The 115,343-nt window shown below is 36.3% G+C and carries 118 protein-coding genes and 1 pseudogene (1 of these 119 cut by a window edge); 77 read left to right on the top strand and 42 right to left on the bottom strand.

Annotation, left to right across the window (positions count from 1 at the left end):
• Positions 1-1,774, bottom strand: the 5' portion of a protein-coding gene (gene gcvP, locus ACOCEA_RS01085; protein ID WP_420754343.1) for an aminomethyl-transferring glycine dehydrogenase. 1,076 nt of this gene lie to the left of the window's left edge; the window shows 1,774 of its 2,850 coding nt (coding positions 1-1,774); it begins with the start codon at positions 1,772-1,774; the stop codon falls past the left edge of the window.
• A gap of 129 nt (positions 1,775-1,903) precedes the next feature.
• Here gcvP and ACOCEA_RS01080 point away from each other — a divergent pair, with 129 nt between their 5' ends.
• Positions 1,904-2,728: a UbiA prenyltransferase family protein gene (locus ACOCEA_RS01080; RefSeq protein ID WP_420754342.1), complete on the top strand. Its 825-nt coding sequence runs from the start codon at positions 1,904-1,906 to the stop codon at positions 2,726-2,728.
• 223 nt (positions 2,729-2,951) lie between these two features.
• On the opposite strand, the gene ACOCEA_RS01075 is transcribed toward ACOCEA_RS01080, so the two are convergent.
• Positions 2,952-3,509 (bottom strand): sigma-70 family RNA polymerase sigma factor, encoded by a 558-nt coding sequence (locus ACOCEA_RS01075; protein ID WP_420754341.1) that lies wholly within the window; start codon positions 3,507-3,509, stop codon positions 2,952-2,954.
• 111 nt (positions 3,510-3,620) lie between these two features.
• On the opposite strand from ACOCEA_RS01075, the gene ACOCEA_RS01070 reads away from it, so the two are divergent.
• The gene (locus ACOCEA_RS01070) at positions 3,621-3,974 is read left to right on the top strand and encodes a rhodanese-like domain-containing protein (protein WP_420754340.1); all 354 of its coding nucleotides are present in this window, start codon (positions 3,621-3,623) and stop codon (positions 3,972-3,974) included.
• A 74-nt stretch (positions 3,975-4,048) separates the two neighbouring features.
• On the opposite strand, the gene ACOCEA_RS01065 is transcribed toward ACOCEA_RS01070, so the two are convergent.
• Genes ACOCEA_RS01065 through ACOCEA_RS01055 form a run of 3 tightly spaced genes read right to left on the bottom strand, consistent with a single transcriptional unit; the run spans position 4,049 to position 7,790 of the window.
• The gene (locus ACOCEA_RS01065) at positions 4,049-6,085 is read right to left on the bottom strand and encodes a M3 family metallopeptidase (RefSeq protein ID WP_420754339.1); all 2,037 of its coding nucleotides are present in this window, start codon (positions 6,083-6,085) and stop codon (positions 4,049-4,051) included.
• A 58-nt stretch (positions 6,086-6,143) separates the two neighbouring features.
• On the bottom strand, positions 6,144-6,632 hold the full coding sequence (gene purE, locus ACOCEA_RS01060; protein ID WP_420754338.1) for a 5-(carboxyamino)imidazole ribonucleotide mutase: 489 nt from the start codon (positions 6,630-6,632) through the stop codon (positions 6,144-6,146).
• 3 nt (positions 6,633-6,635) lie between these two features.
• Complete coding sequence (locus ACOCEA_RS01055; protein ID WP_420754337.1) at positions 6,636-7,790, bottom strand: 5-(carboxyamino)imidazole ribonucleotide synthase; 1,155 nt, start codon at positions 7,788-7,790, stop codon at positions 6,636-6,638.
• A gap of 102 nt (positions 7,791-7,892) precedes the next feature.
• On the opposite strand from ACOCEA_RS01055, the gene ACOCEA_RS01050 reads away from it, so the two are divergent.
• The 3 genes from ACOCEA_RS01050 to ACOCEA_RS01040 all read left to right on the top strand — a co-directional run bounded on the left by ACOCEA_RS01050 (position 7,893) and on the right by ACOCEA_RS01040 (position 10,647).
• Complete coding sequence (locus ACOCEA_RS01050) at positions 7,893-8,999, top strand: adenylate kinase (protein WP_420755025.1); 1,107 nt, start codon at positions 7,893-7,895, stop codon at positions 8,997-8,999.
• A gap of 30 nt (positions 9,000-9,029) precedes the next feature.
• Entirely contained in the window at positions 9,030-10,031 is a 1,002-nt protein-coding gene (obgE, locus tag ACOCEA_RS01045; RefSeq protein ID WP_420754336.1) for a GTPase ObgE, read from the top strand.
• Positions 10,032-10,119: 88 nt separating this feature from the next.
• A complete protein-coding gene (locus ACOCEA_RS01040; RefSeq protein ID WP_420754335.1) occupies positions 10,120-10,647 on the top strand; it encodes a DUF4136 domain-containing protein in 528 nt (175 codons plus the stop codon).
• 81 nt (positions 10,648-10,728) lie between these two features.
• On the opposite strand, the gene ACOCEA_RS01035 is transcribed toward ACOCEA_RS01040, so the two are convergent.
• The 3 genes from ACOCEA_RS01035 to ACOCEA_RS01025 form a co-directional block, all read right to left on the bottom strand.
• Positions 10,729-17,100 (bottom strand): alpha-2-macroglobulin family protein, encoded by a 6,372-nt coding sequence (locus ACOCEA_RS01035; RefSeq protein WP_420754334.1) that lies wholly within the window; start codon positions 17,098-17,100, stop codon positions 10,729-10,731.
• A 108-nt stretch (positions 17,101-17,208) separates the two neighbouring features.
• Complete coding sequence (locus tag ACOCEA_RS01030) at positions 17,209-17,994, bottom strand: SDR family oxidoreductase (protein WP_420754333.1); 786 nt, start codon at positions 17,992-17,994, stop codon at positions 17,209-17,211.
• A 28-nt stretch (positions 17,995-18,022) separates the two neighbouring features.
• Positions 18,023-18,340, bottom strand: coding sequence for a cupin domain-containing protein (locus tag ACOCEA_RS01025; RefSeq protein ID WP_420754332.1), 318 nt, complete (start codon positions 18,338-18,340; stop codon positions 18,023-18,025).
• 99 nt (positions 18,341-18,439) lie between these two features.
• Here ACOCEA_RS01025 and ACOCEA_RS01020 point away from each other — a divergent pair, with 99 nt between their 5' ends.
• From ACOCEA_RS01020 to ACOCEA_RS00985, 8 genes are all read left to right on the top strand, one after another.
• Positions 18,440-19,798: a UDP-N-acetylmuramate--L-alanine ligase gene (locus ACOCEA_RS01020; RefSeq protein WP_420754331.1), complete on the top strand. Its 1,359-nt coding sequence runs from the start codon at positions 18,440-18,442 to the stop codon at positions 19,796-19,798.
• Positions 19,799-19,883: 85 nt separating this feature from the next.
• On the top strand, positions 19,884-20,048 hold the full coding sequence (locus tag ACOCEA_RS01015) for a hypothetical protein (protein ID WP_420754330.1): 165 nt from the start codon (positions 19,884-19,886) through the stop codon (positions 20,046-20,048).
• 35 nt (positions 20,049-20,083) lie between these two features.
• Positions 20,084-20,782, top strand: coding sequence for a RadC family protein (radC, locus tag ACOCEA_RS01010; protein ID WP_420754329.1), 699 nt, complete (start codon positions 20,084-20,086; stop codon positions 20,780-20,782).
• A complete protein-coding gene (locus ACOCEA_RS01005) occupies positions 20,783-22,078 on the top strand; it encodes a DUF7033 domain-containing protein (protein WP_476422495.1) in 1,296 nt (431 codons plus the stop codon).
• On the top strand, positions 22,071-22,760 hold the full coding sequence (locus ACOCEA_RS01000; protein WP_420754327.1) for a YjjG family noncanonical pyrimidine nucleotidase: 690 nt from the start codon (positions 22,071-22,073) through the stop codon (positions 22,758-22,760). The genes ACOCEA_RS01005 and ACOCEA_RS01000 overlap by 8 nt, the downstream gene beginning before the upstream one ends.
• Positions 22,761-22,816: 56 nt before the next feature.
• A complete protein-coding gene (locus ACOCEA_RS00995; protein ID WP_420754326.1) occupies positions 22,817-23,362 on the top strand; it encodes a hypothetical protein in 546 nt (181 codons plus the stop codon).
• Positions 23,359-24,777 carry a DUF5723 family protein gene (locus ACOCEA_RS00990; protein ID WP_420754325.1) on the top strand — a complete coding sequence of 473 codons (1,419 nt, stop codon included), beginning with the start codon at positions 23,359-23,361 and terminating at the stop codon, positions 24,775-24,777. Before ACOCEA_RS00995 ends, ACOCEA_RS00990 begins: the two co-directional genes overlap by 4 nt.
• Before the next feature lie 87 nt (positions 24,778-24,864).
• A complete protein-coding gene (locus ACOCEA_RS00985) occupies positions 24,865-25,773 on the top strand; it encodes a hypothetical protein (protein WP_420754324.1) in 909 nt (302 codons plus the stop codon).
• On the opposite strand, the gene ACOCEA_RS00980 is transcribed toward ACOCEA_RS00985, so the two are convergent.
• Entirely contained in the window at positions 25,770-27,047 is a 1,278-nt protein-coding gene (locus ACOCEA_RS00980; protein ID WP_420754323.1) for a replication-associated recombination protein A, read from the bottom strand. The two genes, ACOCEA_RS00985 and ACOCEA_RS00980, sit on opposite strands and share 4 nt — an antisense overlap.
• Positions 27,048-27,198: 151 nt before the next feature.
• Between ACOCEA_RS00980 and ACOCEA_RS00975 the strand changes: the two genes are divergently transcribed.
• Positions 27,199-27,939: a rhomboid family intramembrane serine protease gene (locus ACOCEA_RS00975; RefSeq protein WP_420754322.1), complete on the top strand. Its 741-nt coding sequence runs from the start codon at positions 27,199-27,201 to the stop codon at positions 27,937-27,939.
• 9 nt (positions 27,940-27,948) lie between these two features.
• Here the strand turns inward: ACOCEA_RS00975 and rlmB are convergent, their stop codons facing one another.
• The 6 genes from rlmB to ACOCEA_RS00945 all read right to left on the bottom strand — a co-directional run bounded on the left by rlmB (position 27,949) and on the right by ACOCEA_RS00945 (position 37,031).
• Complete coding sequence (gene rlmB / locus ACOCEA_RS00970) at positions 27,949-28,689, bottom strand: 23S rRNA (guanosine(2251)-2'-O)-methyltransferase RlmB (protein ID WP_420754321.1); 741 nt, start codon at positions 28,687-28,689, stop codon at positions 27,949-27,951.
• A gap of 68 nt (positions 28,690-28,757) precedes the next feature.
• Complete coding sequence (locus ACOCEA_RS00965) at positions 28,758-29,510, bottom strand: hypothetical protein (protein ID WP_420754320.1); 753 nt, start codon at positions 29,508-29,510, stop codon at positions 28,758-28,760.
• 68 nt (positions 29,511-29,578) lie between these two features.
• Positions 29,579-30,892 carry an aryl-sulfate sulfotransferase gene (locus ACOCEA_RS00960; protein ID WP_420754319.1) on the bottom strand — a complete coding sequence of 438 codons (1,314 nt, stop codon included), beginning with the start codon at positions 30,890-30,892 and terminating at the stop codon, positions 29,579-29,581.
• Between the two features lie 162 nt (positions 30,893-31,054).
• Positions 31,055-32,014 (bottom strand): hypothetical protein, encoded by a 960-nt coding sequence (locus ACOCEA_RS00955; RefSeq protein WP_420754318.1) that lies wholly within the window; start codon positions 32,012-32,014, stop codon positions 31,055-31,057.
• A gap of 26 nt (positions 32,015-32,040) precedes the next feature.
• A complete protein-coding gene (locus tag ACOCEA_RS00950) occupies positions 32,041-33,771 on the bottom strand; it encodes a SusD/RagB family nutrient-binding outer membrane lipoprotein (RefSeq protein ID WP_420754317.1) in 1,731 nt (576 codons plus the stop codon).
• A gap of 26 nt (positions 33,772-33,797) precedes the next feature.
• Positions 33,798-37,031 carry a SusC/RagA family TonB-linked outer membrane protein gene (locus ACOCEA_RS00945; RefSeq protein ID WP_420754316.1) on the bottom strand — a complete coding sequence of 1,078 codons (3,234 nt, stop codon included), beginning with the start codon at positions 37,029-37,031 and terminating at the stop codon, positions 33,798-33,800.
• A 402-nt stretch (positions 37,032-37,433) separates the two neighbouring features.
• Between ACOCEA_RS00945 and rpsL the strand changes: the two genes are divergently transcribed.
• The 38 genes from rpsL (at position 37,434) to ctlX (ending at position 62,097) form a co-directional block, all read left to right on the top strand.
• Positions 37,434-37,808 (top strand): 30S ribosomal protein S12, encoded by a 375-nt coding sequence (gene rpsL, locus ACOCEA_RS00940; RefSeq protein WP_027078345.1) that lies wholly within the window; start codon positions 37,434-37,436, stop codon positions 37,806-37,808.
• A 22-nt stretch (positions 37,809-37,830) separates the two neighbouring features.
• On the top strand, positions 37,831-38,307 hold the full coding sequence (gene rpsG, locus ACOCEA_RS00935) for a 30S ribosomal protein S7 (protein WP_420754315.1): 477 nt from the start codon (positions 37,831-37,833) through the stop codon (positions 38,305-38,307).
• A 6-nt stretch (positions 38,308-38,313) separates the two neighbouring features.
• On the top strand, positions 38,314-40,446 hold the full coding sequence (gene fusA, locus ACOCEA_RS00930) for an elongation factor G (protein WP_420754314.1): 2,133 nt from the start codon (positions 38,314-38,316) through the stop codon (positions 40,444-40,446).
• Between the two features lie 9 nt (positions 40,447-40,455).
• Positions 40,456-40,761 (top strand): 30S ribosomal protein S10, encoded by a 306-nt coding sequence (gene rpsJ, locus ACOCEA_RS00925; protein WP_007094989.1) that lies wholly within the window; start codon positions 40,456-40,458, stop codon positions 40,759-40,761.
• Between the two features lie 142 nt (positions 40,762-40,903).
• Entirely contained in the window at positions 40,904-41,521 is a 618-nt protein-coding gene (gene rplC / locus ACOCEA_RS00920) for a 50S ribosomal protein L3 (RefSeq protein WP_420754313.1), read from the top strand.
• Complete coding sequence (rplD, locus tag ACOCEA_RS00915) at positions 41,521-42,153, top strand: 50S ribosomal protein L4 (RefSeq protein ID WP_420754312.1); 633 nt, start codon at positions 41,521-41,523, stop codon at positions 42,151-42,153. The genes rplC and rplD overlap by 1 nt, the downstream gene beginning before the upstream one ends.
• 4 nt (positions 42,154-42,157) lie before the next feature.
• Positions 42,158-42,448 carry a 50S ribosomal protein L23 gene (rplW, locus tag ACOCEA_RS00910; protein ID WP_420754311.1) on the top strand — a complete coding sequence of 97 codons (291 nt, stop codon included), beginning with the start codon at positions 42,158-42,160 and terminating at the stop codon, positions 42,446-42,448.
• 9 nt (positions 42,449-42,457) lie between these two features.
• Complete coding sequence (gene rplB / locus ACOCEA_RS00905; RefSeq protein WP_420754310.1) at positions 42,458-43,282, top strand: 50S ribosomal protein L2; 825 nt, start codon at positions 42,458-42,460, stop codon at positions 43,280-43,282.
• A gap of 13 nt (positions 43,283-43,295) precedes the next feature.
• A complete protein-coding gene (gene rpsS / locus ACOCEA_RS00900) occupies positions 43,296-43,574 on the top strand; it encodes a 30S ribosomal protein S19 (RefSeq protein ID WP_420754309.1) in 279 nt (92 codons plus the stop codon).
• Between the two features lie 3 nt (positions 43,575-43,577).
• Positions 43,578-43,985, top strand: coding sequence for a 50S ribosomal protein L22 (gene rplV / locus ACOCEA_RS00895; RefSeq protein WP_420754308.1), 408 nt, complete (start codon positions 43,578-43,580; stop codon positions 43,983-43,985).
• A 1-nt stretch (position 43,986) separates the two neighbouring features.
• Positions 43,987-44,706 carry a 30S ribosomal protein S3 gene (gene rpsC / locus ACOCEA_RS00890; RefSeq protein ID WP_420754307.1) on the top strand — a complete coding sequence of 240 codons (720 nt, stop codon included), beginning with the start codon at positions 43,987-43,989 and terminating at the stop codon, positions 44,704-44,706.
• A gap of 19 nt (positions 44,707-44,725) precedes the next feature.
• Positions 44,726-45,151, top strand: coding sequence for a 50S ribosomal protein L16 (gene rplP / locus ACOCEA_RS00885; protein WP_420754306.1), 426 nt, complete (start codon positions 44,726-44,728; stop codon positions 45,149-45,151).
• Positions 45,152-45,163: 12 nt separating this feature from the next.
• Entirely contained in the window at positions 45,164-45,355 is a 192-nt protein-coding gene (rpmC, locus tag ACOCEA_RS00880) for a 50S ribosomal protein L29 (protein WP_047246268.1), read from the top strand.
• Between the two features lie 13 nt (positions 45,356-45,368).
• Positions 45,369-45,626, top strand: a complete 258-nt coding sequence (gene rpsQ / locus ACOCEA_RS00875; RefSeq protein WP_079510393.1) for a 30S ribosomal protein S17 — start codon at positions 45,369-45,371, stop codon at positions 45,624-45,626.
• A 3-nt stretch (positions 45,627-45,629) separates the two neighbouring features.
• A complete protein-coding gene (gene rplN / locus ACOCEA_RS00870; protein ID WP_420754305.1) occupies positions 45,630-45,998 on the top strand; it encodes a 50S ribosomal protein L14 in 369 nt (122 codons plus the stop codon).
• A gap of 13 nt (positions 45,999-46,011) precedes the next feature.
• A complete protein-coding gene (rplX, locus tag ACOCEA_RS00865; protein WP_420754304.1) occupies positions 46,012-46,326 on the top strand; it encodes a 50S ribosomal protein L24 in 315 nt (104 codons plus the stop codon).
• Between the two features lie 2 nt (positions 46,327-46,328).
• Positions 46,329-46,880 carry a 50S ribosomal protein L5 gene (gene rplE / locus ACOCEA_RS00860; RefSeq protein ID WP_420754303.1) on the top strand — a complete coding sequence of 184 codons (552 nt, stop codon included), beginning with the start codon at positions 46,329-46,331 and terminating at the stop codon, positions 46,878-46,880.
• 1 nt (position 46,881) lies between these two features.
• Positions 46,882-47,151: a 30S ribosomal protein S14 gene (rpsN, locus tag ACOCEA_RS00855; RefSeq protein WP_420754302.1), complete on the top strand. Its 270-nt coding sequence runs from the start codon at positions 46,882-46,884 to the stop codon at positions 47,149-47,151.
• Between the two features lie 61 nt (positions 47,152-47,212).
• The gene (gene rpsH, locus ACOCEA_RS00850; protein WP_420754301.1) at positions 47,213-47,611 is read left to right on the top strand and encodes a 30S ribosomal protein S8; all 399 of its coding nucleotides are present in this window, start codon (positions 47,213-47,215) and stop codon (positions 47,609-47,611) included.
• A gap of 19 nt (positions 47,612-47,630) precedes the next feature.
• Positions 47,631-48,173, top strand: a complete 543-nt coding sequence (rplF, locus tag ACOCEA_RS00845) for a 50S ribosomal protein L6 (protein ID WP_420754300.1) — start codon at positions 47,631-47,633, stop codon at positions 48,171-48,173.
• A 10-nt stretch (positions 48,174-48,183) separates the two neighbouring features.
• On the top strand, positions 48,184-48,540 hold the full coding sequence (gene rplR, locus ACOCEA_RS00840) for a 50S ribosomal protein L18 (protein WP_420754299.1): 357 nt from the start codon (positions 48,184-48,186) through the stop codon (positions 48,538-48,540).
• A 9-nt stretch (positions 48,541-48,549) separates the two neighbouring features.
• Positions 48,550-49,074: a 30S ribosomal protein S5 gene (gene rpsE, locus ACOCEA_RS00835; RefSeq protein WP_420754298.1), complete on the top strand. Its 525-nt coding sequence runs from the start codon at positions 48,550-48,552 to the stop codon at positions 49,072-49,074.
• Positions 49,075-49,086: 12 nt separating this feature from the next.
• On the top strand, positions 49,087-49,266 hold the full coding sequence (gene rpmD / locus ACOCEA_RS00830) for a 50S ribosomal protein L30 (RefSeq protein ID WP_420754297.1): 180 nt from the start codon (positions 49,087-49,089) through the stop codon (positions 49,264-49,266).
• Positions 49,267-49,278: 12 nt separating this feature from the next.
• Positions 49,279-49,731 carry a 50S ribosomal protein L15 gene (gene rplO / locus ACOCEA_RS00825; protein ID WP_420754296.1) on the top strand — a complete coding sequence of 151 codons (453 nt, stop codon included), beginning with the start codon at positions 49,279-49,281 and terminating at the stop codon, positions 49,729-49,731.
• Positions 49,732-49,745: 14 nt separating this feature from the next.
• Positions 49,746-51,089 carry a preprotein translocase subunit SecY gene (gene secY, locus ACOCEA_RS00820; RefSeq protein ID WP_420754295.1) on the top strand — a complete coding sequence of 448 codons (1,344 nt, stop codon included), beginning with the start codon at positions 49,746-49,748 and terminating at the stop codon, positions 51,087-51,089.
• 3 nt (positions 51,090-51,092) lie between these two features.
• The gene (gene infA / locus ACOCEA_RS00815; RefSeq protein WP_123216423.1) at positions 51,093-51,308 is read left to right on the top strand and encodes a translation initiation factor IF-1; all 216 of its coding nucleotides are present in this window, start codon (positions 51,093-51,095) and stop codon (positions 51,306-51,308) included.
• Between the two features lie 7 nt (positions 51,309-51,315).
• On the top strand, positions 51,316-51,432 hold the full coding sequence (gene ykgO, locus ACOCEA_RS00810; RefSeq protein WP_013305171.1) for a type B 50S ribosomal protein L36: 117 nt from the start codon (positions 51,316-51,318) through the stop codon (positions 51,430-51,432).
• Positions 51,433-51,434: 2 nt separating this feature from the next.
• Positions 51,435-51,809, top strand: coding sequence for a 30S ribosomal protein S13 (rpsM, locus tag ACOCEA_RS00805; RefSeq protein WP_420754294.1), 375 nt, complete (start codon positions 51,435-51,437; stop codon positions 51,807-51,809).
• A 9-nt stretch (positions 51,810-51,818) separates the two neighbouring features.
• Complete coding sequence (rpsK, locus tag ACOCEA_RS00800; protein WP_420754293.1) at positions 51,819-52,211, top strand: 30S ribosomal protein S11; 393 nt, start codon at positions 51,819-51,821, stop codon at positions 52,209-52,211.
• 87 nt (positions 52,212-52,298) lie between these two features.
• Positions 52,299-52,904, top strand: coding sequence for a 30S ribosomal protein S4 (gene rpsD, locus ACOCEA_RS00795; protein WP_420754292.1), 606 nt, complete (start codon positions 52,299-52,301; stop codon positions 52,902-52,904).
• A gap of 17 nt (positions 52,905-52,921) precedes the next feature.
• Positions 52,922-53,914 carry a DNA-directed RNA polymerase subunit alpha gene (locus tag ACOCEA_RS00790; RefSeq protein WP_420754291.1) on the top strand — a complete coding sequence of 331 codons (993 nt, stop codon included), beginning with the start codon at positions 52,922-52,924 and terminating at the stop codon, positions 53,912-53,914.
• 59 nt (positions 53,915-53,973) lie between these two features.
• The gene (gene rplQ, locus ACOCEA_RS00785; RefSeq protein ID WP_420754290.1) at positions 53,974-54,486 is read left to right on the top strand and encodes a 50S ribosomal protein L17; all 513 of its coding nucleotides are present in this window, start codon (positions 53,974-53,976) and stop codon (positions 54,484-54,486) included.
• 97 nt (positions 54,487-54,583) lie between these two features.
• A complete protein-coding gene (carA, locus tag ACOCEA_RS00780) occupies positions 54,584-55,711 on the top strand; it encodes a glutamine-hydrolyzing carbamoyl-phosphate synthase small subunit (protein ID WP_420754289.1) in 1,128 nt (375 codons plus the stop codon).
• Between the two features lie 105 nt (positions 55,712-55,816).
• The gene (eno, locus tag ACOCEA_RS00775; RefSeq protein ID WP_420754288.1) at positions 55,817-57,109 is read left to right on the top strand and encodes a phosphopyruvate hydratase; all 1,293 of its coding nucleotides are present in this window, start codon (positions 55,817-55,819) and stop codon (positions 57,107-57,109) included.
• Positions 57,110-57,219: 110 nt separating this feature from the next.
• Positions 57,220-58,755, top strand: a complete 1,536-nt coding sequence (locus ACOCEA_RS00770; RefSeq protein WP_420754287.1) for a glycogen synthase — start codon at positions 57,220-57,222, stop codon at positions 58,753-58,755.
• Between the two features lie 116 nt (positions 58,756-58,871).
• Positions 58,872-60,158, top strand: coding sequence for a citrate synthase (locus ACOCEA_RS00765; protein WP_420754286.1), 1,287 nt, complete (start codon positions 58,872-58,874; stop codon positions 60,156-60,158).
• A gap of 86 nt (positions 60,159-60,244) precedes the next feature.
• Positions 60,245-61,156, top strand: a complete 912-nt coding sequence (locus tag ACOCEA_RS00760; RefSeq protein ID WP_420754285.1) for a dimethylarginine dimethylaminohydrolase family protein — start codon at positions 60,245-60,247, stop codon at positions 61,154-61,156.
• An 11-nt stretch (positions 61,157-61,167) separates the two neighbouring features.
• Complete coding sequence (gene ctlX / locus ACOCEA_RS00755; protein ID WP_420754284.1) at positions 61,168-62,097, top strand: citrulline utilization hydrolase CtlX; 930 nt, start codon at positions 61,168-61,170, stop codon at positions 62,095-62,097.
• A gap of 1 nt (position 62,098) precedes the next feature.
• Here the strand turns inward: ctlX and ACOCEA_RS00750 are convergent, their stop codons facing one another.
• The 3 genes and pseudogenes from ACOCEA_RS00750 to ACOCEA_RS00740 form a co-directional block, all read right to left on the bottom strand.
• On the bottom strand, positions 62,099-63,475 hold the full coding sequence (locus ACOCEA_RS00750) for an aldehyde dehydrogenase (RefSeq protein ID WP_420754283.1): 1,377 nt from the start codon (positions 63,473-63,475) through the stop codon (positions 62,099-62,101).
• 60 nt (positions 63,476-63,535) lie between these two features.
• A pseudogene (locus ACOCEA_RS00745) lies at positions 63,536-64,977 on the bottom strand (SDR family oxidoreductase).
• Positions 64,974-65,399: a hypothetical protein gene (locus ACOCEA_RS00740; RefSeq protein ID WP_420754282.1), complete on the bottom strand. Its 426-nt coding sequence runs from the start codon at positions 65,397-65,399 to the stop codon at positions 64,974-64,976. Before ACOCEA_RS00740 ends, ACOCEA_RS00745 begins: the two are co-directional and overlap by 4 nt.
• 325 nt (positions 65,400-65,724) lie before the next feature.
• Here ACOCEA_RS00740 and ACOCEA_RS00735 point away from each other — a divergent pair, with 325 nt between their 5' ends.
• Positions 65,725-66,252: a GNAT family N-acetyltransferase gene (locus ACOCEA_RS00735; RefSeq protein WP_420754281.1), complete on the top strand. Its 528-nt coding sequence runs from the start codon at positions 65,725-65,727 to the stop codon at positions 66,250-66,252.
• A 1,125-nt stretch (positions 66,253-67,377) separates the two neighbouring features.
• Here ACOCEA_RS00735 and ACOCEA_RS00730 read toward each other — a convergent pair.
• The 9 genes from ACOCEA_RS00730 to ACOCEA_RS00690 form a co-directional block, all read right to left on the bottom strand.
• Positions 67,378-68,160, bottom strand: coding sequence for an ABC transporter permease (locus ACOCEA_RS00730; RefSeq protein WP_420754280.1), 783 nt, complete (start codon positions 68,158-68,160; stop codon positions 67,378-67,380).
• Positions 68,153-68,860, bottom strand: a complete 708-nt coding sequence (locus ACOCEA_RS00725) for an ABC transporter ATP-binding protein (protein WP_420754279.1) — start codon at positions 68,858-68,860, stop codon at positions 68,153-68,155. Before ACOCEA_RS00725 ends, ACOCEA_RS00730 begins: the two co-directional genes overlap by 8 nt.
• Positions 68,857-70,095: a nitrous oxide reductase family maturation protein NosD gene (locus ACOCEA_RS00720; protein ID WP_420754278.1), complete on the bottom strand. Its 1,239-nt coding sequence runs from the start codon at positions 70,093-70,095 to the stop codon at positions 68,857-68,859. The genes ACOCEA_RS00725 and ACOCEA_RS00720 overlap by 4 nt, the downstream gene beginning before the upstream one ends.
• Positions 70,096-70,199: 104 nt before the next feature.
• Positions 70,200-70,493: a cupin domain-containing protein gene (locus tag ACOCEA_RS00715; RefSeq protein ID WP_420754277.1), complete on the bottom strand. Its 294-nt coding sequence runs from the start codon at positions 70,491-70,493 to the stop codon at positions 70,200-70,202.
• A gap of 39 nt (positions 70,494-70,532) precedes the next feature.
• Positions 70,533-70,964, bottom strand: a complete 432-nt coding sequence (locus ACOCEA_RS00710; protein WP_420754276.1) for a nitrous oxide reductase accessory protein NosL — start codon at positions 70,962-70,964, stop codon at positions 70,533-70,535.
• Entirely contained in the window at positions 70,961-71,602 is a 642-nt protein-coding gene (locus ACOCEA_RS00705; RefSeq protein WP_420754275.1) for a hypothetical protein, read from the bottom strand. The genes ACOCEA_RS00710 and ACOCEA_RS00705 overlap by 4 nt, the downstream gene beginning before the upstream one ends.
• A gap of 128 nt (positions 71,603-71,730) precedes the next feature.
• On the bottom strand, positions 71,731-73,692 hold the full coding sequence (gene nosZ / locus ACOCEA_RS00700; protein WP_420754274.1) for a Sec-dependent nitrous-oxide reductase: 1,962 nt from the start codon (positions 73,690-73,692) through the stop codon (positions 71,731-71,733).
• Positions 73,693-73,721: 29 nt separating this feature from the next.
• On the bottom strand, positions 73,722-74,303 hold the full coding sequence (locus ACOCEA_RS00695; protein WP_420754273.1) for a fasciclin domain-containing protein: 582 nt from the start codon (positions 74,301-74,303) through the stop codon (positions 73,722-73,724).
• 10 nt (positions 74,304-74,313) lie between these two features.
• The gene (locus ACOCEA_RS00690; protein ID WP_420754272.1) at positions 74,314-74,820 is read right to left on the bottom strand and encodes a c-type cytochrome; all 507 of its coding nucleotides are present in this window, start codon (positions 74,818-74,820) and stop codon (positions 74,314-74,316) included.
• A gap of 123 nt (positions 74,821-74,943) precedes the next feature.
• Between ACOCEA_RS00690 and ACOCEA_RS00685 the strand changes: the two genes are divergently transcribed.
• The 3 genes from ACOCEA_RS00685 (at position 74,944) to ACOCEA_RS00675 (ending at position 78,154) form a co-directional block, all read left to right on the top strand.
• Positions 74,944-75,375: an RrF2 family transcriptional regulator gene (locus ACOCEA_RS00685; protein ID WP_420754271.1), complete on the top strand. Its 432-nt coding sequence runs from the start codon at positions 74,944-74,946 to the stop codon at positions 75,373-75,375.
• Positions 75,376-75,547: 172 nt separating this feature from the next.
• On the top strand, positions 75,548-77,329 hold the full coding sequence (argS, locus tag ACOCEA_RS00680) for an arginine--tRNA ligase (RefSeq protein ID WP_420754270.1): 1,782 nt from the start codon (positions 75,548-75,550) through the stop codon (positions 77,327-77,329).
• A 24-nt stretch (positions 77,330-77,353) separates the two neighbouring features.
• Positions 77,354-78,154, top strand: a complete 801-nt coding sequence (locus tag ACOCEA_RS00675) for a zinc-dependent peptidase (protein ID WP_420754269.1) — start codon at positions 77,354-77,356, stop codon at positions 78,152-78,154.
• On the opposite strand, the gene ACOCEA_RS00670 is transcribed toward ACOCEA_RS00675, so the two are convergent.
• From ACOCEA_RS00670 to ACOCEA_RS00660, 3 genes are all read right to left on the bottom strand, one after another.
• Positions 78,151-80,679, bottom strand: a complete 2,529-nt coding sequence (locus ACOCEA_RS00670) for a TonB-dependent receptor (protein WP_420754268.1) — start codon at positions 80,677-80,679, stop codon at positions 78,151-78,153. The two genes, ACOCEA_RS00675 and ACOCEA_RS00670, sit on opposite strands and share 4 nt — an antisense overlap.
• Positions 80,660-81,571, bottom strand: a complete 912-nt coding sequence (locus tag ACOCEA_RS00665) for a FecR family protein (protein ID WP_420754267.1) — start codon at positions 81,569-81,571, stop codon at positions 80,660-80,662. The genes ACOCEA_RS00670 and ACOCEA_RS00665 overlap by 20 nt, the downstream gene beginning before the upstream one ends.
• Positions 81,572-81,692: 121 nt before the next feature.
• Positions 81,693-82,199 carry an RNA polymerase sigma factor gene (locus ACOCEA_RS00660; protein WP_420754266.1) on the bottom strand — a complete coding sequence of 169 codons (507 nt, stop codon included), beginning with the start codon at positions 82,197-82,199 and terminating at the stop codon, positions 81,693-81,695.
• A gap of 111 nt (positions 82,200-82,310) precedes the next feature.
• Between ACOCEA_RS00660 and ACOCEA_RS00655 the strand changes: the two genes are divergently transcribed.
• The 4 genes from ACOCEA_RS00655 (at position 82,311) to ACOCEA_RS00640 (ending at position 87,144) form a co-directional block, all read left to right on the top strand.
• The gene (locus tag ACOCEA_RS00655; protein ID WP_420754265.1) at positions 82,311-84,071 is read left to right on the top strand and encodes a hypothetical protein; all 1,761 of its coding nucleotides are present in this window, start codon (positions 82,311-82,313) and stop codon (positions 84,069-84,071) included.
• Positions 84,072-84,139: 68 nt separating this feature from the next.
• Entirely contained in the window at positions 84,140-84,616 is a 477-nt protein-coding gene (locus ACOCEA_RS00650) for a hypothetical protein (RefSeq protein ID WP_420754264.1), read from the top strand.
• Positions 84,617-84,885: 269 nt separating this feature from the next.
• On the top strand, positions 84,886-86,217 hold the full coding sequence (ffh, locus tag ACOCEA_RS00645) for a signal recognition particle protein (protein ID WP_420754263.1): 1,332 nt from the start codon (positions 84,886-84,888) through the stop codon (positions 86,215-86,217).
• Positions 86,218-86,259: 42 nt separating this feature from the next.
• Positions 86,260-87,144, top strand: a complete 885-nt coding sequence (locus ACOCEA_RS00640; RefSeq protein ID WP_420754262.1) for a bifunctional 5,10-methylenetetrahydrofolate dehydrogenase/5,10-methenyltetrahydrofolate cyclohydrolase — start codon at positions 86,260-86,262, stop codon at positions 87,142-87,144.
• A 158-nt stretch (positions 87,145-87,302) separates the two neighbouring features.
• Here ACOCEA_RS00640 and ACOCEA_RS00635 read toward each other — a convergent pair whose 3' ends face one another.
• Positions 87,303-87,449 (bottom strand): hypothetical protein, encoded by a 147-nt coding sequence (locus ACOCEA_RS00635; protein ID WP_420754261.1) that lies wholly within the window; start codon positions 87,447-87,449, stop codon positions 87,303-87,305.
• Positions 87,450-87,566: 117 nt separating this feature from the next.
• Here ACOCEA_RS00635 and ACOCEA_RS00630 point away from each other — a divergent pair, with 117 nt between their 5' ends.
• The 4 genes from ACOCEA_RS00630 to ACOCEA_RS00615 all read left to right on the top strand — a co-directional run bounded on the left by ACOCEA_RS00630 (position 87,567) and on the right by ACOCEA_RS00615 (position 92,096).
• Positions 87,567-89,300 (top strand): alpha/beta hydrolase-fold protein, encoded by a 1,734-nt coding sequence (locus ACOCEA_RS00630; protein WP_420754260.1) that lies wholly within the window; start codon positions 87,567-87,569, stop codon positions 89,298-89,300.
• A gap of 6 nt (positions 89,301-89,306) precedes the next feature.
• On the top strand, positions 89,307-89,927 hold the full coding sequence (locus ACOCEA_RS00625; protein ID WP_420754259.1) for a DUF2306 domain-containing protein: 621 nt from the start codon (positions 89,307-89,309) through the stop codon (positions 89,925-89,927).
• A gap of 130 nt (positions 89,928-90,057) precedes the next feature.
• Positions 90,058-91,092 carry a glycoside hydrolase family 43 protein gene (locus tag ACOCEA_RS00620; RefSeq protein WP_420754258.1) on the top strand — a complete coding sequence of 345 codons (1,035 nt, stop codon included), beginning with the start codon at positions 90,058-90,060 and terminating at the stop codon, positions 91,090-91,092.
• Positions 91,093-91,124: 32 nt separating this feature from the next.
• Positions 91,125-92,096, top strand: a complete 972-nt coding sequence (locus tag ACOCEA_RS00615) for an aldo/keto reductase (RefSeq protein ID WP_420754257.1) — start codon at positions 91,125-91,127, stop codon at positions 92,094-92,096.
• 96 nt (positions 92,097-92,192) lie between these two features.
• Here ACOCEA_RS00615 and ACOCEA_RS00610 read toward each other — a convergent pair whose 3' ends face one another.
• Together ACOCEA_RS00610 and ACOCEA_RS00605 are read right to left on the bottom strand one after the other, a co-directional pair.
• Complete coding sequence (locus ACOCEA_RS00610; RefSeq protein ID WP_420754256.1) at positions 92,193-92,618, bottom strand: VOC family protein; 426 nt, start codon at positions 92,616-92,618, stop codon at positions 92,193-92,195.
• 33 nt (positions 92,619-92,651) lie between these two features.
• Complete coding sequence (locus tag ACOCEA_RS00605) at positions 92,652-93,491, bottom strand: alpha/beta fold hydrolase (protein WP_420754255.1); 840 nt, start codon at positions 93,489-93,491, stop codon at positions 92,652-92,654.
• Between the two features lie 96 nt (positions 93,492-93,587).
• Between ACOCEA_RS00605 and ACOCEA_RS00600 the strand changes: the two genes are divergently transcribed.
• Entirely contained in the window at positions 93,588-94,010 is a 423-nt protein-coding gene (locus tag ACOCEA_RS00600; protein WP_420754254.1) for a winged helix-turn-helix transcriptional regulator, read from the top strand.
• 29 nt (positions 94,011-94,039) lie between these two features.
• Here the strand turns inward: ACOCEA_RS00600 and ACOCEA_RS00595 are convergent, their stop codons facing one another.
• Positions 94,040-94,603 (bottom strand): hypothetical protein, encoded by a 564-nt coding sequence (locus ACOCEA_RS00595; RefSeq protein ID WP_420754253.1) that lies wholly within the window; start codon positions 94,601-94,603, stop codon positions 94,040-94,042.
• 3 nt (positions 94,604-94,606) lie between these two features.
• A complete protein-coding gene (locus ACOCEA_RS00590) occupies positions 94,607-96,112 on the bottom strand; it encodes a helicase HerA-like domain-containing protein (protein WP_420754252.1) in 1,506 nt (501 codons plus the stop codon).
• Between the two features lie 166 nt (positions 96,113-96,278).
• On the opposite strand from ACOCEA_RS00590, the gene ACOCEA_RS00585 reads away from it, so the two are divergent.
• Positions 96,279-96,911 (top strand): 7-carboxy-7-deazaguanine synthase QueE, encoded by a 633-nt coding sequence (locus ACOCEA_RS00585; protein WP_420754251.1) that lies wholly within the window; start codon positions 96,279-96,281, stop codon positions 96,909-96,911.
• A 3-nt stretch (positions 96,912-96,914) separates the two neighbouring features.
• On the opposite strand, the gene ACOCEA_RS00580 is transcribed toward ACOCEA_RS00585, so the two are convergent.
• Both ACOCEA_RS00580 and ACOCEA_RS00575 read right to left on the bottom strand, forming a co-directional pair.
• Positions 96,915-97,793, bottom strand: a complete 879-nt coding sequence (locus ACOCEA_RS00580; protein ID WP_420754250.1) for a hypothetical protein — start codon at positions 97,791-97,793, stop codon at positions 96,915-96,917.
• Between the two features lie 45 nt (positions 97,794-97,838).
• Positions 97,839-98,549 (bottom strand): class I SAM-dependent methyltransferase, encoded by a 711-nt coding sequence (locus tag ACOCEA_RS00575; protein WP_420754249.1) that lies wholly within the window; start codon positions 98,547-98,549, stop codon positions 97,839-97,841.
• A gap of 74 nt (positions 98,550-98,623) precedes the next feature.
• Here ACOCEA_RS00575 and ACOCEA_RS00570 point away from each other — a divergent pair, with 74 nt between their 5' ends.
• The 3 genes from ACOCEA_RS00570 to ACOCEA_RS00560 all read left to right on the top strand — a co-directional run bounded on the left by ACOCEA_RS00570 (position 98,624) and on the right by ACOCEA_RS00560 (position 100,385).
• Positions 98,624-99,118, top strand: coding sequence for a YkgJ family cysteine cluster protein (locus tag ACOCEA_RS00570; protein ID WP_420754248.1), 495 nt, complete (start codon positions 98,624-98,626; stop codon positions 99,116-99,118).
• Between the two features lie 67 nt (positions 99,119-99,185).
• Entirely contained in the window at positions 99,186-100,028 is an 843-nt protein-coding gene (locus tag ACOCEA_RS00565; protein WP_420754247.1) for a sterol desaturase family protein, read from the top strand.
• A 24-nt stretch (positions 100,029-100,052) separates the two neighbouring features.
• Positions 100,053-100,385 carry an HNH endonuclease gene (locus ACOCEA_RS00560; RefSeq protein ID WP_420754246.1) on the top strand — a complete coding sequence of 111 codons (333 nt, stop codon included), beginning with the start codon at positions 100,053-100,055 and terminating at the stop codon, positions 100,383-100,385.
• A 22-nt stretch (positions 100,386-100,407) separates the two neighbouring features.
• On the opposite strand, the gene ACOCEA_RS00555 is transcribed toward ACOCEA_RS00560, so the two are convergent.
• Positions 100,408-101,646 (bottom strand): exo-beta-N-acetylmuramidase NamZ family protein, encoded by a 1,239-nt coding sequence (locus ACOCEA_RS00555; RefSeq protein WP_420754245.1) that lies wholly within the window; start codon positions 101,644-101,646, stop codon positions 100,408-100,410.
• On the opposite strand from ACOCEA_RS00555, the gene ACOCEA_RS00550 reads away from it, so the two are divergent.
• From ACOCEA_RS00550 to ACOCEA_RS00520, 7 genes are all read left to right on the top strand, one after another.
• Entirely contained in the window at positions 101,647-102,888 is a 1,242-nt protein-coding gene (locus tag ACOCEA_RS00550) for an ABC transporter permease (protein WP_420754244.1), read from the top strand. It begins immediately after the preceding gene.
• 102 nt (positions 102,889-102,990) lie between these two features.
• A complete protein-coding gene (locus tag ACOCEA_RS00545) occupies positions 102,991-104,286 on the top strand; it encodes a M20/M25/M40 family metallo-hydrolase (RefSeq protein WP_420754243.1) in 1,296 nt (431 codons plus the stop codon).
• A gap of 2 nt (positions 104,287-104,288) precedes the next feature.
• Positions 104,289-105,068 carry an aldose epimerase family protein gene (locus ACOCEA_RS00540; protein WP_420754242.1) on the top strand — a complete coding sequence of 260 codons (780 nt, stop codon included), beginning with the start codon at positions 104,289-104,291 and terminating at the stop codon, positions 105,066-105,068.
• A gap of 18 nt (positions 105,069-105,086) precedes the next feature.
• A complete protein-coding gene (locus ACOCEA_RS00535; RefSeq protein ID WP_420754241.1) occupies positions 105,087-105,428 on the top strand; it encodes a TfoX/Sxy family protein in 342 nt (113 codons plus the stop codon).
• A gap of 38 nt (positions 105,429-105,466) precedes the next feature.
• Positions 105,467-107,194, top strand: coding sequence for a SulP family inorganic anion transporter (locus tag ACOCEA_RS00530; protein ID WP_420754240.1), 1,728 nt, complete (start codon positions 105,467-105,469; stop codon positions 107,192-107,194).
• Between the two features lie 154 nt (positions 107,195-107,348).
• Positions 107,349-107,546, top strand: a complete 198-nt coding sequence (locus ACOCEA_RS00525) for a YgaP family membrane protein (RefSeq protein ID WP_420754239.1) — start codon at positions 107,349-107,351, stop codon at positions 107,544-107,546.
• Positions 107,547-107,597: 51 nt separating this feature from the next.
• On the top strand, positions 107,598-107,729 hold the full coding sequence (locus ACOCEA_RS00520; protein ID WP_420754238.1) for a hypothetical protein: 132 nt from the start codon (positions 107,598-107,600) through the stop codon (positions 107,727-107,729).
• Between the two features lie 448 nt (positions 107,730-108,177).
• On the opposite strand, the gene ACOCEA_RS00515 is transcribed toward ACOCEA_RS00520, so the two are convergent.
• Together ACOCEA_RS00515 and ACOCEA_RS00510 are read right to left on the bottom strand one after the other, a co-directional pair.
• A complete protein-coding gene (locus ACOCEA_RS00515) occupies positions 108,178-109,560 on the bottom strand; it encodes an exonuclease domain-containing protein (protein ID WP_420754237.1) in 1,383 nt (460 codons plus the stop codon).
• Positions 109,561-109,619: 59 nt separating this feature from the next.
• A complete protein-coding gene (locus tag ACOCEA_RS00510) occupies positions 109,620-111,926 on the bottom strand; it encodes an FdhF/YdeP family oxidoreductase (RefSeq protein WP_420754236.1) in 2,307 nt (768 codons plus the stop codon).
• Between the two features lie 819 nt (positions 111,927-112,745).
• On the opposite strand from ACOCEA_RS00510, the gene ACOCEA_RS00505 reads away from it, so the two are divergent.
• A complete protein-coding gene (locus ACOCEA_RS00505; protein ID WP_420754235.1) occupies positions 112,746-113,831 on the top strand; it encodes a phosphoglyceromutase in 1,086 nt (361 codons plus the stop codon).
• A gap of 140 nt (positions 113,832-113,971) precedes the next feature.
• Here the strand turns inward: ACOCEA_RS00505 and ACOCEA_RS00500 are convergent, their stop codons facing one another.
• Together ACOCEA_RS00500 and ACOCEA_RS00495 are read right to left on the bottom strand one after the other, a co-directional pair.
• Entirely contained in the window at positions 113,972-114,202 is a 231-nt protein-coding gene (locus ACOCEA_RS00500; RefSeq protein WP_420754234.1) for a hypothetical protein, read from the bottom strand.
• A gap of 318 nt (positions 114,203-114,520) precedes the next feature.
• Positions 114,521-114,805 carry a DUF2188 domain-containing protein gene (locus ACOCEA_RS00495; RefSeq protein WP_420754233.1) on the bottom strand — a complete coding sequence of 95 codons (285 nt, stop codon included), beginning with the start codon at positions 114,803-114,805 and terminating at the stop codon, positions 114,521-114,523.
• Positions 114,806-115,343 lie beyond the last annotated feature (538 nt).

The following is a 115,343-nucleotide window of genomic DNA, read 5'->3' as shown; positions in this document are numbered from 1 at the left end:
TAATGCAGATGTTCCTATGGGATTCTCCCCTTGACTCATGATAAGCCCTTATCACCATTAATCCTGCATATTCTCCCTGTGCCCCTGAATTAGGTTGTAAGGAGGTTCCTGCGAAACCGGTAATGATAGTTAAATCATTTGCCAATTCATTTAAGATATATTGGTATCCTTCTGCTTGTTCCACAGGTACAAAGGGATGGATATTTCCCCAGTGGGCAGAACTTAACGGTAGCATTTCAGAAGCGGCATTCAATTTCATTGTACAACTCCCTAATGAAATCATACTGTGGTTTAGGGAAAGATCCTTGCGTTCCAATTTTTTGATATATCGCATCAATTCCGTTTCAGAATGATAGGAATTAAATACCTTATTTTTCAAAATTGGCGTAGTGCGTTTTACATTGTTGAGAATTACATCGGAATTGTTCAATGCATTTACGTGAATAGACTCTTTTTCCGCTACCTCTGCAAAAATCGAAATGATTTGATTTAGGTCATTAATCGAGGTTGCTTCATTGACAGAAATCGAAACGGTTTCCTTATCAATAAATAAAAAGTTTACTTCATTTTGTTCCGCAATCGTTTTCACTTTCTGAGAATCTGCTTTGACTACAATCGTATCAAAATAAGAGGTATTGGTTTGATAGAAACCCAATTTTTCTAAAGTGTCAGCGAGTGTATTTGCCGTAGCATGCACTTTATTGGCAATATATCGCAAGCCTTTTGGGCCATGATATACAGCATACATGCCAGCCATAACGGCCAATAAAACCTGTGCGGTACATATATTTGATGTTGCCTTGTCCCTTTTTATATGTTGCTCACGGGTCTGTAAGGCCATTCTCAAAGCTGGTTTACCATCAGTATCTTTGGTTACACCAATAATACGTCCCGGGATGTTCCTTTTGTACTCTTCCTTGGTAGCAAAGAAGGCTGCGTGAGGACCTCCATACCCCAATGGAATGCCGAAACGTTGTGTGGTTCCCACTACAACGTCGACGCCAAACTCACCTGGTGGTGTTAATAGTACCAAACTCAGAATGTCTGCTGCAACGGCAACTTTAATCTCATATTGTTGTGCTTTTGATACAAAATCTTTATAATCAAATACTTCACCGTATTTGCCGGGGTATTGCAAAAGCGCTCCAAAAAAATCGCTGTTAAAATCAAAATCTTCATGGCTACCCACTACCAATTCTATATTCAAAGGAGTGGCCCTTGTGTGCAATAAGGAAAGGGTTTGGGGTAAAATTTCTTTCGATACAAAGAATTTAGAAACATTATTTTTTTTCTGTTCCCTACTTCTTAAATCAAAAAGCATGGTCATTGCTTCCGCAGCAGCAGTACTTTCGTCTAAAAGTGAGGCATTTGCCAATTCCATGCCAGTAAGATCTGTTATTACGGTCTGGAAATTTAACAATGCCTCTAATCGTCCTTGTGCGATTTCTGCCTGATAGGGTGTATAGGCAGTATACCAACCCGGATTTTCTAATATATTTCTTTTGATGACCGATGGCGTTAAACTTTCATGATACCCCAAACCAATATAGGAACGGTATAATTTGTTCTTTTTGGACAATGTTTCCAAATGGGATAGGAATTTGTGCTCGCTCATTGGTGCATTCATCTCCAAAGGTTTTTTTAACCTTATCTCATCTGGAATAGTTTCGTAAATAAGCTGTTCCAAATTAGCCACGCCAACAGTTTGTAACATATGGGGGAGGTCCTCTTTTTGAATGCCTATATGGCGCAGAGCAAATACATCGGTCTTCATATCTTATCTGATGATTAATCGTGCAAAATTAGCGATTAATTCCCTTAATAAGGAGGAGGAGGATAGCTGGTAAACCGAAAGTTTTTAACTAAAAACCAAGGTTATAAACAGTTTGGTTATTTTTGTTTAATGCGAATACTCAAACGTATTTTTGATTTTTACTTGGACGCAAGTATGCATGTTGCCTTAGGGGTTTTTGCTTTATCTTATGTGACTTGGTATACATTAAACATTCCGGTTGATTTGCACCTTGCTTTGTTTTTGTTTTTTGGCACAGTCGCTTGCTATAATTTTGTCAAGTATGGTGTAGAAGCCGATAAGTATATTCTTGTAGCGAAGAGATATCATAAAAACATCCAGTTTTTAAGTATAGTTCTGTTGTTTTTTGCACTCTATCAGGCCTATTTTTTGAACCCATCCGTTTGGATGGGTATTGCCGTAATGATTGTTTTGACTGGTTTATATGCACTGCCTCTGTTGCCCAATACAAAAAACCTAAGAAGTTGGGCAGGTTTTAAGATTTTTATAGTTGCTTTGGTTTGGGCAGTCTCGACTGTTATTCTTCCTGTTTTAAGTCATAGGTCAATTCTTTTTTGGGATGTATGGGTAGAATTTTTTCAGCGCTATGTTTTTATACTAATACTTTTAGTTCCTTTTGAGATTAGGGACCTCATTTATGACAGTCCCGAATTAAAGACCTTGCCACAACGCTTTGGAGTTGCCAGAACTAAGATAATAGGTACAATTTTAGTGCTAGTTTTCTTTTTTAGCACTTTTTTAAAAGATGATATTGCAATAAGTGAATTGCTTGTGAAAGGAGTCCTATTTATTCTTTTAGGTTGGATGATATACTTTACTCGAAGAAACCAATCTAAGTATTTCGCATCATTTTGGGTAGAGTCTATACCTGTGTTTTGGTTGGCCTTTATAGTATTGGTCAACTTATTTTTTTAGTCCTTGTGTTGTAATTTTTGCTTTATGTTTCGCTTTTCCTGTTCCGAAAGGGAATGTAGGTTGGCTTTATTACAAAGAGAAGTTAGCTTGGAATTTCGTTTTGTGTGTTTAGCGCAAGTTTTACATATTAGGATATGCAAGTTCAACTTTAATTTTTCTAAGAAAGTCGCTTCGTTATATTGTGCTTTGTCGCATATAGTGACAGCTTTATCACAAGATATCATCATGTATACCAGTTTTGATTTAGGCAGTCCATTAAAGTTGTTCTGGCCCTATGAATTATCACCCAAAGATTAGACGGGTTAATTCCCAGTTCATTACATATATCCTCGGTACTTATTTCTTGAATGGTTTTCATGGTGAAAACCTTAGCCTGTTTCTTGGGTAGTTTAGAAATACATTCCTGTATGGCAAGCCCTAATTCTTCATTCTCTATAGTACTATTTTCAAAGTTGCTAAATGGATCTGCAATCTTTTCTTCCAGCCAATCCCCATCCTCATCACTATTGGCACTATAACCCATTCTTACCTCTGCCTTTCCTTTATTTGAGTTTATTTTTCTGTAATGGTCTATTATCTTTCTTTTTAATATAGCAATAAGCCAAGTACGTTCTGCTGCATCACCTTTGTAGTTCTTGGCAGATTTTAATCCGGCAAAAAAGGTTTCAGAAACTAAGTCTTTTGCAATTTCAACATCACTTACCCTACCCACGGCATAATTAAATAGGTAATCGGCATAATTATCCACCCAAAAATCAGGTTGTAGTTTATGTGTTGTCATACAAGTTAAGTAGTTGTCAAAAATAAACGAAAATGTGCAACTATTGGTAATTTTTAATTAAGCAATGCTTTCGCTAATGGTTTATTAATTATTTTTGATGAAACAGAGCTTATGAAAAATTCACTTTTCTACATCCTAATCCTATTAATAAATTTTGGTTGTGCCCAAACTAGTGGGTCCAAACAGATCACCCAATTTTCTCCAAACGATATTGGCGATGGTATTTTGGTTGATGTACGGACACCAGAAGAGTTTGAACAGGGCCATTTGGACAATGCTTTGAATATAAATTGGTTTGACCCAGAGTTTGATAAAAAGTTTTCTGATGTTGACAAGGATAAGACCATTTATGTATACTGTAAAGTGGGAGGTAGAAGTGCCAAGGCACAGCAAAAATTAACTTCTTTGGGTTTTAAAAATGTAATTAATCTAGAGGGTGGCTATGATGCATGGGTGAAAGAGTGATCATAGAATTGAAGTTAAAAATGTTTTGTCCCAGTAAGGGAAATTAAATCTAAATTAATACCTATCCTGTATTTCTAAACCTTGTTGTCATCTAAAAGTCCAGCCCTTTCCAATAACGGCTCAATTTTGGGTTCTGCCCCTCTAAACCGCTTATAGAGTTCCATAGGGTCCTCGGTACCTCCTTTAGAAAGGATACATTCTTTAAACTTTGTTGCTACCTCTTTATTAAAGACCCCTTTTTCTTTAAAGTAGGCAAAGGCGTCTGCATCCAATACTTCTGCCCATTTGTAACTGTAATAACCAGAGGAATAGCCTCCTTGAAAAATATGGGAAAAAGAAGTACTCATACATGTTTCAGGAGTGTCTGGGTATAGGTTTGTGTTTTTAAAAGCAAAAGTCTCATGTGCTTTTACATTTGTTATTTCTCTTGGATCCGCACCATGCCAAGACATGTCCAAAAGTCCAAAACTTAGCTGTCTTAAGGTTTGCATACCTTCTTGGAAAGTAGCCGATTCCTTTATTTTTGAAATCAACTCCATAGGAATAACTTCATCAGTTTCGTAATGCGTTGCAAAAAGCTCCAACGCCTCTTTTTCAAAACACCAGTTTTCCATTATTTGACTAGGAAGCTCAACAAAATCCCAATATACCGATGTTCCCGATAGGCTTGGGTAGGTAGTGTTGGCTAACATGCCGTGTAAACCATGGCCAAATTCATGGAACAAAGTAGTTACTTCATTAAAAGTCAATAAGGAAGGCTTGGTAGGTGTTGATGGTGTAAAATTGCATACATTGGAAATATGTGGTCTCACATTTTTGCCGTCAACTTTGTATTGGGATTTAAAAGAAGTCATCCAAGCACCACCTCTTTTACCTGCTCTTGGGTGGAAGTCAGCATAGAACAAAGCAATATACTTCCCGTTAGTATCATAAACCTTATAGGTCTTTACTTCTTCATGATAGGTATCAACATCATATACTTCCTCGAATTTTAGCCCGAATAGTTTTTCTGCCACCGTAAATACCCCGTCGATGACATTTTCTAATTTAAAATAGGGCTTTAGTTGTTCATCGTCCAAGCTGAAAAGTTTTTGCTTTAACTTTTCAGAATAGTAACTGCCATCCCATTTTTGTAGTTGGTCTATGGCGTCTAAATCCTTGGCAAAATCCTCCAATTGTTTAAATTCCCTTTCTGCTGCTGGTTTTGCTTTTTCCAAAAGTTCGTTTAGAAATGCATGTACCCTATCTGGTTTCTCTGCCATACGTTCTTCCAGGACAAAGTCGGCATGTGTTTTGTAGCCCAACAGGTTAGCACGCTCATATCTTAATTTAGCGATTTTAAGAACATTTTCTTGATTGTCAAGTTCATCATCATGAAATCCCTTACTGCTAAATGCCAAGGCTAATTCTTTTCGTAGCTCCCTGTTCTTGGCGTATTTCATAAAAGGAATATAGCTTGGGTAATCTAAAGTAATCAACCAACCAGTATCCTTTCCTTTTGATTTTGCCAATTGCGCCGCAGCTTCTTTAGCACCTTCAGAAAGACCCTCCAGTTGGGATTCAGCCGTTAGGTACATTTGATATTTGTTCGTCTCTGCCAACACGTTTTCTCCAAATTTCAATTTTAATTTGGATAGTTCTGCGTCTATTTCACGTAAACGTTTCTTTTTGTCTTCAGCTAGATTGGCACCATTCCTGCTAAAGCTTTTGTATTTTTTTTCAAGCAGTGTCTGTTGTTCAGTGGATAAATTTAGATTTTCCCTTTGGCCATAAACAGATTTAATTCTTTTGAACAATGCTTGGTTAAGGGTGATGTCATTACTAAATTCAGTTAATAACGGAGAGATTTCTTGTGCCATCCCCTGAATTTCATCATTGGTCTCTGCTGAGTTTAGATTGAAAAATATACTGCTTATCCTATCTAATAGTTGTCCTGAAAATTCTAAGGCTTCAATGGTATTCTCAAAATTGGCATCAGCTATGTTGGAAGTAATAGCATCTATTTCTGCTCTTGCATCTTCCATTGCCTTTAGAAAGGCCGGTTTAAAATGCTCATTCTTTATTTTTGAAAATGGAGCTTCATCGAATTTTACTAATAATGGATTTTGCATATTTCTAACAACTAACAACTAACAACTAACAACTAACAACTAACTGCTAACAACTAAATTATTTTTTATTTACTGTTTTAGCACCTTCAATAACCTTCTGCTTTAATCCTTCTTTATAAAAGATAATCTTATCAAGTACGCATTTATCGGAAGCCCCTATTATTTGGGCGGCCAAAATCCCAGCATTTTTGGCCCCGTTTAAAGCGACAGTTGCCACGGGAACGCCCCCTGGCATTTGTAAGATTGATAAAACACTGTCCCAGCCATCAATAGAATTGCTGCTTTTAACGGGTACACCAATAACAGGTAAGGGTGACATGGAGGCCACCATGCCAGGCAAATGTGCCGCGCCACCTGCGCCAGCTATAATTACCGAATATCCATTAATGTGTGCGTTTTTACTAAAATCGAACAATTTTTCTGGCGTACGATGGGCTGATACAATATCGACATCAACTTCTATGTCAAAACCTTTTAAGATATCTATGGCTTCTTGCATAACAGGTAAGTCACTTGTACTTCCCATAACAACGGCTACTTTACTCATAATTTATTTACTGATTACTTTAACGGTCTCCTTAACGTTTTGTGCTATTTCCCTTGCTTTTGCAATGTCCTTGTCAACAATGGTTACATGACCCATTTTGCGAAATGGCCTAGTTTGTTTTTTACCATAAATATGTGGGGTAACACCATCCATTTTTAATATTTTGTCCATGTTCTCATAAACTACATTACCTGCATATCCTTCGGCACCTACAAGGTTTACCATAATCCCGGCCACCTTACTTTCTGTTTTTCCTAATGGTAATCCTAAAATACAGCGTATGTGTTGTTCAAATTGGTTGGTATAGCTTGCCTCTATACTGTAATGGCCACTATTATGTGGTCTAGGTGCCACTTCATTTACTAAAACTTGGTCGTCATGGGTTTGGAACATTTCAACGGCCAATAACCCTATTAATCCTATATCTTCTGCAACTTTTAAGGCTAGTTCACGAGCCTTTGCGGCTACTTTTTCATCTATTCTGGCCGGGCAAATCACATATTCTACTTGGTTAGCTTCTGGATGGAACTCCATCTCCACCACTGGATAGGTCTTAATCTCATTAGCGCTATTTCTTGCAACTATGACGGCAAGTTCATTTTTAAAAGGAATCATTTTTTCCGCAATGCACTCTCCACTCGGCAAACCAATTAAATCCTCAATTTTTCGGACCACTTTCACACCCTGTCCATCGTATCCAAATTGCGCTACTTTCCAAACAAATGGTAATTCCAAACCACCATTGCTTATGCTATCATTAATTTCACTTACATAGGCAAAACGTTGAAAATCTGCCGTAGGAATGCTATGGTCAACATAAAAAAGCTTTTGTTTGGCCTTATTTTGAATGATGCGTAATGCCTTAGGTTGCGGAAAAACCTTTATACCCTCTTCTTCCAATGCCTCTAAAGCATCCAAGTTTACATTTTCAATCTCAATGGTAAGTACATCAACATCTTTTCCAAAATTATAAACCGCATCATAATCTAAAAGATCGCCCTGTACAAATTCATTACAAGCAATTTTGCAAGGTGCTTCTGGGGAAGGATCTAATACCTTGGTCCATATATCCCATTTTCTGGTTTCGTAGAGCATCATTTTACCGAGTTGGCCTCCACCTAAAATCCCAAGCTTAAAATCAGAAGAAAAATAGTCCATATCGTTTACAAAAATACAGCTTAATCTTAGAAACCAATTGGTTTCTATTTAAAAACACAGGTCAAAACGCTATCTTTGCCAACCTTACTAATTTTGAAAGAATTGATACAGCTCCACGATAAATTTTTTAAGCCTTTTCTGAGCGAGAAGCAAATACAGCAAGCCGTATTTCGTATTGCAGAAGAGATTGCCTTGGATTATAAAGACCAGACACCAATTTTTGTAGGTGTGCTTAACGGTTCTTTTATGTTTGTATCCGATTTTTTAAAGGCGTACCAGCACCCATGTGAGGTGTCCTTTGTGAAGTTAAGTTCTTACCAAGGGCTTACTTCTACGGGTATTGTTGAAACCTTGTTAGACCTACCAGAAAATATTGAAGGCCGCAGTGTTATCATCTTGGAAGATATAATTGATACGGGGCGTACTTTACAGGAACTTGTACATTTATTTGCAAATACCAATGTAAAGGAATTTAAGATAGCCAGTCTTTTTTATAAATCGGAAGTCTATAATGGGGAATATGTTATAGACTATTTTGGACTGGAAATTCCAGACCGTTTTATTGTAGGATATGGTCTAGATTATAATGAATTAGGAAGAAACCTTAAAGAAGTATACCAATTAAACCAAAAACATATGATCAATCTTGTACTCTTTGGAAAGCCAGGTGCGGGTAAAGGCACACAGGCTGCCTTTTTAAAGGAAAAGTACAACTTAAAACACATCTCAACAGGCGATGTATTTAGGTACAATATTAAAAACGGAACAGCATTAGGAACATTGGCCAAATCATATATTGATAAGGGCGATTTAGTGCCGGATGAAGTGACTATTAAAATGTTGGAAGACGAAGTTGAAAAAAACCCAGATGCAGATGGATTTATTTTTGACGGCTTTCCTAGAACTGCAGCTCAAGCTGAAGCATTGGATAATTTTTTGGAGTCTAAGGACATGAAAATAAATGCTACCATAGCCTTAGAGGCAAATGATGAAATCCTAATTAGTCGTTTGTTGGAAAGAGGCAAAGTTAGCGGACGTTCAGATGACCAAGATGTAGAAAAAATAAGAAATCGTTTTGATGAATATAATTTAAAAACGGCACCTTTAAAAGAGTACTACGAGGAACAAAACAAGTTTTACAGTGTAGATGGTATTGGAACCATTGAAGAGATTACATCTAGATTAACCAAAGTAATACAGGGGCTTTAATTGAAGTTGGTTTCAATAGAATAATAGAATATGACCGAAGGTAATTTTGTAGACTATGTTAAGGTGTTTTTGGCTTCCGGAAAAGGGGGTAAGGGATCTGTACATTTACATAGGGAAAAGTTTATTACCAAAGGTGGCCCTGATGGTGGTGATGGTGGCCGTGGTGGTCATATAATTTTACGTGGAAACCAAAACTTGTGGACACTAGTTAGTTTTAAGTTTAAAAAGCATTTTAAGGCGGGGCATGGTGAGCATGGCAGTAAAAGTCGAAGTACGGGAGCCGATGGGGAAGATATTTACTTAGATGTGCCGCTAGGAACCGTAGTAAAGGACCCTGAAACCGGGGAAGTTCTTTATGAGATAACGGAACACGGGGAAGAAAAAATTATATTGGAAGGTGGAATGGGGGGTCGTGGTAACTGGCATTTTAGAACAGCTACTAACCAGACTCCGAGATATGCACAGCCTGGTGTAGAAGGTAAAGAGGCCCATTTCTTATTTGAACTTAAATTACTTGCCGATGTTGGTCTCGTAGGTTTTCCAAATGCTGGTAAATCTACACTGTTGTCGGTTATTACATCTGCAAAACCAAAGATTGCAGATTACGAGTTTACTACCCTTAAACCGAATTTAGGAATAGTGGAATATCGTGATTTTAAAAGTTTCGTAATTGCTGATATTCCAGGAATTATAGAAGGTGCTGCAGAAGGAAAAGGTCTAGGACATTATTTTTTAAGACATATTGAACGCAACGCTACCTTATTATTTTTAATTCCTGCAGATAGCAAGGATATCAGCAAAGAATATGAAATATTATTGGATGAACTTAGAAGATACAATCCAGAATTACTGGATAAAGAACGTTTGGTGGCTATCTCTAAAAGCGATATGCTCGATGATGAGCTTATTGGGGAAATGCGTAAAGAGCTGGATAAGGATCTTCATGGCGTTTCCTATATGTTTATATCCTCGGTAGCACAAATGGGAATTACCGAACTTAAGGATAGGCTCTGGGCAATGCTCAACGCTTAAACGAATAAACGAAGCAATCCTTAATTCCAATTTCTTTTTTTGTAATTTTAAAAGGCTAATGACATAGTAGCCTTTAAATGGTTCAATTATGAAAAAGCTTTTTTCAATTGCATTTATCACTGTCCTACTCTCATGTAGTGCTACCAAAGTAAATTATGATTACGATAAGTCAACCGATTTTTCCTCATACAATACTTATAATTATTTCAACGACCTGGAAACAGGTTTCAGCGAGCTAGATGAGAAGCGATTCTTGAACGCCGTGGCCATTACACTTCAATCAAAAGGGTTAAAGTTTTCTGAGGAACCGGATATTTTTATCGATATTAAAAGTACAGTATACCGTTCACGATCAAATAACTCTGTAGGATTGGGTTTAGGAGGTGGTGGTTCTACTATTGGAGGAGGGGTTTCTGTTGGAATACCGGTTGGTGAGCCTAAACTTACAAGGGAACTTCAAATAGACTTTGTGGATGCTAAAAAGGACATGCTTATATGGCAATCTGTGAGCACCAGTCCTTTTAAAGAAGGAGAGCCACCAGCATTAAAGGAAAAAAACATTCAAGAATTAGTGGCTAAAATCTTTGATAAATATCCGCCAAAAGCCCACAATTAGTTATAGCGTTATACTTGTTTTATAATAATGTTCTTTCAATTTAAGTGTAAATCAGTTTTCATTTCCTTATTTTTTTACATCTTAATTATTTACACTTACGTTAACCCTTACCCCTTCACTATGACTGCTGAACTCTGGGGCATACATGCTTTGTATTGCAGTAATGCCATTACTAAAGTTGCCCGCATTATTTACCCTTAAATCATATTCAAAAACATAGACCCCTTTAGGTAAATAATCAATAAAGAAATTAGTACTAGCATCTTTGGTGCTTTCATAATACCCTAGGCCATCCTGCCATTTGTATTGTGAAATTATATGTATAGGCTCCAAACCTGAGGCACGCATATCTTTCATATGGATAAACTCCATATCCCTATCCGCTTTTAATTCGATGCGTACCCGTACCAAATCGCCAACTTTTAAAGATTTTCCAGGTATAATTTCAGTAATCCCTTCACCAGTATCTGTGTTGTTCTTAAGGAATAATTTCTTCTTTAATTGTAATGGGGTTTCTGCAGTTGTAATTTTGTCTAAATCCTCAAAATATTGCCAATGCAAAGCTCCCCACGCCGATCCATCTCCTTTTTTGTTTAGTTGTATATTGGCCATTTTTGGAGTTACTTCACTAGCGCTCCATGATGTTTTAAAATACCCGGTGCCGGCCTCAACTTTTACATTTTCCATTGTACTTGGGGCGATTTCTTCACCTCCTATTGTAACTTCCACAGCATCAGTAACCGATAGCCAATCACTACCGCTTAATAGTAATGCATATACTGCCTCTGAGGTTGCTTTGGTGGTTTTCCATTGGTTGGTCTGCTTGTTTTTAAGTAACCAGACCTTTAGGTTGTCAATGGTTGCAACATCTCCATCAATTTCTGTAAATGCTTCAATAAGTAATGCCTGTGTCTCTATCGGTGCTTGGTGCCAATACAGGGAGTTGGTGTTTTCTTTCCAGTACATGCCCATTTCATGGGAAACTATACTATTCTCTTTTAAGGAACGCATGATTTTCTTTGCTGAATTTTCATCACCGATTCTTTGTAGGATTAGTGCTATCATTCCTTTGGAATACAAGTTTCTTTTGGGCCAGTATTTTTGTGCCTGGACTTTATAATAGTTTATGGTTTCATCTGTTTTTTTAGAGGTTTTAATGTCCTTATAAAAGCTACGCATATATAAATACTGAATTTGAGTATTGCTTAAATGGTCTTTTGTAAGATCAGGTGAATATTTTTTCATTCGCTCATATTCAGCAACAAATTCATCATCCAAATACCTGATGGCTTTTTTAACCATAGTATCTGTTCTACCGTTGGTAGCTACAGATAATTGTTTTAGGTGTCCCAAACCGCTTACGATATGTTGCGTGATAAATCTGTTTTCCCTACCACCTTTAAACCAAGGCCATGCCCCTGAACCCATTTGATTGCTTTCCAATTTTTGAATCGTATTTTCTAGTTCGTTTTGCATTTTGTTCAAATCAAAAAGTAAGGCTATTCTCTTTTTTTGCTCTGTTTCTGATTGGGCATCCCTTAGCCACGGGGTTTCTTGTATTAAGATTGATTTTAGTTCTTGATTTTTTTCAAGATTACTTAATAACGCGCCTGAATTGGCCCATTGGTCAAATACTTCCTTTATTCTTGGGTTGGCATTTGCAATATGCGCTGCAAGCGTGTTGGCATAGAATCTGGCAAATATCTGTTCATTACATTCATACGGATATTCCATCAAATAGGGTAGTGCCTGTACAGCATACCACGCGGGGTTAGAACTAATTTCTAAAGTTAGTTTGTGATGGCTAAGCGTGGTAGAGGCATGGTCCATTAATTTGTTCATCGTAAATGTTTTGGACTCATTACTTCGTACCCACATGGGTAAGGTTTCGGTTACTAACATACGGTTAGTAAGCACTGGAAGGACATGCTGCTCACCATCACTAAAATCACCAGCTTTTGCTACTATTTTATATTGAACACCTTGTAGGCCTTTTGGTATTTTAAGGTGCCAGGTAAGTTCTGTGTTCCCTTTGGCAGTAACTTTAAAACTTTGCGTTTTATTGGATGCAGTAATCAGTGAATCAATAGATATACCCGTAACAACATCTGTCAATTCTAATTGACCAAAACCATTCAACTGCTTTTCTGTTAGATTGGAGATTTTTGTACTGATAAAAATTTTATCGTCCTCACGTAAAAACCGTGGAGGATTGGGAAGTACCATCAAATCTTTCTGGGTAACGGTCGATAAGGATTTAGTGGCAGATTTTAAGTCTTTGGTGTAAGCCAATAATTGCAAGTTCCAGCGCGTTAGGGCTTCCGGGGTGGTGAAACTAAAGGTTGCATTGCCTTCTTTGTCCGTAAGTAAATGAGGAAAAAAGAAAGCAGTTTCCTGAAGGTTTTTGCGTATTTGCACACCGCTAAAGTCCATGGGAAGGTTTTGGGGTGTTTCTATCTGAGGTTTAGAAGTTATGGCTACACCGGCCACCTTTCCTTGTAAGACATTATCTAGCTCCATTTCCGCATCTTCACTCGCTTCCATAGAAACTGCTGCAGTAACCGCTTTTCTTTTGGTTGTGCCATAACCGGTAACAACCACTTCATCTAAGGATGCTGAATCTTCTTGAAGATATACTATAAAAAAATTATCCTTGCCGATGGTTATTATTTGATTAACATAGCCTAAATAGCTAAAAACTAGCTGATTTTTTTCTTGTGCTTTTATGGTAAAATCACCATCAAAGTCTGTTACTGTCCCTTCAGCTGTACCTTGTATGATTACGTTTACACCTGCTAATGGCTCTCCATTTTCATTATAAACCGTTCCATGTACATACCCTTCTTTGATGGAAGAATCTACAAAGGATTTATTTTTTTGTTTAGTCCTATATCTGTTCAAATAGTTTCGTTGAGCATATATCGGATTATTGAAATCCAATCCAAACCATTCAAAACTATCATAAGTTATGGTCGGAACATAGGGTACGTTCTTGTATGCATTATAGTTTCTAAAATTGGTATTGCCAAAGCTCTGATTGGCATTACTTCGTGAAAAACCATAGAAAAGGGGGCGAGAAATTGGGTTGAAACTCCAATGGTGACCTCTAAATTGGTCTAGAGAAGCATCGTACATACTTGCAAGTAATTCGGCTGTTACTTTTTCTCCCTTAGGTCCCTTGATCTTAAAGCTCCAGGTTTCATCCGTACCGGGTTGTAACTTATCCCTAAAGGTCAAGGTTTCAATCTCCAACGACGTATTTGGGTAGGGAACAGAAATGTTAACATTGCCAGATTGGTATGCGTTAAAGGCAGAATAGGAGTAGTTTACGGCAAAACCGCCAACGTCTTCTGCATGTACCGGAATGTTCAAGGATTCGCAACCACCTTGTAGTTTAAGGATTTTCTTTTGTACGATTTCATTACCTTTCTCAACCCAAACAGTTAGAAACATATTTTCTGCATTGCTATAAAAGGTAACTTCTGCTGTATCACCAACGTCATACCTAGATTTATTGGTCTTAACATAGAATAGGGCATTGTCCGCCAACTGTTTTTCTTTTTCACTATATATGTTGGTATGTGACTTGGCAAGAACTTCCTGACCAAATTCATCTTTTGTGGCAAGCTCAATTATATATTTCCCAGACTCCCATTTTTTAATTGACCTTAAATTGATTTGGGTCGATTTTTCTGTATTAAATTCAGTTTCAAATACCAATTTGCCCTTTTCCCATGTGTTAGGGTCATTTTCATTTAAGTAGGCATCATGGGGATACCGAGACTTAAAATCACTTTTTTCCCAATATTGATAATCAGGAGCTGGCCATGGCCTGTTGCGGAGCACATATCTGGGCGCTTTTAATTTATACATCTTCAAATTACCCATCGCCGGCACTTCCTGTCCATTTAAGTTTTGGGTGCTTATTTTAATTTCATGTTCCTTTTTTGACTTATCCAATTGGTCGTTTACGATTATGGAGGCTGTCATGGCATGGTAGCCCACTTTTACCGTGGTTTCCGTACTTCGTGTTTCGCCATTAATATCTGTAATACTTGCTGTTATGGTGTAGTTAAAAATTGGAAGATCTTCCTTGGCCATATTTAGGTCTGGAATGGCCTTAAACGTTATTTCATAATCACCTGCGTCATTGGTTATAGTCTCCCCATGGCCAATTTCTAATGGTTCACTATACACATAGGGCCTTCTCCAGTAATACCATGGCGTAAAATTTACATTTCGTTGTATACGATAACTTATTTTTGCGTCTGAAATACTGCTGCCTGCGAATGACATTGCATTACCCTTTACTGTAATGCTGTCATTTACTTTAAAGGTTTCTGTTACTGGTTTAAAAGATGTTTCAAATTTAGGTCGTTTATATTCTTCCACAGAAAAATAAAATGGGTCGTTTATCAAGCCTGATAACCCATAAACTTGTAAATGGTATTCACCGTTTAGACCGTTAATTGGTAAAATAAAGTTACCTGAGAATGAGCCAAATTCGTTGGTCTCTACATCTAATTCGGAAACAGTTTGTCCGTTTACATCAACGAGTTCAACAGTAACCAATTCGTTAGGGGCAATCTTGGAACTGCTATCTTCATTTTCAATGATTATACCCTTAAAATACAGAGGTTGCCCAGGTCTATAGATACTTCTGTCTTTGAACAAAAAGGTCTGATAGGTAATCTGGGGTATTTTGTTATCTATTCTTTTTCGGTTAATATAGGTGCCACCAAAAATGGCGATTTCATCTTTATGGTTAATTTCAGTATGTGAAACAGAAATAGTATTCCCATTAAGTGGGAAGGCTGCAAATCCATTATCATCGGTAAGCAATTTTTTCTTTAGTAGTGAACCACGGTAATTACGCCTATAGTAAAAAGTTATTTTGGCCTTGTTTTTGGGTTCCCCTGTATTTCTGTCTATAACCTGAAAAAGATGCCGATCTGGAGTCTTGGTTTCACTAAGGGCAAGGTTTGTAACTTGTATAGGACTAAAGGCATAGCTGCCTTGTGGGTCCTCTTGGCTATCTGAACTTTTGGATGTGGCAAGAATTATATATTGACCGTTATCCATTTTAGGAACGGGAATCTCAATGCTATGGTTTTGGTAGTCATTCTCATTTATAAGTTTTACTTCCCATGATGTTTTCAAAGGCAAGTTTTTAATAAATTCCAACTGTTTTTGGATAGGATATACCTCTAGAAGTTCGGCTTTTTGCGATTGACTAACGGTATAAGCTTTAAGTTCCAATTGGTCATGATTAGTATATTTCACTAATAGCCGAGATGGTTGGTTGTTTGGTACATATTTTTCTGCTGTAAGTTGTAAGGAGCCAGCCAAAATCTGTGTTTTTAATACCTCACACTTTTTACCTCCTCTACTATTGGGAAATTTGGAAATAACTTCATCACAAATTGCAATAGCTTCTTTTAGCCTCCAACGAAATGCATTCTCTTCTTCTGAATAGGTATTCCCTTGGCTTCTTAATATTTCTGCTATTTCATATTTATATAGGGCAAAACTTTCATGTGTTTCCAAGTTTATTGCAGACTGGTTTAAAACCTCTAAAAAGTAGGTGTCCTTATCTTTAAAAACAGCTTTTGAATGGATGAATTTTAATCGTTCTATGTCAACATCAACCAGTGCATTTGTAGCAGCATTTGGAAAGTGAAATTGTACTAATTGCTGGTAAATTTGTAATGCCCTTGCTTGAAGTGAGGTTTTGTCAGAAGTGGGTATTGTTAGTTGTGAAAATGAATAGGCATCACACAGGTAACTTGGATGGTCTATTTCAAATTTATCAGCAGGTCTTGTGATGTTGTTTTCATCAGTCTTATAAAAATCGAGGGCACTATGGGCCAATAAATCAAATAGCGTTGGTCTTAAAGCTTTTGAGCCCTCTTGTTCATATAAAATTTCCTTGAAGTCTTCTAATCCTTCTTTCTGAAGATCTAGAGGGTTTTGAAGCGACTTTTCAAAATGAATCGTAATTTCCTTAAAAAGGGTAGTGAGGTCCCAAGTCCTAAAATCAATGCTATCTACCTTGGTATTTGTTGCCGTTCTATTATAAAACAGATAACGGTTTTGCTTAAAATACTGCCAATATAAATTTGCCAGATATCCTTCTAAAATGTTTTTGGTTGGAAAATCTGCATTGTCTATCTCCATTTTTAAATTTTGGACAACGTTTAATTTAGCATCCTCTTCAAGAATTAAAGCATATTTACAACTGAATAGGAGTGATTTAATCCGCTGTGCCCTGTTTTTTTCCTTACTCGCCTTAACAGCTATTTGTTCAACAACCTCAAGTGCAGATTTAGTAAAATTATCCTCCTCCAATTTATGTACTTGGGCCCATAACCCATTATAAGTAGCTTCGTTTTCCTGTGCTGGGGATATATGTGAGAATAGGATGAGAGAAAAAGCAGTTATCAATGTTTTCATTATCTTAAATTTACAGAACAAAGGTTTGCAAAAGCCATACCACATACAATAGTAAATGAGGGAAGTGAGGCTTTAGGCTAGGGAATGCCCTTTCTTGTCAGTTATGCGTTATAGACTTTTTAGTAGACCCCCATCTATAGGAATCTGTGTACCTGTGATGTAAGCGGCTTTGTCTGAAGCCAAAAATGCCGCCAAATAGCCATATTCTTTAGGATTTCCAATGCGTTTTAAAGGAACCCTAGATTCCATGTCCGCACGAACCTTAGATACGTCTATACCCAATTGTTCTGCCTTTTTTGTATTTAACTGGGCAATGCGGTCAGTATCAAAATAACCGGTAAGCACGCTATTAACCGTAATTTTATGTTTGCCTACATCTGTGGCAAGGGATTTGCCCCAGGTAACCACAGCTGCCCTAATAGAATTGGACAATGCCAGGTAGGACAGAGGTTCCTTAACAGATACGGAGGCCACGTTTATAATACGACCCCAGTTATTTGAAATCATGTTTTTTAGGGCAAGTTCTGTTGTAATTACGGTAGTTTTAAATAACAAGTCAAAAGCTTCTTGGTAATCACCCACCTTCTTTTCCAAAGCATTTCCAGCGGACGGTCCTTGGGTATTGTTCACGAGAATATCTATTTGATTGTCTTTAAAAAAGTTGTGGAGTATTTCTTGGTAGCCTCTAAAGTCATTAAAATCTACCTGTAGAAATCCGTGCTGTTGCCCTAGGTTTGTAGGTAGGCTAGCAACGATGGCCTTGAGCTTTTCTAAACTGCGGGACATTAGTGTAACGCTTGCTCCACATTCTGCCAATTGTATAGCGATTGCTTTACCAATACCACCACTACTACCACCAACCAAGGCTTTTTTGCCAACAAGTGAGATTTCCATATCAATTTAAATTTGACTAAAACATTTCTTATTTGTATTCCTCCCGTGTAGGACTAAAAACATCCATTAACTTACACGTAGTTAATGCCTTTCCACTGTGTTTCGTAAATGGAGCAATGAGCACAATATCCCCAGGATAATATACCTTGGAATTTCCATCCAAAGTAAACTCAAACTTACCTTCCAAAACTTGCATAACCTGTTCGTGCATATGTGAATGTTCAGGTACCTCAGCATTTTTTTCCACATCCCAATAAGCAATTGACATTTTTTCTCCATGTATCATTTTCGCATGATAACCCGGCATTATTTCTTTTGTTGGGATGGAATCGAGATTTAGGTGCATATAATTTGATTTATATCGAAGATAAAAATAAACTAACTAAGAATAGAGAGGTTTGTGATGCCCTTAGCTATTGTTATCTTTGGATTCTAAATTTTATTGATGCGAATACATTTCATAGCCATTGGCGGTAGTGCCATGCACAATTTGGCGTTAGCGTTAAAACATAAAGGGTACACTATCACAGGAAGTGATGATGTCATTTTTGAACCATCAAAATCCAGATTGGATAAAAATGGACTATTGCCAAAAGAATTTGGCTGGTTTCCTGAGAAAATACATGTTGGGTTAGAAGCGGTTGTGCTTGGTATGCATGCCAAGGCAGACAACCCCGAACTGTTGAAAGCACAAGAACTTGGACTGACCATTTATTCGTATCCCGAATTCTTATATGAACAATCAAAAAATAAAACAAGGGTGGTTATTGGTGGGAGTCATGGTAAGACCACAATTACATCAATGATCTTACATGTGCTCAATTATCATGAAATCCCAGTTGATTATATGGTAGGTGCCCAATTGGAAGGTTTCGATAGGATGGTACACCTTACCGAAGAAAACGATTTTATTGTTTTGGAGGGCGATGAATATCTATCATCACCAATTGACCGAAGACCAAAATTTCATTTATACAAGCCCAATATTGCCTTATTGAGCGGTATTGCATGGGATCATATCAATGTCTTTCCGACATTTGAAAATTATGTTGAGCAGTTTCAGATTTTTGTGGATAGTATAGTAAAGGGAGGTAGTATTACGTATAATGAAGAAGATGTTGAGGTGAAGAAGGTGGTGGAGGCTTCGGAAAATGCTATTAGAAAACTACCTTATAACACGCCTGATTATGAAGTAGTAGATGGGGCTACACTTCTAATGACACCAGAAGGATCTATGCCAATAGAAGTATTTGGCAAGCATAACCTTAGTAATCTCGCTGGCGCAAAATGGATTTGCCAGAATATGGGTGTTGACGAGGAAGATTTTTATGAAGCTATCTCAACTTTTAAAGGAGCATCCAAACGTTTGGAAAAAATAGCGGAGAGTATCTCTAGTGTCGCTTTTAAGGATTTTGCCCATTCGCCTAGTAAGGTAGCGGCTACTACCAAGGCAGTTAAGGAGCAATATCCTAATAATCGACTTTTGGCATGTTTGGAATTACATACCTATAGCAGTTTTAACCCTGAGTTTTTAAAGGAGTATAAAGGTGCCCTGGATTCGGCAGATGAAGCGGTGATCTTCTATTTGCCAGAATCTGTAGCTATAAAAAAACTGAAGGAGGTAACACCTGACCAGATACGAGAGGCTTTTGAAAGGGATGATTTAATCATATTTACCGATGCCGCATCGTTTCATGATTTTATTGAAAAGCAAGACTATGCAGATACGGCATTACTGCTAATGAGCTCTGGTAATTATGGGGGATTGGATTTAGCGGGTCTTAAAACTCGGATGGAAGCTTGATTGGCATAGACTTAATGTAATTTTGTCAGCGTATATATTTAGGAATGGAAATTGATTGGCAGACTGTAAGTCTAAGCCAAAAATAATGATGTTCCTAGCCAAAATCCCATCCTATCTGAAACGAATATGCTCTTTGTTTTTGGCGGCATTTATGATAGGTGTTTCTAATGTAATTATGGAGGAGGACAGAATGATCAATGATACTAGGGCTAAAGTAGAACAACGCCAAGATCAATCCTTAGAAGAATAGCAGCATTAAAATAATTTGTTCATTATCTTTAGCAAATGCAAGAAAAGCCTAGTTCATTTTCTATAAAGCATTGGTCAGACGATGATAAACCTCGTGAAAAACTAATTCAAAAAGGACGTTCCGTACTTTCAGATGCTGAATTAATTGCCATTTTAATTGGCTCAGGAAGTAGGTCTGAAAGCGCTGTGGAGCTATCTAAACGTATTTTAGCTTCAGTAAACCATAATTTAAATGAACTTGGCAAGCTATCCATTAAACAATTAATGCAGTTTAAAGGTATAGGAGAGGCAAAAGCGGTAACTATTGCGGCCGCTTTAGAAATAGGGAGGCGGAGAAGGGGGGAAGAAAGTGTCCAAATTTCAAAAATAGATAGTAGTAAAGATGCTTTTGAAATATTGCAACCTGTTATGGGAGAGTTGGAACATGAGGAATTCTGGATTCTTTATTTAAACAATTCAAATAAAGTCTTACACCAGTCTCAATTAAGTAAAGGTGGGATAACAGGTACCTTGGTAGATGTCCGCATTGTTATGAAACAGTCGCTAGAATTGGGGGCAGTGGCCCTAATCCTTGCTCACAACCATCCCTCGGGAACACTTAAACCAAGCCAAGCCGATAAAAATATTACCCAAAAGATCAAAACAGCTTCAGAATCGTTGGACATCAAAGTTTTGGATCATATTATCATAACACAGAAAGACTATTTTAGCTTTGCAGATAATCAGATATTATAAATGTTGTTAATTTATACCCATAAAATTACGCCGCGCTTCACGTTTACAATGAAGCATGTCTTCACCAAAATATTGGGTATTGAGGTAGACTTCACCACCAAGGTGGAGGAGTTTATTAAGCATACGGAAGAAAAAATCACCTATACCAAACAACCCCTTCAAAATGAATTTTTTGTAAGAAGTCATAACCTCTTATTTGAACAAGGCATCAACGATATTGGGATAAACGTCATGAGTTGGGAAAATACACCTTGCTTTTTTTCTACCGGTGATCGTAGTAACCTGCCGTATGATATTTTTGCGGCAAGCTTTTATCTTATTAGCAGATATGAGGAATATTTACCACATGTTAAGGATGTTCATGGACGTTTTTCTCCAAAGGATAGTATTGCCTATCAGCATAAATTTTTAGAAAGGCCTGTTGTTGATATATGGGCAATGAAACTTTTAAAAATTTTAAAGGATCGTTTTCCAGAAATAAAGCACCAGGCAAGGTTATATGAATACCGCTCCTTAATAGACGTTACCACATCACATTGTTATGCAAATAGGGGTGTTATTAGAGGTTTTTCTGGTTTGATGCTAGATTTGGTCAATTTTAGATTGAAACGTGTAGTTGAGCGTGTTTCTGTTGGATTAAACCTGAAAAAAGACCCCTATGATAATTTCTCTAGTTTAATCAATTGGCATAATGAATTTAAAATTAAAAGTATATTCTTTTTTCAGTTTGCCAATTATTCAAAGTACGATAAAAATGTGTCTATCAATAGCAATAAGTTTAAATCATTGATCAAATATGTTGGTGATTATTCAAAAGTAGCACTGGCCGCCTCATATAGCTCCTTTGACAATGTTGATTTGCTTAAGACAGAGAAAAGTAATTTGGAAAAAGTAGTGAATCGCCCTGTGAATTATTCTAGGATGAGGTATAATAGGGTAGATGTTCCAGAATCTTACAGAAACTTGATTGCAGCTGAATTTACAGATGATTTCACTATGGGGTATACCCATCAAATAGGTTTTAGAGCAGGTACATGTACCCCTTTCCAATTTTATGATATACCGTTGGAAGTGCAACAGCCCATTAAAATATATCCCTTTGCTGTACATGATTATGCCCTTTTAAACCTAAAAAGGAAATCGGACATCCTTAAAACTTTAGATACTATATACCTCGATATAAAAACGGTTGGCGGTTTATTTTTGACTGTTTTTTCTAACGAACTTCTGGGAAGGGAAGGAAAACCAGATTGGAAGGAAGTTTATAAAGATATACTTGTGAAATACAATGTTTAAAGATCAAATTACAGACGTTTTTTTTGATTTAGACCATACCTTATGGGATTTTGAAAAAAATTCTGCGCTTACCTTTCAGAAAATTTTTGACTTGCACAATGTTCAAATTTCATTAGATAGTTTTTTGGAAGTCTATATACCGGCTAACTTGGCTTTTTGGAAATTATATAGGGAAGAAAAAATCACGAAGTCGGCATTAAGATATCAACGACTTAAAACTGTTTTTGATACTTTGGGATATCAGCTTTCATATGAGACCATTAATAACCTCTCTGATGCCTATATCACTTATTTATCCAGTTACAACCACCTGTTTCCTGAAGCTAAAGCAATTTTGGCATACCTGAAACCAAAGTATAAGCTGCACATTATTACTAACGGATTTCAGGAAATACAGGAAAAAAAGCTTAAAAATTCTGGAATTCACCATTATTTTGAACACATCGTAGATTCTGAAATGGCTGGTGTGAAAAAACCAAATCCCATAATTTTTGAAATGGCGTTACAAAAAGCAAACACGCTTCCCAGTAAATCATTAATGGTTGGGGATAGTTTAGAGGCAGATATATTAGGGGCCAAGTCTTTAGGTTTTAATACCATCCACTTTAATGCACACAGAGAGCCTGAACATAACCATTGTCTTATGATTACAGCTTTGGGCGAAATAAAATCCTATTTATAGAGTTATTATTGATATATGTAATCCATAATTGGTATTACTTTATTTTAATTACTCTAATGAAAAAGTGTTCCCATTTAATAGTATCCCTTTTACTGGTGGTGTTGTTATTCTCCTGTTCGGAGCAGCAAGATTTTGGTCAGTATGACGATTTAGAAATCACCCCAACTTACGAAACCAGTATTTTTTATGTAAAGACACAAGAAAGCTTGATCAATAGGATTTCTGGTCTTAATTTTTTTACCCAAGATTTTAATTTCGATGCATTTGAAGAAGATCTATTTGCAGAAAGGGTCATAGAAGGGGTACTTACCTATGAACTTGTGAATACGACCAGTAAGGAGATAGAGATTACATTAGAGTTCTTGGATGAGAATGATACTGTTTTGGATACTGAATTTTTTCAGATGGATGCTGCCCCTACAGCACTTTTAATTCGTGAGGTGGCCTATGGAATCACAGGTAAAAGTTTGGATATCATTACTAACACATCCAAAATACGTCTAAGCGCAAGAAATTTAGGTGATAATTCCAGTAGATCCAGTCTTCCTGATCCTGCTATAATTTTAAGTTCCAGCGCTAAATTCATGGTACGCTTAAAATGAGATATTCAAGCATAACGGTTTTAGTTGCTGTGTTGTTTTGTGTTCTTGTTCAGGCACAAAATAAACAGATTTTATACGATTTTAATGAAATTCCACAGTCTATGATGCTTAATCCAGGTGTGGAAACAGATTTTAAATGGTATGGAGGAATTCCATTATTATCCGGAATATCTGGTTATGCAGGCTCTAATGGAGTCGCCGTTAACGATATTTTCGCCAATGATGGTTTGGATATTAACGATAAAGTTCGCGATCGTATGGTTGCCGGACTTTCTACTAAGGATGAGTTTAGCGGCACGTTTCAATTAGAATTTCTAAACGTAGGGTATAGAAGTGAAAATCCAAATGTTTTTTATTCATTCGGTGCGTATTTAGATATTGATAATATAGCGTATTGGCCAAAGGATTATGCCCATTTGGCATTTGAAGGAAATGCCGGTCAATTGAATAGGAGATATGATTTAGGCGATTTAAAGGCTAGGGGGTCCATGGTCAATGTTATTCATTTTGGTTTAAATAAAAAGGTAAATCGTAGTCTGACCATCGGAGCAAGAGGTAAACTATATTCTGGTATTTTAGATTATAATTCCTCAACAAACAAAGGTTATTTTGTGAATACGGAGGGGGTAAATAACAGGATCAATACTACGTTAAGTGCTGATTTAGAATTGAAAACTTCTGGGTTTGATGCTGTTGGTGATGCTGATAATGTCGCTGCAGCGATAATAAAAAGAGCGGCGTTCGGTGGAGATTTAGGTCTAGGTATCGATTTAGGTTTCACCTACCACCTTAGTGAACAAACCGTGGTTACAACAAGTCTTTTGGATGTGGGTTTTATTTACCATAGCGGTGATACAAAAAGGTATAGCTTAGATGGACAGGCAAGCGTAGAAGGAATTGAAATTGATGTCTTGGAGCAGTTTGCAAATTTGAATAGGGATTTTTGGCAGGACCTTGTAGATGATGTTGAGGAACTTATTCCATTTGAGACAAAGACAAATGGATATATTACTTTTAGGCCTACAAAGCTATATGCTTCAATACGTCACGATTTTGGACAACCAATCGGTGGTACGGAAAGTTGTGATTGCGGAGTAACTGCTTCACAAAAAAGTCTTAGAACAAAATATCGAAATTCTGTGGGTGGCCAGTTTTATGCCATTAATAGGCCAAGAGGACCGCAAACGGCGATTACCGCTTTTTATCAAAGAAGATTTGGTAATACAATAGCATTAAAAGCAACCTATACCGCAGATAAATTTAGTTTCACCAATTTAGGTTTAGGTCTAAACCTACAAGCAGGGCCTATGAATTTTTATATCATGGCAGATAACCTACTTTCTTATCAAAATGTCGCAGCTAGTAATTATGCCTCTTTCCAATTAGGATTAAATATTATATCTTGGGACAACTAAGGATGAAATAAGGCATAACCTATTGCTTAGATACTTTGGCATGCTTTTTTCACTATACATTTCTATTTAAAGAAAAAACTGAAAAAATTGAGAACTACGCTGTTTGCATTGATTATACTAATTGGAATTACCGGAAACGGACAAAGTAATCTAAATGATTACAAGTATATTATTATCCCTAAAAAGTTTGAGAGTTTTAAAAATGCCAATGAGTACCAAACAAGTACGCTTATAAAACATCTCTTTACCCAAAAGGGTTTTCTGGCGGTATATGATGACCAACTTCCATCAGATTTAAATGCCAATAGGTGTTTGGGACTCGTTTGTGATTTAAGGGACGAATCTAATATGTTTATAACAAAAGCTAGCATTGCTTTGTTAGATTGTAACGGTAAAGAGGTAATTGTTACACAGGAAGGCAGGTCTAAGATTAAGGAATATAAGGATGCATATGCAGATGTTATTAAAGCAGCAATGAAAAGTTTTAATACTATAAATTATAAATATGAGGAAAAGGTTTTGAACAACGAACCTGTTGTTCTTAATTTTAGGAACGATGTTAAGAAGTTAGAGAAAAATACACCAAAGAGTGAAATAGCTGTTGAAAAAAAAGAAGAGTTGGTTCCTCAAGCGGAAAAACATACACCAAAAAATGTATCGCCTAACGTAATCCAAAAAGCAACCGAGAAAGAACAGTTGTATAAAAACATTGAGCCAGTCCCATCGAATATTGGGCCTGATGCCGACTTAAAATCAAAAACCGAATCATCCGATACTATTGAAATATGGTATGCACAAGAACTGTCCAATGGCTATCAGTTGGTAGATAGTACACCTGAGATTAGAATGACCTTATTAAAAAGTTCCATTGATGATGTATTTATGGCCCAATCTGATGGAAAAAATGGAATGGTATTCCAAAAAAATGGCAAATGGATTTTTGAGTACTATTTAGAAAATGAACTTGTACAGGAAGAACTTAGGATTAAATTTTAAAAATCATATTTATCCTTCCATCGTTTTTTAAGAAAATCACTTAGGGCATTTTCCCTTTGGTTATTTCCGGGTTTATAAAATGAAGTGCCAACAATTTCATCGGGCAAAAACTCCGCCATCACAAAGTTGTTTTCGTAATCGTGGGCGTATTTATAATTTTCTCCGTAGCCTAAGTCTTTCATAAGTTTGGAGGGGGCATTGCGTAGGGCCAACGGAACGGAAAGGTTACCTGTCTGCTTTACCGTTTGTTGGGCTTTGCCAATCGCCATATAGCTCGCATTACTCTTTGCTGAAGTTGCCAAGTAAATTGCGCACTGACTAAGTATAATTGTTGCTTCAGGATAGCCAATTGTTGTAACGGCCTGGAATGTATTATTGGCAATAACCAAAGCAGTAGGATTGGCCAGACCTATATCTTCAGATGCAGAAATTAACATTCGTCTAGCAATGAACTTTACATCTTCACCACCTTCTATCATTCTAGCCAACCAGTAAACAGCCCCATTGGGGTCACTTCCACGTATAGATTTTATAAAAGCAGAAATAATGTCGTAATGTTGTTCTCCTGTTTTATCGTATAATACGGTATTCTTTTGAGCTTTAGACAAGACAAGTTCGTCTGTAATTTCAATAGTATCCCCTTGTTCGGAATTGATGACCAATTCAAATACATTTAAAAGCTTACGACCATCGCCACCAGATAATCTAAGTAGTGCTTCTGTTTCCGTTAACTTTATATTTTTATTTTGTAAATAACGGTCCTTTATCATTGCTCTTTCAAGCAATTTTTCCAAATCCTCTTTACCAAAAGCATTGAGCACATAAACCTGACAACGCGACAATAATGCAGGTATAACCTCAAAGCTTGGGTTTTCTGTAGTAGCGCCTATTAAAGTTACCCAACCTTTCTCTACGGCTGCCAATAAGGAATCTTGTTGCGATTTGCTAAATCTGTGGATTTCATCTATAAATAGTATAGGGTTTTTAGAAGTAAATAGTCCGCCGGCCTGTTTCGCTTTGTCTATTACTTCCCTAATGTCCTTTACCCCACTATTAATTGCGCTAAGAATATAAAATGGTCTTTTACTTTCTTCAGCGATTATATTTGCTAAGGTGGTTTTTCCAGTTCCCGGAGGCCCCCAAAGTATCAATGAAGGAATTATTCCTTTTTTTATCTGATGTGTAAGCGAACCGTTTTCTCCAACCAAATGGTTCTGACTAATATAATCTTCCAATGTTTTTGGGCGTACTCTTTCGGCTAAAGGTTCATTCATACTATAAAAATAAAACAAAGTTAATGAAGTGTATCTTATTGAACGTTGTTGTCCATTCAGGGATCTTAGGCATATTCTCCTATTAGATGACAATTTAACCGATTTTTCTTCTTGGTAATGAAATTGATATAAACTTTATAATTTTGAATTAATGACAGAAAATCAACATTTCAATTTTTCAAATAAGGTGGTACTTGCACCATTATTTGCAGTACTAATCATATGGTTTATATTTTGGTTTGAGTTAAAATTTCGGGTAAACTTAAATCATTTTGGAGTGTACCCTAGAACCATCTTAGGATTAAGGGGTATTTTGTTTAGTCCGTTTATTCATGGTTCCATTGAACATCTTTATCACAATACGATTCCCCTGGCCGTTCTTTTGTCGGCCTTATTTTATTTCTATCGTCAAATTGCATTACAAGTTGTTCTTTATGGGATTTTACTATCTGGTATTTTTACGTGGTTGGTTGGCGTGTCTTCATATCATATAGGAGCTAGTGGCTTGATTTATGTACTGGTAAGTTTTATTTTTTTTAAGGGTATACGTACTAGATATTATAGACTTATAGCGCTTTCTTTAGTTATGGTATTTATTTATGGTAGTCTTTTGTGGTATATTTTTCCTGTTAAGGAAGGGATTTCTTGGGAAGGACATTTGGGTGGTTTTTTAGCAGGATTATTATTGGCATTTTTAATTAAGACACCATTACTAAAACCAGTTAAATATGAGTGGGAAAGGGAATCCTATGATGAAAAACAAGACCCGTTTCTTAAGCATTTTGATGAGGATGGAAATTTTATAGAAAATTTACCAGAATCTGAATCTAAACAAACTGAAGATGCCGTGGTAAATTATGTATATAAGCCCAGAAAAGAAGATATTGATTAGTAATATAGCTTAAGTGCCCATTCGTTGGCGAACGGCTTCATATAAAAAAACAGCACAAGCCACGGATACATTTAACGAACCGATTTCTCCTAGTAATGGAATTTTGGCTGACTGGTCCGATGCTTTTAAGATTGAAGGTGAAATACCTTTATCTTCCGCTCCCATTATGATAGCGGTAGAATCTTTAAATGAAATATCATAAACGGAGTTATCGGTTTTTTCCGTTGCAGCTACAATTTGTATGCCTGATGCTTGTAAATAGAAAACAGCATCTTTTAGGTGATCCACTTTTGCAATGGGGACTTTGAAAACAGCACCTGCGGAGGTTTTTACCGTGTCGGAAGTAACAGAGGCGGCGCCTTTCTTTTGAATAATAATACCATCAACTCCGGTACATTCCGCAGTTCTGATAATGGCTCCAAAATTACGTACATCAGAAAGTTGGTCCAATAATAGAAAAAGTGATGGCCCTTCTTTTTCGGATGTTTTCTCTAGTAGTTCATCTAATGAGTAAAATGAAATAGGGGAGATGTTGGCAACAGCACCTTGGTGATTATTTTTAGTAAGTCTGTTCAGTTTTTCTACTGGGACGTAAACCGTAGTTATGTCATTCGTTCTTAATAAACGCTCTAATTCTTGCATTAAGTCCCCTTTAACGCCTTTTTGTAGAAACACCTTGTCTATTTCCTCATTGGAATTTATGGCCTCTATAATGGCCCTAATGCCATAAATTTTAGTCTGATCTTGCATGGGTCAAAGGTAAATAAAAACCGCCCAGTTTTGGTTGGGCGGTTTTAGAATTTATAATGGTATTTTTATTATTTCAATGAATTATAATGGTCAACTAATACTTTTATGTCTTCCTCTGTCTCAAGGTTCAAATTATTTGTTTCAGCATACTTTTTAAGTATGAAGTTATTATCTGGAAAAACCTTAATTAATTTATTTTTCTTCAATTTAATTTCTTGTGGGGGATTATTCCCAATTTTGATGAAGTAATCTGTATGTTCAATAAATTTAGCAGGTATGGCTTTATGAAAGCTGGTTTTTGCTTCTTGTGCCTGTTTAATGGTTTTGTTTTTTCTTAAAAAGAAGCTTGCCTTTGAACCTTCAGTTAATATAATAAAGTAGCCTTTTTTTACCTCCCCTGAATTATCTAAGTAGTTTACGGGTCTATACTTTTCGCTATTTAAAATTACGCGTACATAATCTGCTTTATTGATAACACCATTCCCATCTGAATTGCTAATTTCTATTTCATCCGCATAAGCGTTATATCTCATTAGGTATTCACCTAATTTTAGACTGTCTTTATACATTAAAGTGCCTTTTGAATAGTTCATGTCAAAATAGGGTTCACCTTCAATTTCATTTATTGAAAGCTTGTTATCCTTACCCTTATTAATAACGTCCTGTAATATGTTTCTTCCCCTAAGGATACTGTTTGTAGCTAGGCTGGCTTCAAAGTTGGCATTTGCTTGCCTTCCGTTGACATTACCATATTGAGAAAAGCCAGAAAAAATGGTTATCAATAGGATTGTTGTAAAAGAAAATATTTTTTTTAGATTCATAACGGAATGTTTTTTTATTTAAAGTATATCCTAATTTATTGGCCATTGTAATATAACCATTGCTGTTTTTATAGAGATAAATTAATTATAGATTCATCTTGTTCGCTGTAATGATAGGCTCTCCAATAAAAGCCATTTTTTTCATATTGCCAAATAATCTCTTTTTCTTTGGTAACTTCCCACAAACCGAAATCGCCTTCAGTGATTAAGATATTGCCATTAGGTAATTCAACTGCTCCTGAAACTTTTGGGGAGAACAGTTTTTCATTAGAAAATGTCCATACGACTTGTGGTTCATTATCGGCATTAGGTGTCAATGAAAATTCTGATGCTAATTCCAATTCATAAACTGTAGATCTATTTAAATCTCCACCGTTAGAGTATACAAGAATCGTGTTTTTTTCTTTTAGTAAATTGGGAAAGTGATTATTGTTGAATAATCGTTTTCCTATTTGATTTTTATAAGCGGAAGGATTCCCAAATCGATAAATTAAATCTCCTCCTTTATTATATGTGCCTCCGGATGAGCTTGCGGCTTGTTCTGAGGTAGTACTATGGTCTATAACCCAAATTTCACTGTAGAAATTTGAACTAAAATAAATTACGTCTTTTTCTGGGTCATATGCTATACCATTACCATGAGTTATATCTCCACTTATATCCGTTGTGTAATTAATGTCAATTAATTGTGGATTAGTAGCTACCTCCCCAAAATTAGATTTAGTGTTATCATTTTCCTGGATTAAATGGTCCCAAACATGCCATTCCCAGACAATAGTATTGGTTGTTGTATCTATTTCAATTAAACCATCGGGAAATGTTTCAACGTTTAAAGAGTATCCTGCTTCTTGTGACTCTTCAATGGATTTTCTTTCCCAAATCATAGTCAAAATATTACCATTGGGCAACATTTGAGCATCGTGGTGTAGAATATGGTTATCCGATGCGTAAGTGAAGGACCATTCTTTTTCGCCTTTTTTATTAATAATTTCAACCTTTCCACCAAAACCTCCCAGTTGTATTTTGGGATCTGGTACTTCTAACATTGCTAATAGTTTACCATTTGGTAAAAGATGTGCGTCATTACCTAAACGTTCTTCGCCGAGAGGCCAGTCAAAAACGGTTTTACCATTCCTATTCATTAAAAACACCTTATTAGCTGCTGCGTCATTGATTAGTATTAAACCATCGGATACCTTTGATTCGTTATAATAGGTTATGGTGTCTTCTATGGATTCTGTTTCTTCTTCTACTATAGGTGGGTTATCTATATTATCCTCTTCCTCAATAATACTGTTAGGTTCTAAAGTAGTCTCACAGGAGAGTATAATTGCAAAAGTAACCAGTAGAAAAATATGTTTTTTAAATTTATTATTCTTCATTAATAATTGGTTTAAGTAATAAATTGTCCAGTTAAAAGGTAAAGACTTTTTTAATTTTTCTCTGTTAAATAAATTGATAAAACTTTAAATCTAGTAATAAAAACAAAAAGGCTGTTCTTTTAAAGAACAGCCTTTTAAATTTATTCTAAAGTAGAACAATCTTTATTCATTACATAGGTTCAACGGAATTGGACCTGCGCCAGATCCTGGACCATATGATGCAACTAGATTACCACTTGGAGCGTAAATTTTAAATGAAATTTCCGCATAGAAATCACCTGGGAAAAACCAGTCTGCAGAAGTTAATCCTTCTGGGATGGTCACAATGGCCGTACCACTACTTACATTATCAGTACAGTCATAGGCTGGTGTCTCATATGGCGAACAAAGTCCAACTTGAATTTCATCGCCATTGGATAGGGTAACTGTGATTCCTGGACCGCCACCGCCGCCAGATGTTTGCCATCCATCACCATAAGAATCTTCCATTACAACAGTATAATCTCCCGCTGGTGGCGAAGGTAAAATACATACCACCGTCGTGTCATATCTAAAACCTGAGGCAAAGAATTGACCTGTAACGTTTCCATTAACATTAGTACTGGTGAATACCGATCCGTCTTCCAATATCATTGCTAATCGTACCCTTATGATGTCACCACCATCTAATCTGGGTAAATTGTCTCCAATATTCAAAGTTGATATTGCATCAGCACCATTTATTGATAGTCTATATCTTGGCTTACCACTTTCGCTACTTACAGTAAATTCTGAAGCTGGTATTGTAGTTAGTAAAACATCTGCAATACTAATATCTTCATCATCTAACGTAGTTTCTGTTTCACCTTCTCTGTCAACAAAGTTATCAACTAATGAAAGGTAAACTTCCATTGAGGAAAACCTAGTGCTGTTTTGAAAGTCATCCGCTTCAATCTCAACGAAAAACTCAGATCCACTTGGATCACTTTTGTTAATATTAGCAGGACTGACCAAATCAATAGTTCTTAATACTGCAGCTTGTTCCAGGATGTCTAATGGAAACGGGTTCTTATCTTCATCCGTACAACCAAGTACCATGGCTAGTAACGGTAAATACAAGAAAAGTTTATTTATTTTTTTCATGATTCTAGTTTTTTCTTATAATTAGTTTATTCCAAAGTTGGTCCACCTTCTGCCCAGAAAACACGAACAGCTTGGTTAGCTTTTTGACTAGCGCTTGAATTTTGATTAACTAACTCATTTGGATAAAGGAACGAGTTAATGTAATCACCTGGAGAAGCCAACAAAGTAGGTTGCATATCAGAAGGGAAACCTGTTCTTCTGTACGTGTTATAAGCTTCTACACCATTACCCCAAAGAGCTTTAAAGTATTCATTTATAACAATTTCTAATTTATCATCTCCAGATGCTGCGTTAAACGCATTTAGAACAAAAGTTACATATCTGTCCACATCATCAGAAGTAGGTACATATATGTCTCTTATTGTCTCTTCTTCGTTTTCATCTGTGTCAGGATCATCTGGCGTAACAACATCATCTAAATAATCCAATCTATCGCCAACGCCTTGTACTTTGGCAATGGATGCTCTAACCCCTGCTTCTAGGTAAGCAGCTGCATCACCAGTAACACCTGAAGTTAATACACCTTCCGCTAACATGAAATTTGTAAAGGAAGAAAGCATTATTGGAGAAAGACCAGCACCTTGAAGACCAATGTTTCTTCCTGGTATAGCTTCGCCTCTACTATCATCAAACAAACCACCTACTGGATATACGCCAAATGTAGATCTTAAACCTCCATCTGGTGGAATACCGTCATTATCTCCATGATCACGACCCCAATATCCTTGTCCTGGATCACAAAAAACATCGCTGGAAGAATAGTTGGAAGGTCTTGGCTGTGTAATACATTCTGCCTCATTAGGATCCTCGGTAAAGTCTAATGATTGTCTGTAGAAATAATATCTAGTTCTTGGATCTGTACCAGAATATTCATCTTTAAGCCTAACCATGTATGAATTGGACATATAATCTGCAACATCTGCTGCAACATTAAAGTTTCTGGTAAATAATGGGTGTCTACTATCTGGGTTTGCATCAGTACTAGAATAATTGAATGCAAAATCATCAGCTTCAGATAGGATTAAGTTTCCTCCAGTTACCAAGGCATTGATTTTTGCTCCAACGCTTGAATCTACAAGACGAGTCTGAATATATAATTTAAGTTTTAGTGTGTTTACTAATTTAATCCATTTGGATTCATCGCCACCATAAAATAAATCACTAGAAGCTCCTGTTAGTTCTTCCCTATTAAATTGAACTAACGCTTCATCCAATAGGTCTTCAACAGCAGCATATACCGCAGCGTCATCATCCAAGGCTGGATTTGTATTTGCTGATCCAGTTAAAGCTTCTGAATATGGGATGTCACCAAAATAATCAACTAAAGTCATTACCACATAAGCTTCTATGGCCTTACTGATTCCAATATGTGTGTATAGGCCACTTTCTTCAGCAACTGGTTCCAGTGCTCTAATATCAGAAAGTACTTCAGCATATGCTTGGGTCCAGTTGGTGTCAAAATCTGATGGCGCGTATGCGTTAGTATAAGTAGGACCGAACATGTGTAACATTCTGGTTACTTCACTACCTTCTTCAGAAAGACCTTCTGTTGTGTTATCCCTGGCATCACCATCAAAGAAAATAGCCATTCCTATTTCTATTGAATTAAGGAACAAATCTGCATCTGCTTCTGTAGGGGTAAGTGCATTTGGATTGTCAAGTATTTCCAATTCTGTGCTTTCACAGGAATTGAAACCAAAGGCAAGCATGAAAATACCTAAGCCCTTGTAAAGATTTTGTTTATATTGTTTTAACATTTTCTTTAAGTTTATAAAGTTTATAATTAAAATGTTGCTTTAACACTTAGGCCATATCTTCTTGAACTAGGACCTGTGATATAGTCAATTCCTTGTCCATTACCTACACCAGTACTTAGTGTATTAGTATCAAATCTTACATCATCCGGAAAGTTAAAAGCTTTGTACCAAATGTTGTTTCCACTCAATGTAAAGCTAAGTTTTCCAAAAGGTGTTTTATCCAAGAATTTAGCAGGTAAATCATAACCTAAGCTAACTTCGTTTAACCTTAAGGTAGAACCATCATAAATTTGAAGGTCGTTACCGTCACTAAATCCAATAGTATCAAAACCTAATGTAGTTGCTGTAACCTGAATATTATTAGGAGACCCATCTTCTAATACACCTGGAAGGATATAAGTGGCCTCACGATCAATACCAGCTACTGCTACGGTACCTCTACCTAATAAAGTAGCGGCAGTTTGAGAGAAAATATCACCACCATGACGGTAAAGCATATTAGCCGATAAAGTAAGACCTTTATAGCTGAATGACGTAGTCAAACCTGCATTCCAATCTGGATTGGGATCACCAATAATCTCTAGATCATTACCAACCAAATATTCACCACTGGCAGCAACAACTCTATTTCCTGCAGCATCCTTAACCGTTGCACGTCCTTGTAAGATACCATAAGGTTGCCCTACAATAGCGTAGTTGGCCGGACGACCTGCTATTGAACTTGTTAAAACAATCTGATCTGTTCCTGCAGGAAGTGAAGTTATTTCACTTTCATCAGCAAAGAAGTTACCACTTATGTTCCATCTAAAGTTCTCTGTACTAACAGGTGTAAAGTCAAAATCAACTTCTATACCTTTTGTTTCTAAAGAACCTGCATTTATTCGAGTAACGGTAAATCCAGTAGAAGGGTCAAGATTTTGATCAGTGATTAAATCCTCAGCTGTTTTTTTATAAACACTTACATTTAATGATAATCTATTTCTAAAAAACTGTGCGTCAACACCAGCTTCAATCTCTGAAACTGTTTCCGCCTTTAGATTTGGGTTACCTAATCTGTTAGCAACTGCATTACTTGATAATACTCCACCTCCAGGTGTCACAAAGGCTCTTGAGGTAAGAGATAACGTATTTCTTGTACCATAAGGGTCAGGAAATCCAGCTGAAGTTCCATAACCAACACGCATTTTTAAACTGCTTAAGAAGTTATCACTTATCATACCCTCTATAAACTTGGTTGGTATGAAGGATAAACTGGCAGCAGGGTAAAAGATACTGTAGTTATCTCTTTCTAAAGTTGAACTCCAGTCATTACGAGCAGCAAGGTTTAAGAAAAGACCTGATTTATATCCTAAGGTAACATCAGCATAAAGACCCATTTGGTTCTCAACTTGTTGTCTAGCAATATCAAGACCTGTGAAGCTGTTAACTGTAGAATGGTTTACAAAGTTAAAATGTCTTAAAACTCCGAAAGCTAATTGTTGTGTACTCTCTACACCATCTCTTTCAAAAGTATCATTACGGGATTGTGCTCCCAAAACTGCTTGTAAATTTAAGTCTTCAGAGAAGTCTTTGTTATAACTAAGGTTTATGGTATGGTTCCAAATTTTGTTTTTAACAGAAGTAGTTCTGAAAATACCAGTTGGGTCACCATCTACACCACCTTTGTTTTGGCCATAGCTACTTAATTCAGTGTACGTGTCAAGACCTAATTGGTAAGAAAGGGCTAGAGCATCGTTGATTGCATAGTTAAAACTTAAATTTCCATAAACACGTTCTGTGTTTTGAGAAGTCCTTGCATTTGCTAAGGTCCATCTTGGGTTTTGAATATCATTACCAGAACGATAATACACACTTCTACCATCAGGGGTTTGAAATGGCAAACCGAATAAATCCACACCTCTTGGTGTGTACATGATATCACCAAACACAGATGACCCATCACCAACCGTACCACTACCTGCAGAAGCCGAAATTGGAGGAGTGCGGTAATCAGTATTGGCATAGTTTAAGGTACCGCTAACTGTAATGTTGTTAGAAAGGTTAGCAGAACCACCAATTCCTATGTTATTACGAATTACTTTGTTTCCAGGTGTAAAGCCTTTGTCTTCTAAATGTCCTAAATTAACATTGTAAATAGCATTTTCTGTTGCGCCTCTTAGGTTAACAGAATTGGTAGAAACACCACCTGTTCTAAAAAACTGCTTAACGCTATTATAGTTTTGATATCTATAATCAGAAGCCGCTAAATCTTCAAAACCAGCCTTCAAGGAACTATCAGAAAGTCTGTCTATTGGATGTTGTACCAATACAGTACCATCGGAATCAATGCCTCTAAATTGACTTCCATAAGGAAATTGTCTTTGGTCAGCAAAATCTGGTCCCCAGTTACTGAAGAAGAATCCAAATGCTTGGTGAAAACCACCACCATATTGTGTTTGGAATTTCGGTAATACAGCTTGACTTATGAAGTATGATGAGTTAGCGGTAACTTCTAATTTTTTAGCTGTTGCTTTAGAACTACCACTTTTAGTAGTAATAAGTACCACACCATTTCTACCTCTTTCACCGTATAGTACAGTTGCACTAAGTCCTTTAAGTACTTTTACATTTTCTATACTGTTTGGGTCTAAGTCCAAAAACCTACTTGATTCTCCAATACTATCAAAGAAATCTGATTGCTCGTTAGCGCCACCATCAAAAGGAACGCCGTCAACGATAAATAAAGGTTGGTTGCTACCAGACAAAGATGTATATCCTCTAATTATGAAGTTGGTTCCAGAACCTGAAACTCCATTTGTTGCGGTAATATTTACACCTGCAGCCTTACCTTGAAGTATTCTACCGATATCACCCTGAGCACGTTCTTCTATTTGTTCACTGCCCACATCACTAACTGCATATCCAAGAGAACCGGCCTCTCTTTTAATGTTCTGCGCAACTACGACCACTTCCTCTAGTGCTTGAGCGTCTTGATCTAATTGAGCGTTGATTGTGTTGGAAACACCAACAGCTACCTCTTTGGTTTTTTGTCCAACATATGAAAATACTAATGTTGAACCTTGGCTGACATTTATACTATAATTGCCATCAAAGTCGGTTTGGGTTCCCGTCGTTGTTCCCTTCACAACTACAGAGGCTCCTGGGAGTGGTAGTCCATCTTGATCAGTAACCGTACCGGCAACTGTTTTTTCTTGTGCGAAAGAAAGATGCACAATTAGCGCCATTAATAGCGCTAATAATCCATTTCGTTTTGTTCTCATTTTTTATTTATTTGAATTAGCTGTCGACAAAAATCACAAAAAGGTGTTAATAATCCAAACTAATTTTAATAAAACTTTAGGTAATTGCCAGTTTATGGAAAGTTACAGATAAAACAGTACTTGTATTTTACCTAATGTAATATAACAATCATTTTTTTGTGAATTTGATAATTTCCTTAGGTTTTTGAATGCTATTTAGTTGAAGTAATTGAATTGTTTTTAAGGATTAATCTGTGCTTATCCCTGTTTTAAACCATCTAAAATCTTTGCTTTAAATAACATGAAAAGTGTATTGTGAAAAAAACTTTAAAAATAAATAGCTTCAGATTTGAATTATTGTGAAATATCACTACATTTGCCGACCCTTAAATTAAAGGGTAATTTTATACATATTTATATAGTATGCCAACAATTTCACAATTAGTACGAACAGGAAGAGCTACAATTACTAAGAAGAGTAAATCGGCTGCTTTGGATTCGTGTCCTCAAAGAAGAGGTGTATGTACCCGTGTTTACACTACCACTCCTAAGAAGCCAAACTCAGCTATGAGAAAGGTTGCTAGGGTTAGACTTACTAATGGTAAGGAAGTGAATGCCTACATCCCTGGAGAAGGTCACAATTTGCAAGAGCACTCGATAGTATTAGTAAGAGGCGGAAGAGTTAAGGATTTGCCGGGAGTTAGGTATCATATCGTTAGAGGGGCCTTGGACACAGCAGGTGTTGCAGGGAGAACCCAGCGTAGATCTAAATACGGGGCAAAAAGACCTAAGAAGTAATAACACTTTTTAAAAAGAAGTAATGAGAAAAAGACAGGCAAAGAAAAGACCACTTTTACCAGATCCAAGATTTAACGACCAGTTAGTTACTAGGTTTGTGAATATGATGATGTGGGATGGTAAGAAATCAGTTGCGTTTAGTGTGTTCTATGATGCAATTGATATTGTGGATGCCAAAAAAACGGACGAAGAAAAAACAGCTTTGGAGTTGTGGAAGGATGCATTGAGTAATGTGATGCCACACGTTGAGGTTAGAAGTAGAAGGGTTGGAGGTGCTACTTTCCAGATTCCTATGCAAATTAGACCTGATAGGAAGATTTCTACTGCCATGAAATGGTTGATTAGTTATGCTCGTAAGCGTAATGAAAAAGGAATGTCTCAAAAATTAGCTGCGGAAATATTAGCTGCTTCCAAGGAAGAAGGTGCTGCGGTTAAAAAGAGAGTCGATACGCATAAAATGGCTGAAGCTAACAAAGCATTTTCCCACTTTAGATTTTAATCAGAAATGGCAAGAGATTTAAAATATACAAGAAATATAGGTATTGCTGCTCATATTGATGCGGGTAAAACTACAACTACTGAGCGAATACTTTTTTATACTGGTGTTAGCCATAAAATTGGTGAGGTGCATGATGGTGCCGCTACCATGGATTGGATGGAGCAGGAGCAGGAGCGTGGTATTACCATTACTTCGGCCGCTACTACATGTGAATGGCAGTTTCCAATGAAGAATGGTCAGGTTACTGATGAAACTAAGCCTTATCATTTTAATATTATTGATACTCCTGGACACGTTGATTTTACGGTTGAAGTAAACCGTTCCTTACGTGTGTTGGATGGTTTGGTCTTTTTGTTTAGTGCTGTTGATGGTGTTGAGCCGCAGTCAGAAACTAACTGGAGATTGGCTGATAATTATAAGGTGCCAAGGATAGGTTTCGTAAATAAAATGGACCGTCAAGGTGCTAACTTCTTGATGGTTTGTAAACAAGTTAAAGAAATGCTAGGTTCCAATGCGGTCCCTATCGTTTTGCCTATTGGCGACGAAGCTGATTTTAAGGGAATTGTTGACTTAGCCAAGAATAGGGCTATAGTATGGCACGATGATAACTTTGGTTCTACCTTTGATGTTATTGATATACCAGAGGATATGAAAGCTGAAGTTAAGGAGTATAGGGCTTCTTTGATTGAGGCGGTGGCTGAATATGACGAGCAGTTAATGGAGAAATTCTTTGAGGATGAAGATTCTATTACTGAAGAAGAGGTGCATGCTGCGTTAAGGGCTGCTGTGATGGATAGGGCTATTATTCCTATGATTTGTGGTTCTTCGTTTAAAAATAAAGGTGTTCAGTTTTTATTGGATGCAGTATGTAGATATTTGCCTTCTCCAATTGATAAGGATGCTATAGTTGGTACCGATCCTGACACAGGTAATCCTGTTAGTAGAAAACCAGATGTTAAGGAGCCTTTTGCTGCGTTGGCATTTAAGATTGCAACTGATCCTTTTGTAGGTCGTTTGGCATTCTTTAGAACGTATTCTGGTAGATTAGATGCAGGTTCGTATATCTTGAATAACCGTTCAGGTAAAAAGGAGCGTATTTCACGTATCTATCAAATGCATTCCAATAAACAAAATGCGATTGATTTTATAGAGGCTGGAGATATTGGTGCTGCAGTTGGTTTTAAGGATATTAAGACCGGTGATACGATGTCATCTGAGAAGCATCCAATTATTTTGGAAAGTATGGACTTTCCAGATCCTGTAATTGGTATCGCTGTGGAGCCTAAGACCAAAGTGGATGTTGATAAGTTAGGTATGGCTTTGGCTAAATTAGCTGAAGAGGATCCTACATTTCAAGTCAAGACTGATGAAGCTTCTGGTCAGACCATCATTTCTGGTATGGGTGAGTTACACTTGGATATTATTGTTGATCGATTAAGGCGAGAATTTAAAGTTGAGGTAAATCAAGGTGAGCCTCAAGTGGAATATAAGGAAGCCTTGACCAAATCAGCTTCACATCGAGAAACATACAAGAAGCAATCTGGTGGTCGTGGTAAGTTTGGTGATATTGTTTTTGATATGGGACCTGCTGATGAAGACTTTACTGGAGAAGGACTACAGTTTGTTGATGAAATTAAAGGTGGTCGTATTCCAAAAGAATTCATTCCAGCTGTAGAAAAAGGATTTGCTGCTGCTATGCAAAACGGACCTTTGGCTGGTTATGAAATGGATACAATGAAAGTTGTGTTGAAGGATGGTTCTTTCCACCCTGTGGATTCAGATGCTCTTTCTTTCGAATTGGCTGCTAAAATGGGATATAAAGCTGCTGGTAAAGCTGCTGGTGCTGTGATCATGGAGCCTATAATGAAATTGGAGGTTATCACTCCAGAGGAAAATATGGGAGATATTGTTGGTGATTTGAACCGTAGAAGAGGTACAATTACCAATATGAGCGATAGAGCTGGCGCTAAAGTGGTAAAGGGTACAGTTCCTTTGTCTGAGATGTTTGGATATGTTACTTCTTTAAGAACATTGTCTTCTGGTAGGGCAACTTCTACAATGGAATTTTCACACTATGCCGAAACTCCTTCAAATATTTCTGAAGAAGTAATTAAGGCGGCAAAAGGTATAACAGCATAATTTAAGGAAATGAGTCAGAAAATTAGAATAAAACTAAAGTCTTACGATCATAACTTGGTTGATAAATCTGCTGAGAAAATCGTAAAAACGGTAAAGACTACCGGTGCTGTTGTTACAGGGCCAATTCCTTTGCCAACACATAAGAAAATATTCACAGTTTTACGTTCACCTCACGTGAACAAGAAGTCAAGGGAGCAATTCCAATTGAGTTCTTATAAAAGGCTTTTGGATATTTACAGTTCTTCTTCTAAAACCATTGATGCTCTAATGAAATTAGAGTTGCCAAGTGGTGTTGAGGTAGAGATTAAAGTATAAGTATTATGCCTTCCTAAATAAGGATGGTAGACATGTCCTAAGCTGCGTGCGAGGGAAAAACGGAAAAAAAATAAGTTCAGGGTTGAATTATTTTTGACCCTATTTTTTTGTAAATAATTTAATAATAAGTAAATAAATAAGTATGTCTGGGTTAATTGGAAAGAAAATAGGCATGACCAGCATTTTTGACGAGAATGGGAAGAACATTCCTTGTACCGTTATTGAGGCAGGTCCATGTGTTGTTACCCAAGTCAGAACCGAAGAGGTTGACGGGTATAATGCCCTTCAACTTGGTTTCGATGACAAGGCAGAAAAACGTGCTAATAAGGCTGAATTAGGCCATTTCAAAAAAGCAGGTGCTTCTCCTAAGAAAAAGGTCATTGAATTCCAAGGATTTGAGGGTGAGTTTAAATTAGGGGACACAGTAGGTGTTGATGTTTTTATGGAAGGCGAATTTGTTGATGTAATTGGTACATCAAAAGGTAAAGGTTTCCAAGGTGTTGTAAAAAGACATGGCTTTGGCGGTGTTGGTCAATCTACACACGGTCAGCATAACCGTTTAAGAGCTCCAGGTTCCATTGGTGCGGCTTCATATCCTGCAAGAGTATTTAAGGGAATGAAAATGGCTGGTAGAATGGGTGGTGATCGTGTTACGGTTCAAAACCTTAGAATTTTGAAAATTGTTCCAGAGAAAAATCTTTTAGTAGTAAAAGGTTGTGTACCTGGTCATAAAAACGCTTACGTAACTATTGAGAAGTAATGAAGGTAGCAGTTTTAGATATTAAAGGAAAAGACACAGGTAGAAAGGCAGACCTTTCTGATGATGTTTTTGCAATAGAACCTAATAATCACGCGGTTTATTTGGATGTTAAACAGTATTTAGCACATCAAAGGCAGGGTACGCATAAAGCGAAGGAGCGTGCTGAGATAGCAGGTAGTACAAGAAAAATTAAAAAACAAAAAGGTACTGGTACTGCAAGAGCGGGTAGTATTAAGTCTCCTATTTTTAGGGGCGGTGGTAGAATATTTGGGCCTAGGCCTAAAGATTATACCCAAAAATTGAATAAAAATCTTAAGCGTTTGGCTAGAAAATCTGCCTTGAGCTTAAAGTCTAAGGACAAAGCTATTTTGGTAGTTGAAGATTTTGATTTTGATACTCCAAAGACCAAAGATTTCGTTCAATTTTTACGGTCTTTAGGAATAGAAAACAAAAAATCCTTAATAGTGTTGGGCGATTCGAATAAAGGTGTATATTTGTCTTCGCGTAATTTCAAAGGTTCTGAGGTTATAACTAATTCAGAATTAAGTACTTACAAAATACTAAATGCTTCAAGTCTGGTATTATTGGAAGGGTCTTTAGAAGGAATTGAATCGAATTTAACAAATAAGTAAAACCATGAGTGTGTTGATAAAGCCAATTATAACGGAGAAAATGACCGCAGACAGCGAGTTGAATAACCGTTATGGTTTCATAGTTGACCCAAAGGCCAACAAAATTCAGATTAAGGATGCTGTTGAGGCTACTTATGGTGTTTCGGTCAAAAAAGTTCGTACAATGAATTACGGACCAACAAGAAAATCCAGATATACCAAAACTGGTGTACAACATGGAAAGACAAATGCTGTAAAAAAGGCAATTGTTGATGTTGTGGAAGGTGATATAATTGATTTTTACAGTAATCTATAAAGACACAGAATGTCAGTTAGAAAATTAAAACCAATCACTCCTGGGCAGCGTTTTAGAGTAGTAAACGGATTTGACGCGATTACTACTGATAAGCCGGAGAAAAGCTTGCTTGCTCCGTTAAAAAAGTCGGGAGGTAGAAACAGTCAAGGTAAAATGACCATTCGCCAAAAAGGTGGTGGGCATAAGAGGAGATATCGTGTTATCGATTTTAAAAGGGATAAACAAGATGTCTCTGCTACCGTAAGTTCTATTCAGTATGATCCTAACAGAACGGCTTTTATAGCTTTGTTGGAATATGCTGATGGGGAAAAAAGGTATGTAGTTGCGCAAAATGGATTGCAGGTTGATCAGCAAGTGATTGCTGGGGCTAATGTTGCTCCAGAAATTGGTAACGCCATGCCGCTTAGTGATATTCCTTTGGGAACTATTATTTCTTGTATTGAATTGCGTCCTGGTCAAGGAGCTGTTATGGCGAGAAGTGCTGGAACATTTGCTCAGTTAATGGCGAAGGATGGTAAATTTGTTACCGTAAAGATGCCATCTGGCGAGACAAGATTGATTTTGTCCACTTGTATGGCTACAATAGGGGCAATATCCAATTCGGATCATCAGTTGCTAGTTTCTGGTAAAGCTGGTAGAAGTAGATGGTTGGGCAGAAGACCAAGAACTAGGCCAGTTGTTATGAACCCTGTGGATCACCCAATGGGTGGTGGTGAAGGTAGGGCTTCAGGTGGTCACCCTAGATCAAGAAACGGTATTCCTGCTAAAGGTTATAGAACTCGTTCTAAAACTAAGAGTACCAACAAGTATATAATAGAACGTAGAAAGAAATAAAAAGTAGAAAGAAATGGCACGTTCACTAAAAAAAGGACCTTACGTTCACTATAGTTTAGAGAATAAGATTCAACAATCTGTTGCTTCTGGTAAGAAATCGGTAATTAAAACCTGGTCTAGAGCTTCAATGATCACTCCAGATTTTGTAGGTATGACTATTGCAGTACATAATGGAAAACAATTTGTACCGGTTTTTGTAACTGAGAATATGGTAGGACATAAATTGGGAGAATTTTCGCCGACAAGATCTTTTAGGGGTCATGCAGGTGCAAAAAATAAAGGAAAAAAGTAAGCTATGGGAGTTCGTAAAAAACAAATGGCCGAAAGAATTAAGGCGGAAAAGCAGAAAGTAGCTTTTGCAAAGTTGAACAACTGTCCAACTTCGCCTAGAAAAATGAGATTGGTCGCAGACCTTGTTAGGGGTGAAAAAGTTGAGAAAGCTTTAGCAATTTTAAGATTCAACCCTAAGGAGGCATCAAGGAAATTAGAGAAGTTGTTGCTTTCTGCTTTGGCAAACTGGCAAGCTAAGAATGAAGAGGCTAGTTTAGAAGATGCTGATTTGGTTGTGGCGGAAATTAGAGTAGATAGCGGAGCAATGTTAAAAAGGTTACGTCCGGCTCCTCAGGGAAGAGCGCATAGAATCAGAAAACGTTCAAACCACGTTACTTTGGTTTTAGGATCTAAAAATAATACAGAAAGCTAGAATGGGACAGAAAACAAATCCAATAGGAAATCGTCTAGGAATAATTAGGGGATGGGAGTCTAACTGGTACGGTGGAAATGACTACGGTGATAAGCTGGCCGAAGATGATAAGATTAGAAAGTATATCCATGCTAGGTTGTCAAAGGCAAGTGTGTCTAGGGTTATTATTGAAAGAACCTTAAAGCTTATTACGGTAACCGTTACAACAGCTAGACCTGGTATCATTATCGGGAAAGGCGGTCAAGAAGTAGATAAACTTAAGGAAGAGCTTAAGAAGATTACCAATAAAGAAGTTCAGATCAATATTTACGAGATAAAGAGACCAGAAGTAGATGCTAATTTGGTAGCTGCTAGTGTTGCTCGTCAAATTGAAAATAGAATTTCTTTTAGAAGGGCTATTAAAATGGCCATTGCAGCTGCAATGAGAATGAATGCTGAAGGTATTAAAATTCAAATTTCAGGACGTTTGAACGGCGCGGAAATGGCTCGTAGCGAATCTTACAAGGAGGGTAGAATTCCTCTATCAACTTTTAGGGCCGATATAGACTATGCTTTGCAGGAGGCTCAAACTACTTATGGTAAATTGGGTATTAAGGTTTGGATCATGAAAGGTGAGGTTTATGGTAAAAGAGAGCTTTCTCCTTTAGTAGGAATGCAAAAAGGACAGGCTAAAGGATCTGGAAAGCCAGAAGGAGGAAGAAAACCACGTCGTAGAAAGTAATTTTTAAAGAACTAGAGAAATGTTACAACCGAAAAGAACTAAGTTCCGTAAAATGCAGAAAGGCCGTATGAAAGGCAATGCCGGTAGAGGGCATCAACTTTCAAATGGTATGTTCGGTATTAAGTCAATGGATACTTCTTTTTTGACATCCCGTCAAATAGAGGCTGCACGTATTGCAGCAACAAGATATATGAAAAGGGAGGGTCAATTATGGATAAAGATATTCCCAGATAAGCCTATTACAAAGAAACCTCTTGAGGTACGTATGGGTAAGGGAAAAGGTGCACCAGAGTATTTTGTTGCAGTAGTTAAACCTGGTAGGGTGATGTTTGAAGTTGCCGGTGTTTCAATTGATATTGCTAAAGAAGCACTTCGTTTGGCGGCACAAAAACTTCCGGTTAAGACGAAATTTATTGTTGCACGTGACTATTCAGTTGAGAATTAATCGTAAGAAATTATGAAAAAACAAGAAATTAAGGAATTGTCTGTAGAAGGACTTACGGAGAAACTCGCGGAGTATAAAAAGCAACATGCTGATTTGAAAATGGCTCATTTTGTAACTCCTTTGGAGAACCCTCTTCAGATTAGAAAAGTAAGAAGAACAGTGGCAAGATTAGCTACTGAATTAACTAAAAGGGAAAACCAATAACTGGTTCTGCTTTATGGAAAAAAGAAACTTAAGAAAAGAGAGAGTTGGGGTTGTAACCAGTGATAAAATGGAAAAATCCATTGTTGTTGCAGAGGTTAAAAGAGTAAAACACCCTATGTACGGTAAGTTCGTTTTGAAAACAAAGAAATATGTTGCTCATGACGAGAAAAACGATTGTAATATTGGGGATACCGTTAAAATTATGGAGACTCGCCCTATGAGCAAGACCAAGTGTTGGAGGTTAGTAGAAATCTTAGAAAGAGCTAAATAAGTTATGTTACAGCAAGAATCCAGATTAAAGGTTGCAGATAATACAGGAGCAAAGGAAGTTTTGACTATTCGTGTTCTTGGTGGTACAAAAAGAAGATATGCTTCTATTGGGGATAAAATTGTGGTTACTGTAAAGGAAGCTGCACCTAATGGAGGTATTAAAAAGGGAGCTGTTTCCACTGCTGTGGTAGTTCGTACAAAGAAGGAAGTAAGAAGACCAGATGGTTCTTATATCAGATTCGATGACAATGCTTGTGTTTTGTTAAACCCGGCTGGGGAAATGAGAGGTACGCGTGTTTTTGGTCCAGTAGCAAGAGAACTAAGGGATAAGCAGTTTATGAAAATTGTTTCATTGGCCCCAGAGGTGTTATAATATGATCGGTAAAATGAAAAAGTTAAAAATTAAAACAGGAGATACTGTAAAAGTTATTACCGGAGACCATAAAGGTGCTGAAGGTAAGGTTATGTCGGTAAATCTTGAGAAAAATAAAGCTATCGTTGAAGGTGTTAATTTAGTTTCCAAACATGAGAAACCAAGTGCAAAAAACCCTCAAGGTGGTATTGTGAAAAAAGAGGCTTTAATCCATATTTCCAACTTATCTCTAGTAGATGCCAAAACTGGTGAGACTACAAGGGTTGGTTTCGAAGAAAGAGATGGGAAGAAAGTAAGGTTTTCCAAAAAATCCAATGAAGTAATTTAGTTATGACTTACGTTTCAAGATTAAAGAAAGAGTATAAAGAGCGCATAGTTGCTGCATTAACCGAAGAATTCGGTTACAAGAATGTAATGCAGGTCCCTAAGCTTGAGAAGATAGTAGTTAGTAGAGGTGTTGGTGCTGCGGTTGCTGACAAAAAGTTGATTGACCATGCTGTTGATGAAATGACAATGATTACTGGTCAAAAAGCTGTTGCTACACTTTCGAAGAAAGATGTTGCTGCCTTTAAATTAAGAAAGGGTATGCCAATTGGTGCTAAGGTAACTTTACGTGGAGAGCAAATGTATGAGTTCTTAGATAGGCTGGTTACTTCTGCATTACCGCGAGTTAGAGATTTTCAAGGAATTAGAGCTACTGGTTTTGATGGACGCGGAAATTACAACCTTGGTATAACTGAGCAAATAATTTTTCCAGAAATTAATATTGACAAGATCAATAGGATTAATGGAATGGATATAACTTTTGTTACCTCTGCAGAAACAGATAAGGAAGCAAAATCATTATTAACGGAATTGGGATTACCTTTTAAAAAGAACTAGTATGGCTAAAGAATCAATGAAAGCCCGTGAAAGAAAAAGGGCAAAAACGGTAGCTAAGTATGCTGAGAAACGCAAAGCGTTAAAAGAAGCCGGTGATTACGAAGCATTACAACAATTACCAAAAAATGCATCTCCAGTGCGTATGCACAACAGGTGTAAGTTAACTGGAAGACCAAAAGGGTACATGAGAACTTTTGGAGTTTCAAGGGTTATGTTCAGAGAAATGGCAAACCAAGGATTAATACCAGGTGTTAAAAAAGCCAGCTGGTAAAATGAATTTAACTGGTTTCAGGTTTAGTAAAAGCTAAAAACCGTTACCGAATATTATATAAATGGTTACAGATACTATCGCAGATTACCTAACAAGAGTTAGAAACGCAAGTAGAGCCGGACATAGGGTAGTTGAAATCCCTGCGTCTAACTTGAAAAAGGAAATTACCAAAATATTATTCGATCAAGGATATATTTTGAGTTACAAGTTTGAAGAGGATAAAGTTCAAGGTTCAATTAAGATTGCCTTGAAATATGATAAATTGACCAAAGAACCTGTAATAAAGAAAATACAGCGTATAAGTAAACCTGGTCTTAGAAAATATGCAGGAAGTGAAGATTTACCTCGAGTATTAAATGGACTTGGTATTGCAATTGTTTCTACATCACATGGTGTTATGACAAGTAAGCAGGCTAAGGCAGAAAATGTTGGTGGTGAAGTTTTGTGCTACGTATATTAATAGAATAAAGAGTTAGAAGATGTCTAGAATAGGAAATAATCCAATAGCAATTCCTGAGGGGGTTACAATTGAAATAAAGGATAGCTTAATAACCGTAAAGGGTAAATTAGGTGAGTTGACACAAGAGTTTTCAGGAGTCGACGTAAAAGTTGAGGACAAAGAAGCTTTTGTCAAAAGACCATCAGACTCTAAAGAGCATAAGGCAAAACATGGTCTTTATCGTTCTTTGATTTTAAATATGGTAGAAGGCGTGTCTAAAGGTTGGACAAAGGAGTTGGAATTGGTTGGTGTAGGTTACCGTGCCAGTAACCAAGGTCAAAAGTTAGATTTAGCTTTAGGTTTTTCACATAACATAGTTATCGATTTGGCCCCTGAGGTGCAAGTAGAGACTATTTCTGAAAAAGGGAAAAACCCTATTGTGAAATTGACTTCACATGATAAACAGTTAGTAGGTCAAATTGCTGCAAAAATCAGATCTTTCCGTAAGCCAGAGCCTTACAAAGGAAAAGGTATTAAGTTTGTAGGTGAAATTTTAAGAAGAAAAGCAGGTAAATCGGCTTAATAATAGTATTATGGGATTATCAAAGACACAAAGAAAATATAGAATCCGAAGAAGAATCCGTAAGGTATCTTCAGGGACTGCTGAAAGACCAAGATTATCGGTTTTTAGGAGTAATAGTGAAATTTATGCTCAATTAATTGATGATGTACAAGGGGTTACCTTAGCGTCTGCTTCATCTAGAGATAAAGAGATAGCTGCTGTAAAAGGTAATAAAACTGAGAAGGCTGCACTTGTTGGAAAAACAATAGCAGAAAAATCTGTAAAAGCCGGAATTGAGAAAGTTGCTTTTGATAGGGGAGGTAACTTATATCATGGAAGAGTTAAATCTTTGGCCGAAGGTGCAAGAGAAGCAGGACTAAAATTTTAAATTAATAGGATGTTCCAAAAATATAAAAACGTAGAAACTGTTAAGCCGGGAGGTTTAGATTTAAAGGATAGATTAGTTGGTGTGCAACGTGTAACTAAGGTTACTAAAGGTGGTAGGGCATTTGGTTTTTCTGCTATCGTTGTTGTTGGTGATGAAAACGGCGTTGTAGGACATGGTCTAGGTAAATCAAAAGAAGTTGCTACCGCAATAGCTAAGGCAATTGAGGATGGAAAGAAGAATTTGATTCGTATCCCATTAAATAAAGGTACACTTCCTCATGAGCAAAAAGGTAAATTTGGTGGTGCAAGGGTCTATATCCAACCTGCATCCCATGGTACTGGTGTAATTGCCGGTGGTGCCGTTAGGGCGGTTTTGGAAGCTGTTGGTGTGCATGATGTATTATCAAAATCACAAGGGTCTTCAAATCCTCATAATGTAGTAAAAGCAACTTTTGATGCTTTGTTACAACTTAGGGACGCTAAGACAATTTCACAACAAAGAGGAGTTTCTTTAGAGAAAGTTTTTAAAGGCTAAGTGTAAAAAATTATGGCAAAGATTAAAGTAAAACAAGTTAAGAGCGGCATTAAAAAGCCTCAAAACCAAAAGAGAACTTTGGAGGCTCTTGGACTTAAAAGAATTGGACAGGTTGTAGAACACGAGTCTACACCTAACATTCTTGGAATGATAAATAAAGTTAAACATTTAGTTTCTACTGAAGAAGCTTAAATATAAGATCTAATGAATTTAAGTAATCTACAACCTGCTGAGGGTTCGGTAAATAGAGATGGTAAGCGTCTGGGAAGAGGACAAGGTTCTGGTAAAGGTGGAACTGCTGCAAGAGGTCATAAAGGTGCTAAATCTAGATCTGGTTACTCTAAGAAAATTGGTTTTGAAGGTGGTCAGATGCCACTTCAAAGACGTGTTCCTAAATTTGGATTTACCAATATTAACCGTAAGGATTATAAAGGTATCAATCTAAATAAATTACAGGAATTAGTAGATAATAAAGTTATCACAGATAGCCTAACTTTTCAAACTTTGGTTGAGAACGGAATTGTTGGAAAGAACGATTTAGTTAAAATTTTAGGTGGTGGCGAATTGAAAGCTTCCTTGAAAGTATCTGTACATAAATTTACTGCCACTGCAAAGGCTGCCATTGAAGCGGCAGGTGGTGAGGCTATAAGTCTATAAGCATAAGCGAGAACATGAAGAATTTTATTGATACAATATCCAATATTTGGAAGATAGAAGAGCTAAGGAATAGAATACTAATTACCTTAGGTCTTTTATTGGTATACCGTTTTGGTTGCCAAATTGTTCTTCCTGGTATTGATTCTACACAACTAGGTGGATTGGCAGATGGTACCGATCAAGGTATTTTTGGTCTTTTGAATGCATTTACGGGTGGGGCATTTGCTAACGCCTCCATTTTTGCATTAGGTATCATGCCTTATATTTCTGCCTCAATTGTAGTACAGTTAATGGGTATTGCCATTCCTTATCTTCAGAAATTACAAAAAGAAGGGGAAAGTGGGAGAAAAACAATCAATCAGATTACCAGATGGTTAACTATAGGTATTTGTATCGTTCAGGCGCCAGCATATCTTTATGGTCTTGAGGCGTTTGGAGTACGTGACAGTGCGTTCGTATTAGGAAAGGGATTGGACTTTATGGTTCCTGCGGTAATTATTCTGGTTTCCGGTTGTGTATTTGCAATGTGGTTAGGGGAAAAGATTACTGATAAAGGCATAGGTAATGGTATTTCATTATTGATAATGATTGGTATTATCGCAACCATGCCTCAATCTTTTGTTCAAGAATTTATTTCTAGGACTACCAATAATAATGGTGGATTAATGTTCATACTTATTGAGGTTATCGTTTGGTTCTTAGTGATTCTTGCCAGTGTACTTTTGGTTATGGCTACTAGACAAATTCCAGTGCAGTATGCTAGGAGAACGGCTTCGGGTGGTTATGAGAAGAACATTATGGGCTCTAGGCAATATATTCCATTAAAATTGAATGCATCTGGAGTTATGCCTATTATATTTGCACAAGCAATTATGTTTGTTCCTGGCTTAATAGGTCAGTCATTTGATGACACTTCCTTTGGACAGTGGATGCAAGTACAATTCAGTGATATATTTGGATGGGCATATAATATTTTGTTTGCATTGTTAATTATCATCTTTACTTATTTCTATACAGCTATTACCGTTCCTACGAATAAAATGGCCGATGATTTAAAAAGGAGTGGTGGTTTTATACCTGGTATTAGACCAGGAAAGGAAACTGGTGATTTCTTAGACAAGATAATGTCTTTAATTACTTTACCAGGTTCTATATTTTTAGCATTGTTAGCCGTTTTACCTGCTATAGTTGTTAAGTTGTTAGATGTACAGGCAGGATGGGCCTTGTTTTATGGAGGCACGTCGTTGTTGATTATGGTGGGTGTTGCGATAGATACTGTACAACAGGTTAACTCTTATTTGTTAAATAGACATTACGACGGTTTAATGAAAACCGGTAAAAATAGAAAAGTAGCATAATTTATGGCTAAACAAGCAGCGATAGAGCAAGATGGTACCATAATAGAAGCATTGTCCAATGCAATGTTTCGTGTTGAGTTAGAAAACGGGCATGTGGTAACAGCGCATATTTCAGGTAAGATGCGAATGCACTATATTAAATTATTACCTGGTGATAAGGTTAAATTGGAAATGAGTCCATATGACCTTTCAAAAGCAAGAATTACTTATAGATACTAGATACAAGATGAAAGTAAGAGCATCAGTTAAAAAGAGAAGCGCCGACTGCAAGATAGTTCGCAGAAAAGGCAGATTGTACGTAATCAACAAAAAGAATCCTAGATTTAAACAAAGACAAGGGTAATTATGGCAAGAATCGCAGGTATAGATATACCAAAACAAAAAAGAGGTGTTATAGCCTTGACCTACATTTTTGGAATTGGAAAAAGTAGAGCTAAGGAAATTTTAGAAAGAGCCCAGGTAGGTGAGGATACTAAGGTTTCCGAATGGAATGATGATGAAATTGGTCGTATAAGGGAAGCTGTTTCTGCTTATACTATTGAGGGAGAATTACGTTCAGAAACCCAATTGAACATTAAGCGTTTAATGGATATTGGTTGTTATAGAGGTATTCGTCATAGATCAGGCTTGCCATTAAGAGGTCAACGTACAAAGAATAATTCTAGGACTAGAAAAGGAAAACGTAAAACAGTAGCTAACAAGAAGAAAGCTACTAAATAATAAATAGGTATGGCAAAGGCAAATACTAAGGTAACCAAAAAACGTAAAGTTATTGTTGATTCTGTAGGTGAAGCTCACGTAACAGCATCTTTTAACAACATCATTATTTCGTTGACAAATAAAAAAGGTGATGTAATTTCTTGGTCATCTGCTGGGAAATTAGGTTTTAGAGGTTCTAAGAAGAACACTCCTTATGCTGCTCAGGTAGCTGCAGAAGATTGTTCTAAAGTTGCACATGAAGCAGGATTGAGAAAGGTAAAGGTTTATGTTAAGGGACCTGGTAATGGTAGGGAATCTGCAATACGTTCCATTCATAACGCCGGTATTGAGGTAACTGAAATTATAGATGTTACACCAATGCCTCATAATGGGTGTAGACCTCCAAAAAGAAGAAGAGTTTAATTAATTTAATATATTTCACCGAAGGTGTAGTTACGATTATCGAAGGATAAGCCTTAATTCATAATCTCACCTTCAAATTTAAAGAAAATGGCAAGATATACAGGACCTAAATCAAAAATCGCCCGTAAGTTCGGTGAAGCGATATTCGGAGACGATAAGTCTTTTGAAAAGAAAAATTACCCTCCAGGACAACATGGAAACAACAGAAGAAGAGGAAAGAAATCCGAATATTCTGTTCAGTTAATGGAAAAGCAAAAAGCAAAATACACATACGGTATTTTGGAGAAACAATTTAGAAACTTATTTGCTACTGCAAAAAGAAAAGAAGGTGTTACTGGTGAGATTCTTTTGCAATTATGTGAATGTCGTTTAGATAATGTGGTTTTTAGAATGGGAGTTGCACCAACTAGAAGTGGAGCAAGACAATTAGTTTCACACAGGCATATTACCGTAAACGGTGAATTGGTTAATATACCATCGTATATATTAAAAGCAGGTGATGTTGTAGGTGTTAGGGAAAAGTCAAAATCCTTACAGAGCATTCAAGATTCCTTGTCTGCCAACAGTGCCGTTTATGAATGGATGACCTGGAATAGTGAAAAGAAGGAAGGTACTTTTGTATCGGTGCCTGAAAGACTTCAGATTCCTGAAAATATCAAAGAACAATTAATAGTTGAGTTATACTCTAAATAAACAACACTGATCCAATTATGGCATTATTTAATTTTCAGAAACCCGATAAAGTAATAATGATCGATTCCTCAGATTTCGAAGGGAAATTTGAATTTCGTCCCTTGGAACCTGGTTATGGATTAACTGTTGGGAACGCATTAAGAAGGGTATTGCTTTCTTCATTGGAAGGCCATGCCATTACATCTGTAAGGATTGATAAAGTTGAACATGAGTTCTCCGTAATTTCTGGTGTTGTAGAAGATGTAACCGAGATTATACTGAATTTGAAACAGGTTCGATTTAAAAAACAAATCGAGGATTCTGAGGCTGAAGTAGTCTCTATTTCGGTAAGTGGAAAAGATCAATTGACTGCTGGTGATTTTCAGAAATTTATTTCTGGATATCAAGTTTTAAATCCTGATTTGGTGATTTGCAATATGGATGCTAAAGTGAGCATTAATATGGAGATTACTATTGAGAAGGGTAGAGGCTATGTTCCTGCAGAGGAGAATAAAAAAGCGGGTGCCCCAATTGGTACAATAGCTGTTGATTCTATATTTACACCTATTAAGAATGTAAAATATAGTATTGAAAACTTTCGTGTAGAGCAAAAGACAGATTACGAAAAATTGGTTTTCGAAATCGTATCAGATGGCTCTATCCATCCAAAGGATGCTTTGACTGAAGCTGCTAAAGTTTTGATTCATCACTTTATGTTGTTTTCTGATGAACGCATTACCCTAGAGGCAGATGAAATTGCACAGACTGAAACGTATGATGAGGAATCATTACATATGAGACAGTTATTGAAAACCAAATTGGTTGATATGGACTTGTCTGTACGCGCATTGAACTGTTTAAAAGCTGCCGAAGTAGATACATTAGGTGATTTAGTATCTTTTAATAAAAACGATTTAATGAAGTTTAGAAACTTCGGTAAAAAATCATTGACAGAATTGGAGGAGCTTGTAATCAATAAAGGTTTAAGCTTTGGAATGGATCTGTCAAAATATAAATTAGATAAGGATTAATTAATCATATTTTGCTCCTCGTTCTTACGGGTTTGGCAGCAAGATGATAATAAACAATTATGAGACACGGTAAAAAAGTAAATCATTTAGGAAGAAAAACAGCCCATAGAAAAGCAATGTTGGCGAATATGGCTTGTTCCTTAATAGAGCATAAGAGAATCAACACAACAGTTGCCAAGGCAAAGGCTTTAAAGCAATTTGTTGAACCTTTGATTACAAAATCAAAAGCAGAAAATAATCAGTCTGTAGAAAAGGGTACACACAACAGACGTATCGTCTTTAAGAACCTTAGGGATAAATATGCAGTTACAGAGTTGTTTAGTGTGGTTGCCGAAAAGGTTGCAGATAGGCCAGGTGGTTATACAAGAATAATTAAACTTGGTAACCGACTTGGGGATAATGCCGATATGGCAATGATAGAGCTTGTTGATTTTAATGAGCTGTACAATGCAGGTAAACCTAAGAAGAAGTCTACCAGGAGAAGTAGGAGAAGTGGAGGTAAAGCCGAAACAGCTCCTGTAGTAGAAGCACAAACTGATGCTGAAGTTAAAGCTGATGACTCAGAAGAATAATATGTCAATAAATATTGATAATTTTAAAAGGATAAGCCTAAAAGCTTATCCTTTTTTTATGTTTTTTTGTTAACCGATTAAAATAGATAGAAAGAGAATGAAATATCAATCCAAAAAGAAAGCATTGTTATTGTTGGCCGATGGTACAATTTTTTATGGTAAATCAGTTGGTGATAAAGAAGGTACTGCCTTTGGTGAGGTTTGTTTTAATACCGGTATGACGGGTTACCAAGAAATTTTTACTGACCCTTCTTATTTTGGGCAGTTAATGGTAACCACAAATGCGCATATTGGTAATTATGGGACACAAGAGGAGGAAGTTGAGTCTGACTCCATTAAAATTGCTGGACTCATCTGTAAAAATTTCAGCTATGAATATTCACGTCCTATAGCAGATCTAAGTCTTCAGGAGTTTTTAGGGAATAATAATTTATTTGCCATTTCAGATGTAGATACAAGGGCCTTGGTTAGTTATATTCGTGATAATGGTGCTATGAACGCGGTTATATCAACACGTATAAATGATATTGAAGCTTTAAAGCAGGAATTGAAAAAAGTTCCAAGTATGGAAGGTTTGGAATTAGCTTCTAAGGTGTCTACCAAAGATCCATATTTCTATGGTGATAAGAATGCTACATATAAAATAGCTGCATTGGATATAGGTATCAAAAAAAATATATTAAGGAATCTTGCCAAGAGGGATGCGTATATAAAAGTTTATCCATACAACGCATCTTTTGAGGAAATGTCTGCCTGGAACCCAGATGCTTTTTTCATATCCAATGGGCCAGGTGATCCCGAGCCACTAAAAGATGCTATTAAAGTGGCCAAGGAAATTATAAATACAGATAAGCCATTATTTGGTATTTGCTTAGGTCACCAAGTCATAGCTTTGGCAAACGGGGTTTCAACTTATAAAATGCACAATGGGCACAGGGGAATTAACCATCCAATATTAAACCTTATTACGGGAAAAGGTGAGATAACTTCCCAAAACCATGGTTTTGCGATAAATAGAGAAGAAACTGAAGCTAATCCAAATTTAGAAATTACCCATGTGCATTTAAATGACAAAACTGTAGCAGGTATACGGATGAAGGATAAAGATGTATTTTCTGTTCAATATCATCCTGAGGCAAGTCCAGGTCCACATGATGCAGACTACCTGTTCGATGATTTCTTTGGTTTAATTGAGAAAACTTCAAAACAATTGGCTAAAGTTTAAATAATCGTTATATTATTACGAATAACCTTGTTCAAAGTTAGCCGTTGATACGGGTGTTTGTATCTTTGTAAATCAATATAATCAACTTTAAATTAGATAATTCAGATGAGTATTATACTAAGCGTTCATGCGAGACAAATTTTAGATTCTAGAGGTAATCCTACGGTAGAGGTAGATGTAATTACAGAAAATGGTGTTATGGGAAGGGCCGCGGTTCCGTCCGGTGCTTCTACTGGCGAACATGAGGCTGTAGAATTACGTGATGGTGGCAATAGCTTTATGGGAAAGGGCGTAATGAAGGCGGTAGAAAATGTGAATACCATAATAGCGGAGGAAATATTGGGAATGTCTGTGTTTGAGCAAAACCTTTTGGATCAAACGATGATAGATTTGGATGGTACGCCAAATAAATCAAAATTAGGTGCAAATGCTATTTTAGGCGTTTCCCTAGCAGCGGCAAAAGCTGCTGCCAACGAATTAGGCTTATCACTTTATAGATATGTTGGTGGCGTAAGTGCTAATACACTTCCTGTACCAATGATGAATATTATAAATGGTGGCTCTCATTCAGATGCACCCATAGCATTTCAGGAATTTATGGTTATGCCTGTTAAAGCAAAAAGCTTTTCACATGCCATGCAAATGGGAACGGAGATTTTTCATAATTTAAAAAAAGTACTTCATGATAGAGGTTTAAGTACCGCGGTAGGTGATGAAGGTGGTTTTGCCCCTAACCTTGCTGGTGGTACAGAGGATGCTTTGGATACCATTGCAAAGGCAGTTGAAAAAGCAGGTTACAAACTTGGTGATGATGTAATGATTGCTTTGGATTGTGCTGCTGCCGAATTTTATGTTAACGGAGCCTATGACTACACAAAGTTTGAAGGTAGTGAAGGAATGGTAAGAACATCGGAGGAACAAGCTCAATATCTTGCAGATTTAACAGAAAAGTATCCAATTATCTCAATAGAGGATGGTATGGATGAGAATGATTGGGATGGATGGAAAGCACTGACTGAAAAAATTGGGGATAAGGTTCAATTGGTTGGTGATGATTTATTCGTTACAAATGTTGAGAGACTTTCTACCGGGATTGAAAAGGGAATTGCCAACTCAATCTTAATAAAGGTAAATCAAATTGGTACATTAACTGAGACAATTGCTGCAGTAAATATGGCTAAGAATGCAGGATATACCTCCGTAATGTCTCACCGTTCTGGTGAAACTGAGGATAATACCATTGCTGATTTAGCTGTTGCCTTAAATACAGGACAGATAAAAACAGGTTCTGCTTCCAGATCTGACCGTATGGCCAAATACAATCAATTATTAAGAATTGAAGAAGAGCTTGGTAGTATGGCCTATTATCCAAGGGAAAAAGCCTTTAAAATAAATTAGTTTATAAACAGCAATAGCCTTTCTATTTAGAAAGGCTATTTTTTTGGCTTAAACAAAAACTTTAATTACCTTTTAGGAATTATCTTAATGTAATATCCTAACTATTTTTTATGAATAATTTTCTTTTTGTATCTGCGGAAAACGACGCTATACCAGATTGCAAAGCTGGTGGAATGGGAGATGTAGTTAGGGATGTGCCCCGAGAGATTGCCAAACGGGGTGATAAGGTACATATTGTTGTACCGGCATATTCTAGGCTGCACAAAGAAGGAATTCTTAAGGCAAATCTGGAATTTAGTTTAAGAGGCACAATATATAATGCGGAGTTGTATGAGGTTATACCTAAGAAGATCGTTCAGAATATTACGCATTATGTGATTCACCATCCTGAAATAAAAGAGGGGGGAATAGCACATATCTATCATGACGATCCAACCGAGCCTTTTTTCAATGATTTTGTAAAGTTCATGATTTTCTGTACCGGGGTTGCAGAGTCTATAAAGATGAACGCTTATGGGGATTTGGATATAGTACACATGCACGATTGGCATTCCAGTGCGGTTTTATTTTTGAAAACGTATCATCCAGAATATAAGGATTTAAAAAAGTTGAGATACGTTTATAGTATCCATAACTTAGCTATTCAAGGGATACGCCCTTTTTATGATAATTATGCATCCGTGAATAATTGGTTTCCTGATGTGCAATTGGACCATGAAGCACTTAAAGACCCTAGATATCAAGACTGTATAAATTTAATGGCAGTAGGGATAAGATTGGCAGATGCCGTGCATACGGTTTCACCTTCTTATAAGGAGGACGTTATGTTGCCAAGTAGAAGACCTGAGTTCATTGGAGGCGAAGGTTTGGAAAAAGATTTGCAGGATGCCGATAATGAAGGACGTTTATTTGGTATATTAAATGCTTCTAATTATGATAATATAAGACAGGCGGAAAAAGGATTTCTTTATAGAAATACAGTTAAAGCATTATTTAGGTGGTTACAAGATGAGTCTAAAAAGTATAAAGCAGATTTTTTAGCACACACGGGAGAGAAAATAATGGAGTATGTAGGTAACAGGCCTAAATTTATTGTTTCAAGTGTCGCCAGACTTACTGAACAGAAATTTTACTTTCTCAAACGCTCTCCAGAGGCCTTGGAAAAAATGTTGCAAAGACTACAAAAAATTGAAGGTATTTTTATGTTGCTGGGAACTGGGGATCCAGATTATGAGGAGTTTTTTAGAAGCATGAGTTATAAACATAAAAACTTCATTTTCACTAATGGACAATCGGAGGATTTAATAGACTCTATGTATTTGGAAACAGATTTGTATTTTATGCCAAGCTTATTTGAACCTTGTGGTATAAGTCAAATGTTGGCCATGAGAAATGGAAATCCATGTTTGGTTCATCACACTGGTGGCTTAAAGGATACCGTTCAACATATGAAAACTGGATTTGCCTTTAGTGGAAAAACCTATGACGAGCAAATTAATAGTATGGTCAATACTTTTGATGAGGCTTTGACCATTTGGGAAAACGATAAGCCAAAATGGAAAAAAATTCGTGCAGAGGCTAAAAAAGCCCGTTTTACATGGGACAAATCCTTAGATGAGTACTACAAATCACTATACTTGTTATAGTGTTTCCCCTTAATTAGAGTTATTGTTAATTTTACCCCAAACAAAAAGGTTAAATTGTTAAAACAGGACCGTTTTATTAACTTTACAGTCCTATAATTAATACGAAAAAATTACAAATGTCAGATAAAGCTATTCTAGAATATAATGGTGAAAGGTATGAGTTTCCAGTTATAAAAGGAACCGAGAATGAACATGCGATCGATATAAAAACATTACGTGCCGTTACAGGTGGGCTAATTACCATTGATCCAGGGTATAAAAACACTGGTTCCTGTGAAAGTGGCATTACTTTTTTAGATGGTGAGAAAGGAATTTTAAGATATAGGGGATACTCAATTGAAGAGCTTGCTGACAAGGCAGATTTTTTGGAAGTTGCCTATTTGTTAATATTCGGGGAATTGCCGAATAAAGAGGAATTAGCCAAATTTCATAAGGATATTAAGGATGAATCCCATGTAGATGAGGAAATGAAAAAGATTTTGGATGGGTTTCCAAAAAGTGCACATCCAATGGGCGTACTTTCATCACTAACAAGCGCTTTGATTGCTTTTAATCCTTCTACGGTTGATGTTAGTTCGGATGATGAAATGTACCATGCCATAGTTAGAATATTGGCGAAATTCCCAGTTTTGGTTGCATGGGCATTACGTAAGAAAAAAGGATTACCATTGGATTATGGCGATGATACCTTAGGCTATGTAGAAAATATCCATAAAATGATGTTCAAGCGTCCAAACCAAGAGTATAAAAAGAATAAAATTGTTATCGATGCATTAGATAAGTTATTGATTTTACATGCAGACCATGAGCAAAATTGTTCCACTTCAACTGTTCGCATAGTAGGTTCTTCACATGCAGGATTGTTTGCTTCATTATCTGCCGGAATCTCTGCACTATGGGGCCCTTTGCACGGTGGTGCAAACCAAGCGGTTTTGGAAATGTTGGAGGCTATTGAGGCAGATGGTGGTGATACTAAAAAATATATGGCGAAAGCAAAAGATAAAAATGATCCTTTTCGTCTTATGGGGTTTGGGCATAGAGTTTATAAAAACTTTGATCCACGTGCTAAAATCATTAAAGTTGCTGCAGATGATGTACTAGGTGATTTAGGAATAGAAGATCCTATTCTTGAAATAGCCAAAGGTCTTGAACAAGAAGCTCTTAATGACACCTATTTTGTAGATAGAAAATTATATCCTAATGTTGATTTCTATTCTGGTATAATATATAGGGCATTGGGAATACCAACTGAAATGTTTACGGTTATGTTCGCTTTAGGCAGACTACCCGGTTGGATAGCACAATGGAGAGAAATGAGATTAAATGGAGAACCAATAGGAAGACCTAGACAAGTATATATAGGTGAAAACTATAGACCATTTGTAGATTTAGAATCTAGATAAAGTTATACCTTTAACTAAAACTAAACGCTCTGTTAAATTTTTAATGGGGCGTTTTTTAATGGTAACTTTGTCAAAAATGAAATGGTATGCTTAAGCTAAATGTTAAAGATGAAATTTCTACATTAAAAGCTGTGGTATTAGGTACTGCTAGAAGCTGCGGACCTACGCCAAAGCCTGAAGAAGCGTATGACCCTAAGTCGTTAGAACATATTTTAGCAGGTACATATCCAAAGGAAAAGGATATGGTAAATGAAATGGATGCTTTTGCCAAGGTTCTTGAAAAGTATGGGGTCCAGGTTTTTAGACCAGAGGTTCTAGAGGACTGTAATCAAATATTTTCACGTGATATTGCTTTTGTTATTGAGGATAAGCTCATTGTCGCTAATATTTTACCTGAACGTGAACAAGAAGTAGAGGCCATTTTGCATGTATTGGACAAGATTCAAGATGAGTATATTTTACGACCGCCAGAAAAGGTACATGTAGAAGGTGGTGATGTAATGCCATGGAAGGATTACATATTTGTAGGAACATATACGGGTGAGGACTATGCCAGACATATAACAGCGCGTACAAACAAAAATGCGGTGGAATATTTAAGAAGTCAATTTCCACATAAAAAAGTAAAAGCTTTTGAATTAAGAAAGTCTTCTAATGCAAAGGAGAATGCATTGCATTTAGATTGTTGTTTTCAGCCCTTAGGAAAAGGTAAGGCCATATTGCATAGGAATGGTTTTCTGGTTAAAGAGGAATATCAATGGCTTGTAGATTATTTTGGAAAGAACAATATTTTTGAGATTACAGCTGATGAAATGTATCAAATGTATAGTAATGTATTTTCTATTTCTCCTGATGTTGTTGTATCCGAACATAATTTCAAAAGACTTAATACTTGGTTAAGGAACCAAGGGTTTACAGTAGAGGAAATTCCATATTCAGAAATCTCAAAGCAGGAAGGATTGCTGCGTTGCAGCACTATGCCACTAATTAGGGAATAATATAGAAAATAATGCAGATTACCAATACAATAGTAATGATTAGGCCGGTTAGTTTTCGAATGAACGAACAAACCGCGGTGAATAATTATTTTATGGAAGACTTGGATGTACAGAACCAAGTTATAAATAAAAAGGCACAGGAAGAATTTGATACTTTTGTTACTGCTTTAAAAGCTAAAGGAGTCAACGTAATCGTTGTAGAGGATACACTAGAGCCAGATACTCCAGATAGTATTTTTCCTAATAATTGGATTTCCTTTCATGAAAATGGCACGGTAGGTATATACCCTATGTTCGCAGAGAATAGAAGGTTGGAAAGAAGAGAGGATATTTTAGATATATTGGAGCAGCAAGGTTTTCAAATCAACTCCGTGATGGATTATACCTCAGCAGAGGAAGAGGGTGTTTTTTTAGAGGGTACTGGAGTGATAATTTTAGATCGGGCACATAACAAGGCTTATTGTGCCTTATCCGATAGGGCAGATGAAGACCTGTTTATTGAGTTCTGTGAGGATTTTGATATGTTCCCAGTAATTTTTACGGCAAATCAGACTGTCGATGGTAAGCGCATGCCTATTTACCATACCAACGTAATGATGGCCTTGGCAGAACATTTTGCCATTATCTGTTTAGATACTATTGATGATAAGAAAGAACGTAAAATAGTAATGGATCATTTAAGGAATGATGGTAAGGAAATCATCACCATTTCAGAAGCGCAAATGCACAGCTTTGCAGGTAATATGTTGCAGGTACTAGGTGCTAATGACAAGAAATATTTAGTGATGAGTTCTGCGGCATACCAAAGCTTAAATGAAGGTCAGCTTGCAAAAATTAAATCCTACTGCGATATAATCCATAGTCCTTTAGACACCATAGAAGCATGTGGTGGTGGTAGTGCCAGGTGTATGATGGCCGAAGTATTTCTACCCAAGGCGTAGTTTAAAAGAGATGTTTTATTTTTTTTGCGACTGTATCCAGTATGTTATAAGGTGCATATCTAAATGGGATATCTAGCCAATTACTTTTTTTTACGATGCTTTTCTTGTGGGAGAAGATGTCAAAAGAATGCTTTCCATGGTAGCTGCTTATCCCAGATGAACCTACGCCTCCAAAAGGCAACTTTTTATTAGAGATTTGAATTAGCGTATCATTGATGGCACCTCCCCCAAAACTATATGTTTTTAAAATCTTGTCTTGAAATTTTTTGCTTTTGGAAAAAATATAGAGTGCCAATGGCTTATCATAATGATTAATGTAGCTATCTATATCATTAAAATCATGATAGTCAATTATGGGAAGTATAGGCCCAAAAATTTCATCTTGCATTACTTTAGAATCTAAACCTGGCGTATCTAGCAAGGTTGGTTCAATATACAATGTTTCATCGTCCGTACTCCCCCCAAAAAGAATTTTTTCGTTGTCCAACATTTGTTTTAATCTAACGTACTGATCGGTTGTGGCTATTCTCGCAAAATCTTTTGAAAGGGCTATTTCATTACCATAAAATTTGGTTATTGTTTTCTTACATTCGGCAACGAACTGTTGTTTAATGGAATGATGCACCAAAATATAATCTGGGGCAATACAGGTTTGTCCACCATTAACAAATTTACCCCATAAAATACGTTTGGCCGCCAGTTCTATATTGGCGCTCTCATCTACAATACAAGGACTTTTGCCACTTAGTTCCAAGGTAACGGGTGTAAGGTGTTTAGCAGCACTTTGGTATACTATTTTGCCAACACGGTTACTACCGGTAAAGAATATGTAATCCCATTTTTCTTTTAGAAGTTGCTCAGATTCCAGTATACCACCTTCAATTACCGCAACATATTCTATTGGGAAAGCCTTTTTAATAAGTCTCGCAATAAGATTTGATGTGTTAGGCGTAAGTTCTGAGGGTTTTATTACTGCTGTATTACCTGCAGCTATTGCTCCAATTAAAGGTGAGAAGGTCAATAAAATGGGATAATTCCATGGCGAAATGATCAAGGTATTGCCATAGGGTTCTGAATAAATGTAATCTGAACTGGGAAAATTTACTAGGGAAGATGAAACCCTTTTTGGTTTACACCAAACAGCTACATTTTTTATGGCATAGTTGAGTTCTGCCAATACCAATTGGGTCTCTGTTGCCAATGTTTCAAACTTTGGTTTTTTAAAGTCGGTATAAACGGCATCACAAATAAGGTCTTCATGTTCTATAATTATTTTTCGTAACCCTTTAAGTGCTTTTTTTCTGGTAGTTATGTTTTTGGTTTCTTGGGATTTAAAAAAACCACGTTGGGATTCCAAAACTGAATTTATATGTTGCATTTCATCTTATTATGGTAGTAGGTAGTTGGTAAAGCTCAATTTAAGACTATTTGATTGTGTTTAGGAATTGGTTATTCCATTTTTAGCGATATTCCTGATCATACCTCCAAAAATAAAATAATGAAAAGGAACAATACTGTACCAATACAGCCTTCCTTTTAAACCACGGGGCCTGAACGTGGCCGTCTGGTGCAGAACGTTGTCTTCATCAATTTTAAATTCTAGCCAAGCTTCGCCAGGAAGTTTCATTTCAGCGAACAATAAAAGGCGCCTCCCTTTTTTATCGGCCAATAATACACGCCAAAAATCTAAGGCATCCCCTGGAAATATTTTGTTTGGATGGGTTCTTCCACGTCTTAATCCTACGCCACCTATCAGTTTATCCAAAAATCCTCTTATTTTCCAGAGCCAATTGCCATAGTACCAACCATTTATTCCGCCAATTTTCCATATATTTTCCAATACCTGATCTGGGTTTGAAACTTTTATCTTTTGTTCATCTTTTAAGATGCCATATTTGGGTACTTGAATGTACTTTTCAAGATTTTGGTTAAAACGACCGCTAATCATACTATCCTTCCAACTACTAATGACTAAGTTTTGTTCAATTTTTTTGAAAGCCATATCAATGGCCTCTTGGTATGTATGGGGTTTTAATTTTAGTAGTTCCGCTAAGCGGTTATCTTTAGCGATAACCTCAATTTTCATGCTATCCACTAAGTTTAAAGCAAGTTTATACGAAGTTGAGGTTACAAAATAAAGCCAGTATGAAGAAAGTTTTGGGGTCATAATTGGTACGGTAACGATCCAGTTTTTAAATCCCCTTTGTTCGGCATATTGATGTAGCATGTCTTTGTAGGTTAAAACATCTGGTCCTGCAATATCAAAAGAATCGTTGTAGGTTTTGGCATTTCCCAATACTCCAGTTAAAAAAGAAATAACATCCCTTATGGCAATAGGTTGCGTTTTTGTTAATACCCATTTTGGGGTAATCATAAAGGGGAGTTTTTCGCAAAGGTCACGTATGATCTCAAATGAAGAACTACCAGAGCCAACGATTATACCAGCTCTTAATACAGTGAGGTTAAATTTACCTTGATACAGGATTTCTTCAACATTTTGTCTAGAACTAAGATGTTTAGAGAGGTTCTCATCATTTACAATACCACTCAAATAAATAACCTGTCTTACCTGGGTTTTGGACATATATATATATTAAAGTTCCTTGCCGTTTTGGCTTCCATAGCATCAAAATTGGTAGTGGAGGAACTCATAGAGTGAATCAGAAAATAAGCTACATCAATCTCCACGGGAATACTATTTTCTCTTATCTCTTCGAGAAAATCAATTTCAACAACCTCTATTTTGGAAAGCGTTTCTTTATCTACAGAAAACCTTGTGGCGTCCCGTACCGCACAAATTATGTGATGTCCATCTTCTAACAACTGCGGTAATAACCGCATCCCAATGTATCCGTTAGCACCTGTAAGGAGTATTCTCATAAATCATCTATAGATGTTGGGGCGTTATCTGCTTTATAGCTTAAAATTTTTTTAAAAAACTTCTGAATCGCTTTGGTGTCGGATGCTACCTTAACAAAATAATTGTCCAAATATATAGAATACACAGAGGCATCACCTTTGTAAAGTGTTAGTTTGTAATACGGAATCACTAAGGCAAAAGTCTCTAATAAAGATCTGAACCTAACAATAATCCCTTTGGGTCGCATTTCAATAGTACAGACATTGCGATTGTTGTCTAAGATTAGCAAGTTCCATATTTCAACACTTGTTTGGGTTATTTCTAGCCTTGGTGACCCAATACCACCCATGGCCCATCTTTCTTTTAAAGTGAATGGTTTGCCTACGGCATCATCAATTTTACGGGTTATTTGCTTATTGCTGTAAGATACGTTTAGTAACATATTAAAGGTAGTGTCGAAATTTTATCAAATCCCATTTTCATGGTAAAACGATGAGGTTTTAGTTTTTTAAAAGCTCCAAGAAAAGAAATGGCCCTTCTAAATGTGCCATTGCGCTTTTTTCCTAAAGTTAATTAAAAGCCGTATTCTTTTTGTGGGTTTCTACTAAAATAGCGGTATAAAGATGTATTTTACTTCTCTTTTTGAAAATTTCCTATACATTAAAAATAAAAGAAATGCTTGGTGCATGGAGGAAAGTAAATGCATGTTTGTAAAGATAATGTTCATATCCCAAGCATAAGTAAACCAAAAATCTAGTTTAAAATAAATGGAAATTAGAAAAGTAAACATTGGAGATATTGAAAAATTAAAAAAAATTGGGAAACAGACCTTTGCCGAAACATTTTCTTTCGAGAACAGTGAAGATAATATGAACGAATATTTGGAAAAGGGATTTTCGACCAAAAAACTAACAACAGAGCTCACAGACCAAAACGCCGCATTTTATTTTGCAGAATATGATGGAAATGTAATTGGATATTTAAAAGTCAATTTTGGACAATCACAAACTGAAATAAAGGACGAAAACGCACTAGAAATAGAAAGGATATATGTGCTGAAGGATTTTCACGGGAAAGAAGTAGGACAGCTTCTTTATCAAAAGGCTATTGATTTGGCAAAAGAGAGGAGTGTAAAATACATATGGCTTGGCGTTTGGGAGCAAAATCCGAGAGCAATTCGGTTTTATGAAAAAAATGGATTTGTGGTTTTTGACAAACATATTTTTAAACTAGGCAATGACGAGCAGACTGATATAATGATGAAATTAGAACTTAAAAAAAATAACAATAGTTAATTGAAATTGCGGCGGATTTGACAGCCTTTAAGGCAGCTTGAAAAACCCAAGTAGAATGGCCTAAGGGTATGGTTAGTCTAAAAATTAGTAACCTAAGAATTATAACATAGGTAGTATGTGACCGAAGTCAATTAGTTAAAAATGAAAAGTGATATAGGCTAAGAGAAAACTATAAGTCAATTTAATATTGCTCAAATAAAGCAGATTAAAAATTTTGCAAGAGATTATATTCTGAATAAAGTCCAAAAGGAATTAGTGGTCAAACATAATCGATTGACACACGTTCTCTTTCCGAATTAGATAATAAATTGGAGAAAATAGCTCCTTCTTGCAACCCTATAATAGCGATGGAACCAAGTTTATGGAGTATACTGATGATTATGGTTGTTTTGAAGACGTGCCCTTAGAATTTATGATAAGGAATATAAGGGAGCATTATCCCCATATTTTTGATACGAATAAAAAAACAAAGTTTAAACTTTAGAGGGTAATTTGGATTTATTTGGAAAAATTTTTGTTTGATATAAATGTAATAGTATAATACCTCAACCAAGGTTTTACCTAATTAAAAATGATGGGATTTACCTTATTTTTTCAAATAATTCCAGGTCTTATTTGAAAAAAATAAATGCCTGCTGACTGAAAAATTTATGATTATGGAGAATTGTACACGAATTTTATATGAGGACTGATACTTTGAAAGTCGAACAATTTGATTCTATCAGGTTACCTCGTAAAGAAAAATATTTAGTAGATTTCAAATCAACTTATGTGTGTTTAAAGATGGGATATGAAGGTGTATGGAAAATGTTTATAGATTATTGATTACGGTTGGATATGTCATTAGTGAATTATTTGCAAATTTCCAAAGTAGTCTTTATCTGTGTTCAGACCACAATGTGCCGTGTTCGAACATTAATTTAGGAGGGTTTTGAATTTATAATTACATTGGAATTGATTAGTACAGGTATTCTTAATTGCAGCAAAAATGATTCTTTAATTTGTTAAAAATAAAAACACTTTTGATAACAATTTTTTACCGTGAAGTACTATAATACCTCATTTGTAATGGTTAAGGTAGATTGGACCACTCGGTGTCTACGCTTATTGCCAGTGGGGCAATTGCTAAAAATCCTTTCTTTTTGATTTATAGGCCAAACGCCAAATAGGTAACACAGTCCATAGTGTCAACATTGAAAAAGATATTATTAACCCCAAATATGTGCCGAAGAATTGCTTAAAGACTGCTCCAGTGTAGCCTAATAGCGCTGAAATATCCAGTTTTAAAAGAATTAATGTTCTTGAAAGGTCAATAGGGTTAAACATAGTGGCCGCTAGGGAAAAAGAATCCAATGGATAATCTTCAAAAACAATTAGCGACATTAAAAAAATACCGTCATAAACTACAGCAAGAAAAAGCCAAGTCAAAACTGCATAACCAAAACCTTTTATTTTATTTTCATTAGATAAGGCAATATTAAATGCAAGAGCGGTAAAGATGAGTGTTAAGAACGCCCCTGTAATTAAAAGCAATGTGAAATCGAAAATCGCATCACTTTTAAAAAGTCCGTAAAGCATAAAAGGAATACCCAACCCTAGCACCAAACTTAAGGTTAACGAACCTGCAACACCAAAATATTGGCCTAAAAAGATGGTGGAGCGTTTAATGGGTTGTGCGAGCAACAATTCTATAAATTCTTTTGAGTTGTAATAGTACATGACACCAAAGATTATCCCAATTAGCGGAACTAAAACTATAATTACGTTCATTAATGTGATAACCGCCTTGGATACATCATTGTTTAAGAACAGGAGTATAGTGCCTAAGGCAAGGTAAAACAGAAAGTAGACATAGCTCCAACGGCTACGCATTAAATCATAAAAGCTATATTTAAGAATTTTAAGCATTGGTTTGGGAGGCTATCGCCGCAATGGCATGTTCAACATTATTTTGGTTTGTCTTTTCCATCAATTCATTTATAGTACCATTGAAATAAATTTTACCTTCCAATAGATATACTATTCTGTCTGCAACCTCTTCTACAAATTGCATAATATGGGTAGTGACCAAAATCGTTTTCCCTTTTTGCTTTTCTTCCATAATGAACTTTTTAAGATGTATTAAGGCAACAGGGTCCAAACCTGTAGTAGGCTCATCTAGGATGATTAAGGGGCTATTGAACATAAAAGTTAAAACAAGGTTTACCTTTTGTTTTGTGCCACCAGAAAGTGTTGAAAGTTTTTTATCCAAAAACGGTTCAAGACTAAAAAGGGAAACAAGCTTATCCTCCTCGCAAGGTTTTTGGCGAAGGTCTATTATCATTCTAATCAATTCCTTTACACGTAAGTTTCCCGGGAAATTGGCAATCTGTGGTAAATATTCTAATTCTTGCCGGTATTTCCATTTATTTTTGATAGGATGTCCTGAAACTGATATTGTTCCCTTATTAGGAATTACCATTCCTAAAATAGCCTTTATCAATGTAGTTTTACCTGAGCCATTTGGGCCAAGAACAGCAAAAATCCCACCTTCTTGTATATGTAAATCTAAACCAGTTAACACATGGTTCTTACCAAATTTTTTATGTAAAGATTCTATTTGTATCATTTTATTCTTTTCATCATCGGATTCGTATCCAATAGGTTATCTGGAGTAAAAACAGGGGAAACTTTTTCTGAAAAATCAATTAAATCCATAAACAAACTACGCAGTAATATGATGGTTTCTGGAGTCCTGTTTACCACATATGAAAATAGTTTAACAGGACGATAAGGAATATCACCTATACCATTTTTATCCAAATCATAACCAGTATAATTACTCCAATAATTTTGGTCAAATTCATTGTCATTCAACTTGCTGTTATATGAAATATCAAAGCTATTATATAGAAAATTATTGTTTATGAATGAATTGGTATAGCAAGCGCCCAATACCTTAACCGCCCAACCATTTTTAATAAAATTATTGTTTTTGTAAACAATTCGGTTAGAGCCTTCAATATTAATACCTATGGTGTTTTCCTGAAAGGTGTTTCCAGAAATTTCTGCATCATTTATTTCCTTTAAAAGCATACCAAAGGCAGCCGTACCCCAGTTTTTTTTAAATATATTATTATACATTTTTATTCGTTTTGAGAACATTACAGCAACTCCTGCACCGTTATTCTCAAAAGTGTTATTTGTATAAACATCGTCATCGGAGAACATGAAATGTAGACCATATCTAAGGTTATTGGTACTTTGATTATTGTTGATAGTAATATTGTCTGAAAACTCCAAGTAAATGCCATCTCGTACACCTTGTACTATATTCCGTTCTACTACCACATTTTTGGAGTACCACAATTGTATACCGTTACCCGAGTTGTACTCATCTTTGGCATCTCCTATAATTTTGTTGTGGTATACTTTTCCATTGTTAGATTTTTCAAGGTAAATGCCAAAGAACAATTTTTCTAGGACCACATTTTGAATAAGGAAATTTTCGCTTTTTACTACCCGTATTGCCGCATAATCTGTAGTGTAACTTGTACCTACATTTATAAGAAATAGCCCATCTACCGTTACATTGTCAGACTCAATCCTAATAATTTCTCCTTGTTCTTCACCATCAATAATTGGATATTTTTCCCCAATAAGTGTTAGGGGCTTATTAATAAGTATGTTGAACTCCTTATATATCCCTTCTTTGATTAACAATGTGTCAAAATCTGATGCTAATGCAATACCTTCTTTTATTGATTTCACTATGCAAGAAGTACAAATTTCAATAATTTTATGTTCTTGTGCATAACAACTAAAACCGAGAAGGATAAAACAAAGTATTGCTATGGGTCTCATTTATTTATTCTTAAAGAGTAAATTTTAGGGATGTATTAAAATTACTTTTATTGTCATTATTTACCAACTAAAAAGGAGTGACTTCATGCCAATGACCAATGTGATTACCTGATGATTAGGAATTTTGAATTTTCATTCGCTTTAACCCAATGTTTTTCATGTTTTGGGAAACTCAATTCTTGGTGTTTTTTTAAGCGATAATTTTCTTCATTAATGTTAAAATTGATATCTCCTTCCAGTAGGATTAACAGTGCGTCCCTAGAAGAGGTGTGCTCTGGAAAAATAAAATCTTTTTCCAAACTGATACTCAAAACTTCGAGATTGTCATTTTTGGCAATTTTCTCAACTTGTAGTTTGTTAAAAGACTGGGATTGTATGGTATTATTTACTTGATACATATTTTTCATATTTATTCCTATCTAATAAACTTACAAACCTTAATTTGTAAAACGTTTTTGTAACTCTTCCCATGTTAATAATTCACCTCCATTTTCTATTTGAGCTGTTTGAGCTTTTGTTTGGTTGCTAAATGCAGTCAAATATTCTCCCATTGGACTAGGTATATTCTTGCTTATTAAAAAAGTGGCCTTGGTAGCATCAATAAGCTCGCCGGGCATGTTATAATCATTGGCCAAAAACATTGCTATGGATTGCCTATCTACTTCATTTGCGTGGTTCATCATACATTCGGTAGCATCAAATTTGAATACTTTTCCTTTTTCTGTGACTAATTGTGACGCATGTTGCCTGTCTACAATGGTCATACTACAATAGTGGCATGCATCAGCACCATAGTTGATGGCTTTGGGACCAACATTACAAGACCAAATCGTTATTAATATAATTGCAATTAACATGTAGCTTTTCATGTCGAGGCTTTTTTTTGATTCTTAGGTTTTCTTGATTTAGCTGTATTCCAACCCGTGTAAAAGGCAACTACAGTTAGCATCATTCCAATAAACATCATCCATGCACCTTTTGCCGGTAATGAGCTTACATCGAAATTTAACATTTTAGAATGCCCAAATAATGGTGGCTTGTAAGTCATTGGTGTACCATCTGAATTGGCAAGTTTCATAATGGCGTTTGGATCTAAGTTAGTGCCATAATCTACCATCCAGGAATTAAAATCATACATACCCAATATTCCCAAAATTGACATTAGGATAAACCAGCATAGGAACCAGTTGTAACCTATTTTTTTAAAATAACCTAAAATTCCTATGAGAACCCCTAGTAAAACCATACCGCCAATGACTAAAGGAAACACACTGAACTCCCACATTTCTTTCGGTTTAGGTAATTTGCGCATGCCTATGTAATGATTAAGGCCATCTATGTTTTGTAGGTCAAACTCATTGGCATCCCTAATACCGTTGATATGAATATTCATTCCCAACGGTTCTGGATATTGGGGAGCGCCCAACATTATATTCCATAAGGGAAAAATGAACAATCCCAGTAAAAAAACTGGACCTATCATCATCATTAAACTAGCTTTTTTCATTAGTTCTACTTTTGAATATTATGAAACGATTTTAGGTTTAAGGTTGTGGTATTTCATTTAAAAAAAGCGGGCAGGTTTAATTATCTACCCGCTTTAGGTTTGAATAAAGAAAATCTTTTAGATTGCTTTTATTCTCCCAAGGACCATGAAAGTTCTAAGTTGGAATTTGCAGGGGATACTCTAATATATCCTTGCATTTCTTGGTGTAATGCCGAGCAGAAATCTGTGCAATAGAATGGCCAAACCCCCACTTTTTTAGGCTCCCAAATAGAAGTCTTTGTCTGACCAGGCATTATTAAAAGTTCTGAAGTATTCTGACCGATCATCGCGAAACCATGTGGAACATCAAAATCCTGTTCATGATTGGTAATATGTAAATAAACCTTGTCCCCAACTTTAATTCCCTCAATGTTATCAGGAGTAAAATGACTGCGAATGGTAGACATATAAATATGTACCTCATTTCCGTTGCGTTCTACTCTTGCCTGATCGGGAGTTGAAATTGCATGAGGATGTTTGTTTTCGTCCAACCTATAGATTTTTTTTGATTTTGGAGCTAATAATTCCGCAGGAATACCGGCTGCATAATGGGGTTCACCATGTGTAGGAAAATCATAGAGAAGCTCCATTTTTTCTCCTGATATATCATAAATCTGTGCAGAATGCTCCATTTCAGGTCCTGTTGGTAGATAACGGTCTTTGGTAATCTTGTTCATGGCTACTACATATTTGCCGAAGGGCTTTCTGGAGTTGCCACCAGGAATCATTAGATGACCAACAGAATAGAATGTTGGCTTTCTGTCTATAACTTCCCAAGTACCAAGTTTCCATTTAACCACTTCTGAGGAAATAAAGAAGGTTGTATATGCATTCCCTTTGCCATCAAATTCTGTATGTAAAGGGCCTAGTCCTCCACTTTTGACGGTTCCTGCCAAAACATCCTCAAAATTTAAGATTGGAATTCCGTAGGCTTCTCCATCAAATTTTTTGCCTTCAATGGCGGCTATCATATTATCAAAAGAATGTATGGTTAAATCAGCCGATAGTTTTCCGTTGCCTATAATGTATTGCCCGGTTGGGTCTACATCACATCCATGTGGGGATTTTGGTGTAGGTAAAAAGAATACAGCACCTGGTACCTTTGTTGGGTCAACGGTAAGCACCTCTTTTTTCATTGTGGTAGTACCTGTATGGGTGTGCTCATCATATACATTATGCGCATAGTCAGCGGGTATTTTAGTGCCGCCGCCATTTTTGACATACTCCTCTATTTTCTTCCAGTTAACCGCAGCTATGAAATCTTTATCGTTTTGTGAAGAGTTGACTTCCATTAATGAATTAGCTTCTTCCGTATTATACGTGGTAAAGAAAAACCAACCATGTGATTTTTCACGACCGGGATGAGACAGGTCGTAGTTGAAGCCTGGCATTAGTAATTGAAACTCAAGATTTAATCTACCATTATCGGGAGCTACACTAATAAATGAAAGTGCCCCTTTAAAGTTGCCTTTGTATTCATTAACAGGCATGTCTCTCTGTGGTACTGGAACAGAAAAACGGGTTCCTGCCACAACATACTCCGTGTTTTCGGTAATAAAAGAAGAACTATGGTTACCGGCACTATTGGGTACTTCCATTATTTCTTCAGTTTCAAAAGTGCTTAAACTAATACGAGCAATTCTAGGGGTGTTGTTTCCGTTTATAAAAATCCATCTTCCATCTAATTCACCATTTGTTTGTGAAATATCTGGATGATGAGCATCATCCCAAGGTACAAACCCGAAAGAAGTGTTTAACATTGATTTTGTTTCTTCAGAATAACCATATCCTGAAGTCGGGAATTGTGAAAAAACGGGAATCTCTTTGAACATTCTTCCTGAAGGAAGCCCATAAACCGTTAGGTTACCACTAAAACCTCCAGATAGAAAAGCATAAAATTCGTCTTGTTCTCCTGGTGCTACGTATACTTTTTCAGCATTGTTGGATGACAGTGCACTACCAGAGTCGCCTTTTCCATTTTGGTTGCCACAACTAGCGAGTATTAAAATTGATCCCAGCAGTGCAATTAATTGATATCGATAATTTTTCATTATTATTTGTATTTAGTGATTAGTTATATTTATTCAGAAGGAGGTAAAATTATTTTGTCTACAACATGTACTATTCCATTGCCTGCAGGAATACTAGCAATGATTTTCGCTCCTCCTACATACACATCATCACCTTTTACTTCAACGGTGGTATTTTGGTCATTGGCCTGCCCTAATTTTTTAAATTTTTTCAGAAAATCCTTTGAGTAATTCCCTGCAGTAACATGATGTTTTAAAATATTGGCCAGGGCATCTTTATTCTCTGGCTTTAATAAATCCTCTACCGTTCCGGCTGGAAGGGCATCAAAAGCTGCATTGGTTGGGGCAAAAACCATAAGTGGTCCCGCATTTACCAATGCATTTTCTAGACTGGCAGCTTGTACAGCGGCAACCAAAGTGGTATGATCGGGAGAACCGATTGCAATCTGTAGAACGTTGGGTGTTGAACCGTCATCTTCAATAAAGGCTTGGCCTTGTTTTTGGGCGTTGACAGTTTTGTCTGTCGCAGCAGAAGTGCTTGTACTTTCATTTTTGGATCCATCTTTACAACTGAGCGTAAAAATTAGTAGCATTAATGAACCGAATAAGAATTTAAATTTGATTGTTTTCATTATTTTGTTTTTAAAGGGTTCTGAAATATTCCAATATTGAACGAGTCTCTTCAATAGTTAGATTTTGATTTGCCATTGCTGCACCATTAAATTCAATTAATAGATCTTTGGCACAACGATCTTGTTCGGTCATCAATTTTGGATCAAGAATCATGTTCATAATCCACTCAGGACTTCTTCTTTGCATTATTCCTCTTGGAGAAGGGCCAATAAATCTTTTATCCAATTTATGGCATGCGGTACAGTTAGATTTGTAAAGGGCTTCCCCAGCAGTTGCCATATCAGTATTTATTTCAGGTTCAAGAGTAATGTTCTTGATCTGTCCCACGCCTTTATCTTCAAGGGTAATTCTTTGCGATGCTGGCACATCACTATTTTTAGGAATATCTTCTGCTATTTTTTCTGTTGATTTAGACCTGTCAACATTAAAACCATCCTTTTTCTTTTCTTCTTTTTCGCCACAGCTAATTAAAACTATAGAAGAAAGAATTACTAAACCTCTAATTGCTATTTTCATATCTTGGTTACTTATAGATTATGTGTCAAATGTAATAGGCTGAAAAAAGATTCTATATGATAATTATCATATAAAGGATAAAAATGTCTTTTAATCTTTATATTTGTAAAATCAATCTAAAGTATGTTATCTAAATCGACGAAATATGCAATGAAGGCTGTACTTTATCTCGGTCTGCATTCATCCAAAGAGCATAAAATATTAGCGAAGGAAATAAGTGAATTTACTGCTATCCCTAAAGCTTACCTCTCTAAAATACTTCAGGACCTTTCACGACATAATATAGTTTCATCTATTCGTGGTCCAGGCGGCGGGTTTTATCTTTCTGATGAAAATAAGGTTAAACATGTAGTGGATATTATACATATTATGGACGGTGATGAGCAGTTAAAATTATGTGTACTAGGCATAAAACAATGTAATGCAGAACATCCATGTCCAATGCATCACATGGTGGGGGAAACGAAATCAAGTTTTATTAAATGCTTGAAAGAGGTTACTGTCGAAGAATTAATAAAAGACATTGAAGCAGGAAAATCCTTTTTACCTTTATAGTTAGAGATATGGGAGATTGTTATACATGTATTATTTCCAAAGGATTAAAATAATAAGCGCTTAATAACTCAACTTTATTTATTTTAGTATTCAGCATAGCTAAGGCAAAGACTTTATACAGTGTAATAAAAGCATAAAAATTACGTAGTTTTGCAGCCTTAATTCCAGGATCATGAATATTCAAGAAATTCTTGAGAACAAAGTAAAAGAAGCCATTTTAGACACCTATGGTGTGTCACTGCCAGCCGTAGAGTTCCAACCTACACGTAAGGATTTTGAAGGCGATGTGACCATAGTTGTTTTTCCAATGCTTCGTCATGTAAAAGGGAATCCAGTACAAATTGGTCAGAATTTGGGAACTTTTCTAAAACAAAATGTAGAAGAGGTTTCAGATTTTAATGTGGTTAAAGGTTTTTTGAACCTCTTAATAGCAGATTCGTATTATCTAGATTTCTTCAATGGAATAAAAAGTGATCCTGAGTTTGGTTTTGTATGTACTGGTAAGGACGCTATAATGGTAGAGTATTCCTCTCCAAATACAAACAAACCATTGCATTTAGGACATATTCGTAATAATTTATTGGGATATTCTGTGGCCCAAATATTAAAGGCATCAGGAAAAAAAGTATACAAGACACAAATTATAAATGATCGTGGTATCCATATTTGTAAAAGTATGTTGGCATGGCAGCGTTTTGGGAACGGAGAGACTCCTGAAAGTGCCGGATTAAAAGGGGACAAGCTGGTAGGGAATTACTATGTAGCTTATGACAAGGCTTATAAGGAAGAAATCGCTCAGCTTATAGCTGACGGTGTAGATAAGAAAGAAGCTGAAAAGCAGGCACCGATATTGTTGGAAGCCCAAAAAATGCTTCTGAAATGGGAAGCGGGGGATGAAGAAGTGGTTTCTCTTTGGAAAAAAATGAACGGTTGGGTCTATAAGGGATTTGATATAACATATAAAAATCTTGGGGTAGATTTTGATGTTCTATATTACGAGAGCAATACGTATTTACTGGGGAAAGATGTTGTTGCGGAAGGGCTTGAAAAGGGCGTTTTCTATAAAAAAGAAGACGGTAGTGTTTGGATAGATCTAACCGATGAAGGTTTGGATGAGAAAATCGTTCTACGTTCGGATGGTACTGCGGTATACATGACACAAGATATAGGTACGGCCATACAACGTGTAAAGGATTACCCGGATGTGAATGGAATGGTATATACGGTGGGGAATGAGCAGGATTACCATTTTAAAGTGCTTTTCCTTATATTGAAGAAACTTGGATTTTCATGGGCCGATAAATTGTATCACCTTAGTTATGGCATGGTAGATTTACCCAGTGGTAAAATGAAAAGTAGGGAAGGTACGGTGGTAGATGCAGATGACCTTATGGAGGACATGACCCAAACAGCAGCGACTATTTCTGAGGAGTTGGGAAAACTTGAGGATTATTCTGAAGCAGAAAAACAAGTGCTTTATAAAATGATAGGGCTTGGAGCCTTAAAATACTACATTTTAAAAGTAGACCCTAAAAAGAGAATCCTTTTTGATCCAGAGGAATCAGTAGATTTTCAAGGTAATACAGGGCCTTTTATTCAATATACCTATGCAAGGATACAATCTATTCTAAGAAAAGCACATGAAACTGGGGTTGCCATGTCAAAAATAGTTAGTGGGCAAGGTTTGCATATTAAGGAGAAAGAGTTGATAAAACAGATACAGTTATTCCCTGAAACTATTCAACTGGCAGCTGAAAATTATAGTCCGGCATTACTTGCAAACTATACTTATGATTTGGTTAAGGAATTTAATTCCTTTTACCAACAAGTATCTATTTTAGGCGAGCACGATGAAGCTACAAAAATTTTACGGGTACAATTATCCAAAAAAGTTGGTGAAACTGTCCAAGCTGCTTTTAAGCTCTTGGGAATAGAAGCGCCGGAGCGAATGTAGTGCTATAGTCTTTAAATAAATGTATTGGTAGATATTTTTGCGATTCTTTGTTTGGTTGCCATTGGAGCATACTTTATATATATAGTTTACTATACTTTGGATTTGTTTTTTCTAAATCCATTCAATAAGATACCTGCACTTACCAATACTGAAAAACATGTAATAGCACAACATCTCCCTTTTTATAAAATGTTGGAAGGCCGAATGAAATTAAGGTTTGAAAGGAGGGTGGTTAGATTTAGGCAAAGAAAGAAAATTGTATTTTATAAAGGCGTTGATGAGCAAGATAAAATACGATTGTTGTTAGCGGCTACAGGTGTTATGTTGACTTTAGGTATGGCAGACTTTCTTATACTGTCCATTAAAAGAATACTAGTTTATCCTTCTTCATACTATTCAAGAATAACCAAAAAGGACCACTATGGGGAGTATAACCCAGGTCTTAAAACCTTGGTTTTTTCCGCAGAACAGTTAAAAGTTGGTTTTAGGATACCCAATGATAATTTAAACCTGGCCGTTCATGAATTTTCCCATGCCTTAAGTTTCAATGTTGCCAATAAACTTAATATCCGCTCCTTTTTATTTTTGATCGGCATGAACAAAATTAAACGTCTCTTAAAGAATGCCGAATTTAATCATAGATGGGAGCAAAATAAGTACTTCAGGGAATATGGTAAAACCAATACACATGAATTTTTTGCTATAGCGGTGGAAAGCTTTGTAGAAACTCCAGAAGATTTTAAAAAAAAGTATCCCGAGCTATTTAAAACACTTCAGTTTATGTTGAATTTTGGCTTTTATAAACTTCCTAGACTTAAAAATTAAAAACTAACCCTAAAACTTGCATTAGGGGTTACCCCTAATGATATACGTTGAATAGTTTCAATTTCATTAGCATCATTTAACCTGTAATAGGTATTCAATGTGTTTTTCCTGTTAGTGAAGTTTAGTACCGATGCGCCAATGGATGCTTTAATGGTATTAGAGATATTAAAATCATAGTTCGCAGAGGCATCCGCCCTAAAATATTCTGGAAGCCTATCACTATTTGGTTCTTGATAATTTATCTTATTAGGTACAACTGTAGCATCAATAGGATTGATGGCATCCGGCTGTGTATATGGTTTTCCACTCCTATAATTAAAACCTATGCCTAGTTTAAAATTATTATGGTTGTAGTTGCCCGCAAGGGTAAAAGCATGTCTTATGTCTATGTTATTAGGGAAATTAGTAGGGTCAATGCCTTCAAAATTATAGTCATTTACATTATAGGTATAACTTAACCACGCACTATAATAGTTGTTTTTTTGGTTAATTAAAAATTCCAGTCCCTTTACAGTGTATTCACCAACTTCGCTTTCAAACTGACTTTGGTTTTGGAAACCTTGTGTTCTAATGTTAATACCTTCTACTTTTTTGTAAAATCCTTCTACACCAACATAAAAACTATTTTCATCATAGTTGAAACCCAGTGAACCTTGTTTGCTTTTAGTAATGGGAAGGTTAGTATTGTCCGATAGGATCCACCTTCGTCTTTCAATACCAAGAAAATTCTGTTCCAAATCAATAATTTGGTTTGTAGTCTGACTTTTGAATTCCCCCAGCACCTCGGTTTTAAAATTTGAAACTAGTTCATAGCTTATGTTTATCCTAGGTTCAAAAATAAATTCTTTAAAAGTATTTACGTTTTCAATATAGTTTAACCTACCACCAGTTCTTGTCCAAAGTTTTTCGTTGGGTGACTGGTATTCAAACTCTGAGTACACAGCGTGGGTTCTAATAACCCCCTTGATTTCGCTTTTAAATAATGGTTGGTTTAAATTGGTTCTATTTTCAACTCCAGTCTCCACAAACTGATAACCATTCTTCCATAGCGATTGTTCATTAAGTTGATACGCAGTATTGAACTTTATGGCAGATTCCTTAACTAAATTATTTTGTTTTAATTCTTGGGCTGCATTGTTAGAAAGTGATAGTGCATCTAACCTATATTGTGTGTAATATGCATTTAGGTCCGTATTAAAAAAGTCTGTCCATTCACTTTCTAAAGCCCCACCAATGGAAAAGTTATACTGTTCTAAATTACTTTTGTTGGGAATACTATAATTAGGGTTACTTTCCAAGTATTCCAAATTATTGGCCATACTGATCATACTTACCCTTATTTTTTGATAAGGGTTAATGTCATATAGTACTTTACTGGTAAAATCATAAAAATAGAAATCACTTTCACTGTTTACCTGGGTATCTTGGAAAGCCTTTTCAGAAAAAGTAGTGTAAGTAGGTGAATTTAGAAAATCTGTATGTGAACGTCTCCCTGAAAATTGAATTGCTAAACTTTCTGAAATAGGGATTTGTCCAAATACATCACCGCTAATAAAATTAACTCCAGCTCCGCCGAACACATGGTTTTCAATAGAATTTCTGGTACGCATGTTCAAAACACCACTAACGCCATCACCATATAAGGCACTTGAGCCATTTTTGATTACCGTTATTTCATCTGTTAAATAAGGATTAAAAGCAGAAATCAATCCAAAAAAATGCCCAGATTGATACATTTTTATGCCATCCCAAAGTATGAGGTTTTGATCATTGGTACCACCCCGGATGTTTATTTCTGAGACTGTTTCGTCTACACTCTTGATGCCAGGTAATGCCTGAACCGTTTGCAGTATGTCTGGTTCTATCAATCCCGGTAGAATGCCAAATTTTGCTGTATTCAATTGTATACTGGCATCGGTAAGTTTGGCTAGGCCATCGGTTAAAAACTTATAGACAATAACCTCTTCAAGTTCTTGGTAGCTTAATGCCATTACAATTAAGGTGCATGGCTCTGTTTTGGCTAGTTTTTCCGCTTTTATAAATAAGGGTTTAAAACCCAAATGGCTAATTTGAATTGTGGACTCTGGAGAAATGTTCTCTAAATAAAAACTTCCATCTGCATTGGTAATGGCTGTTTTTTCATTGTCTAAAACTTGAATGGTAGCACCAGGAATGGTGTTTTTCTCAAAATTGTCTAAAACCTTAGCACAGATATTTATGGTTTTACTTTTTGTAATTGCGTAATAACGCTCATTCAACTGGTCAATTTTAAGTACTGTCTGTTGTTGAATGTTATAAAGTATTTTGTTGAGGTCCCCAAGTTCTGAAAGTGAAACTTGAATATCTTTTAAATCTTCATCAACATAGGAGAATTTCACATTATATTTTTCTTCCAATTGTTGAAAAAGACCAATGATTCCAATTTTGGCATTTGGCGTGACTTGGGCTATTCCGTTGTTTGTGATAAACAATAGAAAAGCCAAAAAAAAATACGATATAAGGGTACTACTGCTTGTTTTCCCCATAAAACAGCACTTTATTCCCCTCTAATTTAAACTTTATTTTAAGAGGAACCGTAATACTTTTTAAGGAAAGGTCTATATCGGTGTTACTAAAGGTGCCTGTAAATAGCTGGTTTAAATCTACATTGTTTAATACTACCTTGCGGTTGTGTTGGCGTTCAAATTCAGCTAAAACATATTTTAAAGGAATACTTTTAAAAGTACTTTCCTTGTTGATCCAAGAGGGAACACCATTTGCTACAACAGTGCTTCTTGAGATGTTTCCATTTACGGCCAAGAAAGAATTCCCGGCAGGTAATTTAGTTTCCACTCCATTATACACTACGCTAACTAGGCCTTCATAACATGTAACCTCAAAAAAGCCATTTCTATTTTCTACATTAAATTGGGTTCCCAAAACGGTAACATTTCCAAGGTTCGTTTCCACGGTAAATTTCTCTCCTTTAGCTACTTTGAAATATGCTTCCCCAGAAAGCGTTAAATGCCTTTCTTTCTCCCAATTTTTCTTGTTAAATGTTAAGAAAGATTCTGCGTTTAATATAACTTCAGAATTATCGGGTAAAATAACTTCCTTGTTTTCGGCATACAAAGTAGTTACTTGTTCATCTAAGGTATTTAAATAGAAATAGGCACCTGTCAACAGAACGGCAACAACTGCGGCTATTCGTAAAAATGTTTTATAAGGGGATAAAGATATCACCTTGGGGCTATCTTGTAACCTTTTGTTTTTTATTGCCGCCAAGGCAGTATCCATATCAAAATCAGGAGCCTCTAATTTCTCCGAGACCTCAATAATTTTTTTATAGGTAGCATACTCTTCGGACTTTTTAAACTCCTTAAGTTCTGCTTCAGTTAGCTCATTGTTAAGCCATTTTGCCAAGTAATTTTCTTGCATGATTTCTAACTTTATATACTAATAACAATTCTCTTTAGAAAAACCCTACTTTTTTAGTAATTAGTAATAAGTATTTAGTGATGAGTATTAAGTAATTAGTTCTTTTTTTTACCAACAACCATTAAATTCCATCAATTTTTTCTCTAAGACTCTTTAGGGCCAAATGCATCCGTTTTTCTATGGCCTTGATACTTATCCCTTCCATTTGGGCAATCTCCGCATATTTTTTTCCATCGATCCTATTCAATAAAAAAGTAGTACGTTGGTTGTCTGGCAAACTGTTCAATGCATTTTCCAGCTTGTTCTTGAACTGGTTTTTCTCCATAATAAACTCAGGAGACTCATTTGTACTTTTTAGGGATTTATCGGCGTATTTTAGACGTACTTTTTCTGCCTTAATAACATTTAAATATAAATTATTGGCCACGGTATATAAATAAGACTTGGCTTTGTTTGGCGAGACCTTTGCGCAATTCTCCCAAAGTTTAACAAATGCCTCTTGAACGGCATCATTTGCTTTTTCCTCATTCCCAAATTTGTAAAATATATAATTAAATATGGTTTTGGAATTTTCCTTAAATATTTGGTTGTATACATTGTCTTCGCATACATTTTGTTTGTCTTCCACGTTGTATGGGTTGCTTTTTTCAAAGATATTTTAAAAAAATTAAAAAAGTAGGTAGGGTATTTTGAAAGTGGGTTGTTTTAGACCTGAATAAACAATTAATACCAAATCGTTATGAAAAAGTTTTTGAGTTATGCTGCCTACCTAAGTCTCTTTATAGTGGCTTTGAGTTTTACTTCATGTCAAGATGAGTTTGAGGAAATTAATACAGGCGAGGAACAACAGGCCATTACCGCTAGTTCATCTACTGCAGTTCTTGTACAAAATACAGCAACTAAGGATGGTTCTTTTGATAATATTGTTGATGGAGCCAGTTGTTTTGATATTAACTTCCCCTATACAGTTGAAGTAAATGGTTTAGAATTGACTATCAATTCCAGAGAAGACCTAAAATTAATTGAAGAAATTTTTGATGCCATTGATGATGATGTGGATTTCTTGGAAATACTATTTCCTGTAACTATTACGTCAGGTGATTTTACTGAAATTACCATAAATGGTTTTGAGGATTTAAGGGAATTGGCTGCTCAATGTAAAGAAGGTGGCGAAGATGATGATATAGAGTGTATTGATTTTGTTTACCCCATGACCCTATACACCTTTGATGTTAATTTAGAACAAACTGGAAGTGTAATAGTTGAAAGTGATATGGACTTGAAACTATTCTTTAAAGAGTTGGATGATAATGATCTAGTAAGTTTTGACTTTCCAATTACTTTGGAGTTATATGATGGTTCTAAGGTTGAGGTAACCAGTAATGAGCAGTTGGCCATTACCATTAGAAATGCTAAAGATGCTTGTGATGAGGATGATGATAATGATTATAATGATGACGATTTTGATGAAGATCATTTAGATGCCTATTTAATGGAGTGTCCATGGTTTGTAAAAGAATTTGACAGGAATGATGTTGATCAAACTGACCAGTATTTTGATTATGTTTTAGATTTTATGGCAGATGGAAAAGTGGTTGCCAAAACTAGGACTGGAGCATTTTTGCCTGGGACTTGGAGTACCACTATGGATGATAATGGTGCACTGTTGACTATGGAGTTTGAAGCGTTGGTGGATTTTAGCTTGGAATGGAGGATTTACGAAATTGAGGAAGGTAGGATAAAGTTCTTCAATGGTGAGAGCAATAGAATTATCATGAAACAAATTTGTGTAGAAGACAATGGTGGATCTAATCCAGATTCTTTAATACAAATACTTAAAGAGTGTGAGTGGGTCATTAAAAAAGTGAAGCTACAAGGTGAGGAAATCGATAGGCTTCTTGGATATGAGTTTAAATTTATGGCCAATGGTGTTATTACCTTAAGTAATGGAATTACTACTTCTGAAGGTACTTGGGAAATAGCTTTAAATGCACAGGCGCAATTAGTAATGGCTATTACCATGGGAGATGAACCAGGTGTTAGTTTTGAGTGGCCTTTGAGAGAACTTACCAATAGCAGATTAAAGTTCGCGGTAGATGAGATAGATTACGAGCTAATATTACAACGTGTTTGTAATGACAATGTTGATGACGGTGATGTTGTTGAAATCAGGAATATGATGATGGGCGGTGACTGGGTTGTAGCATCTTATGTAGAAGGTGATATTGATCAAACTGCAATGTATGGTGGGTATAGCGTTGCTTTTATGACAGAATATCAAATGGCAATTAAAGAAGGCGTTGATATTTTTGGTGCAGGACTTTGGAGGGTTCTTAGGAACAAGGACCAAGAGCTTAAAGTGTATTTAAACTTTGGAGATAATATGCCTTTTAATGAATTGACAGATGATTGGGATTTTGTTTCAATAGTAGATGGTAGGATAGAATTGAAGGATATTAGTGGAGACGGTACCGTTAACATATTGGTCTTAGAGAAATAAGTAACAAATATGGCCTTTAGGGTATATTCTTAAAGGCCTTTCTAAATAAACCTTTTAAATAGACAAAAATGAAATTAAAATTTTTAAGATTCCCGATCGCCTTATTGCTTAGTGTCTTGTTTATTTCATGTGAGACTTCTGATGATTTGGATGAAAATCTTACAACTGTTGATGTTAGTGAAGTTAAATCTACTGTAGCCAATGGATCTTGGATTGTTTCTTTGTACGAAGAAGACGCTATAGATCAGACCTCTAATTTTAGTGGGTTTGGGTTTGAGTTCCTAGCTGATGGTAGTATTAGCGTTAGTGATGGGTCTAATTCTTTTTCCGGTGCTTGGTCAATAACCTCAGAATCCAGTAGTAGTAATGATGATAGCAGTAGCAGCGATGATATTGATTTTAATATCTTTTTTACTTCTCCTGTTAATTTTGAGGAAATTTCGGAAGACTGGGAGATAATTAGCTACAGTAGCAGTAGAATAGAACTAAGACATGTTAGTGGCGGAGATGGAAGTATAGATAGACTCATTTTTGAAAAAATTTAGACACTTAATTTACTCAACAAAAATTGAAAATGAATTAAACATCCAGAAATACACCGCCAACAGTAAAGAGTTGGGCCTCGTTGGTGGTGTTTGATGGAGGTTTTAAACTGGGAGGTTTTATGAAAATGTAATACCTTTTTTGCCCCACATCCCAGAAAAAAAGCACTCATTTAAATTGAGTGCTTTTTTGTTATATATATTTTAGGTTACATCCTCTGCACTTCGCATGGTTATTATTAAATTTGCATTCCCCTTTAAATGCAAGACAGATGTTTGATAATTTAAGTGAAAAGCTAGATAAGGCCCTACATGTCCTTAAGGGTCATGGGCAAATTACAGAGATTAACGTTGCAGAGACAACCAAAGAGGTCCGTAGGGCTTTATTGGATGCTGATGTTAACTTTAAAATAGCTAAAGAATTCACCAATAGGGTAAAGGAGAAGGCACTTGGACAAGACGTGCTAACCACCTTACAGCCTGGCCAGTTGATGGTGAAAATAGTAAAGGATGAACTTACCGAGCTAATGGGTGGTGAGTCTGAAGGTATTAACCTTTCAGGGAATCCATCAGTAATTTTAATGTCGGGTCTTCAGGGTTCTGGTAAAACTACCTTTTCCGGTAAACTTGCTAATTTTTTAAAGACAAAAAAATCCAAAAACCCTTTATTGGTTGCTTGTGATGTTTATCGTCCAGCTGCCATAGATCAGTTACATGTTGTAGGGGAGCAAATAGATGTTCCGGTGTATTCAGATAGAGATAATAATGATCCTGTTGCCATTGCAAAAGCTGGTATAGCCAAGGCAAAGGCAGACGGTAATAATGTAGTTATTATTGATACCGCTGGTCGTTTAGCGGTAGATGAAAGAATGATGGCGGAAATTTCTGATATACATTCTGCAATCAAACCACAGGAAACGCTTTTTGTTGTGGATTCCATGACCGGACAAGATGCGGTTAATACGGCGAAAGCCTTTAATGATGTACTTAATTTTGATGGTGTAATCCTAACAAAATTAGATGGTGATACTCGTGGTGGTGCGGCAATTTCCATTAAATCAGTGGTAAATAAGCCCATTAAGTTTATCGGTACAGGTGAAAAGATGGAGGCTATAGATGTTTTTCATCCCTCGCGTATGGCAGACCGTATTTTGGGGATGGGAGATGTTATTTCTTTGGTGGAACGCGCACAGGAGCAATTTGATGAGGAAGAGGCCCGAAAGATCCAAAAGAAAATTGCCAAGAATAAGTTTGGTTTTGACGATTTTTTAAGTCAGATCCAGCAGATTAAGAAAATGGGTAACATGAAAGACCTTATGGGCATGATACCGGGAGCTGGTAAGGCATTAAAAGGCCTGGATATAGATGATGATGCTTTTAAGCACATAGAGGCTATAATACACTCCATGACTCCAGATGAGCGTTCAAACCCGTCTAAACTAGATGCTAGTCGTAAGAAAAGGATTGCCAAGGGGAGTGGTAGGGAAGTTCAAGAAGTGAACCAATTGTTAAAACAGTTTGACCAGATGAGTAAAATGATGAAAATGATGCAAGGTGGTGGCGGTAAAAAGATGATGCAAATGATGAGCGGTCTTGGTCGCTAATTTTAAAGAATAATACATTAATTAATCAGAATTTATAATTGCATGGAAATTCTCGACGGAAAAAAAGTATCAAACCAGATCAAGGAGGAAATTGCGGCCGAAGTAGCCAAAATGAAGGAAAGAGGTGAAAAAGTGCCTCACTTGGCAGCAATTATCGTTGGGAACGATGGTGCAAGTTTAACCTATGTAGGTAGTAAAGTGCGTTCCTGTGAGCGTGTTGGTTTTGAGTCTACTTTAGTGCAGATGCCTAGTACAACATCGGAGCAAGAACTTCTTAAGAAAATTCACGAACTTAATGAGGATTCCAATATAGATGGTTTTATTGTTCAACTACCACTTCCAGAACAAATAGATACCCAAAAAGTGATTATGGCCGTACATCCGGATAAGGATGTAGATGGTTTTCACCCAACCAATTTCGGAAAAATGGCCTTGGACATGAGTACGTTCATTCCAGCGACACCATTTGGTATTTTAGAACTTCTGGAGCGATATAAAGTTGAAACAAAGGGCAAGCATACCGTAGTTATTGGTAGAAGCCATATTGTTGGAAGGCCAATGAGTATTTTAATGGGTAGAAAAGGCTGGCCTGGTAATTCTACTGTAACCTTGACGCATAGCCACACAAAGAACATCACACAAATTATTTCACAGGCAGATATTGTAATTTCTGCATTAGGGGTCCCAAAATTCTTAAAGGCGGAAATGGTCAAGGATGATGCTGTGGTTATCGATGTAGGTATTACAAGGGTGCCAGATGAGACCAAAGAAAAAGGGTATTATATAACCGGCGATGTAGATTATGAGAATGTTAGTAAAAAGGCATCGTTCATAACACCAGTGCCTGGTGGAGTAGGGCCAATGACCATTGCCATGCTGTTGAAAAACACATTGTTGGCTAGAGAAAGACACAGAAGTAGAGATTAAAAAATGCCCAAACGGGCATTTTTTTATACCCTGATTTTAAGTGGTTCCCAAGTGTAAGTTTGCTTATATTTTATTCTAATGTATAGACTAAACATTTCTGTTGACTTTAGAATACAATGTTTAGGTTAGGTTTCACAATAAATCAGCATCTATAAGGACTATAATGGCAATTCACGAACAGTAATTGCAGTATCTGTTGAATCATTTGGTTTAAGAATGTCAATATCATTACTGTCGTCATATTCGCAACTATTAGCTAACATTATAGATCCAGTAATCAGGATTGCAAAAAAAAGTTTTTTCATAGCAAGATTATTTAAGATGGTAATTGTCTTGGGGACAAATAATTAAACGCCAAATTTGACAATTTGTTATTTGTTTGCATTGGGGAATAACGTATCTTTTGGAAAACAAAGCCAGCCATGAAAAAAATTACAGTCCCAATAATAGTGGGATTCCTTTTATTGATGGGATGTCAAAAAATTATAGACAAACAAACTACATCAATAAACGTTTCATTTGGTAAAGATGCCAGTTCAGAGCCTTTAGATGGTCGGTTGCTTTTACTTTTTTCTACAGATGATAGTAAGGAACCACGATTTCAAATAAATGATGGCTTACATACACAATTGATTTTTGGAATGAACGTAAATGGTATGTCACCAGATTCGATAATTACTTTTGATGAAACTATTTTTGGATTTCCATATACCAGTCTTGACAAAATCCCGCCAGGTGAATACAATGTACAGGCACTTTTACATGTATATGAAACCTTTGATTTAACTACCGGCCATACCGTAAAGTTGCCCATGGATAATGGTGAAGGGCAACAGTGGCACAGTTCTCCGGGAAATATTTATAGTAAACCATTTAAAATTAGGGTTGCGAGCAATGGTATAGAGAATGTTGAGGTGGTTATGAGTGAAGTTATTCCCCCAATTCCTGTGCCAGAGGACACAGAATGGATAAAGCACATAAAGATAAAATCAGAGAAATTATCCGATTTTTGGGGTAGGGATATGTATTTAGGGGCACACGTACTTTTGCCAAAAGGATTTGATGAACACCCAGAAGCTAAGTATCCATTGATGGTGTTTCATGGTCATTTTCCTGATGATTTTGGAGGGTTTAGGACCTCACCACCTGATCCTAACCTCAAACCCGAGTATTCGGAAAGATTCGATTTAGAAGGATATAACCTAATACAGCAGCAAGAAGCTTATGACTTCTATAAACGTTGGAACGAACCGGATTTTCCTCGTTTTATAATTATTGAGATACAACACCCAACACCCTATTATGACGATTCCTATGCAGTTAATTCAGCCAGTCAAGGGCCCTATGGTGATGCCATCACATATGAGTTGATCCCTTATATAGAAAAACAATTTCGGGGCATGGGAGAAGGTTGGTCCAGATTTCTTTACGGGGGCTCTACAGGGGGCTGGGAGGCTTTGGCCGTACAAGTCAAATATCCCGAAGAATATAATGGGTGTTTTGCGGCTTGCCCTGATCCAATTGATTTTAGGGCATATTGTTTAACCAATATTTATGAGGATGAAAATGCCTATTACTATAAGAGTGAGCATAAGAAGTTGGAAGTGCCGGCACACCGTGATTATTTGGGTAATATTCAATCTACTTTAAGAGAGGGGAATCATTTAGAACTTGTTCTTGGTGATAAATCCAGATCTGGTCAACAATGGGATATATGGGAGGCCACCTATTCCCCACAAGGAGAAGATGGTTATCCTGTTAGGTTATGGGATAAGATGACGGGAAAAATAGATCATGATGTAGCGGAATATTGGAAGGAGAACTATGATCTACGCTATATTTTGGAAAGGGATTGGGATAAGCTAGGTGAAAATTTAAAAGGTAAGATTCATATTTACTGTGGTGATATGGATAATTACTATCTAAATAATGCAGTATATCTTATGGAAGATTTCTTAGAAAGCACTGTAGATCCTTATTATGATGGTGAGGTAGTATATGGTGATCGTGCTGAGCATTGCTGGAATGGTGACCCAGAACAACCAAATGCGATAAGTCGTTTGAGATATAACAGTATGTACGTACCTAAAATCATGGAACGAATCGAGGAAAGTGCACCCCTTGGTGCCGATTTAACTAGTTGGCGGTATAAATAAAATCTTATGAATAGTACTAATAAAGTTGCGTGGTTTGTATTTGGATTTCTAGCTATAGGCGTAGGACTTTACCCTTTGGTATATGTTTTTGCAGACGAAGCCATAGCATTGCAACTTTCAAAGAGCAAGGAGTTGTTAGCCAATGTACTATGGAACATAGGTTTCTTTGGTCACATACTATTCGGTGGTCTTGCACTTATGGTGGGTTGGGTGCAATTTAGTAAACGCTTCAGAAATGCTAACCTTAGCCGTCATAGGCTTATAGGAAGGATATATGTTTTTGCAGTTACAATAAGTGGTATCTGCGGCATTTACATAGCCTTTTTTGCAACCGGAGGCATTGTGGCTAAACTTGGTTTTTTGAGTTTAGGGGTGGTATGGCTGTTTTTTACCACTAGTGCATATTTGGCTGCGAAAAAAAGTGATTTGGATAAGCATAAAGTGTTTATGATATATAGTTATGCCGCTTGTTTTGGTGCAGTCACCCTTCGTATTTGGTTACCATTGCTAACCCTTGGTTTTGGGTCATTTATACCTGCTTATAGAGTAGTGGCATGGCTGGCTTGGGTTCCCAATTTAATATTTGCCTATTTTTGGGTGAGACGAAAAGGTCTGGTCATTGGATAATTTTGATAAGCCTTAATGGATCCTAGAAGCAGATAATTATTAAAATAAAATTCAACTACGCTACAATCTTTTTAAATTAGTTGTACTAATACTATTAATTTTGTTTGATATCGATTTTAAAAACTTAAGTATGAATAACAACTTAATTGGGCTTCTAGCCCTTTTTGTTTGCTTTGTAGCCTGTAACGAAAATCCAAAAACTAAAAAAGCAGAGGTTGTAACATCAGGTAATCCCATTTTTGAAGGTTGGTATGCCGATCCAGAGGGTGCTGTTTTCAACAATGAATATTGGGTATACCTCACATATTCGGATGATTTTGAAAAACAACTTCATTTTGATGCTTTTTCCTCAAAGGATTTGATAAAATGGGAAAAGCACGAAAATATTTTAGATACTACTAAAATTAAGTGGTTAAGGCAAGCATTATGGGCACCGTCCGTAATTGAAAAGAATGGTCAATATTTTCTTTTTTTCGGAGCTAATGATATTCAAAGACCTGGGAGGTCTTCATATGATCCAAATAATAACATTAATCATTATGGCGGTATAGGTGTAGCTATTTCAAATAACCCAGGAGGACCTTTTGAGGATTATTTGGGTGAACCCTTGATTTCAGATTTTTACAATGATGCACAGCCCATAGATCAGTTTGTTTTTAAAGATTTGGATGGTACCTATTATTTTTTCTACGGTGGTTGGAGTCACTGTAATTTAGGAATTCTTAATGATGATTTTACTGGTTTTGTTCCTTGGGAGGACGGTAGTACCTTTAAGGAAATTACGCCAGACGGCTATGTGGAAGGTCCGTTTATGTTTTTGAGAAATGGTATTTATTATTTTATGTGGTCTGAAGGGAATTGGACCGATGGGAGCTACAAGGTTGTGTATGCCATGTCTGATAAGGTAACTGGACCATATAAACGTATTGGAACGGTATTGAAATCAGATGAGAATATAGCCACCGGTGCTGGACATCACTCGGTAATTAATATGCCAGGTACAGATGATTGGATTATGGTATATCATCGTAGACCCATTCCAAATGAGGATAGGGATCATCGCGTAACCTGTATGGACAACATGGAGTTTAATGAGGATGGTACGATTAAACCTGTAAAAATCACTTTTGAAGGTGTAGTCCAGGCGACTATTGATAGTGAGTAACATATTATTTTAAGAATTAAAAAATACATTTTATGAATTATAGAAGATTTGGAAGAACCAATTGGCAGGTTAGTGAAATAGGTTATGGTATGTGGGGAATGGCAGGTTGGACCGCTTCGGATGATGAACAGTCTGCAAAATCATTGGATTTGGCTGTAGAAAATGGTGTTAATTTCTTCGATACGGCTTGGGGATATGGAGAAGGACATAGTGAGGAGTTACTGGGGGAGTTGGTGCGTAGACATCCATCAATAAAATTATATACGGCTAGTAAAATTCCCCCAAAGAACTTTCAATGGCCAGCGAAACCAGAGTATACCTATGAAGAATCCTACCCAGTGGAGCATATTATGGAATATACCCATAAAACCTTAAAAAACTTAGGTTTGGAACAGTTAGACCTTATGCAATTTCATACTTGGGACGATGGATGGAGCAATAGGGAAGAATGGCAACGTGCTGTAGAGGATTTAAAAACCTCTGGTAAAATAGGGGCCATGGGTATCAGTATGAATAGATGGGAGCCCGAAAATGGTATCAACGCATTGAAAACTGGAATGTTGGACGCAGTCCAGGTCATCTATAATATTTTTGATCAAGCTCCTGAGGACGTACTTTTTCCATTATGCGAAAAATTGGACATAGGGGTTATCGCAAGGGTACCTTTTGATGAAGGCACACTTACTGGTAATATCACCAAGGAAACAACATTTCCTGAAGGCGATTGGCGTGGAACTTATTTTGTTCCCGAAAACCTAATTTCTTCAGTAGACCATGCAGATGCACTTAGACCACTAATCCCAGAGGGTATGACCATGGCGGAAATGGCATTGCGCTTTATTTTGGAGAACAAAATAGTAGGTACCACTATACCCGGTATGCGAAAACAACGTAATGTTTTGGCAAATACCGCTACGAGTGATGGTAAAAGGTTGAACTTAGAACTATATAAAGAATTGAAAAAGCACAGATGGGATAGGGTGCCTACCTCTTGGTCACAGTAATTTACGCGATAATCGAGATTTAACATACCCCTGCACTTGTGTAGAAATATTTAAACTAGTTTTTTAGATGTCTCTTGGGCTTAGCTCCAACGTAGTTTACTTGGCGAATAACTGGCCCATATCCTTAAATGCCTTGAATTCCAAGGCATTTCCTGCTGGGTCTAAAAAAAACATAGTGGCCTGCTCTCCAACCTTGCCTTGAAAGCGGATATAGGGTTCAATAACAAATTTGACCCCTTTGTCCTTTAGTTCTTTTGCGAAGCTCTCAAACGTATCCCAGGGTAAGACTACCCCATAGTGTGGTACAGGCACATCATGGCCATCTACAGGATTGTGGTGAAGGTCTTGAGTGTCCGATTTAGGCTTGTAATGAATCACAAGTTGGTGTCCAAATAGATTAAAATCTACCCAATGGTCACTACTTCTGCCTTCTTCACAATTCAATATTTCCCTATAAAAAACTCTGCACTCAGCCAAGTTGTGAACTGGTATGGCAATATGAAAAGGTGATACGTTTTGCATGTCAAATATTTCTTAAGTAAATATAGGTTCTTTTTATGAGGATAAAAATGCTACAATCTTTTCATTTACTTCTACTTGATGCATGGAATGTCCTAAACCTTCGGTGCTTATAAATTCACTGGCATTCCAGTTGCTATGTACCTGTTCCGAGGCATGATATGGCGTAATTGGGTCAAGCTTATCATGAAAAAGCAGCCCCTTTTTAGTGTTGGTTTTTGCGTAATGCGATGTAGAAAATTCTCGAATAGTAAAGTCAAATCGCTTTTTGATATAGTCATCCAAGGCGGTGAGTACCTTGTTGTTAAAACCAAGTAAATTTTGATAATGTGACATAATTTCATGAAATTCTGATGGTGATCCTATGGTCACTATTTTTTCTATATCAGAATTAGGATTCCTATACTCATTATATAAAATGGTCATCCCGCCAACGGAATGCCCAATCACATGATTGGGACGGTAGGTTTTAAGCATAAAATCTAGTGCTTCGGCATAAAGTGGTACATATAAATGGTTTCCGGAAGAGTAGCCATGGGCGGGAGCATCAAATGCAATGATATTGAAGTTCGCTTCCGTTAGTTTTTCAATTAATTTATGCCACCGCCAAGTATTGCTTTCCCACCCATGCACAAGTAACACGGTTTCCTTTTCACCTTGCCAAGTATAGGTTTGTATTTTGTGGTCGGCAACAAGATGTACTTTATGTTTAAAAGGGTCTAAATATAATTTTTGATTGGATAGTATTTTACCTTTTCTAACGGTACAAAAAATATCAAATCCTTTTACTGCAGCTTTTTCAGGATTAAAAAGCGCAAGGAAATTTAATAACTGACCATAAAATTTTGCGATGACTTTGGTTAGCTGTTTTTTCATATAGTAACTTTTTGTAACTTAGTTATCATAAGTAATCAAAAATACATAAAGGTTTTTAGAAAATTATAGGGTTCAATGTTGAAATTAAGTATATAAATGGAAACTAGTATTGATAACCAACAGGTTAGGACGGCAAAAAAATTAAAAAAAATGTTTGGGCATATCGATTATAAAAACCCACCGGAGTTATGCCCTGTTAGGGATGTACTTTCACTTGCCTCGGACAAATGGAGTATTTTGATAATTCTTTACTTGGGTTATTTCCCGGTATTGCGCTTTAACAAATTAAAAAAATACGTGTATGGGATATCTAACAAGGTTTTAAGTGAGCGACTTAAAATGTTAGAGGCCCATGGTTATTTGATACGTACAATGTATCCAGAGGTGCCTATTCGGGTGGAGTATTGTTTGACCGATTTTGGTAAGGACTATGTTGAAAAATTGATACAGCTCACAGAATGGATGCAGCTAAATAGTCCTAAGGTTTTAAAAAATAAGGAGAAATTTCAAGTAAAATAGGGCGGGTTTACCTTATTGTTTATTTAAATCTAATCCCAACCCACCATCATGTACTTTATCTTGGCATCATCAGGTATTTGAACAGCTTCAATATTGGTATTGGCACTATATCTTAAGTTTGCAGGTAATTCTGTTTTGTCTATCGTAAAATAAATATCACTGTCTTTCAAAATAATTACTACGTTATTTAATGAGGTAATGATTTTCTTAATATTATAATTATCCTGTATTTCCTTAAAAGTGCTCTTTACGGTTATTCCCTTGTCTGTGCTGAATCTTTCGTCATTTATTTGCACATTCTGTACACTGGGAATGCTATCTGAATTAGGGGTTATAGTGAGTAAATGTGCACCTCCTTTTTCAAACACTTTTATTTTACTTGCTCCTGTTCCAAAATTTAGTTTTACAGTGTCCATCACCAAAGAATCCTCGGCATATATAAGTTCAAGGTCCCTGGCTAAACTGCTTCTGTCCAGTTTGCCGACATTATTGGTGGTAATTAAAAATTTTTTATCCTCCTCTTTCTGGCAATTTGCCAATAGGAATAAACTAAATAGGGTAATGATTGATTTAATTGTTTTGATTGATTTCATTTTTTAACGCATCACTTTTTTTAATACACCCAAAACACCTCTAATAAAGGTAGCGCTTGTCAAAACTTTTATTACTGGATTTTGTCTTGTGCTTCTTCTTGTACTTGTTCTGCTACTTGTTGGTTTTGCTTCTTCCTTTTCCGCTAAGGCCTCGGCCTTTACAATTTTCTCGTTAAGTATTTCATAGGCACTTTCCCTATCAATATCCTTGCTATATTTTTTTACAAGCGTGGAATTCTCTATCACGTTAGTAAGTTCACTTTCCGTAAGCACGTCCATTCTACTCATAGGTGCGCGTAGTAGTGTTGCCGCCAAAGGTGTTGGTCTGCCTTTTTCGTCCAAAGCCGAAATTAATGCTTCCCCAATACCAAGGGATGTTAGTACTTCCTTAGTATCGTAATAGTCAGAAAGTGGATAGTTTTCCGCGGTAAGCTTTATGGCCTTTCTATCCCTAGCTGTAAAGGCCCTAAGAGCGTGCTGTACTTTTAAACCTAATTGAGCTAGTACTTCATTGGGCACATCGGTAGGGTTCTGGGTTACAAAATAAAGGCCAATGCCTTTGGAACGAATGAGTTTAACAATACTCTCTATTTGATCTAATAATGCTTTTGAGGCTTCTTTGAAAATTAAGTGTGCTTCATCTATAAACAAGATGAGTTCTGGTCTATCACTATCGCCCTGTTCTGGGAATGTGGCATAAACCTCGGCCAGTAGACTTAACATGAAAGTTGAAAATAATTTAGGTCTATCCTGTATGTCGGTTAAACGTAATATATTGATATAGCCCCTTCCATTTTCATCTATTCTCGTAAGGTCTTCTACCTCAAAGGATTTTTCTCCAAAAAATAGTTCGGCACCTTGTTGTTCCAACTCTATTATTTTTCTAAGAATTGTACCTGTTGAGCTGGTTGAAATGCGGCCATAATCTTTGGCAAATTCTTTTTTCCCTGCACCTGTGGCATATTGTAATACCTTTTTAAAATCTTTAAGATCTAATAATGGTAGTTTATTGTCATCACAATATTTAAAAACAACGGCAACAATGCCTTCTTGGGTTTCGGTGAGATCTAAAATTCTTGATAATAAGGTGGGTCCGAACTCTGAAACTGTAGCGCGTAATTTTACACCACCCTGTTCCGATAGTGTAAGTATTTCTACAGGAAAACTTTTCGCTTCGAACGGTATTCCAATTTTTTCATGGCGCTCATCTATTTTAGGATGCCCGGGACTTGGTTGGGCAATGCCACTTAAATCACCCTTTAGATCCATTAACATCACCGGAATTCCCTTATCTGACAGGTTTTCTGCCAACACCTGTAAGGTTTTTGTTTTTCCAGTACCCGTTGCCCCCGCAATTAATCCATGACGGTTGAGTGTTTTGAGTGGAATTTTGACCAAGGCATTGGTTACGGCCTCACCATCTAACATGGCGGCACCCATGATAATTGCATCACCTTTTGTAGCATAACCCTTTTCAATATGTGCAAAAAAATCCTCTTTGGATGCCATCTTAAATATTTTTGTTAAAAATAGAAGATTTTGTGCAATTGAAAATTAGAATCCCATTAAATAATACTATTTAAACGTCATTTTTAAGTAATTTTTTGAAAATAAAGGGAATAATAGCCATTTGATTTTTTGGTATAAACCCATGTGTAAAATGTATCTTTGCGCCATGGTTAAAGAAGAGATAATGAACTTGGTGGAAAAAGGCGAAATGCTTCCATTAATGGAAGAGTTTTATACCATACAAGGTGAAGGATTCCATAAGGGGACCGCTGCTTATTTTATTAGGGTAGGTGGTTGTGATGTTGGTTGTCATTGGTGTGATGTAAAAGAGAGCTGGAATGCCGAGACACACCCGCCAACAGAAATTGGACGAATAGTGGCCAATGCCGCTAAATATTCTGACACCATTGTGATCACAGGAGGTGAGCCTTTAACCTGGGACATGGGCCCGTTGACTAACGCACTTAAGGATCAAAATCTCAAAACCCATATTGAAACATCTGGTGCGTATACCCTTACGGGAGTGTGGGATTGGATTTGTTTATCACCTAAAAAAAACAAACTTCCTGTCGGCAGAATCTATGATGAGGCACATGAACTTAAGATAATTGTTTACAATAAACATGATTTTATTTTTGCTGAGGAACAGGCTGCATTAACAAATAAGGACTGTATTTTATATTTGCAGCCAGAATGGAGTGTGAAAGATAAAGTCACACCATTGATTGTGGAATATGTGATGAACAATCCTAAATGGAAAGTATCACTGCAAACCCATAAATATCTAAATATTCCCTAGAAATTATTTAGCGCCATTAGCTTGTATGTCCAGAATGCATTCTGAATCCAAATCTAGGGCAGCGGCACTTTTACCTGTTTGTGATTGGAAAAGGTTTAAAATGGTTTTTCCATTAAGAATGCAGCCAGAGGTAATACCTGCTTCATAGTTTTGTTTGGCCACCAAGTAATCTGTTTTCCCAGTGGGTCCCCCAAACTGTAGTTCGGCACGCATTAAACAACCTTGCACGTTACAATGGTTCGCTGCGTCAATATCCTCATGTTCATTTACGGGTGTGGTTCCAAGGTTTACCAAGCCAAATAAGTGTCCAAATTCATGGTTTAAGGTAGCTGTTTCCACATCGGCATTAGAAATGAAAGCACTTTGGCTAGCCAGTTTTCTAATGGTAGCTTCATGTATGACCATTGATGTGTTTCTATACACTGCACCTAGGGTAACCAAGCCTTCTTCCTCATTATCATCTTCTGCTGGGGCATCTGTAAAGTAAATGTATATCGCTAAAGTAGATCCATTGTTATACGCGGTCCTATTTTCAGTCTCAAGATCGGCAATTTCTTGTAAGGTTAAACTTTCCTCTTCAGGGGAGTCCAGTTCCTTATAAATTACTTCAATATCCTGTTTAAAAGTATGTTGTTCTAAAAAGCTGATGAAATCTGTCATTGCAGCTATAGTAGGTCTAAAACCTGTAACAAAGCCAATTTCTATTTGTAGTTTGGTAAAGGTGTCGTTGGACAGTATATCATTGGCAGAATCGCCTGTGCCTAGCAAATTGGCTGATTTGTCTATTTGAACCGGCCCCGGTTCTTCATTAGCATTGTTTTTGGAACATGCCATCGCTAAGATGCTTAAACCGGCAATCAAAATATTTTTATACTTTTTCATCATCAATTTTTATAGGACTATAACGTAAAAAGGACTTTCCTATTATCAAATATGGGTTAATCTAGCTAAATAGTCGTAATGTTCACCCTCCATTACAAGTTCACAATTTAGATTATGATAAGTCGCCGCACGTTTTAATGTATTAAAATCTACGTAGAGCCAATTAAAAGGTTCACTTTTTATGTTTTTATATTCCATTGAGAAAGTTACCTCGCCATAGTAGGCCTTTTCATCGGGGATCCAGTGTCCGCCATCGGCATCACTCTCAAACATATAAATAATATCACTGGAATCTATTAAAATTTGCCCGTTTGGTTTTAGGAGTGATTTTAATTTCATTAAAAAAATGCCTAACCCGCTTAATTCTCCAGCGATACCTATTCCGTTCATTAGTAACAACAAAGTGTCAAAGGGACCGCCATTAAAATCAAGGATATAAATTAGTACTGTTGTATTAATGCCTCTTTGTTTACAAACTTGGATAGCCCCAGGTGATTGGTCTAAGCATGTAGTGTTCATTCCTTTTTCTTGTAAATACAAGCTATGACTGCCGGCACCACAACCAATATCTAAAACAGAACCCTTACAAAGTTGTAATGCTTTTTGTTCTAATAATGGCATTTCTTCATATCTCCTAAACAGATAGGGAAGGGGAAGGGTGTCTTCTTCATCTAAAGATGAATATGTTTTTATATCTTCAGAATACTTACCATTTTGATAGTCTAATAGCGCTTGGCCCAATACATCTTGTTTCAACCTGAACAATATTTGACTACAAAAATCAATTTTTTTAATGCGACTTTCCTAGTTTTGAAGAGATATTTTTAGAAATGGACGGAGTATTGGGTCAATTGCCCCAAAAGGCAAAAGAAAAACATGCAGAAAATAAAAAATTCTTTGCTAGGCTTAGGAAAAAGCCACCTAAGAATTTGGACTATGTAATGCAGGAACTACATGAAGGGGAATTTGCAAGAACAGATTGTCTTACCTGTGCCAATTGTTGTAAAACAACCGGACCTTTATTTACCAATGCTGATATTGAGCGAATTTCTAAGTTTTTTAGACAAAAACCGCAGCAGTTTATTGATACGTATTTACGATTAGATGAGGACAATGATTATGTGTTACAGGAAGTTCCATGTAGTTTTTTAGGGGTAGATAACTATTGTTCTATTTATGATGTACGCCCCAAAGCCTGCAGGGAATTTCCGCATACGGACCGAAAAAAGTTTCAGCAAATAAGTAATCTTACCTTAAAAAATGTAGCCATTTGTCCTGCCGCTTTTAACATTGTCGAAGAAATGAAAAAACGTATAGGTATTTGAATTTAAAGTTTGTCGGTTACAAATAAGATGTTTTACTTAGAATATAATGATTTTGTATTTTTAGGGAATGCAACAGCTAATTGATTATTTTGAAACGATACCTTCCTTACACCGATCGTTAATATTGGTAGGTGGCATTACATTTTTTTGGATATTAGAAGGAATAGTGCCCTTGTTTAAGGTTGATTATAAGAAATGGAGACATTCAATTCCCAATTTCTTTTTTACGATCACTACCATAGTTGTAAATTTTCCATTGGCCTTTTTACTGCTGAATACATCGGATTGGACGGTTGTAAACGATTTTGGAATCATTAATTGGTTACCGGTGATGTCTCTATGGGCCTATGTCTTTCTTGGTGTACTGCTCTTGGATCTAATTGGAGCCTATACGGCCCATTTGGTAGAGCATAAGGTTAAACCCTTATGGATGGTGCATTTGGTTCATCACTCCGATCATCATGTAGATACAACGACAGCCAATAGGCATCATCCTTTGGAATCGCTAATACGATATTTCTTTACTTTATTAGGAGTTTTTGTTGTTGGGGCTCCCATTGGTATTATTATGCTGTATCAAAGCTTGTCCGTAGTGCTATCCCAATTTAACCACGCTAATATTCAATTGCCAAGAAATGTAGATAGGGCCATAAGCTGGTTTATTGTTTCCCCAGATATGCATAAGGTGCATCATCATTATAAACTGCCTTATACCGATTCTAATTACGGTAATATTTTCTCTATTTGGGACAGGGTGTTTGGAACTTATATGATTATGGATAGGGATAGGATTGTTTATGGTGTGGATACTTTTCCAGATGAAAAGGTAAATAGTAGTGTGGTAGGCCTTTTAAAACAACCCTTTCATAAATATAGAAGACCAACTACTGGTGTAGAAGTAGATTCATAATAATTAAATCACATTATTTTACTAATGGCAAATACCTGGGGAATTTCAATTGAGGTTGAGAATTTTGTGATTGAAAGGGATACGCATTGTGTTTATTGTGGTATTGATTTTTTAATAGAACATACTTCAAGAAAAACAAAACCAACTTGGGAGCATATTGTTAATGATATACGGATTAACACAAAAGAAAATATTGCTTTGTGTTGTACTTCATGCAATGCAAGCAAGGGGGCTAAATCATTAAAAAATTGGCTTGACAGCCCATATTGTAGATCAAAAGGAATTTCAGATAAAACAGTCGCTCCTAATGTGAAAAATGCATTAAAAACGACGTTAGAAATACGTGATTATAAGTAATAAGCAGTTTCTTGCCATCAACCTAATATCTTAAATATTTGGCTCGTATTTTTTTAAATTTATCTAAATCTGGTTGCCAACTTTTTTTAATCTCTGCTTCTGTATGTCCATCTTCAATTTGCTTCTGTAATAGTTCTGTACCTGCATGTTTTGTAAAACCAGATGTATTGAAAAATTTTGTTTTGTCGGCCGTGTTTTGATAGGCATCGATTATCCATTCGAGTGAAACCTTATACATTTTGGGCGATTCCGACAAATCCTTGCCGTAACATGTTTTACCTTCTTCTTTAGGGTATTTGGAGCCAAAATTAGGCTTTGGCACATAATTAAAATCATATTGGGTAGTATCCATAAATGACGCCCCATAGCGTTGAAACTGGAATTCTGTTCCTCTGCCGGCATTAATATTGGTCCCTTCAAAAAGACCTAAGCTAGGGTATAGGGTTATAGCTGTGTTGTTTGGTAAATTTGGCGAAGGCCTAATGGGCAAGATATAATCTATTTCGGGCGACCAATTTTCAAGTGGTATAACCATAAGCGACGCTTTTTTATCATTTTCTAACCAACCTTCCTCATTGATCATTCTTGCATATTCCCCAATGGTCATCCCATAAACCAAAGGTATTTGGGTCATGCCAAGAAAACCAGTATGTTGGGCTTCCATGGTAGGTCCGTCTACATAATGGGCATTAGGGTTAGGTCTGTCCAAAACAACTACAGGAATATTATTTTCGGCACAGGCTTCCATCACTAATTGTAGTGTTGCTATATAGGTGTAGAACCGTACGCCCACATCTTGTATATCAAACAAAACTACTTCTAAACCGGCTAATTGTTCATTGGTTGGTTTTCTGTTTTTACCATACAATGAAATAATAGGCAAACCCGTTTGTGTGTCCATACCGTCTTTTACCTTCTCTCCAGCATCTGCCATACCACGAAAACCATGTTCTGGTGCAAATACTTTGGTAATGTCCATTTGTAAACTTAAGAGTGAGTCTACCAAATGGGTATGCCCATTTTTGTTAAAGATGACACTGGTTTGGTTGGCAACAATGGCCACTTTTTTTCCCTTCAATAAAGGCAAATAGGCTGCAGTTCTGTTTGCGGCTACCACAACAGGTTTTGGTGTGGCCAAGGAAGTGGAATCCAAAACTTTTACCGTGGGTTTTTTAATCTCCCTGGTCATGTTTCCACAAGACGAGAATGTCAAAAACAATAATAAAACTGTACTTTTGAGACTGGAAAAAAATAATATCATTTGAACCTAGAATATTTTATCGCCAAGCGGCTTATTAAAGGTAAGGAACATAAAATTAGTATTTCCGCACCAATAATAAAAATAGCCATAGCAGCAATTGCCATAGGTATTATTATGATGTTAATTGCCATAGCTACAGGTATTGGCCTAAAGCACAAAATTAGGGAGAAAGTAACTGCATTTAACGGCCATATCCAGATTTATAATTATGACAACAATAATTCTGAAGTCTCTGTAGTCCCTGTTTCCTTACAACAAGATTTTTATCCAGAATTTAAGGGTGTAGATGGTGTGGAACATGTACAGGCAGTGGCAACTAAAGGAGGTATCATTAGAACAGAGGAGACGTTTGAGGGTATAATAGCCAAAGGAGTTGGTAAGGATTTTAACTGGACCGTCTTAAAAGAGTATTTGGTTGCGGGTACCTTGCCAGATTATAGGGGCGATCTAAATTCTGATGTACTCATTTCAAATAGTACTGCGAGTAGATTAAATCTTACTATTGGTGATTCATTTTTTACCTTTTTCTTGAGGGATGATGATACCAATAAATTACCTAACCAACGTAATTTCAAGATTACAGGTATTTACGATAGTGGGTTCGAGGAAATTGATAGCAGGTTTATTTTTATTGATATTCGCCATATCCAAAGAATGAATAAATGGGAAGATGATCAAGTAGGAAATTTTGAGGTTTTCCTAGAAAGTTTTGACGATATTGATACCAAGAGTGCCGAAATTTACGGTAAAACCCTTTCCAATTTGGATACCAAAACCCTAAAGGATAAATACTATAAAATTTTTGAATGGATAGGACTTTTTGATTTTAATATAGCCCTGATCATTGGCATAATGGTCATTGTTGGCGGTATTAATATGATTACCGCATTATTGGTACTGATCTTGGAACGCACACCCATGATTGGTATTCTAAAGGCCTTGGGAACTACAAATTGGAGTATTAGAAAAGTGTTCTTGTACAATGCCACGTATCTTATCACGGTAGGTTTATTTTGGGGAAATGCCCTAGGTTTGGGTGTAATCTTTCTACAGGATAAATTCAGGATATTTAAATTTCCCAACCCCAAAGAATATTATATAGATTATATTCCCGTGCATATTGATATTTTTACCGTCTTCCTACTAAACATTGGGGTGTTACTATTATGCCTGCTAATGTTGCTTGTCCCATCTTACATTATTACTAAAATTACTCCAGTAAAGGCAATCAGATTTGAATAACAGGCCTTTGGTTTTACCTCATTTATAATTTGTTCTGAAATAATGGAATATTGATTCTGGATTGAATTTCAATTTGGTAAATTTGATAACAAACTACATCAAATGAATCATAAAATACTTATTTCATTAGCATTAACGCTACTTACCTTTCAGTTAAATGCCCAAAAGCTTTCCAAAACCGAAAAGAAAATTATAACAAGCGTCGAGATCAATAATGAAGCGGCTATACAATTTTTAGAACAGGTCGTAAATAACAATAGCGGCACGCTTAACCTAAAAGGTGTTAAAGAGGTAGGCGCCATGTTTAGTAAGGAGTTTGATGCCATTGGTTTTGATACCAATTGGATTGCCATGCCCTCTGAAATGAACCGGGCAGGACATCTTTTCGCAGAGACCAAAGGAGGCAAAGGGAAAAAGTTATTATTGATAGGTCACCTTGATACCGTTTTTGAGGAAGATAGTCCATTTCAGACCTTTACTAGGATAAACGATAGTATTGCCCATGCTCCTGGAGGTAATGATATGAAGGGTGGTAATGTAATTATTTTATATGCTTTAAAGGCCTTATATGAAAATGGATTACTGAACAATGCGCAAATTATTGCTGCATTTACAGGTGATGAGGAAAGTGCTGGAAAACCTTTGGATATTAGCAGGAAAGATTTGATAGATGCAGCCAAAAGAAGTGATATTGCCTTGGGTTTTGAAACGTCAACAGGCTATAATTATTCTACCATTGCAAGAAGGGGAGCTTCTGGTTGGAAGGTGGAAGTAGAAGGTAAAAGGGCGCATTCATCTGGAATTTTCAATGAAAATGTAGGGGCTGGCGCCATTTTTGAAATGTCTAGGATTCTACACCAATTTTATACAGATGTTAAGGGTGAGGATTTACTGACTTTCAATCCTGGAACTTTATTGGGCGGAACTTTTGTAGACTTTGATGATATGACCAGTAAAGGGAGTGTTTTTGGTAAGACCAACGTGGTAGCACAGAAGGCAGAAGTACGTGGTGGATTACGGTTTATTTCTGAGGAGCAGAAAAAACGCGCTAGGGATAAAATGACAGAAATAGTTTCCCAAAATTTACCACATACGAGTGCAACTGTAACATTTACGAATAGTTACCCTGCAATGGCGCCTACAGAAGGTAATAAAGTATTGTTGGCAGAACTGAACAAGGTTAGTCTAGCTTTGGGCCAAGGTGAAGTTGTTGCATATGACCCAGGTAAAAGAGGTGCGGCAGATACTTCCTTTGTTGCAGATTATGTGGATTGTTTGGACGGATTGGGAACTATGGGTTCTGGTGCACATACCCCAGAGGAGACGGTGAATCTTAATACAATAGCTGATCTTACCAAAAGAACGGCATTGTTAATTTATAGATTAATCAATCAGTAATAATGACGACACTACAATTAAATAATCAATCGGTAAAAATAGATGCTGGGGAATTGATTAGCTACAAGGTAGGTGGTCATGAATTTATCCACCAAAAAGGGAGTCCCGGTTGGCGTAATGCGGACACTGAAATGTTTCCTATCATAGGACCCACAAATATTGCAAATTTTAGGGTGAAAACACCTAAAGGCGATGCCATACAGGACCAACACGGATTACTTCGGGAAATGGAATATAAGGCATCAGACCAGAACGATACCAGCGTGATTTTTGTTAAAAAGTATCTGGCAAATACTAAAGTGCCAAACTCAAAATTCCCCAATAAATCTACCGAAAAGGAATTGTCATGGCCTTATGATTTTCAATTTAAAAAGGCTTTTGAATTAAAGGAGGAAACTTTAGAAATCTCCTTTGAAATAAGTGGTGAGCAGGGGATGCCTTTTATGCTAGGCTATCATCCTGCTTTTAAACTCACTGGTATTGATACAATTGTAGACACTGGAAAAAAGACTATAACTATTGATGAGGTTTTAGCTGTGGGAAGTAACGCATTATTGGTGCGCGAAGTTTCTTCAATTGTTTTGAAAGATAAAAAATCATTAAAGATAGAAACATCAGGTTTCGGAAATTTTATGCTTTGGACAGAAGTGCCTAATATGGTGTGTATAGAGCCTATTACATTTTATCCCTACGCGGTAGAACAAAAAAATTTAAATACAGGCTTTGAAGAACTTGGAAAAAAGGCCAAGGTGTTTAAAGTTACGCTCACTCCACAAATCTAGAATTGATATTCCTTAGCTATGGCATTTAGTGAATTTTTGGCCGATAGGGTTAGACAGCGTCTCAAAGGAAAAGGGCATCTTGAGGAAAAGAAGATGATGGGTGGACTCGTTTTTATGGTTAATGGTAAAATGTGTGTTTGTGTTGATATGGATAAAAGGACACAAGAAGATCGCTTAATGGTTCGCGTTGGCAAACTCAAGTATGAACAGTTGCTACAAAGACCTGGTGGAAGAAAAATGGATGCTACAGGAAAACCTATGCGGGGATTCCTTTTTATAGACCCCGTTGGTTTTGACAGTGAAAAGGACATGGATTTCTGGATAACCAAGGCCTTGGAATTTAATAGCCTACTGCCCTAATCCCTAAAAATCCCTACTTAAATGTTTAATTTAGTAAAGTGAAGCACTATTTTCCTTTTTTGGATTGGATAGCTACCTATAAAAAATCGTATCTTATTAATGATTTAATAGCTGGCTTAACCGTTGGTATTGTTTTAGTGCCACAAGGCATGGCCTATGCCATGATTGCTGGTTTACCTCCCGTTTATGGTTTATATGCCTCTTTGTTCCCTGTATTAATGTATGCCTTATTAGGTACCTCTAGAAAGATTGCAGTGGGACCCGTTGCAATGGATTCTCTATTGGTAGCCGCTGGTTTAAGTACATTGGCAATAACCGGAGTGGAAAATTACATTGCTATGGTAATGGTTTTGGCACTTATGGTAGGTGCCATTCAATTTTTACTGGGGATATTTAAAATGGGTTTTCTGGTTAATTTTTTATCAAAACCCGTTATTAGTGGGTTTACATCGGCAGCAGCAATTATAATAATCTGTAGTCAGTTAAAACACTTGATAGGGGTAGAGGTTCCAGGTAGTAATAGTTTTGTTGCACTTTTACCTAAACTATTCACTAAATTAAATGAAACTAATATTTATGATTTAGGTATAGGTCTATTTGGAATTATTGCTATAGTTGTAGGTAAGAAATGGTTGAAAAAATGGCCTATTGTTTTACTTATTGTTGTTTTGGGCATTGCTGTTGTCTATTTTTTTGAATTATCCAATTTTGGGGTGAAGTTAGTGGGTGAAGTGCCAAGTGGGATACCTAGTTTTAATTTACCGGATATTAGGCTAGAAAGCATTTCGCAATTGTGGCCAATTGCGCTGGCCTTGGCTTTAGTGGGATATTTAGAAGCCATTTCCATAGGCAAGGCACTAGAGGAAAAGAGTGGCGAGGAAACGATACATGCCAATAAAGAATTAATAGCCCTTGGAAGTACCAATATAGTAGCGTCTTTATTTCAAGGTTATCCTGTTACAGCTAGTTTTTCAAGATCGGCAATTAATTATGATTCAGGGGCAAAAACTAATTTGGCGGGTATTGTCAGTGTTTTTTTGGTGGTTTTGGCCTTATTGTTTTTAACTCCTTTATTTCAATACTTGCCCAATGCCATTTTGGCTAGTATTGTAATGGTATCCGTAGTAGGACTTATAGATTTGGCCTATGCTAAGAAGTTGTTGAAACTTAGAAAGGATGAATTTGGGGTGCTGGTCATTACTTTTTTAATAACCATAGTGTTTGGAATTACCCAGGGTATTTTGGTAGGTGTTCTATTAGCTTTACTGCTACTAGTTTACAGAACCTCCAAACCACATTTTGCGGAATTGGGTATTGTCAAAGGTTCGGATTACTATAAAAATGTGAAACGATTTGGAAATGATGTAGTTGTTCGTAATGACCTCTTAATAGTTCGGTTCGATTCCCAATTATACTTTGGAAACATTATGTTTTTCAAAAAGCAATTATCTAATATGATAAAACAAAAAGGGCCAGGTCTTAAAGGCATAATTTTAAACGCAGAAGCCATAAATTATATAGATGCTACAGCAATTGATGTACTTACCAAGCTTATTGCAGAATTACATCAAAATAATTTAGACTTTTATATTGCTGGCGCGACTGGTCCGGTGCGTGATATCATTTTTTCTAGTGGTATGATCAATGAACTTAAAAAAGAATATTTATTCGCTAAAACGATTGATGCAGTGGCTTGTTTTGATAATCCTGATGCGGTATCCATTATTGGCGCCAGGGTTGCAGCAGAGAATAGTAGCAAATGCTAGTCGCCCGTATTCTTAAATAGAAGTATATATAGTTTATTTTTTGAAAATGACAAATGTCATTTATTCTATACCCCCTTCCTTATACTTTTAATCTTCTATTTTTTTGGGAAAAGACCTGTTTTCCAAAGAATTGAAAATAAATTTAATTGAGAATATGAAAAAGAATATAGGAGTTTTGGATATGACGGTAAGGATTGTTGTTGCCGCTATTATAGCATTTTTGGTAGGCTTGGATTTTGTAGTGGGTATACCGGCTACCATATTAAGCATATTCGCCATTGTATTGGCGGTTACGGGCTTTTCAAATTATTGTCCCTTTTATAACCTTGTAGGATTAAGGACAAGGGAGTAATGGCATAAAATGCAAGATTAGAATATGAATTTATAAACCTAAATACTTAAAATGAAAAATATATTACCCTTGGTTAATTGGAGTAACGGTATTATAATGATTGTAGTTTTTGCCGTTGTTGTCCTACTTTTGGTTAGCGTTACACTTAGCTTAATGATAGGTGGGCGCAAAAAAGAAGAATAACACCATCATTTGTAAATACATAATTAAACCGGTCTAAAATTGAATTATATATTTATTTTTAGACTAGTTTTTTGGGAAATCCTTAAATGTTAATAGTTTCTTAAAACATTTGAATTTCAATTCTAATTAATTAATACCTTTAAGTAGGGTTTGTATTACTAAAATGATAAAAAATTTTATTGAAAGAGTAGGAGTCATGAATTGTATCATGCTTCTGGTAGTCTTATCCATAATTATTGTTTCTGAAGTATTGTTTTTGAGCGGTGAAAAATTGGATGCAATTTTTATAGCTTTTTGGGCACCAACCATACTTGGTTTTATGAATTTTCTAAAGTATCGTAAATAGTGGATTTTGTATTAGGATATTCAATTTTAGTAGGCCTCATATTTATTGTGTGGTTATACTTTGTTGTTCGTTTATATAACAAGATGAAGGATTGATTGGCACTTAAAATACACCATCCTCAATAAATCTTAAGACCTTTTTAGGATGTTTTAAAGTATATGATGTGATAAGTCGCTCAGTTTCCAAAGTACTTTTTTGTTTGATTAAAAAAGCTTCAAAATCTTCTACATGGGTAATGGTTATATTTTTAGGAATAAAACCATACCCCGCATATACATTGTTTTGGATTAATATAAAGGCCTCTTCTTCCAGATTTCTTCCTTTTGTTTTAATGATGTAATCAGATTTTTCATTTTCAATGAAATTCATAGCATTTATAACTCTTTCATTATACTCCGATAAATAGCGTAGATCTGAACAGATACCAATACACTGCTTTATTTTGTAATGTGAGCAAATAGTAATGTTTTCTTGTAAGTGGCAGTATTTGGGGCACAATTCAAAGGTTTCGCATAACGATTCTAAAAATAACCTACATTCAGTAACACTGTAAAATCTCTTTAGTGGATTTGGGGCCAGCTTTAATTTGTTAAAGGCAAGGTGTATGATGCCGTTTCTGTCTACATAACTAAAAATACCATACTGTTGAATATTTCGCTTTTGCGCTCTGTTATATTTAGGGTAATGGTCTTTTATTTCAGCGGATTCTAGCAAGAGTGCAATTAGTTCACTACCGGTTTCTTCAAAATCTAAAAAAGAGGTTTCTGCACACAAGGAAATTTCTTTTGTGGATTTGTCATAAAAATGGCTTAATACCCGTTTTTTAATATTGATAGCTTTACCTACGTAAATTATGGCACCTTTTCTATCCTTAAAATAATAGATGCCTGGTGTAGAAGGTAATTTTTCAAATTCTTCTTTTGGTAGCGAAGGCGGTAATGTAGCTTCCTGGGAACGTGCATTTAAAAATGATTTAAATATTTTATCGGCATTGTCAGATCTTAATAGTTTATGAAACAACAGCATGGTGGCATGTGCATCCCCACGGGCTCTGTGTCTATCCGTTAATGGAATAGCTAACGCAGAGCATAATTTCCCCAAACTATAGGAAGTATATCCCGGCAAAAGTTTACGAGATAGTCTAACGGTGCATAGTTTCTTGCGTATGAACTCAAATCCAATTAGCTGAAATTCGTTTTTAATAACATTGTAATCAAAGTGTACGCTATGGGCCACAAAGATGGTATCCTTTGTGATTTCGAGTATTCTCGGCGCAATTTCATCCAGTTTTGGGGCATTGCGAACCATCGCGTTATCAATGCCGGTTAATCCCGTAATGAAATATGGAATTTCGCATTCCGGGTTAACGAGTGAGGTAAATTCATCTACAACACCGTGACCATCATATTTAAAAATGGATATTTCGGTAATGCGATTGCCCTTAATGCCATTTCCAGTCGTCTCTATGTCAACAATACAATACAATTTCTATAGGTATAAGAATTTTAAAATTAGCACAAAAATTACCATTCACCTTTGAAAAATCATAATTCTATTTGGTGCTTTTCTATATGCACTTTTACAGATTTACTGATTGGTGTGTGACTATGGTCTGCATAATGGTTATATGGTACCACCATATTGGTTTCTGGAAAATACGCAGCCAGATTTCCTTTGGGTATATTGTAGGGAATCAATATAAATTGGTTTGCTCTTCTTTCTATGCCGTCATAAGTACTGACAATATCAATAACTTCCATTTTTTTAAACCCTTGTTTTTTCATGTCTGATGGGTTAATGAATACAACCCGCCTCTCATTGGTTATACCCCTATACCTATCACTAAGCCCATAAATGGTTGTGTTAAATTGATCATGCGATCGTATGGTCATCAATAGAAATTCATTTTCTTTAAGTTGATGTTGAGGTAATTCGCAAATGCTAAATTGAGCTTTTCCGTTAGGTAGTTTGCTAAAATCCAATTCCCTAGCGTTGTTTGGTAGATAGTACCCTGATGCTTTGGACTGTTCTTGTACATTTTGAAACCCTATGATAGTCTGGGAAATTTTCTCTCTAATTAGATTATAGTCATTTCCAAGTTCGTTCCAATTTATGGGGCAATGACCTTCAAAATAGGCGTTGGCAATTCCGGCTATAATTTCAGGTTCGCCTTTGAGATGTTGTGATTTTGGTTCTAGTACACCTTTAGTTCGGTGTACTTTTCCCATACTATTTTCTACCGTGAGAAAACGATATTTCCCGTTTTTCATATCTTTTTCAGAACGACCAAGTGTGGGTAAAATTAACGCTGTTTTGCCTGTCACCAAGTGACTACGGTTAAGCTTGGTACTTATTTGAACGGTTAATGAGCATTTTTGTAATGCTTCTGCAGCATAATTGGTATCCGCAACGGCAGATAGAAAATTTCCTCCCAGTGCCATGAATATTTTAGCCTTTCCATTGTGCATGGCTTCCAGGGCATGTACGGTATCTAGACCTTGTTTATTTGGTGGTGAAAAGCCAAAAACATTTTCTATTGATTTGTTTAGTTCTTTGGAAACATGATGCATAATGCCCATGGTGCGATCACCCTGTACATTGCTATGTCCACGTACAGGACATGTTCCGGCACCTGGTTTTCCTAGGCTCCCTTTTAATAAAAGTAGATTTACACATTCCTTAATATTGGCAACGCCGTTTTTATGTTGCGTTAGCCCCATGGCCCAACAAATTATTATTTTGTTTTTTTTGGCAAGAAGGGATACCGTTTTTAAAATTTCTTCCTCGGGAACGCCACAAAAAGCTAGTAATTCTTCTTCTGAATAGGTGTCTAGATTTTTAAGTAGTTGTTCGTAACCATGTGTATACTTTGAAATAAACTCATGGTCAAATACGACGTGACTTTCAGCATCTAATTTGGCTAGTTTTTTTAGGATCAACTTTAATAAAGCAACATCTTGATTTATGTTAACTTGTAAATGGATATCTGTTAAAGAAGTGCCTTTAAGCAATCCCATTGGAGATTGTGGGTCTTTAAAACGCATAAGACCCGCTTCACTTAGTGGATTTATACTAATAATCTTACCGCCATTGTTCTTGCATTTTTCTAGTGCGGATAGCATTCGAGGATGGTTAGTTCCTGGATTTTGCCCAATGACCATAACTACTTCTGCCCAATCAAAATCCTCTAATTTTACAGAGCCTTTTCCAATGCCTAGGGTTTCAGATAGGGCTACACCACTACTTTCATGACACATATTTGAACAGTCTGGCATATTATTAGTGCCAAAGGCCCTAACAAATATGCCATATAAAAATGCAGCTTCATTACTGGATCTTCCAGAAGTATAGAAGATACTTTCATCTGGGGAATCTAATTTTTTTAGCTCTGAAGCGATTACGCCATAAGCATCATTCCATGAAATTGGCTCGTAATGATTGCTATTTTTACGTAATATAAAAGGTTCCGTGATGCGTCCACTTTTTCCAATTTTATAGTCGGACCATGCAGAAATTTCCTCAACGCTATATTCTTTAAAAAAATGAGCGTTCACTTTTTCATAGGTGGCTTCCTCTGCTAATGCTTTGGCGCCATTTTCGCAATATTCCCCAAGTTTAGAGGGTTTTTCCGGGTCTGGCCAGGCACACCCAGGGCAATCGAACCCATCTGGTTGATTCATATGGGAAAGGGTAGTAATGGCCTCTAAAGCACCCATCTCCTTAAAAGTATGTTGTACTGCAACTTTTATCGCAGGTAAACCTGCAGCAAATTGTTTAGGCTCCGTAAGTTGTATGCCGGTAAAATCTATAGTGCCTGTTAGGGAGATAATTCTTTTATGGAAAAGGGCCATTGGTACGCTTAGGGATTTATTTTACCCTAAGTTATTATAAATGGATGGAATAGGATAATAGGATTGTAATTAAAGGTAGTTAGTGACAACAAACTATAAATTGGTGCTCGTATGTAAGATTTTAAAATAGAAAAGTAAAATTGGTGATGAACGATAGTTATGTATGAAATATCAACCTAATCGCAACAAGTACTTTCTGTAAGTAGTTCAATGTTAGCTTTTAGAAATTCTTGGCTAACAGCATTTAAATCCTCCACGCTTGCATAGTCCGAAACTAGGTCATAACCTTTATTGCATGAAGAAGAACAAATTAAGATCAATATTGTGAAGAGGATAAAGAATGGTGCTTTTTTAAAAGATGGCTTCATCAAGTGTTTTTGGTTAAAAACGGTTCTTAATTTTTTGAAAGCCCTAAAATATTCAGGAAAATGAATTCCGCGATGAAATGCGTAGTTTTTTCGATGAAATGCATTGTTAAAGTTATTAAAGATAATTGTTGATAACTTTTTTATGGGGTTGTTGGGTTTTCGGAATAGTTGAATGTTTACAATAAACAGTATTTTATGGAATTCCCGTATTAACCAATACCTTCACTTTTGGCAACCATTAAATAACACTTGAAAATCACAACTAGTAAATTAGTGTTGGACATAATTTTACTATGTGTAAATATATTTTAAATGTCCTTCAACTGGTACCTGCACTAACCATTAAGAGAAAAGATTTGGAAAAGGCAATACAAATTTTAAATAGTGCCCCTACCAAAATTGGCAAACAATAAAAAGAATATAAATTTATAAACTAAGAACAAAAATTATAATGAAAACAAAAAAATATTTAGTACTGATTATTGCCCTTGTAGGTGTAATCGCTGTTCATGCGCAAAAAGATACCACAAAAGTGATTTTAATTACTTTGGATGGTTTGCGTTGGCAAGAATTGTTCACTGGGGCAGACCCTTTATTGGTAACCAATAAAGAATATGTGCATGATACTACGGGTTTAAAAAATAGGTTTTGGAGGGAAACCGCTGAAGAACGTAGGGCTGTTTTGTTCCCTTTTATTTGGAACGAAATTAAAAATATTGGTCAAATACACGGTAACAGATTTAAAGAAAGCAAAGTAGACTTAACCAACCAAATGTGGTTTTCATACCCTGGTTACAATGAAATACTTACTGGAAGTGCAGATGATGATCGCATTCACAGCAACGATAAAATACCAAACCCCAACAAGACGATACTTGAAATTGTGAACCAAGATAACAGATACAACGGTAAAGTGGCCGCTTTTGGTAGTTGGGATGTCTTTCCATTTATTATAAATGAAGCGCGTTCTGGTGTTCCGGTAAATGCAGGTTTTGAGTTGGCAAGTGGTGACAACCTTACGGATAGGGAGAAATTTTTGAATGAATTGCAACCTGTAGTTCCTAGTCCATGGGGTAGTGTGCGTTTAGACGCTTTTACTCACCATTATGCCCTTGAGGAACTTAAAAAAAACCATCCAAGTCTTCTTTATGTATCCTATGGTGAGACGGATGATTTTGCACATGACGGTGCGTATGACTCTTATTTGAAATCTGCTAACATAACAGATAGATTGATAAATGAACTATGGGATTTTACTCAAAACGACACCTTCTATAAAGACCAAACCTTGTTTATTATAACTACAGACCATGGCCGGGGAACTGAGCCTTTAAAAACTTGGAAAGGTCACGGTAAAGATGTAAACGGCGCAGGTAGTGTTTGGTGTATAGCTTTTGGTAAAGGCGTTGCGCCTAAAGGAGAATTACAGCAAGAAGAACAGTTGTATAGCAGTCAAATAGCACCAACCATACTGGAGGCATTGAATATCACTTTTCCTAAGCATTTAAGCAAGGGAAATGCGTTGAACTTAAGATAAGGCTAATCTTAATTTAAAGCTTAAGTAAAAAATAAATATGATTTTTGTAATTAGTTTAGAGTAAGTTTGAGTGAGTTGGTAACCGGCATGTGAGTATAGCGTGTCGGTTATTTTTTAAGTACGTTTTAATTTTAAATGGGTTATAGCTGCACTTTAATTTGCATGATTTTTAAATGCTGTACCCTTAAAAGATTCTGGAAGATGTTAACAATATTCTCTTGGTAATCTTCAGGAATTCTGCCACCAATTAGCCAATTGTTTTTGATATAGCGCTTATTGTCTATACCAAATTCAGCCATGAGAATGTGTAGTGCTTCCTCGCGGGTTTCATCGTTCATTTTACTGAACATGGATTTAATATTGGTGGTCATTTGGTCTAGATGGTACTATCTCAAAAATAAAATAAATATCGATTTGTTTTACAATTTTTAATAACTGGTGATAAATTATTTTTTAAAAGACCAATCTTACTAGCTGGTTTGGTAAATGACTATTTTAATAGTTTATATTCAATATCATTAGAGTTGCCTGCCAACCGATGTGTGCTTGAAATGCCTAGGGCAAAATCTATAGGTCACTATTATGCTATAATGTTTTCGGCATTTTTTTAATCTTCAGCTACGCTTAGGATTAACTTCGGTGGGGCGAAAAACTATCCAATTACGTATGTTTTGATATCCTTGAACTCCTTAATCATCATAACTTATGCGATCTCGAATACCGCCATTTTCGCGGTGAATTATGACATCGGCCTTGTATTTTCTAGCTAAAGTTTTGGCCTTGCGTATGGCGATACTCTGTTTTTGATGTTTGCTGGTTATACGCTTGTTACCTTCACGGCGCACCGCCCAACCTTCTTCATAAGGCACTACATGTTGGTGCCAAGTACGGCCTCGTTTGTTGCCTTGAGAGCTATCAAAAAAGACTTCTACAAGTTCTATAATGATTCGTAACCAGGATTTGGCTTTTGACATTTACTATTTTTTACTTGATTCGAAGATAACATAATTCTTGTTTTTAAAATTTCATCAATCACAAAAGCACACCAATTAGTGTGTTATCTTGAGTGTTGTGAATCCAGAGGTTTGGCTAGTGCCTTGCCCTCGTAACCAATGCAGCAAATACAGCTGCCAATTTTTTCAAAATTTATATCAAGAAAAAACAAAACCCATTCAAGTGAACTTGATGGGTTTTGTTGCTCTTGCCAAATGGTAGTTGTGAGTGATTGTGGAGTCGGATAATTACCTTTGGTTTTCCCTAGTGGCTGTCGTACTGTAAATGCAACAGGTTGTTCTTTAGGTCCAGCCGCTTTTAAACATTAAAGCCCGATCAAGTAAACTTGTCGGACTTCTTGTGTTTTAAATCGCAAACCAGTTGCGCTTAATCGTGGAGCCGGAGGATTACCTTCGGTTTCCCTCCTAACCGTAGTTGAAAATCAAAATTTTGTTCCTACGGATTGCAAATGCTTATTTCCCAAAACAAAAAAGTGAGCCTTTTTATTTGCTCGCTTTC

It is taken from the genome of Maribacter luteocoastalis, assembly GCF_048890225.1.
GTDB lineage: Bacteria > Bacteroidota > Bacteroidia > Flavobacteriales > Flavobacteriaceae > Maribacter > Maribacter luteocoastalis.
Note: the sequence above shows the minus strand (reverse complement) of the source record. Positions and strands in the feature narration are given on the sequence as shown.

What these genes read in the sequence shown, in the direction of transcription:
- ACOCEA_RS01080 (WP_420754342.1), top strand. Translation starts at nt 1,904, where the DNA reads ATGCGAATACTCAAACGTATTTTTGATTTTTACTTGGACGCAAGTATG.
- ACOCEA_RS01075 (WP_420754341.1), bottom strand. Translation starts at nt 3,509, where the DNA reads ATGACAACACATAAACTACAACCTGATTTTTGGGTGGATAATTATGCC.
- ACOCEA_RS01070 (WP_420754340.1), top strand. Translation starts at nt 3,621, where the DNA reads ATGAAAAATTCACTTTTCTACATCCTAATCCTATTAATAAATTTTGGT.
- ACOCEA_RS01065 (WP_420754339.1), bottom strand. Translation starts at nt 6,085, where the DNA reads ATGCAAAATCCATTATTAGTAAAATTCGATGAAGCTCCATTTTCAAAA.
- purE (WP_420754338.1), bottom strand. Translation starts at nt 6,632, where the DNA reads ATGAGTAAAGTAGCCGTTGTTATGGGAAGTACAAGTGACTTACCTGTT.
- ACOCEA_RS01055 (WP_420754337.1), bottom strand. Translation starts at nt 7,790, where the DNA reads ATGGACTATTTTTCTTCTGATTTTAAGCTTGGGATTTTAGGTGGAGGC.
- obgE (WP_420754336.1), top strand. Translation starts at nt 9,030, where the DNA reads ATGACCGAAGGTAATTTTGTAGACTATGTTAAGGTGTTTTTGGCTTCC.
- ACOCEA_RS01040 (WP_420754335.1), top strand. Translation starts at nt 10,120, where the DNA reads ATGAAAAAGCTTTTTTCAATTGCATTTATCACTGTCCTACTCTCATGT.
- ACOCEA_RS01035 (WP_420754334.1), bottom strand. Translation starts at nt 17,100, where the DNA reads ATGAAAACATTGATAACTGCTTTTTCTCTCATCCTATTCTCACATATA.
- ACOCEA_RS01030 (WP_420754333.1), bottom strand. Translation starts at nt 17,994, where the DNA reads ATGGAAATCTCACTTGTTGGCAAAAAAGCCTTGGTTGGTGGTAGTAGT.
- ACOCEA_RS01025 (WP_420754332.1), bottom strand. Translation starts at nt 18,340, where the DNA reads ATGCACCTAAATCTCGATTCCATCCCAACAAAAGAAATAATGCCGGGT.
- ACOCEA_RS01020 (WP_420754331.1), top strand. Translation starts at nt 18,440, where the DNA reads ATGCGAATACATTTCATAGCCATTGGCGGTAGTGCCATGCACAATTTG.
- ACOCEA_RS01015 (WP_420754330.1), top strand. Translation starts at nt 19,884, where the DNA reads ATGATGTTCCTAGCCAAAATCCCATCCTATCTGAAACGAATATGCTCT.
- radC (WP_420754329.1), top strand. Translation starts at nt 20,084, where the DNA reads ATGCAAGAAAAGCCTAGTTCATTTTCTATAAAGCATTGGTCAGACGAT.
- ACOCEA_RS01005 (WP_476422495.1), top strand. Translation starts at nt 20,783, where the DNA reads ATGTTGTTAATTTATACCCATAAAATTACGCCGCGCTTCACGTTTACA.
- ACOCEA_RS01000 (WP_420754327.1), top strand. Translation starts at nt 22,071, where the DNA reads ATGTTTAAAGATCAAATTACAGACGTTTTTTTTGATTTAGACCATACC.
- ACOCEA_RS00995 (WP_420754326.1), top strand. Translation starts at nt 22,817, where the DNA reads ATGAAAAAGTGTTCCCATTTAATAGTATCCCTTTTACTGGTGGTGTTG.
- ACOCEA_RS00990 (WP_420754325.1), top strand. Translation starts at nt 23,359, where the DNA reads ATGAGATATTCAAGCATAACGGTTTTAGTTGCTGTGTTGTTTTGTGTT.
- ACOCEA_RS00980 (WP_420754323.1), bottom strand. Translation starts at nt 27,047, where the DNA reads ATGAATGAACCTTTAGCCGAAAGAGTACGCCCAAAAACATTGGAAGAT.
- ACOCEA_RS00975 (WP_420754322.1), top strand. Translation starts at nt 27,199, where the DNA reads ATGACAGAAAATCAACATTTCAATTTTTCAAATAAGGTGGTACTTGCA.
- rlmB (WP_420754321.1), bottom strand. Translation starts at nt 28,689, where the DNA reads ATGCAAGATCAGACTAAAATTTATGGCATTAGGGCCATTATAGAGGCC.
- ACOCEA_RS00965 (WP_420754320.1), bottom strand. Translation starts at nt 29,510, where the DNA reads ATGAATCTAAAAAAAATATTTTCTTTTACAACAATCCTATTGATAACC.
- ACOCEA_RS00960 (WP_420754319.1), bottom strand. Translation starts at nt 30,892, where the DNA reads ATGAAGAATAATAAATTTAAAAAACATATTTTTCTACTGGTTACTTTT.
- ACOCEA_RS00955 (WP_420754318.1), bottom strand. Translation starts at nt 32,014, where the DNA reads ATGAAAAAAATAAATAAACTTTTCTTGTATTTACCGTTACTAGCCATG.
- ACOCEA_RS00950 (WP_420754317.1), bottom strand. Translation starts at nt 33,771, where the DNA reads ATGTTAAAACAATATAAACAAAATCTTTACAAGGGCTTAGGTATTTTC.
- ACOCEA_RS00945 (WP_420754316.1), bottom strand. Translation starts at nt 37,031, where the DNA reads ATGAGAACAAAACGAAATGGATTATTAGCGCTATTAATGGCGCTAATT.
- rpsL (WP_027078345.1), top strand. Translation starts at nt 37,434, where the DNA reads ATGCCAACAATTTCACAATTAGTACGAACAGGAAGAGCTACAATTACT.
- rpsG (WP_420754315.1), top strand. Translation starts at nt 37,831, where the DNA reads ATGAGAAAAAGACAGGCAAAGAAAAGACCACTTTTACCAGATCCAAGA.
- fusA (WP_420754314.1), top strand. Translation starts at nt 38,314, where the DNA reads ATGGCAAGAGATTTAAAATATACAAGAAATATAGGTATTGCTGCTCAT.
- rpsJ (WP_007094989.1), top strand. Translation starts at nt 40,456, where the DNA reads ATGAGTCAGAAAATTAGAATAAAACTAAAGTCTTACGATCATAACTTG.
- rplC (WP_420754313.1), top strand. Translation starts at nt 40,904, where the DNA reads ATGTCTGGGTTAATTGGAAAGAAAATAGGCATGACCAGCATTTTTGAC.
- rplD (WP_420754312.1), top strand. Translation starts at nt 41,521, where the DNA reads ATGAAGGTAGCAGTTTTAGATATTAAAGGAAAAGACACAGGTAGAAAG.
- rplW (WP_420754311.1), top strand. Translation starts at nt 42,158, where the DNA reads ATGAGTGTGTTGATAAAGCCAATTATAACGGAGAAAATGACCGCAGAC.
- rplB (WP_420754310.1), top strand. Translation starts at nt 42,458, where the DNA reads ATGTCAGTTAGAAAATTAAAACCAATCACTCCTGGGCAGCGTTTTAGA.
- rpsS (WP_420754309.1), top strand. Translation starts at nt 43,296, where the DNA reads ATGGCACGTTCACTAAAAAAAGGACCTTACGTTCACTATAGTTTAGAG.
- rplV (WP_420754308.1), top strand. Translation starts at nt 43,578, where the DNA reads ATGGGAGTTCGTAAAAAACAAATGGCCGAAAGAATTAAGGCGGAAAAG.
- rpsC (WP_420754307.1), top strand. Translation starts at nt 43,987, where the DNA reads ATGGGACAGAAAACAAATCCAATAGGAAATCGTCTAGGAATAATTAGG.
- rplP (WP_420754306.1), top strand. Translation starts at nt 44,726, where the DNA reads ATGTTACAACCGAAAAGAACTAAGTTCCGTAAAATGCAGAAAGGCCGT.
- rpmC (WP_047246268.1), top strand. Translation starts at nt 45,164, where the DNA reads ATGAAAAAACAAGAAATTAAGGAATTGTCTGTAGAAGGACTTACGGAG.
- rpsQ (WP_079510393.1), top strand. Translation starts at nt 45,369, where the DNA reads ATGGAAAAAAGAAACTTAAGAAAAGAGAGAGTTGGGGTTGTAACCAGT.
- rplN (WP_420754305.1), top strand. Translation starts at nt 45,630, where the DNA reads ATGTTACAGCAAGAATCCAGATTAAAGGTTGCAGATAATACAGGAGCA.
- rplX (WP_420754304.1), top strand. Translation starts at nt 46,012, where the DNA reads ATGAAAAAGTTAAAAATTAAAACAGGAGATACTGTAAAAGTTATTACC.
- rplE (WP_420754303.1), top strand. Translation starts at nt 46,329, where the DNA reads ATGACTTACGTTTCAAGATTAAAGAAAGAGTATAAAGAGCGCATAGTT.
- rpsN (WP_420754302.1), top strand. Translation starts at nt 46,882, where the DNA reads ATGGCTAAAGAATCAATGAAAGCCCGTGAAAGAAAAAGGGCAAAAACG.
- rpsH (WP_420754301.1), top strand. Translation starts at nt 47,213, where the DNA reads ATGGTTACAGATACTATCGCAGATTACCTAACAAGAGTTAGAAACGCA.
- rplF (WP_420754300.1), top strand. Translation starts at nt 47,631, where the DNA reads ATGTCTAGAATAGGAAATAATCCAATAGCAATTCCTGAGGGGGTTACA.
- rplR (WP_420754299.1), top strand. Translation starts at nt 48,184, where the DNA reads ATGGGATTATCAAAGACACAAAGAAAATATAGAATCCGAAGAAGAATC.
- rpsE (WP_420754298.1), top strand. Translation starts at nt 48,550, where the DNA reads ATGTTCCAAAAATATAAAAACGTAGAAACTGTTAAGCCGGGAGGTTTA.
- rpmD (WP_420754297.1), top strand. Translation starts at nt 49,087, where the DNA reads ATGGCAAAGATTAAAGTAAAACAAGTTAAGAGCGGCATTAAAAAGCCT.
- rplO (WP_420754296.1), top strand. Translation starts at nt 49,279, where the DNA reads ATGAATTTAAGTAATCTACAACCTGCTGAGGGTTCGGTAAATAGAGAT.
- secY (WP_420754295.1), top strand. Translation starts at nt 49,746, where the DNA reads ATGAAGAATTTTATTGATACAATATCCAATATTTGGAAGATAGAAGAG.
- infA (WP_123216423.1), top strand. Translation starts at nt 51,093, where the DNA reads ATGGCTAAACAAGCAGCGATAGAGCAAGATGGTACCATAATAGAAGCA.
- ykgO (WP_013305171.1), top strand. Translation starts at nt 51,316, where the DNA reads ATGAAAGTAAGAGCATCAGTTAAAAAGAGAAGCGCCGACTGCAAGATA.
- rpsM (WP_420754294.1), top strand. Translation starts at nt 51,435, where the DNA reads ATGGCAAGAATCGCAGGTATAGATATACCAAAACAAAAAAGAGGTGTT.
- rpsK (WP_420754293.1), top strand. Translation starts at nt 51,819, where the DNA reads ATGGCAAAGGCAAATACTAAGGTAACCAAAAAACGTAAAGTTATTGTT.
- rpsD (WP_420754292.1), top strand. Translation starts at nt 52,299, where the DNA reads ATGGCAAGATATACAGGACCTAAATCAAAAATCGCCCGTAAGTTCGGT.
- ACOCEA_RS00790 (WP_420754291.1), top strand. Translation starts at nt 52,922, where the DNA reads ATGGCATTATTTAATTTTCAGAAACCCGATAAAGTAATAATGATCGAT.
- rplQ (WP_420754290.1), top strand. Translation starts at nt 53,974, where the DNA reads ATGAGACACGGTAAAAAAGTAAATCATTTAGGAAGAAAAACAGCCCAT.
- carA (WP_420754289.1), top strand. Translation starts at nt 54,584, where the DNA reads ATGAAATATCAATCCAAAAAGAAAGCATTGTTATTGTTGGCCGATGGT.
- eno (WP_420754288.1), top strand. Translation starts at nt 55,817, where the DNA reads ATGAGTATTATACTAAGCGTTCATGCGAGACAAATTTTAGATTCTAGA.
- ACOCEA_RS00770 (WP_420754287.1), top strand. Translation starts at nt 57,220, where the DNA reads ATGAATAATTTTCTTTTTGTATCTGCGGAAAACGACGCTATACCAGAT.
- ACOCEA_RS00765 (WP_420754286.1), top strand. Translation starts at nt 58,872, where the DNA reads ATGTCAGATAAAGCTATTCTAGAATATAATGGTGAAAGGTATGAGTTT.
- ACOCEA_RS00760 (WP_420754285.1), top strand. Translation starts at nt 60,245, where the DNA reads ATGCTTAAGCTAAATGTTAAAGATGAAATTTCTACATTAAAAGCTGTG.
- ctlX (WP_420754284.1), top strand. Translation starts at nt 61,168, where the DNA reads ATGCAGATTACCAATACAATAGTAATGATTAGGCCGGTTAGTTTTCGA.
- ACOCEA_RS00750 (WP_420754283.1), bottom strand. Translation starts at nt 63,475, where the DNA reads ATGCAACATATAAATTCAGTTTTGGAATCCCAACGTGGTTTTTTTAAA.
- ACOCEA_RS00740 (WP_420754282.1), bottom strand. Translation starts at nt 65,399, where the DNA reads ATGTTACTAAACGTATCTTACAGCAATAAGCAAATAACCCGTAAAATT.
- ACOCEA_RS00735 (WP_420754281.1), top strand. Translation starts at nt 65,725, where the DNA reads ATGGAAATTAGAAAAGTAAACATTGGAGATATTGAAAAATTAAAAAAA.
- ACOCEA_RS00730 (WP_420754280.1), bottom strand. Translation starts at nt 68,160, where the DNA reads ATGCTTAAAATTCTTAAATATAGCTTTTATGATTTAATGCGTAGCCGT.
- ACOCEA_RS00725 (WP_420754279.1), bottom strand. Translation starts at nt 68,860, where the DNA reads ATGATACAAATAGAATCTTTACATAAAAAATTTGGTAAGAACCATGTG.
- ACOCEA_RS00720 (WP_420754278.1), bottom strand. Translation starts at nt 70,095, where the DNA reads ATGAGACCCATAGCAATACTTTGTTTTATCCTTCTCGGTTTTAGTTGT.
- ACOCEA_RS00715 (WP_420754277.1), bottom strand. Translation starts at nt 70,493, where the DNA reads ATGTATCAAGTAAATAATACCATACAATCCCAGTCTTTTAACAAACTA.
- ACOCEA_RS00710 (WP_420754276.1), bottom strand. Translation starts at nt 70,964, where the DNA reads ATGAAAAGCTACATGTTAATTGCAATTATATTAATAACGATTTGGTCT.
- ACOCEA_RS00705 (WP_420754275.1), bottom strand. Translation starts at nt 71,602, where the DNA reads ATGAAAAAAGCTAGTTTAATGATGATGATAGGTCCAGTTTTTTTACTG.
- nosZ (WP_420754274.1), bottom strand. Translation starts at nt 73,692, where the DNA reads ATGAAAAATTATCGATATCAATTAATTGCACTGCTGGGATCAATTTTA.
- ACOCEA_RS00695 (WP_420754273.1), bottom strand. Translation starts at nt 74,303, where the DNA reads ATGAAAACAATCAAATTTAAATTCTTATTCGGTTCATTAATGCTACTA.
- ACOCEA_RS00690 (WP_420754272.1), bottom strand. Translation starts at nt 74,820, where the DNA reads ATGAAAATAGCAATTAGAGGTTTAGTAATTCTTTCTTCTATAGTTTTA.
- ACOCEA_RS00685 (WP_420754271.1), top strand. Translation starts at nt 74,944, where the DNA reads ATGTTATCTAAATCGACGAAATATGCAATGAAGGCTGTACTTTATCTC.
- argS (WP_420754270.1), top strand. Translation starts at nt 75,548, where the DNA reads ATGAATATTCAAGAAATTCTTGAGAACAAAGTAAAAGAAGCCATTTTA.
- ACOCEA_RS00670 (WP_420754268.1), bottom strand. Translation starts at nt 80,679, where the DNA reads ATGGGGAAAACAAGCAGTAGTACCCTTATATCGTATTTTTTTTTGGCT.
- ACOCEA_RS00665 (WP_420754267.1), bottom strand. Translation starts at nt 81,571, where the DNA reads ATGCAAGAAAATTACTTGGCAAAATGGCTTAACAATGAGCTAACTGAA.
- ACOCEA_RS00655 (WP_420754265.1), top strand. Translation starts at nt 82,311, where the DNA reads ATGAAAAAGTTTTTGAGTTATGCTGCCTACCTAAGTCTCTTTATAGTG.
- ACOCEA_RS00650 (WP_420754264.1), top strand. Translation starts at nt 84,140, where the DNA reads ATGAAATTAAAATTTTTAAGATTCCCGATCGCCTTATTGCTTAGTGTC.
- ffh (WP_420754263.1), top strand. Translation starts at nt 84,886, where the DNA reads ATGTTTGATAATTTAAGTGAAAAGCTAGATAAGGCCCTACATGTCCTT.
- ACOCEA_RS00640 (WP_420754262.1), top strand. Translation starts at nt 86,260, where the DNA reads ATGGAAATTCTCGACGGAAAAAAAGTATCAAACCAGATCAAGGAGGAA.
- ACOCEA_RS00635 (WP_420754261.1), bottom strand. Translation starts at nt 87,449, where the DNA reads ATGAAAAAACTTTTTTTTGCAATCCTGATTACTGGATCTATAATGTTA.
- ACOCEA_RS00630 (WP_420754260.1), top strand. Translation starts at nt 87,567, where the DNA reads ATGAAAAAAATTACAGTCCCAATAATAGTGGGATTCCTTTTATTGATG.
- ACOCEA_RS00625 (WP_420754259.1), top strand. Translation starts at nt 89,307, where the DNA reads ATGAATAGTACTAATAAAGTTGCGTGGTTTGTATTTGGATTTCTAGCT.
- ACOCEA_RS00620 (WP_420754258.1), top strand. Translation starts at nt 90,058, where the DNA reads ATGAATAACAACTTAATTGGGCTTCTAGCCCTTTTTGTTTGCTTTGTA.
- ACOCEA_RS00615 (WP_420754257.1), top strand. Translation starts at nt 91,125, where the DNA reads ATGAATTATAGAAGATTTGGAAGAACCAATTGGCAGGTTAGTGAAATA.
- ACOCEA_RS00610 (WP_420754256.1), bottom strand. Translation starts at nt 92,618, where the DNA reads ATGCAAAACGTATCACCTTTTCATATTGCCATACCAGTTCACAACTTG.
- ACOCEA_RS00605 (WP_420754255.1), bottom strand. Translation starts at nt 93,491, where the DNA reads ATGAAAAAACAGCTAACCAAAGTCATCGCAAAATTTTATGGTCAGTTA.
- ACOCEA_RS00600 (WP_420754254.1), top strand. Translation starts at nt 93,588, where the DNA reads ATGGAAACTAGTATTGATAACCAACAGGTTAGGACGGCAAAAAAATTA.
- ACOCEA_RS00595 (WP_420754253.1), bottom strand. Translation starts at nt 94,603, where the DNA reads ATGAAATCAATCAAAACAATTAAATCAATCATTACCCTATTTAGTTTA.
- ACOCEA_RS00590 (WP_420754252.1), bottom strand. Translation starts at nt 96,112, where the DNA reads ATGGCATCCAAAGAGGATTTTTTTGCACATATTGAAAAGGGTTATGCT.
- ACOCEA_RS00585 (WP_420754251.1), top strand. Translation starts at nt 96,279, where the DNA reads ATGGTTAAAGAAGAGATAATGAACTTGGTGGAAAAAGGCGAAATGCTT.
- ACOCEA_RS00580 (WP_420754250.1), bottom strand. Translation starts at nt 97,793, where the DNA reads ATGAAAAAGTATAAAAATATTTTGATTGCCGGTTTAAGCATCTTAGCG.
- ACOCEA_RS00570 (WP_420754248.1), top strand. Translation starts at nt 98,624, where the DNA reads ATGGACGGAGTATTGGGTCAATTGCCCCAAAAGGCAAAAGAAAAACAT.
- ACOCEA_RS00565 (WP_420754247.1), top strand. Translation starts at nt 99,186, where the DNA reads ATGCAACAGCTAATTGATTATTTTGAAACGATACCTTCCTTACACCGA.
- ACOCEA_RS00560 (WP_420754246.1), top strand. Translation starts at nt 100,053, where the DNA reads ATGGCAAATACCTGGGGAATTTCAATTGAGGTTGAGAATTTTGTGATT.
- ACOCEA_RS00555 (WP_420754245.1), bottom strand. Translation starts at nt 101,646, where the DNA reads ATGATATTATTTTTTTCCAGTCTCAAAAGTACAGTTTTATTATTGTTT.
- ACOCEA_RS00545 (WP_420754243.1), top strand. Translation starts at nt 102,991, where the DNA reads ATGAATCATAAAATACTTATTTCATTAGCATTAACGCTACTTACCTTT.
- ACOCEA_RS00540 (WP_420754242.1), top strand. Translation starts at nt 104,289, where the DNA reads ATGACGACACTACAATTAAATAATCAATCGGTAAAAATAGATGCTGGG.
- ACOCEA_RS00535 (WP_420754241.1), top strand. Translation starts at nt 105,087, where the DNA reads ATGGCATTTAGTGAATTTTTGGCCGATAGGGTTAGACAGCGTCTCAAA.
- ACOCEA_RS00525 (WP_420754239.1), top strand. Translation starts at nt 107,349, where the DNA reads ATGAAAAAGAATATAGGAGTTTTGGATATGACGGTAAGGATTGTTGTT.
- ACOCEA_RS00520 (WP_420754238.1), top strand. Translation starts at nt 107,598, where the DNA reads ATGAAAAATATATTACCCTTGGTTAATTGGAGTAACGGTATTATAATG.
- ACOCEA_RS00510 (WP_420754236.1), bottom strand. Translation starts at nt 111,926, where the DNA reads ATGGCCCTTTTCCATAAAAGAATTATCTCCCTAACAGGCACTATAGAT.
- ACOCEA_RS00505 (WP_420754235.1), top strand. Translation starts at nt 112,746, where the DNA reads ATGAAAACAAAAAAATATTTAGTACTGATTATTGCCCTTGTAGGTGTA.
- ACOCEA_RS00500 (WP_420754234.1), bottom strand. Translation starts at nt 114,202, where the DNA reads ATGACCACCAATATTAAATCCATGTTCAGTAAAATGAACGATGAAACC.
- ACOCEA_RS00495 (WP_420754233.1), bottom strand. Translation starts at nt 114,805, where the DNA reads ATGTCAAAAGCCAAATCCTGGTTACGAATCATTATAGAACTTGTAGAA.